The organism is Metabacillus sp. RB-C-LZQ-3-1 (assembly GCF_058315175.1).
This window is the reverse complement of record NZ_JBZFLI010000015.1, coordinates 1-114717: the sequence shown is the minus strand read 5'-3', so window position 1 is coordinate 114717 and position 114717 is coordinate 1. Positions and strand designations below refer to the sequence as shown.

Annotated in this window: 109 protein-coding genes and 1 pseudogene; 78 read left to right on the top strand and 32 right to left on the bottom strand. The window is 36.0% G+C overall.

Going from position 1 to position 114717, the window contains the following annotated elements:
• Positions 1-9: 9 nt before the first annotated feature.
• Both AC4GZ8_RS20200 and AC4GZ8_RS20195 read right to left on the bottom strand, forming a co-directional pair.
• Positions 10-696: a response regulator transcription factor gene (locus AC4GZ8_RS20200; protein WP_491083703.1), complete on the bottom strand. Its 687-nt coding sequence runs from the start codon at positions 694-696 to the stop codon at positions 10-12.
• A gap of 1 nt (position 697) precedes the next feature.
• A complete protein-coding gene (locus tag AC4GZ8_RS20195; protein ID WP_491083702.1) occupies positions 698-2071 on the bottom strand; it encodes a sensor histidine kinase in 1374 nt (457 codons plus the stop codon).
• Between the two features lie 313 nt (positions 2072-2384).
• Here AC4GZ8_RS20195 and AC4GZ8_RS20190 point away from each other — a divergent pair, with 313 nt between their 5' ends.
• From AC4GZ8_RS20190 to AC4GZ8_RS20120, 15 genes and pseudogenes are all read left to right on the top strand, one after another.
• Positions 2385-2912 carry a hypothetical protein gene (locus AC4GZ8_RS20190; RefSeq protein ID WP_491083701.1) on the top strand — a complete coding sequence of 176 codons (528 nt, stop codon included), beginning with the start codon at positions 2385-2387 and terminating at the stop codon, positions 2910-2912.
• A gap of 340 nt (positions 2913-3252) precedes the next feature.
• Entirely contained in the window at positions 3253-3753 is a 501-nt protein-coding gene (locus AC4GZ8_RS20185; RefSeq protein WP_491083700.1) for a DUF6944 family repetitive protein, read from the top strand.
• 175 nt (positions 3754-3928) lie between these two features.
• On the top strand, positions 3929-5560 hold the full coding sequence (locus AC4GZ8_RS20180; protein WP_491083710.1) for a catalase: 1632 nt from the start codon (positions 3929-3931) through the stop codon (positions 5558-5560).
• Between the two features lie 131 nt (positions 5561-5691).
• A complete protein-coding gene (locus AC4GZ8_RS20175) occupies positions 5692-6021 on the top strand; it encodes a hypothetical protein (RefSeq protein WP_491083699.1) in 330 nt (109 codons plus the stop codon).
• A gap of 60 nt (positions 6022-6081) precedes the next feature.
• A pseudogene (locus AC4GZ8_RS20170) lies at positions 6082-6126 on the top strand (hypothetical protein); the annotation flags it as partial.
• A 34-nt stretch (positions 6127-6160) separates the two neighbouring features.
• Complete coding sequence (locus AC4GZ8_RS20165) at positions 6161-7255, top strand: spore germination protein (RefSeq protein ID WP_491083698.1); 1095 nt, start codon at positions 6161-6163, stop codon at positions 7253-7255.
• On the top strand, positions 7245-8501 hold the full coding sequence (locus AC4GZ8_RS20160) for a Ger(x)C family spore germination protein (RefSeq protein WP_491083697.1): 1257 nt from the start codon (positions 7245-7247) through the stop codon (positions 8499-8501). The genes AC4GZ8_RS20165 and AC4GZ8_RS20160 overlap by 11 nt, the downstream gene beginning before the upstream one ends.
• Before the next feature lie 235 nt (positions 8502-8736).
• Positions 8737-9837: a GerAB/ArcD/ProY family transporter gene (locus tag AC4GZ8_RS20155; protein WP_491083696.1), complete on the top strand. Its 1101-nt coding sequence runs from the start codon at positions 8737-8739 to the stop codon at positions 9835-9837.
• A gap of 793 nt (positions 9838-10630) precedes the next feature.
• Entirely contained in the window at positions 10631-11431 is an 801-nt protein-coding gene (locus tag AC4GZ8_RS20150; protein WP_491083695.1) for an SDR family oxidoreductase, read from the top strand.
• A gap of 136 nt (positions 11432-11567) precedes the next feature.
• The gene (locus AC4GZ8_RS20145) at positions 11568-13487 is read left to right on the top strand and encodes a BglG family transcription antiterminator (protein ID WP_491083694.1); all 1920 of its coding nucleotides are present in this window, start codon (positions 11568-11570) and stop codon (positions 13485-13487) included.
• 122 nt (positions 13488-13609) lie between these two features.
• Positions 13610-14035 (top strand): transcriptional regulator GutM, encoded by a 426-nt coding sequence (locus tag AC4GZ8_RS20140; protein ID WP_491083693.1) that lies wholly within the window; start codon positions 13610-13612, stop codon positions 14033-14035.
• 15 nt (positions 14036-14050) lie between these two features.
• Positions 14051-14596: a PTS glucitol/sorbitol transporter subunit IIC gene (gene srlA / locus AC4GZ8_RS20135; RefSeq protein WP_491083692.1), complete on the top strand. Its 546-nt coding sequence runs from the start codon at positions 14051-14053 to the stop codon at positions 14594-14596.
• Between the two features lie 12 nt (positions 14597-14608).
• The gene (srlE, locus tag AC4GZ8_RS20130; RefSeq protein WP_491083691.1) at positions 14609-15616 is read left to right on the top strand and encodes a PTS glucitol/sorbitol transporter subunit IIB; all 1008 of its coding nucleotides are present in this window, start codon (positions 14609-14611) and stop codon (positions 15614-15616) included.
• Positions 15617-15663: 47 nt separating this feature from the next.
• Positions 15664-16029: a PTS glucitol/sorbitol transporter subunit IIA gene (locus AC4GZ8_RS20125; protein WP_491083690.1), complete on the top strand. Its 366-nt coding sequence runs from the start codon at positions 15664-15666 to the stop codon at positions 16027-16029.
• Positions 16030-16125: 96 nt separating this feature from the next.
• On the top strand, positions 16126-16809 hold the full coding sequence (locus AC4GZ8_RS20120) for a transaldolase family protein (RefSeq protein ID WP_491083689.1): 684 nt from the start codon (positions 16126-16128) through the stop codon (positions 16807-16809).
• 227 nt (positions 16810-17036) lie between these two features.
• Here AC4GZ8_RS20120 and AC4GZ8_RS20115 read toward each other — a convergent pair whose 3' ends face one another.
• The 5 genes from AC4GZ8_RS20115 to AC4GZ8_RS20095 all read right to left on the bottom strand — a co-directional run bounded on the left by AC4GZ8_RS20115 (position 17037) and on the right by AC4GZ8_RS20095 (position 22199).
• Positions 17037-17867: a polysaccharide deacetylase family protein gene (locus tag AC4GZ8_RS20115; RefSeq protein WP_491083688.1), complete on the bottom strand. Its 831-nt coding sequence runs from the start codon at positions 17865-17867 to the stop codon at positions 17037-17039.
• A 302-nt stretch (positions 17868-18169) separates the two neighbouring features.
• The gene (locus AC4GZ8_RS20110; RefSeq protein ID WP_491083687.1) at positions 18170-18391 is read right to left on the bottom strand and encodes a hypothetical protein; all 222 of its coding nucleotides are present in this window, start codon (positions 18389-18391) and stop codon (positions 18170-18172) included.
• 10 nt (positions 18392-18401) lie between these two features.
• A complete protein-coding gene (locus AC4GZ8_RS20105; RefSeq protein WP_491083686.1) occupies positions 18402-19553 on the bottom strand; it encodes a Ger(x)C family spore germination protein in 1152 nt (383 codons plus the stop codon).
• A gap of 1 nt (position 19554) precedes the next feature.
• Positions 19555-21096, bottom strand: coding sequence for a spore germination protein (locus AC4GZ8_RS20100; RefSeq protein WP_491083685.1), 1542 nt, complete (start codon positions 21094-21096; stop codon positions 19555-19557).
• A complete protein-coding gene (locus AC4GZ8_RS20095) occupies positions 21096-22199 on the bottom strand; it encodes a GerAB/ArcD/ProY family transporter (protein WP_491083684.1) in 1104 nt (367 codons plus the stop codon). Before AC4GZ8_RS20095 ends, AC4GZ8_RS20100 begins: the two co-directional genes overlap by 1 nt.
• A gap of 359 nt (positions 22200-22558) precedes the next feature.
• On the opposite strand from AC4GZ8_RS20095, the gene AC4GZ8_RS20090 reads away from it, so the two are divergent.
• Positions 22559-23536, top strand: a complete 978-nt coding sequence (locus tag AC4GZ8_RS20090; protein WP_491083683.1) for a DUF3231 family protein — start codon at positions 22559-22561, stop codon at positions 23534-23536.
• A gap of 159 nt (positions 23537-23695) precedes the next feature.
• Here AC4GZ8_RS20090 and AC4GZ8_RS20085 read toward each other — a convergent pair whose 3' ends face one another.
• Together AC4GZ8_RS20085 and AC4GZ8_RS20080 are read right to left on the bottom strand one after the other, a co-directional pair.
• The gene (locus AC4GZ8_RS20085; protein ID WP_491083682.1) at positions 23696-24163 is read right to left on the bottom strand and encodes a hypothetical protein; all 468 of its coding nucleotides are present in this window, start codon (positions 24161-24163) and stop codon (positions 23696-23698) included.
• Between the two features lie 85 nt (positions 24164-24248).
• Entirely contained in the window at positions 24249-25271 is a 1023-nt protein-coding gene (locus AC4GZ8_RS20080) for a DUF3231 family protein (protein WP_491083681.1), read from the bottom strand.
• A gap of 214 nt (positions 25272-25485) precedes the next feature.
• On the opposite strand from AC4GZ8_RS20080, the gene AC4GZ8_RS20075 reads away from it, so the two are divergent.
• Both AC4GZ8_RS20075 and AC4GZ8_RS20070 read left to right on the top strand, forming a co-directional pair.
• Positions 25486-26490: a DUF3231 family protein gene (locus AC4GZ8_RS20075; protein WP_491083680.1), complete on the top strand. Its 1005-nt coding sequence runs from the start codon at positions 25486-25488 to the stop codon at positions 26488-26490.
• 237 nt (positions 26491-26727) lie between these two features.
• Positions 26728-27735, top strand: coding sequence for a DUF3231 family protein (locus tag AC4GZ8_RS20070; RefSeq protein ID WP_491083679.1), 1008 nt, complete (start codon positions 26728-26730; stop codon positions 27733-27735).
• 449 nt (positions 27736-28184) lie between these two features.
• Here AC4GZ8_RS20070 and AC4GZ8_RS20065 read toward each other — a convergent pair whose 3' ends face one another.
• Both AC4GZ8_RS20065 and AC4GZ8_RS20060 read right to left on the bottom strand, forming a co-directional pair.
• Positions 28185-28313, bottom strand: a complete 129-nt coding sequence (locus tag AC4GZ8_RS20065; protein ID WP_491083678.1) for an anti-repressor SinI family protein — start codon at positions 28311-28313, stop codon at positions 28185-28187.
• A 250-nt stretch (positions 28314-28563) separates the two neighbouring features.
• On the bottom strand, positions 28564-29199 hold the full coding sequence (locus tag AC4GZ8_RS20060; protein ID WP_491083677.1) for a pentapeptide repeat-containing protein: 636 nt from the start codon (positions 29197-29199) through the stop codon (positions 28564-28566).
• A gap of 211 nt (positions 29200-29410) precedes the next feature.
• Here AC4GZ8_RS20060 and AC4GZ8_RS20055 point away from each other — a divergent pair, with 211 nt between their 5' ends.
• The 6 genes from AC4GZ8_RS20055 to AC4GZ8_RS20030 all read left to right on the top strand — a co-directional run bounded on the left by AC4GZ8_RS20055 (position 29411) and on the right by AC4GZ8_RS20030 (position 33493).
• Positions 29411-30313: a PhzF family phenazine biosynthesis isomerase gene (locus AC4GZ8_RS20055; RefSeq protein WP_491083676.1), complete on the top strand. Its 903-nt coding sequence runs from the start codon at positions 29411-29413 to the stop codon at positions 30311-30313.
• A gap of 138 nt (positions 30314-30451) precedes the next feature.
• A complete protein-coding gene (locus AC4GZ8_RS20050; RefSeq protein WP_491083675.1) occupies positions 30452-30595 on the top strand; it encodes a hypothetical protein in 144 nt (47 codons plus the stop codon).
• A gap of 254 nt (positions 30596-30849) precedes the next feature.
• Positions 30850-31626: a TerC family protein gene (locus AC4GZ8_RS20045; RefSeq protein ID WP_491083674.1), complete on the top strand. Its 777-nt coding sequence runs from the start codon at positions 30850-30852 to the stop codon at positions 31624-31626.
• Positions 31627-31766: 140 nt separating this feature from the next.
• The gene (locus AC4GZ8_RS20040) at positions 31767-32174 is read left to right on the top strand and encodes a YbaN family protein (RefSeq protein ID WP_491083673.1); all 408 of its coding nucleotides are present in this window, start codon (positions 31767-31769) and stop codon (positions 32172-32174) included.
• 106 nt (positions 32175-32280) lie between these two features.
• A complete protein-coding gene (locus AC4GZ8_RS20035; protein ID WP_491083672.1) occupies positions 32281-32718 on the top strand; it encodes a VOC family protein in 438 nt (145 codons plus the stop codon).
• A 166-nt stretch (positions 32719-32884) separates the two neighbouring features.
• Entirely contained in the window at positions 32885-33493 is a 609-nt protein-coding gene (locus AC4GZ8_RS20030; protein ID WP_491083671.1) for a transglutaminase-like domain-containing protein, read from the top strand.
• Between the two features lie 106 nt (positions 33494-33599).
• On the opposite strand, the gene AC4GZ8_RS20025 is transcribed toward AC4GZ8_RS20030, so the two are convergent.
• The 4 genes from AC4GZ8_RS20025 to AC4GZ8_RS20010 all read right to left on the bottom strand — a co-directional run bounded on the left by AC4GZ8_RS20025 (position 33600) and on the right by AC4GZ8_RS20010 (position 38419).
• Positions 33600-34913: an MFS transporter gene (locus AC4GZ8_RS20025; protein WP_491083670.1), complete on the bottom strand. Its 1314-nt coding sequence runs from the start codon at positions 34911-34913 to the stop codon at positions 33600-33602.
• Between the two features lie 380 nt (positions 34914-35293).
• Positions 35294-36211, bottom strand: a complete 918-nt coding sequence (hprK, locus tag AC4GZ8_RS20020) for an HPr(Ser) kinase/phosphatase (RefSeq protein WP_491083669.1) — start codon at positions 36209-36211, stop codon at positions 35294-35296.
• Positions 36212-36428: 217 nt separating this feature from the next.
• On the bottom strand, positions 36429-37571 hold the full coding sequence (locus AC4GZ8_RS20015; RefSeq protein WP_491083668.1) for an NADH-dependent flavin oxidoreductase: 1143 nt from the start codon (positions 37569-37571) through the stop codon (positions 36429-36431).
• Positions 37572-37807: 236 nt separating this feature from the next.
• A complete protein-coding gene (locus AC4GZ8_RS20010) occupies positions 37808-38419 on the bottom strand; it encodes a LysE family translocator (protein ID WP_491083667.1) in 612 nt (203 codons plus the stop codon).
• Positions 38420-38565: 146 nt separating this feature from the next.
• On the opposite strand from AC4GZ8_RS20010, the gene AC4GZ8_RS20005 reads away from it, so the two are divergent.
• The 14 genes from AC4GZ8_RS20005 to AC4GZ8_RS19940 all read left to right on the top strand — a co-directional run bounded on the left by AC4GZ8_RS20005 (position 38566) and on the right by AC4GZ8_RS19940 (position 50335).
• Positions 38566-39111 carry a cupin domain-containing protein gene (locus AC4GZ8_RS20005; protein ID WP_491083666.1) on the top strand — a complete coding sequence of 182 codons (546 nt, stop codon included), beginning with the start codon at positions 38566-38568 and terminating at the stop codon, positions 39109-39111.
• Between the two features lie 45 nt (positions 39112-39156).
• A complete protein-coding gene (locus AC4GZ8_RS20000) occupies positions 39157-39324 on the top strand; it encodes a hypothetical protein (RefSeq protein WP_491083665.1) in 168 nt (55 codons plus the stop codon).
• A gap of 150 nt (positions 39325-39474) precedes the next feature.
• Entirely contained in the window at positions 39475-39966 is a 492-nt protein-coding gene (locus AC4GZ8_RS19995; protein ID WP_491083664.1) for a hypothetical protein, read from the top strand.
• A gap of 512 nt (positions 39967-40478) precedes the next feature.
• On the top strand, positions 40479-41948 hold the full coding sequence (nikA, locus tag AC4GZ8_RS19990) for a nickel ABC transporter substrate-binding protein (RefSeq protein ID WP_491083709.1): 1470 nt from the start codon (positions 40479-40481) through the stop codon (positions 41946-41948).
• Positions 41949-42893 (top strand): nickel ABC transporter permease, encoded by a 945-nt coding sequence (gene nikB, locus AC4GZ8_RS19985; RefSeq protein ID WP_491083663.1) that lies wholly within the window; start codon positions 41949-41951, stop codon positions 42891-42893. It begins immediately after the preceding gene.
• Entirely contained in the window at positions 42893-43741 is an 849-nt protein-coding gene (gene nikC, locus AC4GZ8_RS19980; RefSeq protein WP_491083662.1) for a nickel transporter permease, read from the top strand. Before nikB (AC4GZ8_RS19985) ends, nikC (AC4GZ8_RS19980) begins: the two co-directional genes overlap by 1 nt.
• Positions 43738-44538 (top strand): ATP-binding cassette domain-containing protein, encoded by an 801-nt coding sequence (locus AC4GZ8_RS19975; RefSeq protein ID WP_491083661.1) that lies wholly within the window; start codon positions 43738-43740, stop codon positions 44536-44538. The genes nikC (AC4GZ8_RS19980) and AC4GZ8_RS19975 overlap by 4 nt, the downstream gene beginning before the upstream one ends.
• Positions 44535-45296, top strand: a complete 762-nt coding sequence (locus AC4GZ8_RS19970) for an ABC transporter ATP-binding protein (RefSeq protein ID WP_491083660.1) — start codon at positions 44535-44537, stop codon at positions 45294-45296. Before AC4GZ8_RS19975 ends, AC4GZ8_RS19970 begins: the two co-directional genes overlap by 4 nt.
• A 155-nt stretch (positions 45297-45451) precedes the next feature.
• Positions 45452-45757 (top strand): hypothetical protein, encoded by a 306-nt coding sequence (locus tag AC4GZ8_RS19965; RefSeq protein ID WP_491083659.1) that lies wholly within the window; start codon positions 45452-45454, stop codon positions 45755-45757.
• A 181-nt stretch (positions 45758-45938) separates the two neighbouring features.
• Positions 45939-46604, top strand: a complete 666-nt coding sequence (locus AC4GZ8_RS19960) for a helix-turn-helix domain-containing protein (RefSeq protein ID WP_491083658.1) — start codon at positions 45939-45941, stop codon at positions 46602-46604.
• Between the two features lie 80 nt (positions 46605-46684).
• Positions 46685-47587: an LCP family protein gene (locus AC4GZ8_RS19955; protein WP_491083708.1), complete on the top strand. Its 903-nt coding sequence runs from the start codon at positions 46685-46687 to the stop codon at positions 47585-47587.
• A 46-nt stretch (positions 47588-47633) separates the two neighbouring features.
• Positions 47634-48785, top strand: a complete 1152-nt coding sequence (gene rodA, locus AC4GZ8_RS19950; RefSeq protein ID WP_491083657.1) for a rod shape-determining protein RodA — start codon at positions 47634-47636, stop codon at positions 48783-48785.
• Between the two features lie 108 nt (positions 48786-48893).
• Positions 48894-49334 (top strand): Rrf2 family transcriptional regulator, encoded by a 441-nt coding sequence (locus tag AC4GZ8_RS19945; RefSeq protein WP_491083656.1) that lies wholly within the window; start codon positions 48894-48896, stop codon positions 49332-49334.
• Positions 49335-49402: 68 nt separating this feature from the next.
• A complete protein-coding gene (locus AC4GZ8_RS19940; protein ID WP_491083655.1) occupies positions 49403-50335 on the top strand; it encodes an NAD(P)/FAD-dependent oxidoreductase in 933 nt (310 codons plus the stop codon).
• Between the two features lie 90 nt (positions 50336-50425).
• On the opposite strand, the gene AC4GZ8_RS19935 is transcribed toward AC4GZ8_RS19940, so the two are convergent.
• From AC4GZ8_RS19935 to AC4GZ8_RS19925, 3 genes are all read right to left on the bottom strand, one after another.
• On the bottom strand, positions 50426-51088 hold the full coding sequence (locus AC4GZ8_RS19935; protein WP_491083654.1) for a hypothetical protein: 663 nt from the start codon (positions 51086-51088) through the stop codon (positions 50426-50428).
• A 207-nt stretch (positions 51089-51295) separates the two neighbouring features.
• On the bottom strand, positions 51296-52048 hold the full coding sequence (locus tag AC4GZ8_RS19930) for a YibE/F family protein (protein WP_491083653.1): 753 nt from the start codon (positions 52046-52048) through the stop codon (positions 51296-51298).
• The gene (locus tag AC4GZ8_RS19925; protein ID WP_491083652.1) at positions 52045-53181 is read right to left on the bottom strand and encodes a YibE/F family protein; all 1137 of its coding nucleotides are present in this window, start codon (positions 53179-53181) and stop codon (positions 52045-52047) included. Before AC4GZ8_RS19925 ends, AC4GZ8_RS19930 begins: the two co-directional genes overlap by 4 nt.
• 303 nt (positions 53182-53484) lie before the next feature.
• Between AC4GZ8_RS19925 and AC4GZ8_RS19920 the strand changes: the two genes are divergently transcribed.
• Positions 53485-54921: a glycoside hydrolase family 1 protein gene (locus AC4GZ8_RS19920; protein WP_491083651.1), complete on the top strand. Its 1437-nt coding sequence runs from the start codon at positions 53485-53487 to the stop codon at positions 54919-54921.
• Positions 54922-55219: 298 nt separating this feature from the next.
• Here the strand turns inward: AC4GZ8_RS19920 and AC4GZ8_RS19915 are convergent, their stop codons facing one another.
• Together AC4GZ8_RS19915 and AC4GZ8_RS19910 are read right to left on the bottom strand one after the other, a co-directional pair.
• Positions 55220-56944 (bottom strand): sensor histidine kinase, encoded by a 1725-nt coding sequence (locus AC4GZ8_RS19915; protein WP_491083650.1) that lies wholly within the window; start codon positions 56942-56944, stop codon positions 55220-55222.
• Positions 56945-56946: 2 nt separating this feature from the next.
• Positions 56947-58503, bottom strand: coding sequence for a response regulator transcription factor (locus AC4GZ8_RS19910; RefSeq protein WP_491083649.1), 1557 nt, complete (start codon positions 58501-58503; stop codon positions 56947-56949).
• 194 nt (positions 58504-58697) lie between these two features.
• On the opposite strand from AC4GZ8_RS19910, the gene AC4GZ8_RS19905 reads away from it, so the two are divergent.
• The 5 genes from AC4GZ8_RS19905 (at position 58698) to AC4GZ8_RS19885 (ending at position 64169) form a co-directional block, all read left to right on the top strand.
• Positions 58698-60380 carry a type 2 periplasmic-binding domain-containing protein gene (locus AC4GZ8_RS19905; RefSeq protein WP_491083648.1) on the top strand — a complete coding sequence of 561 codons (1683 nt, stop codon included), beginning with the start codon at positions 58698-58700 and terminating at the stop codon, positions 60378-60380.
• Between the two features lie 155 nt (positions 60381-60535).
• The gene (locus AC4GZ8_RS19900) at positions 60536-61390 is read left to right on the top strand and encodes an ABC transporter permease (protein WP_491083707.1); all 855 of its coding nucleotides are present in this window, start codon (positions 60536-60538) and stop codon (positions 61388-61390) included.
• Positions 61391-61404: 14 nt separating this feature from the next.
• Positions 61405-62298: a carbohydrate ABC transporter permease gene (locus AC4GZ8_RS19895; protein ID WP_491083647.1), complete on the top strand. Its 894-nt coding sequence runs from the start codon at positions 61405-61407 to the stop codon at positions 62296-62298.
• A 286-nt stretch (positions 62299-62584) separates the two neighbouring features.
• The gene (locus AC4GZ8_RS19890; RefSeq protein ID WP_491083646.1) at positions 62585-63001 is read left to right on the top strand and encodes a MarR family winged helix-turn-helix transcriptional regulator; all 417 of its coding nucleotides are present in this window, start codon (positions 62585-62587) and stop codon (positions 62999-63001) included.
• Positions 62991-64169: an MFS transporter gene (locus AC4GZ8_RS19885; RefSeq protein ID WP_491083645.1), complete on the top strand. Its 1179-nt coding sequence runs from the start codon at positions 62991-62993 to the stop codon at positions 64167-64169. Before AC4GZ8_RS19890 ends, AC4GZ8_RS19885 begins: the two co-directional genes overlap by 11 nt.
• A 604-nt stretch (positions 64170-64773) precedes the next feature.
• Here the strand turns inward: AC4GZ8_RS19885 and AC4GZ8_RS19880 are convergent.
• Positions 64774-65679 (bottom strand): nuclease-related domain-containing protein, encoded by a 906-nt coding sequence (locus tag AC4GZ8_RS19880; protein ID WP_491083644.1) that lies wholly within the window; start codon positions 65677-65679, stop codon positions 64774-64776.
• A gap of 143 nt (positions 65680-65822) precedes the next feature.
• On the opposite strand from AC4GZ8_RS19880, the gene AC4GZ8_RS19875 reads away from it, so the two are divergent.
• The 17 genes from AC4GZ8_RS19875 to AC4GZ8_RS19795 all read left to right on the top strand — a co-directional run bounded on the left by AC4GZ8_RS19875 (position 65823) and on the right by AC4GZ8_RS19795 (position 85096).
• On the top strand, positions 65823-66044 hold the full coding sequence (locus AC4GZ8_RS19875; protein ID WP_491083643.1) for a hypothetical protein: 222 nt from the start codon (positions 65823-65825) through the stop codon (positions 66042-66044).
• Positions 66045-66183: 139 nt separating this feature from the next.
• On the top strand, positions 66184-67191 hold the full coding sequence (locus AC4GZ8_RS19870; RefSeq protein ID WP_491083642.1) for a LacI family DNA-binding transcriptional regulator: 1008 nt from the start codon (positions 66184-66186) through the stop codon (positions 67189-67191).
• A gap of 176 nt (positions 67192-67367) precedes the next feature.
• A complete protein-coding gene (locus tag AC4GZ8_RS19865; protein ID WP_491083641.1) occupies positions 67368-68609 on the top strand; it encodes an ABC transporter substrate-binding protein in 1242 nt (413 codons plus the stop codon).
• Positions 68610-68841: 232 nt separating this feature from the next.
• Positions 68842-69705: a carbohydrate ABC transporter permease gene (locus AC4GZ8_RS19860; RefSeq protein ID WP_491083640.1), complete on the top strand. Its 864-nt coding sequence runs from the start codon at positions 68842-68844 to the stop codon at positions 69703-69705.
• Positions 69705-70526 carry a carbohydrate ABC transporter permease gene (locus AC4GZ8_RS19855; RefSeq protein WP_491083639.1) on the top strand — a complete coding sequence of 274 codons (822 nt, stop codon included), beginning with the start codon at positions 69705-69707 and terminating at the stop codon, positions 70524-70526. Before AC4GZ8_RS19860 ends, AC4GZ8_RS19855 begins: the two co-directional genes overlap by 1 nt.
• Positions 70527-70586: 60 nt before the next feature.
• A complete protein-coding gene (locus AC4GZ8_RS19850; protein ID WP_491083638.1) occupies positions 70587-72266 on the top strand; it encodes a glycoside hydrolase family 13 protein in 1680 nt (559 codons plus the stop codon).
• Between the two features lie 70 nt (positions 72267-72336).
• Complete coding sequence (locus tag AC4GZ8_RS19845; protein ID WP_491083637.1) at positions 72337-73989, top strand: glycoside hydrolase family 13 protein; 1653 nt, start codon at positions 72337-72339, stop codon at positions 73987-73989.
• A gap of 279 nt (positions 73990-74268) precedes the next feature.
• Entirely contained in the window at positions 74269-75030 is a 762-nt protein-coding gene (locus AC4GZ8_RS19840) for a class I SAM-dependent methyltransferase (protein ID WP_491083636.1), read from the top strand.
• A 20-nt stretch (positions 75031-75050) separates the two neighbouring features.
• The gene (locus AC4GZ8_RS19835) at positions 75051-75818 is read left to right on the top strand and encodes a hypothetical protein (protein ID WP_491083635.1); all 768 of its coding nucleotides are present in this window, start codon (positions 75051-75053) and stop codon (positions 75816-75818) included.
• Positions 75819-76079: 261 nt separating this feature from the next.
• Positions 76080-77390, top strand: a complete 1311-nt coding sequence (locus AC4GZ8_RS19830; protein WP_491083634.1) for a CitMHS family transporter — start codon at positions 76080-76082, stop codon at positions 77388-77390.
• A gap of 94 nt (positions 77391-77484) precedes the next feature.
• A complete protein-coding gene (locus AC4GZ8_RS19825) occupies positions 77485-79110 on the top strand; it encodes an ATP-binding protein (RefSeq protein ID WP_491083633.1) in 1626 nt (541 codons plus the stop codon).
• A complete protein-coding gene (locus AC4GZ8_RS19820; RefSeq protein ID WP_491083632.1) occupies positions 79103-79783 on the top strand; it encodes a response regulator in 681 nt (226 codons plus the stop codon). The genes AC4GZ8_RS19825 and AC4GZ8_RS19820 overlap by 8 nt, the downstream gene beginning before the upstream one ends.
• Before the next feature lie 19 nt (positions 79784-79802).
• Positions 79803-80756, top strand: coding sequence for a tripartite tricarboxylate transporter substrate binding protein (locus AC4GZ8_RS19815; protein ID WP_491083631.1), 954 nt, complete (start codon positions 79803-79805; stop codon positions 80754-80756).
• A gap of 180 nt (positions 80757-80936) precedes the next feature.
• The gene (locus tag AC4GZ8_RS19810; protein WP_491083630.1) at positions 80937-81092 is read left to right on the top strand and encodes a hypothetical protein; all 156 of its coding nucleotides are present in this window, start codon (positions 80937-80939) and stop codon (positions 81090-81092) included.
• 334 nt (positions 81093-81426) lie between these two features.
• Positions 81427-82488 carry an AbrB family transcriptional regulator gene (locus AC4GZ8_RS19805; protein ID WP_491083629.1) on the top strand — a complete coding sequence of 354 codons (1062 nt, stop codon included), beginning with the start codon at positions 81427-81429 and terminating at the stop codon, positions 82486-82488.
• A 232-nt stretch (positions 82489-82720) separates the two neighbouring features.
• Positions 82721-84163 carry an NAD-dependent malic enzyme gene (locus AC4GZ8_RS19800; protein ID WP_491083628.1) on the top strand — a complete coding sequence of 481 codons (1443 nt, stop codon included), beginning with the start codon at positions 82721-82723 and terminating at the stop codon, positions 84161-84163.
• 306 nt (positions 84164-84469) lie between these two features.
• Positions 84470-85096 (top strand): metal-dependent hydrolase, encoded by a 627-nt coding sequence (locus AC4GZ8_RS19795; RefSeq protein ID WP_491083627.1) that lies wholly within the window; start codon positions 84470-84472, stop codon positions 85094-85096.
• Between the two features lie 114 nt (positions 85097-85210).
• Here the strand turns inward: AC4GZ8_RS19795 and sufU are convergent, their stop codons facing one another.
• From sufU to rpsN, 4 genes are all read right to left on the bottom strand, one after another.
• The gene (gene sufU / locus AC4GZ8_RS19790) at positions 85211-85645 is read right to left on the bottom strand and encodes a Fe-S cluster assembly sulfur transfer protein SufU (RefSeq protein ID WP_491083626.1); all 435 of its coding nucleotides are present in this window, start codon (positions 85643-85645) and stop codon (positions 85211-85213) included.
• 18 nt (positions 85646-85663) lie between these two features.
• Positions 85664-86653, bottom strand: coding sequence for a CobW family GTP-binding protein (locus AC4GZ8_RS19785; protein ID WP_491083625.1), 990 nt, complete (start codon positions 86651-86653; stop codon positions 85664-85666).
• Between the two features lie 13 nt (positions 86654-86666).
• Complete coding sequence (locus AC4GZ8_RS19780) at positions 86667-87059, bottom strand: (2Fe-2S) ferredoxin domain-containing protein (protein ID WP_491083624.1); 393 nt, start codon at positions 87057-87059, stop codon at positions 86667-86669.
• Positions 87060-87135: 76 nt separating this feature from the next.
• Complete coding sequence (rpsN, locus tag AC4GZ8_RS19775; protein WP_491083623.1) at positions 87136-87405, bottom strand: 30S ribosomal protein S14; 270 nt, start codon at positions 87403-87405, stop codon at positions 87136-87138.
• Positions 87406-87666: 261 nt separating this feature from the next.
• On the opposite strand from rpsN, the gene AC4GZ8_RS19770 reads away from it, so the two are divergent.
• The gene (locus tag AC4GZ8_RS19770) at positions 87667-88143 is read left to right on the top strand and encodes an NUDIX hydrolase (RefSeq protein WP_491083622.1); all 477 of its coding nucleotides are present in this window, start codon (positions 87667-87669) and stop codon (positions 88141-88143) included.
• A 24-nt stretch (positions 88144-88167) separates the two neighbouring features.
• Positions 88168-88599, top strand: a complete 432-nt coding sequence (locus AC4GZ8_RS19765) for a GNAT family N-acetyltransferase (RefSeq protein ID WP_491083621.1) — start codon at positions 88168-88170, stop codon at positions 88597-88599.
• Between the two features lie 105 nt (positions 88600-88704).
• On the opposite strand, the gene AC4GZ8_RS19760 is transcribed toward AC4GZ8_RS19765, so the two are convergent.
• Entirely contained in the window at positions 88705-89601 is an 897-nt protein-coding gene (locus AC4GZ8_RS19760; RefSeq protein WP_491083620.1) for an AraC family transcriptional regulator, read from the bottom strand.
• A 254-nt stretch (positions 89602-89855) separates the two neighbouring features.
• Here AC4GZ8_RS19760 and AC4GZ8_RS19755 point away from each other — a divergent pair, with 254 nt between their 5' ends.
• From AC4GZ8_RS19755 to AC4GZ8_RS19735, 5 genes are all read left to right on the top strand, one after another.
• The gene (locus AC4GZ8_RS19755) at positions 89856-90620 is read left to right on the top strand and encodes a 6-carboxyhexanoate--CoA ligase (RefSeq protein WP_491083619.1); all 765 of its coding nucleotides are present in this window, start codon (positions 89856-89858) and stop codon (positions 90618-90620) included.
• On the top strand, positions 90617-91963 hold the full coding sequence (bioA, locus tag AC4GZ8_RS19750; protein WP_491083618.1) for an adenosylmethionine--8-amino-7-oxononanoate transaminase: 1347 nt from the start codon (positions 90617-90619) through the stop codon (positions 91961-91963). Before AC4GZ8_RS19755 ends, bioA begins: the two co-directional genes overlap by 4 nt.
• Complete coding sequence (bioF, locus tag AC4GZ8_RS19745; RefSeq protein WP_491083617.1) at positions 91953-93125, top strand: 8-amino-7-oxononanoate synthase; 1173 nt, start codon at positions 91953-91955, stop codon at positions 93123-93125. The genes bioA and bioF overlap by 11 nt, the downstream gene beginning before the upstream one ends.
• Entirely contained in the window at positions 93122-93817 is a 696-nt protein-coding gene (bioD, locus tag AC4GZ8_RS19740) for a dethiobiotin synthase (RefSeq protein WP_491083616.1), read from the top strand. The genes bioF and bioD overlap by 4 nt, the downstream gene beginning before the upstream one ends.
• Before the next feature lie 156 nt (positions 93818-93973).
• Positions 93974-95170 (top strand): cytochrome P450, encoded by a 1197-nt coding sequence (locus AC4GZ8_RS19735; protein WP_491083615.1) that lies wholly within the window; start codon positions 93974-93976, stop codon positions 95168-95170.
• Positions 95171-95380: 210 nt separating this feature from the next.
• Here the strand turns inward: AC4GZ8_RS19735 and AC4GZ8_RS19730 are convergent, their stop codons facing one another.
• The 3 genes from AC4GZ8_RS19730 to AC4GZ8_RS19720 all read right to left on the bottom strand — a co-directional run bounded on the left by AC4GZ8_RS19730 (position 95381) and on the right by AC4GZ8_RS19720 (position 99456).
• A complete protein-coding gene (locus AC4GZ8_RS19730) occupies positions 95381-96832 on the bottom strand; it encodes a carbon starvation CstA family protein (RefSeq protein ID WP_491083614.1) in 1452 nt (483 codons plus the stop codon).
• 145 nt (positions 96833-96977) lie between these two features.
• Positions 96978-97709, bottom strand: coding sequence for a LytR/AlgR family response regulator transcription factor (locus AC4GZ8_RS19725; protein WP_491083613.1), 732 nt, complete (start codon positions 97707-97709; stop codon positions 96978-96980).
• On the bottom strand, positions 97693-99456 hold the full coding sequence (locus tag AC4GZ8_RS19720; RefSeq protein ID WP_491083612.1) for a LytS/YhcK type 5TM receptor domain-containing protein: 1764 nt from the start codon (positions 99454-99456) through the stop codon (positions 97693-97695). Before AC4GZ8_RS19720 ends, AC4GZ8_RS19725 begins: the two co-directional genes overlap by 17 nt.
• Positions 99457-99846: 390 nt before the next feature.
• Between AC4GZ8_RS19720 and AC4GZ8_RS19715 the strand changes: the two genes are divergently transcribed.
• Positions 99847-100716 carry a cation diffusion facilitator family transporter gene (locus AC4GZ8_RS19715; RefSeq protein ID WP_491083611.1) on the top strand — a complete coding sequence of 290 codons (870 nt, stop codon included), beginning with the start codon at positions 99847-99849 and terminating at the stop codon, positions 100714-100716.
• Positions 100717-100798: 82 nt separating this feature from the next.
• On the opposite strand, the gene AC4GZ8_RS19710 is transcribed toward AC4GZ8_RS19715, so the two are convergent.
• Entirely contained in the window at positions 100799-102340 is a 1542-nt protein-coding gene (locus AC4GZ8_RS19710; protein WP_491083610.1) for a glycine betaine uptake BCCT transporter, read from the bottom strand.
• Between the two features lie 816 nt (positions 102341-103156).
• On the opposite strand from AC4GZ8_RS19710, the gene nikA (AC4GZ8_RS19705) reads away from it, so the two are divergent.
• From nikA (AC4GZ8_RS19705) to AC4GZ8_RS19680, 6 genes are all read left to right on the top strand, one after another.
• Complete coding sequence (gene nikA / locus AC4GZ8_RS19705; RefSeq protein WP_491083706.1) at positions 103157-104710, top strand: nickel ABC transporter substrate-binding protein; 1554 nt, start codon at positions 103157-103159, stop codon at positions 104708-104710.
• 19 nt (positions 104711-104729) lie between these two features.
• Positions 104730-105674 carry a nickel ABC transporter permease subunit NikB gene (gene nikB, locus AC4GZ8_RS19700; protein ID WP_491083609.1) on the top strand — a complete coding sequence of 315 codons (945 nt, stop codon included), beginning with the start codon at positions 104730-104732 and terminating at the stop codon, positions 105672-105674.
• Between the two features lie 17 nt (positions 105675-105691).
• Positions 105692-106504 (top strand): nickel ABC transporter permease subunit NikC, encoded by an 813-nt coding sequence (gene nikC / locus AC4GZ8_RS19695; protein WP_491083705.1) that lies wholly within the window; start codon positions 105692-105694, stop codon positions 106502-106504.
• Positions 106505-106510: 6 nt separating this feature from the next.
• Positions 106511-107347 carry a nickel import ATP-binding protein NikD gene (gene nikD, locus AC4GZ8_RS19690; RefSeq protein ID WP_491083608.1) on the top strand — a complete coding sequence of 279 codons (837 nt, stop codon included), beginning with the start codon at positions 106511-106513 and terminating at the stop codon, positions 107345-107347.
• A 33-nt stretch (positions 107348-107380) separates the two neighbouring features.
• The gene (nikE, locus tag AC4GZ8_RS19685) at positions 107381-108190 is read left to right on the top strand and encodes a nickel import ATP-binding protein NikE (protein ID WP_491083607.1); all 810 of its coding nucleotides are present in this window, start codon (positions 107381-107383) and stop codon (positions 108188-108190) included.
• A 370-nt stretch (positions 108191-108560) separates the two neighbouring features.
• Complete coding sequence (locus AC4GZ8_RS19680; protein ID WP_491083606.1) at positions 108561-110219, top strand: family 14 glycosylhydrolase; 1659 nt, start codon at positions 108561-108563, stop codon at positions 110217-110219.
• Between the two features lie 337 nt (positions 110220-110556).
• Here the strand turns inward: AC4GZ8_RS19680 and AC4GZ8_RS19675 are convergent, their stop codons facing one another.
• Complete coding sequence (locus AC4GZ8_RS19675; protein ID WP_491083605.1) at positions 110557-111027, bottom strand: hypothetical protein; 471 nt, start codon at positions 111025-111027, stop codon at positions 110557-110559.
• Between the two features lie 379 nt (positions 111028-111406).
• A complete protein-coding gene (locus tag AC4GZ8_RS19670) occupies positions 111407-111613 on the bottom strand; it encodes a hypothetical protein (RefSeq protein WP_491083604.1) in 207 nt (68 codons plus the stop codon).
• Between the two features lie 301 nt (positions 111614-111914).
• On the opposite strand from AC4GZ8_RS19670, the gene AC4GZ8_RS19665 reads away from it, so the two are divergent.
• The 3 genes from AC4GZ8_RS19665 to AC4GZ8_RS19655 all read left to right on the top strand — a co-directional run bounded on the left by AC4GZ8_RS19665 (position 111915) and on the right by AC4GZ8_RS19655 (position 114535).
• A complete protein-coding gene (locus AC4GZ8_RS19665; RefSeq protein ID WP_491083704.1) occupies positions 111915-112394 on the top strand; it encodes an AraC family transcriptional regulator in 480 nt (159 codons plus the stop codon).
• A 219-nt stretch (positions 112395-112613) separates the two neighbouring features.
• Positions 112614-113438, top strand: a complete 825-nt coding sequence (locus tag AC4GZ8_RS19660) for an AraC family ligand binding domain-containing protein (RefSeq protein WP_491083603.1) — start codon at positions 112614-112616, stop codon at positions 113436-113438.
• Positions 113439-113572: 134 nt separating this feature from the next.
• A complete protein-coding gene (locus AC4GZ8_RS19655; RefSeq protein WP_491083602.1) occupies positions 113573-114535 on the top strand; it encodes a proline dehydrogenase family protein in 963 nt (320 codons plus the stop codon).
• Positions 114536-114717 lie beyond the last annotated feature (182 nt).

The window sequence follows — 114717 nt, the reverse complement described above, 5'->3', positions numbered from 1 at the left end:
TTATTAGTCTTAACGTAAGGAATTCCACTTATAGCCGATACCCCAGACGGTTTTTAAATATTTTTCGACTGGGTAACCTGCTTGTCGTAATTTTTCTCTGATGTTACGTATATGTGAATCAATGGTCCGATCTTCTGTGTCAATCTTCAGCCCCCATAAGGTTGAAAGTAAATGTTCACGGGAGAAAACTTTGTTTTGGTGTTCCAAAAACAGCTCTAACATAGCAAATTCCTTAGGTGTAAGAAATATTTCTTTATCCCGAAAGGTTACCTGAAATGTTGATTGATTCATTATTAGACCTTCAAATCTAATAGAATCTTCAACGTTGGATGTTCTGTTAGTTCTCCTCATAATAGCTTCTATTCTTGCTAGTAATTCTTTTTCATTAAATGGTTTTGCCAAATAATCATCAGCACCTTTTTTCAATCCTTTGACAACTTCGTCCTTTTCATTTCTAGCTGTTAACATCATAATGGGCACATCTGAGATTTCTCTTATTTTTTCACAGGTAATCCATCCATCCATATCAGGCATCATAATATCTAATATGACAATATCCACCTTTTCTTTTCTAAGAAAATCTAATCCGTCACTGCCTGAATGCTTTTTTATACATTTATATCCATAAGGTTCTATATACAAAGATAAGAGATCCAGCATCCTTTTTTCATCATCAATTAATAATACAGTTATCATTTTAAAGCTCCTTTAATGTGATTCTAAAGCATGTTCCCTTCTTTAGTTGGCTCTCAACTGTAATGTTTCCGCCGTGCGCATCGACGATTTCCTTCACAATTGACAATCCCAGACCGAAGCCTCCAGTTAACCTTGAACGAGATTTATCAACTCTATATAACCGGTCAAAGATATAGGGCAAATCATCAGCAGGGACTCCTGAACCTTGATCTTTAACGGTAATGGTAATAAGTTTGTTCTCTTTTATTACCTCAATGGTCGTCAAAGTTCGGCTATTAGAGTATTTGAGAGCATTATCCAATAAATTCAATAAAACCTGTTCAAACCGAATCGGATCAATATGTGCATAAGCATCCTCTTTACAAACGATTTCTAGATTTACACCTTTGCTATCAAAAGCGGGTTTTATTTTTCTGAATATCGATTGCATGAATAAGCAAATGTTGACCTTTTCTTTTGTAACAGAAAAATTATTTTGATCCATTTTGGCCAGCTCAAACAGTTCCTTTAATAGATCACTCACATGATTTGATTCTTCATAAATGATGTTTAAGTAATTCAGCCGCACTTTTTCATCAATATTATTTCTTCTTGCAATATCTGTATAACCCTTTATGTAGGTGAGAGGGGTACGGAGTTCATGAGAAATACTTGCTAGAAATTCATTTCTTTCTTTCCTTAAATAGTTTAAATCATTTGCTAAGGTTTGAATGGAGTTTGATAACTCTCCAAGTTCATCCCTAGACGTTTTAGGTAAAGAAACTGTGAAATCACCTTTGCTTATCTTCTTTGTTGCCTCCTTCATAGATAGTAACGGTTTCGTTAGGGCTCTGGATAAAAATGAGATCGTGATCAAAAGGAAAAACAATATTAATAGTGAAGCTAATATGAAATGTTCATTTAACTGTGAAATGAAATCCTGAATCTGCTTTGTGCTTTTGAACATGTAAACATAACCGATATGCCCATTTTTATCTTGAAATGGAGAAACTGTAGCGATAAATTGATCGTTTTTCCAGTCTGACTGAATGATAAGACCATTTTTCGGGACATTCTCGATTGAGAATGTTCTCTTTAAAATCTTTTCTATACCTGAATCAATACTCATTGGTGCTGAAATGATCTCCCCAGCTTGATCAGTAATGACAACTTTGGTATCTGTTTTTGACTCCATTATTTGAATATGATGCAGGGTAGCTTCATCGTAAGAAATTTCTAGCACATCCCTGTGACTATTTCCGCGTGACTTTAATACCTCTAATTCTTCATTAACAAGTGAGTGGATAACATTCCGATGTAAAAAGATCATAGAAGATGATTCAATAACAAAAATACAGATGAAAAACCAAAGACCGAGCTTAATTGAAATTTTCATAGACTACACCTTTTATCGTTATTTAAGTCATTTTAATAAGAAAATGTGGAGAAATTATGCAGATTTAAGCTTGTTTTAGAAATACAATCTTATTCCACTGAATAGCTAAGGAAACTTCATAGGTTTTTTATTATCAATAATACCAGTATCTATTTTGTTTGGGATAAAGCCCTAATAATTTTTATCAACCATACGTTACAAATTTAGAAGGTTATCTTTTTTCGTTTTTTGCAAAAAAAGTCGACATATGTAAAACGATTAAAACAGGGAATGAGTCCATTTTGTAGAAGTTAGTAGTTATAAGGTGAACGGTATGACAAAACTACGAAAAATAAGGAAGGTGAATGATTTGATCAAATGGATGCCATATAAAGACCAAGATATTTTGTGTGAAAGAAAGCTTAAAAAGATTATGAAGCGTTTAAAAATTGAATATTACAATTACAATTGGGATCGTACTAGTTGCTATATTGAATTTCAATATCAGGACAATTCGTATAGGATGGAACACTCCGTTCAAAAAGCAAAAGAAAAAGGTCTTATCGTGTTAAGGAACGGATTGGACTGTTTGCTTGAGCTGATCCAATCTCTTGAAGATCTATGTCAAATCATTGAAAGAGGAACTTATAAACTCGAGACTTGGGTATCCGGCATGAAACTGTTATCTTCAACAGAAGAGGAACCGGAATTTGTAGAAGAAGTCCATATAAGATATAAGTCATTAGGGAAACAAAAACATTCCGAATATAATGAGAATGAGGAATATATTCATGTTCCGCCTGAATCATCTCTTGAGGATTTCGACCGTAACCAGATCATTCAACGACCTCAACGTAGATAAAGACTAATAGGGTTACCTTGGCAGTATAGAAGCGGTTTTTTCATTACTGTAGGGTGTTGGCTATGATACAAAGTATATTTTTACCTAAATATACAAAAATAGGCTGTTTTTACAGCCTGTTTTTGTACAACTTTTCTTATGTAATTTAGCAATTCTTTGTTTTCTCTTTTCTGAAATGGTATTCAACTTCATTTTCCCTCATAAATCTCTCTATATTGTATTAACTCTACAAAATCGATAATGAAAATACCGATCAAAACTTACGTGACTCGAATACAATAACTTAAAACATTAAGGTAGGTACTAGTATGAACAAAGATCTTATAGCTTTATTTGGCTCGTGGGAACAGCTTTAGGTACAATTCTTGCTGCTATCGGTAGCCCTTCATTAAATAAAATGCTTCAATCTAACTTTTCATTAGTAGGTAATATCATGCAAGCTACAGGAAATGCATTAATAGCGGATAGTATAAATAAATATTCTTTAAGTAAAGTTGGTAACGAAATTCAAGCGATTGGCAACTCTACGGTTATTGTAGGTCTTCTTTTATTCGAACATAGCGAAGGAAAAAAGGTTGAATTAAGTATAAAAGGTAATTTACTTCAAGCGCTAGGAAGTAGTACCTCCATTCCTGATTTACTCGATAGACATAAAGTTTCTAATGAAACACTTTATGGTATTTACGGGGCGCTTCTTCAAGTTATTGGTAACTCCCTACAAGCTATATCAGGAATTATTCAGTTAAAAGGTCAACGGGCACTAAACGTAAATTTTGTTGGAAGTTGGATTCAAGCCGTTGGTGCGGTTATTCAAGCATTCATACAAAGTAATAATAAATAATCTAAATTAAGAAACAAATGGAAAGCCTGTATGACTAGGAAATGTTCATTAAAGTTAAAGAATGCTTCACTAAACTATGAGAATCACTTCTATATTATGGATAATTTAGCTGATATTAGGAAAGATAAGAGCGATTATGTTTAGGGAGGTTTTTATTTTGGCTGAAAACAAAGATATGAAAGATTCAAATGGACAAGACATTGAACGTGAAACGTTGACAACACGCCAGGGTCATCCAGTGATGGATAACCAAAATATCAAGACAATTGGCGATCGTGGTCCAGCCACACTTGAGAATTATCATTTCATTGAGAAGATTTCCCATTTTGATCGAGAAGAGGTACCAGAGCGTGTGGTTCATGCCCGAGGAGCAGGGGCATTTGGATATTTTGAAACATACGGAAAGGTTGGAGATGAACCTGTAGAGAAGTATACTCGCGCGAAAGTATTTTCTGGTGCCGGGAAGAAAACACCGTTAATGGTTCGTTTCTCGACAGTGGCAGGGGCGAAGGATTCCCCGGAAACAGCACGAGATCCGCGCGGCTTTGCTGTAAAAATGTATACGGAAGATGGAAACTGGGATCTTGTTGGGAACAACCTGAAAATTTTCTTTATCCGTGACGCGATGAAGTTCCCTGATATGATTCATGCGTTTAAGGCTGATCCAGCTTCGAATGTGCCAAATCCTCAGCGGATGTTTGATTTTGTTTCCCGTACACCTGAAGCAACACATATGATTACATTCCTATTCTCTCCATGGGGGATTCCAGCTACATATCGTCATATGCAGGGCTCTGGTGTAAACACCTATAAATGGGTAAATGACAAAGGTGAGGCTGTGTTGGTGAAGTATCACTGGGAACCGAAGCAAGGTATTCGTAATTTAACACAAGAAGAGGCAAACGAAATTCAAGCGAAGAACGTCGGTCATGCAACACAGGATTTATATGAAGCGATTGAGCGGGGAGATTATCCGGAATGGGAGCTTTTTGTTCAGATCATGGAAGATGATTACCATCCTGAATTGGATTTTGATCCACTAGATGATACGAAACTATGGCCGGAGGATAAATTCCCATGGTTGCCGGTCGGTCGGATGGTTCTTGATCGTAATCCAGTTGATTTTCATGCTGAGATTGAGCAAGCTGCCTTTGGTACAGGAGTTCTTGTTGATGGAATGGACTTCTCGGATGATAAAATGCTGCAGGGTCGAACCTTCTCTTACTCTGATACACAGCGCTATCGTGTAGGTGCGAACTATTTGCAATTGCCTGTGAACGCACCGAAAGCGCCTGTTCGGACGAACCAGCACCGCGGACAAATGGATTTTCGTGATCCGAAAGAGTCTGGAAAAAGTCCACATATTAACTATGAGCCATCGATGATCGGAGGCTTTAAGGAAGAAAGCAAAGAAAATCGTGCACCACACCAGCCAATGTATAATGCAGCAGCTATGAGTGCACCAATTGATCGTCCTAACAACTACGGTCAAGCAGGCCATACATACCGCAGCTTTGATGATTGGGAGCGTGATGAATTGATCAAAAACCTATCCGAAGCGCTTGCAATATGCGATAAACGAATTCAGGATGCTATGATTGACCACTTCACAAAAGCTGATGAGGATTATGGCCGCCGTGTGAAGGAAGGGATCGAAAAGGTAATGAAAGAAATTGAAGGAACGAAGATGGAAAACCGGGTTCCTGGACGTGAGGCAGGTATTTCAAAATTCGGTGAAGGCACATTAGCAGCGAACAAAGCAGCAGATGATGCTGTGAAGAAAAGCCACGAAACGGGTCCTTATTAGGAATAAAGGAACAGTGCAAGAGGAGCGATGCTATTTAAAGGCATCGCTTTTTATTCGTTCTAAAAATAGGAATGTTGGTGGGAATGATTAAATTTCTTTAGGGAAAGTTAATCTAAAAGGGGGTACGGAAAATGATAGGACAATCGAATAGTAAGTCAAGTCAAGAACGAAACGAAGCAGAAGGTTGTCAACATCTTGTCTCTCCTTCTCTTGAAGAAAACATTCACAGTGTGAAAAGAACTTTTGAAGCATGTGATGATGTTGTATATCACGATACTGAGTTTAACAACAGTTCTGCTTGCCTGATCTATCTATATGAAATGGTCCATAACGAAACAATGGTAGAAATAGAATCTGGTTTGTCTTCCTATACAGCTACTAGAGATGTCAAACAATCCATGTCTTCTTTTATAAGTAAGCGTTTCTCATACAGCAGAATAAAGGAAGCCAATACGATATAATCCATTGCAGAAGAAATCTTATCTGGAAACACTGTACTTCTGATCGATGGAATTGATGTTGTGTATGTATTTCATTCAAGTAACCCAATAGGTCGATCAATTGGTGAGCCTAATACAGAACGGACAGTGAGAGGTCCTCGTGAAGGTTTTGTTGAAGAATATTCAGCAAAATCTCAAGCTCATTCGCCGGAAAATAAAAACGCCGTCTTTAAAAGTAGAGTCACTTGTACTAGGTAAAGAAACCAATACACAGATAAATATCGTTTATATCAAAGGGACTGCTGATGATGAAGTTGTACAGGAAGTTCGACAACGTTTGTCTAGAATAAAGATTGATGGAATTCTAGAGAGCCACTATGTTGAATCAATGATAAAGGATTCTCCAAAGTCTCCTTTTCCAACCATATTGAGTACTGAACGACCTGATCGTGTATGTGGTTCTTTATTAGATGGAAAAGTAGCAATCCTAGTGGACGGGACACCTTTTGTGATGACGGTTCCTACTATGTTTGTTGAATTTCTTCATTCCAGTGAGGATTATTATGACGGTTCATTAATAGCAACGACAATTCGTTGGGTCCGTTTTTTAGGGCTATTTGTAACATTAATACTTCCAGCATTTTATATTGGGATGACAACTTTTCATCAGGATTTATTACAAACTCCTTTATTAATTAGAATTGCCGCAAGTCGTTCAGCCCTGCCGTATCCTGTTTTAGTTGAAGCGATATTTATGCTGATCACATTTGAACTAATCCGAGAAGCTGGTATACGGATGCCCAAAACATTTGGAGGATCTATTGTGACACTTTTGGGACTTGTCCTTATTGGTCAGGCTGCTGTTCAAGCAGGTATTATCGGGCCTGTATTGATGATTGTTGTTTCAGTAACAGCATTAACCTCATTTATTTTACCGAACTATGATTTCCATCAAATTATCCGATTCTGTGGAATACCTTTGCTATTGATGGCTGGATTATTTGGTTTTATGGGGATCATCATTGTTCTTATGTTTGGCTTAGCTCACTTGGTAAGTTTACGTTCTTTTGGAGTACCTTACTTTTCCCCTGTTTCTCCGGCGAGAAAAGAAGGATGGAAAGATGTATTTATTCGGGCACCATGGTGGGCGATGGAGACTCGAGCTCCTGGGTTAGGTGTTGAGAATATAAACCGTTCAGGTAATGAGAATATGGCTAAACCTAAGGTGAATAAGGGGGATCATGATGAGGAGTAGATTTATATGGATACAGGTTATGGGACTGTTTTTTGCATCCGTATTCCTCACAGGTTGTTGGAGTGCTAAAGAAGTTAATGACCTTGCCATTATAAATATTATTGGTATTGATCAAACTGAAACCGGGGAAATAGAAGTTTCCACTTTAATTCCAAAACCAAGTTCTCTTTTTCCGCAGACCAATTTGGAGGGACAAGGAAGTGACCCAAACAAATTTCTTATTGAAACAACGACTGGAGAAAGTATATTTGAAGCCATGGGAAAGTTATCAAAGTCTATTTCTGAAAGGGTATATTTAGGACATGCAAATGTCATTATATTTGGAGAAAAAGCAGCGCGTGAAACGATGGAATCTTCTTTAGATTTTTTTAGAAGAGATAATGAATTTCGGCCAAATATATTATTACTAGTTACGAAGGGAAAAGCATCAGAAATTATTCAAACATCTCCTGAGCTTAACTCGACACTTGGACAGGAAATCAGAGACATGGTGAAATCGGATCTATTTGCTTCCACGAAAATGGTCAAAGATATTAGTCAATTTATGAAAGATCTTTCTAGTAATACAACTGATCCTGTTACGGGAGTCATAATGCCTGCAAAAGAAAAGGGAGTAGAAGTTGAAGGGGAGAAAAGGGAGTCTCAAGGTCAAAAAGATAGCGGTTTAATTAAAGAGAATGAAACCCCGAAAGTGCTTAGTTTACAAGAAACAGCTGTCTTTAAAGGTGGCTATTTAAAAGGGTATTTAAGTGATCGGGAAACAAGGGGATTATTATCCATACAAGGGAAACTCCAAAATGAAATAGTTGTTTTGAATTGTGGAGGGAAAGATAAAGGTACTGTTAGCTTATCGATACGGGATACTCAATCTCAATTAAAACCGCAAATTTCAGGAAAAAACCTAAAAATGGGTGTCAATATTAAAGTTGAAGCTGATATTGGTGAAATTACCTGTTCTAATCCACAGTTAGATACAGATAAAATTGAAAAATTAAACAAACAGCTTGAAGATCGTATTAAACAGGATTCCTTAAGCGTATTAGGAAAGGCTCAAAAGCAATGGGAAACAGATATTTTTGGTTTTGGGAAAACGATCTATCAAAAATATCCTAAGGAGTGGGACCAAATAGCTCCTCAATGGAGAAAAGGGAAATTGAAAAATATGACAGTTGATGTAAGTGTCAAAGCTAATATTTCTCGTTATGGTCTCCATAAAGAACCAGCTAAAGCAAATGAAGTGAGGTAATGTATGAATATATTATTAAGTCTATTACTCGTTTTTTTGATCCTACTGACTACAGGCTCCCATATCTACTTTGTATGGAAAAAGAAAGATTATAAAACATTGATGATCCAGATAGGAATTGCAGGTATTGCCTTACTTGCCGGAATAGTAATTATTACTGACATTTCATCTCTATCTATTTCCAAAATACTCAATACATTAAGTCCCATTGAGAAATGAAACGGAGGTGTTCAACTTGATTGAAAAGGGTCGAATTAGTAATATTCAGGCGGCAATGCTAGCAATCATGTCCTTAACGATTATGGGACATCTTGTTATCTTAACAGTAGTTATTGAGCAAAGCCGACAAGATGGTTGGATTGCAGGGATTATTGGGACAATCTTGGGACTAGTTGGAATCATCTCGTTAGCAAAACTATCTCAACATTTCCCGGGTCAAACATTAATTGAAATTCTATTTAATCATTTTTCATGGATAGGGAAAATAATTGGGATTCTTTATCTGATTTATTTTTATGTGATGGTTACTTTGGCAGTAAGATTATATGCGGAAACGTATAAAAGAATCATGGTCGAAACGCCATTATGGGCATTTGTCACCGTCATTCTTCTTCTAACGGCTTTCATTGTGTATTTAGGATTGGAAACATTGGGACGGCTCAATCAAATCATGCTGCCTGTATTAGTGATTATTGCGATCGCGGTGGTTTTCTTAACAATGGGTGAACAAAAAGATTATACGAATTTATTGCCGATTATGGGAAATGGAATGGCACCTGTTGGTATAGGATCCTTGTCAGTGATGGGATGGTTTGGTGAATTTGTCATAATGGGAATGCTCCTCCCTTATGTTCAGCGGCCAAAAAAGCTTGTAAAGACAGGAACTTGGGCAGCAATCATTACATTAATCTTTTTTCTCGGCCCCATAACCGGACCAATTGCTCTGTTTGGAGCGGAAGAAGCTGCAAAGATGGCGTTTCCGACTTTTTCGGAGGTTCGTTATATCACAGCCGGTGATGTGATTAACCGGTTTGATGTAATTGCCATTCTTTTTTGGACAGTAGGATTAATGATTCGTATTTCTTTATTCTTTTACGGATTAAGCTTAGGTACAGCACAAGCATTTAGATTAACGTCCTATCAGCCTTTAGTCATTTCGTTAGCTTGGCTTATCGGGGTAGGTTCAATCCTATTTGCAAAGAATTATGAGGAGATAAATGCGTTTCTTTTTGAGACTTACGTTCCGTTAAATATTCTAATGGGTGCCATTCTTCCGTTATTATTTTTCATTTGGGGCATTGTTAAAATCAGAAAAGTAGGGATACAAAAACCTTAGGGTAAAAGGATAAATCATTGTTCTAATCAGAAATCAGAATGCATGCTCTGACCATAGACTTCCGCTATTGTTCCTTAAACTGAAAAAGGAATTTGTATATTCTTCCGGAATACCTTAATAAAAAGGAGGAGTACAAATGAGTTTCTATTGGACGGGCCTTATCTTTTGGATTTTAGTTATCGCCTCATTCTTATTGTTGATATGGGGGATAAGGAAAAAATCTTGGAAAGCTTTGCTATGTAGTGGTGTATTCATTATTTTACCGTCCCTATATTTTGGTGGTGCAGAAAATTGGTATAGATTGCTGGTTCTACTTCCTCTTATTCCTTTTGTCCTTGCTTATTTTACAAAAAAGTGTGTTTGGGACTTGTCTTAGGGTCTAGCCAATATAGAAGACCTTCTATTCTATTGGCTAGACCCTAGACTCTTCTGGTGTTCTTCCGATTATTAAACTCACTCTGTCAACTTTGAACTCTGTAGAAAGCAGGTATCTTCCAATCCCAGACATGAAAATAAAAGTGAATTTTCAATATGCAAAATGTCTGAACCTTCTTAAAGCCTAAACCCCATCCTACGTCCATTCTATTATGTTTTCGTTCCACTATTCAAAAAAACTCTTCAAAAATCACATCAAACATTGTGTTACAATCATACTCGTTCACATTCCTTCATAATCATTCACCTCTTTTCATTTTCTTGTGAAAAAGTATGTATTAATCTTCGTATCTATCATTCTTATAATAACAACAGAGCTGAAAATGCTTTCACAACAAATGAACAGGAGGAAACAAATATGAGCAATTCTTGGCTTGGTTTAGAAGAGAAAGTGGCAATTGTTACCGGTGGTGCTTCTGGAATCGGTTTAAATATCACGAATGAGTTAAAAAAGAATGGTGCTACAGTTGTTGTTGCTGATTTAAATGGGGAGGAAGGGCAACAAGCAGATGGTTCGTATTTTGTGAAGTGTGATGTAACAAAAAAAGAGAGTGTAGACAGAGCGGTAGCTTTAACGGTTGAGTTATTTGGAAAAGTCGACATTCTTGTGAATAACGCTGGTGTAAATTTACCAAGATTATTGGTTGATGATCGAGGAGAAAGACAAGAATATGAGTTAAGTGAAAAAGATTTTGATTTTATGGTAGCGGTTAACCAAAAGGGTCCATATCTTTTTGCACAGGCATCAGCCAAAGAAATGCTAAAACAAAACCAAGGTGTTATTATTAATGTTTCTTCTGAAGCAGGGCAAGAGGGATCTGCTGGACAAAGCTGCTATTCCGCTACAAAAGGAGCAGTTATTGCTTTTACTCGTGCTTGGGCAAAAGAACTTGGTAAATTTAATATTCGAGTCGTAGCCATTGCCCCCGGAATCATCGAAACAACTGGTCTACGTACAGATGCTTATAATGAAGCTTTAGCATATACTCGCGGAGTAACAGTAGATGGTCTTTCAACAGACTATAGTAAATCAATCCCTCTTGGACGAGAAGGGAAATTAACGGAAATAGGCGATCTTGTTTCTTACCTCGCTTCTGATCGTGCTAGTTATATTACAGGTACAACAATAAATATCTCTGGTGGAAAGTCTCGAGGGTAAAGAAAGCGTTACGAAGAATTGAGACAGATCATGCCTTATGGATGTCGAAGAAACAGGGAACTCTGCAAATCATTATTTTTAACTTCCCTATTAACTTCACTTTTACTGGCATTCTTTTGAATAATGAGGTGATGACATGTCTGATCTATTAATGGATGAAAAAGTTTTTAAAATTGTTGAAATTGCCAGTAAGCAACCCTATTGCTCACTGGAATATTTAGCAGAATCACTAGGAGTTAGTACAAGGACCATTCGCAATTATATTAAACAGTTAAATGATGAATTGGTTCATATTGCAGCTTTAGTAAAAGAAAAGGGCAAAGGGTACAAACTAGAAATTGAAGATCAGCAATCATTTCAGTTACTTCTAGAAAAAAACCGCTCTGAAAACGATTTGCTTGATTCTCCAAAGCGAAGAATAGCCTTTATTATTGATCGGTTAATAAACAGTGAGGATTACTGTACATTAGACGACTTGGCATTTGAGATGAATATTGGTAGAACAACACTTGTCAACGAATTGAAAAAAGCGTCTGTCTCTTTGGAAACCTACAATCTAAAGGTTCAAGGAAAACAAAATATTGGAATGACCCTAAGCGGAAAAGAGCTGGATGTAAGGCTGTTCATTTTAGATCATATCTTCGATGTACTGTATAAATCATACCCTCTTGATGAAGATATTTCAGAGGAGCTCTATAAAATCTTTCATAAGCATGATTTGGAACAGACAACACAAACAAAGTTAATGGAATTTATCATTATTATGTTGGACCGCCTTTTAAAGGGTCATCCAATTGATAAAATCCAGCCTAAACATAAGCAGTTATTTAACACTCGGGATTATCAAATTGCACAAGAAGTTGTGAAAGCGTTAGAAAGTCAGTTACCAATAAATATTCCTGAACCGGAACTATTGTTTATCACCATTCCGATTGCAGGGAGACGAACACCTACAAATAATCGGACACTGACTGATATCACGATTACAGATGATGTGAAAAAACTGTTAGAACAAATTGTTGAACAGCTAGGATTCCATAAAGAAATCATTAAAGAAAATGAGCAGCTTTTTGTTGATTTACAATATCATCTTACATTTATGCTTAACCGATTGTTATTTGGATTGAAATTGAAAAATCCACTACTAGTCGATGTGAAAAGAAAGTACCCTGTGGCTTATAAAATGGCTGAAATGGCCGGTCAAGTGATTGAAAGTAAATTCGATGTTACCGTCAGTGAAGATGAACTAGGATACTTAGCTTTTTATTTTGGAGTATTCATCACCCAGAACGATGATAAAGTTAAGCGATTCCAGAAAGTTGCTGTAGTGTGTGGGACGGGAAGGGGTACGGCAAAATTAATTGCCATACAATTAGAACGAATTCTCAATAGAGAGACAACAATTGATTTGTTTTCAGATATGGATGTGAGTGAGGAAGTTTTAAATGAGTATGATCTTATTTTTTCTACTGTAAAACTATCCTTTGAAACAATAAAGCCATTCATTATGATCAATGAAATATTTGACGAAAAAAATGTGAAAAGGGAGATTGAAAAGACTCTCTATAAACAAAAAAATAAGGTGAAGAATGAACAGGTAAATTTATCTGTTGTTGCAGAACTAGTGACTGAGGAAAAATTTTTTATATTAGATAGTTCAAAAGATTATCACGAAAATGTAAGGCATATGGTTGACTCGCTAGTGAAAAACAGATATTTGGATCAAGGATTTAAAGAAAGGCTGAAGGAAAGAGAAAGCAAAGGTTCAATGGTTTTTGATAATTTTATTGCTTTGCCACATACGTTTAATCAGCTCTCTGACCAAATTGAACTCGCACTTGGTATCTTCCCTGATACGGTCATAGCAGATGGCAAGGAGCTAAAAATAGTTTTCCTATTAGGGTTGCCAGAACAGCAAACAGATCGCAGTGAATACTTAATTGTAAAAATATATGATGAAATTATCCGTATAGCAAATGACAAGCAATTGATAGAAAAAATGTCTACATCAAAGAATTATCGTGAAATCACACATCTTCTTGAAAGTAGACTTTAGTCTATGGTTGGAGTTTATTCATTGAAAGGCAATCAGCTATCTATTCTATGCTTCAATATATGTTACCAACTCCGAGTTATAGATAAACACTAAAAACGACACCAAAGAAAAGGGATGAAGAGATGATTTTATATTTAATCATATTAATAGGTGCAGCTTGGCTGATTCAGAGTATACTCGGCTTTTTGCAAATACGGCATTTTAATAAAAAATATGCTGAGATGAGATCATTAGGAAGAGTAGCAATTGGTAAAAGGACTGGAAAGTTTCGAGCAGGAACCGTTGTCATGTTTTGTATCGACAAACGCAATAAAATTTTAAAGGCAGCAAAGATGCAGGGTGTTACGGTGTTCTCTCGTGTAAAAGATCTTAAAGGCTTTGAGGGAAAGTATTTATTGAAAATATCTGATGAAGACTTTAAAGGTGTAGATAAATTAACAAGATTAGCCATCGCTGATGCTTTAAGAAGCTACGATATTATTTCAAAGGGCGGAGAGCTAAAGGTTAAAAAAGGTTGGATTGATTATTTAATTCCTAATAAGAAATAAGAAAAGGGTGAAATGATGGATATCGTTATTAAAGGTGCAGAAAAGTTTATGGATTTGTTCCGCCACGGTGGAGACGTATTTGTGGATCTTGTGACAGGAATCGTTCCATTATTAATTATGTTATTAGTTGCAATGAATGCTCTTATTCGTTTTGTAGGTGAGGAAAGAGTTGAAAAACTTGCAAGAAAATCAGGGAAAAACCCATTTACAAGATATTTTATCTTACCAGTAATCGGTACGTTCGTATTGGCAAATCCAATGACATTATCACTCGGAAGATTTTTACCTGAAAAATATAAGCCTAGTTATTATGCAGCAGCATCTTACTCGTGTCATACACATAATGGTTTATTTCCGCACGTAAACCCAGGTGAATTGTTCGTCTTTCTTGGAATTGCAGCGGGAATTACAACATTAGGTCATGATACAACTGAATTAGCACTTCGCTATTTCCTTGTCGGTATCGTAACAAACTTTTTAAGAGGTTGGGTTACAGATTTGACGACAGCATATGTAGCAAAACAACAAAATGTAAAACTGAAAGATACAGTTCAATTATAGGTGGTGGGAAAAATGGCAGATTTTCAATCAATCAAAGTTTCAAAAGGATCTGGAGGTTTTGGAGGTCCATTAGTAATCACACCAACAGCTGAAAAAAATAAAGTTGTTTATATTACAGGAGGACAAAGGCCAGAAATTGCAGACAAAATAGCTGAATTAACTGGTTGTGAGCTAGTTGATGGTTTTAAAACATCTGTTCCAGAAAGTGAAATGGCTTGTGTCATTATTGACTGTGGTGGAACATTACGCTGTGGATTATATCCTCAAAAAAGAATCCCTACAATCAATATTATGCCTACAGGACAAAGTGGTCCATTGGCAAAACATATTACAGAGGATATTTACGTTTCTGGTGTTAAAGTTGAGAATATTCAGTCAAGTGATGCAGCAGCGGCTTCAGTAGAGAACACTGCTCCTGAAAAAAATGAAGAGGTAAAACAAGAAGGAAAGTACAGCACAAAAAAGAAAATTAGTGAACAAACTGCTCCTAAAGGATTTTTAGCTAGAGTAGGAATGGCTATGGGTTCGATTACAAGTGTATTTTACCAGGCTGGCCGTGAAGCCATTGAAACAGTAATCAAGACCATTCTTCCTTTTATGGCATTTGTTGCACTACTGATTGGTGTCATTATTGAATCAGGTATTGGTGACCTATTTGCAAAATTCTTATCGCCATTTGCAGGCTCTGTTTGGGGATTAATTGTAATCGCGTTAGTATGTTCTTTCCCATTATTATCACCGTTCTTAGGACCCGGTGCCGTTATTGCTCAAGTAGTTGGAACACTGATCGGGGTTGAAATTGGAAAAGGAAATATTCCAGCCCATTTAGCATTACCAGCTCTTTTTGCTATTAACGCTCAAGCTTCAGCTGATTTCGTTCCAGTTGGATTAGGTCTTGCAGAAGCTGAGGTAGAAACTGTTGAGGTCGGAGTTCCATCTGTTCTTTACTCAAGGTTCTTGACCGGAGCACCAACCGTCTTTATTGCGTGGCTCGCAAGCTTTGGAATGTATGACAGTTAAGTTTGAATAATATTTAATTTAACAATGTTAGAAAAGGAGATTTACCGATGCAAACAAAATACAAAACTCGTATTAATAAAATTGGTCCGGCAATCGAGGACTTCCTTGGCGAAAAAATGTTAATTCTTTTTGGAGAAAATGCTCCAGCAGAATTGGCGGAGTATTGCTTATTAATTGATGTAAAGAATGTTGAAGGAGAGATTGTACCGGGAGATACGCTTCAACTTGGAGAAAAGGAATACCATGTAACAGCAGTTGGAGATGCAGTAAAGAAGAATTTATCATCTCTTGGACACATAACATTGAAATTTGATGGTTCTACATTTCCGGAGTTACCTGGAACATTGTATCTTGAAGAAAGTGAGATTGTATTACCGAAATCTGGAGATTTGATTCAAGTAACTTCTAAATAAAAAACAAAACGATTTACTTAACTTTTTTAGTTAAACCTTTTGAAATAAAGGAATAGCTAGAGTTAGGTAATCGTTTTTTTAAAGGGAGAGGGAATTATGCAATTAGTTATAGATTCAGCTAATATTGAAGCCGTTAAGGAATTAAGTCAATATCTTCCAATTGATGGTGTTACAACAAATCCAAGTATCATTGTAAAAGAAAAAAAGGAGTTTCTTTCTCTTTTAAGGGAGATTCGGCATGTTATCGGTGAGGAAAAAGAGTTATTTGTCCAAACGATTTCTGAAAAAGCAGAGGATATTGTACAGGAAGCACATTATATATGTAATACGATATCCGGAAATCTCTTAGTGAAGGTTCCAGTTACGATTGAAGGAATAAAGGCTATTAGAATGCTAAAGGAAGATGGGATTCGTACTTTAGGGACCACAGTTTATACACCAATGAGTGCTTTATTGGCTGCCAAAGCAGGTGCTGAATATGTAGCACCATATGTCAATCGAATTGATAATCTGACAGGTACTGGTAGGAATGTAGTTTCTGACATTGTTCAAATTTTTAAAGCGAATAATCTTCCATGTAAGGTTTTAGCAGCAAGCTTTAAAAATGTGCAACAAATTCAAGATGTATTTTTAGCTGATGTTGATGGAATTACGGCTTCACCAGAGTTAATCAAGGAGATATTTAATCATCCATCAGTAGAGAGGGACGTGAAAAAATTCAGAGAAGAATGGCTGGAACAATATGGGATTGAAAGTAATAGCTTGATATCCACAATATAAAAGAAGGGTGTAATATAGTGAAACTTTAATCAGTTGGGGTTTTCTTTATCTCCCACAGATGGTTAGTTGAACCAATCGGACCTTTACGGGCAAAGTTATCCCCACCTGCCTTCTTTGTAAAATCAGAAGCTTGAGGTGGGGGTCTTACTGCCTGTTAAGAGTGGGATAAAACTGATCACCCTTTATGAATAGCATATTATTTCTAAGTGAAAATTAGAGAACCCCTTCTAACTAAATTGCACGGTTGTTCCAGGCTTAATCTCGGTTATTTTATCGTCAATACTGATCCAAAGTGACATTGCTGAAGGATTATATACCATTGAGCAGTCAGCTGAGTATTTTAAGTTGTCTAAGGCTTTCAAATAATCGACAATTTCAATATTTGTGGCGTACCAGATGAAGTCATGATGGCCAACCATTCTGCAGAACTTTTCAAGCAGCTCCCAGTTATCATCTAAATCAAATTCATAACTGTGTCCCCATACATACATTAATGTCATAGTGGATGACTGTGATTGGAGGAATTCTTTTGTCAATTCCTCCAACCTTGGGTTATTATGATGGCAGGTTGGGTGCCATTCTAAATATTTCTCTGGTAAACAAAATGTTTCATGCTGTTTAACCGTTCTTGAATATTCAATCCCGCAGCTCTTTAGAACGTCGATTACTTTTTGATTGTAAGTTCCGAATGGGTATGCCATTCCTCTAACAGGATAACCAAATACATTTTCAAGTTTTCTCCGGTCCTCAATTACTTCCTTCATAATCATTTCTCTTGGAAGGTCTTCTAAATGAGGATGTGAGAGGGTATGTACAGCGACTTCATGTCCTCTATACAAATCTTCTACTTCATCAATGTTTAATCTTCTTATTGTTGTATCATTTTTCACCCAATAGCTGTCTTCTGTTTGCAGACCTGAATTAAGATTAATCGTAGTCTTTAAACCATACTTATTAAAAATACCCATCATCTTTTTGTCTTGAGTAATACCATCATCGTAGCTTAGAGTTAGTGCTTTTTTTCTTCCAACAGGGAAAAGATTTCTTATTGTTCTCAATTCCAAACCCCTCTATTTATCGAAATTTTTAGAATTCCATCAACCCAATTATATCGTAGATTTAAGGGTGATGTATAAATAGATTTTTTATTTTAAAGGGTAGGATTGTTAATGATGAAATGACGAGTTTCCAGTTTGAAATCAGTACCTTGAGAGGAGAAATTTCATAGGGAAAAAACATATACTTAAAAGAAAAAGAGAGTGAAGGAAGAGGCTGCATCCATTTAGTGAATAACACTCATCTTTAACAACCTTTCCAAACTCTCTTGTTTATCAAAAAACCTATTTACACAAATCTAGATTTATAGCGCGGCTGCACCTCTAACGAGATCTATGATGTAAGTCACAATATGGTTTAAACCTATAACCTCTACCCCAAGAATATGCAATTCACTAATAATGAAAGCAAGGCTTAAGAAGGATGTGTAAACAACTAAAGCCTTCACCATTTTTTTCTTAATCATATGGCGATAATCAAGGAAGGAGATAGAAATAAACAGGAGGATTAGTAAGACCGTATTCATTGCTGCTTGGTCACTCCTTCAATTTTATTGGAGTAGGCTCAATAATCAAGCCAGATCTCCTTACATTAGACTTAACCTGAAAGTCAAACTCAACATTATTTAAATAGGCATGTGAACCAGTTAATTTTTTACGGAATTCCGGGTTGAACCTCCACACTTCTCTCCCAATTCCAAATATATCGGAATCCATCTCTTTTGCTGTTTTGAATTCATTTTCAACAATCTCTTTTAAGTAATTTGTTATTTCCTGCTCAACTGATTTTATATGATCCGGCTGCAGCAAGTCGGTGCTGCATGTCTGGTCAAGGAGATTACCTTCCAGTGTGATATCTACATTAACAATAATTTTTTCTCCTTTTAATTCAGGGATGGTGTTGCTTTTGAAACCAGTAATTTGAAAGGTAAAGAACTCATCTTTACTACCAGGGCATTTACCCTCGATAATTGAAAAGTTTAATTCGTTATCCAAAATCTCCGTCCCTGTCAACTCCGGGCCAGTTACAAAGCCTTTCAACTTATCATTTTTGAAAACGGCAACCCCTGATAACTCATAAGTTTCAACTTTTCCTCTTATCTCCTTTGGATTAATCACATCAAGTACCGGATCTATCCCTGGGGTGGAAAGGGCTATCATGAAATCCCGCAACTGTGTTTCCATGGTATTAATTTGTCTTAATGTTGACCCCTTGAGAAGCTCTGCCATAGATTTTGCGGGGACATTTTCTAACTCTACTTTATTGTTTAATAAGTCTTCAGCAGTTCCTTGAGTGACAAGAAGGTAGGATCCTGCACGACTATCACTATCTCTTTCAAACCAAGTAATCACAGGTGCTACACCTTCTCTTGCTAGTTCCTCACCAAAAATAATCACTTGTAAATGGGCCCAATAAAGACGGCGTGGAGACATCCTATTTAAGTTCCTTATAGCACCTAAGACAGTATTACCTTTGGCAGATAGGCTCCAAGTCGGTAATTCAGAACCTCCGCCTTCCCCCTCACCAGCAGGAGGTTTTATCACTTGGGCAGTGATTTGATATTCTTCTTCTATCTTATCTATACCAACTCCCATCACCACAGCTACTTCATTCAATTCATTCTTATCCCAACAACCAGTAAGAAAGGTGAGACAAATAACAGTGAAAAAACAAAATGTATATCTCATATTATTCATTTCTCCTGTCATCATGTTGAACTTTGCTTGAATTGGACATCCTATTTTGGTTATCATTTGTAATCTCATCTGGTCTTTGCGTCATTTGCCTCCAAGGAACTCTGATAAATAAATCCTTCCAATCCTCTTTATGAAAAGGAACTAAAGGAGTTAAGTAAGGTATACTAAAGGAGCGTAAAGAATTAAGATGAATAAATACCAAGAGCAATCCGAAAATTAGGCCAAATGCCCCCAAAACAGCAGATAAAAGTAATAAGATAAATCTTATTAGTCTAGCTGTGATTGCAATATTGTAAGAAGGGGTTGTGAATGAACAGATGGCAGTCAGTGATACCGCAATAACAGTTGCTTGACCAACCAGACCTGCTTCAACTGCAGCTTGACCTAATACTAAACCACCTACAATCGATACAGAAGCACCAATTGTTTTTGGTAATCTTAATCCGGCTTCCCTTAATATTTCAAAGGTAATTTCCATCAGTGCAACTTCAAGTGCAACGCCAAAAGGAACTCCTTCACGTTGTCCAGTAATGGCAATTAGTAATGGGGTAGGGATCATTTCCTGGTGATAGGTTAGTAAGGCTACATACAGACCCGGTAAAATAAAAGAAAGTAAAAAAGTCATTCCTCTTAGCAGCTTCATAAAGCTTGCAAAATCATACCGCTGATAATAATCTTCGTTGGATGTTAAGAATAAACCAATGGTTGCCGGTACAAGTAAGACTCCTGGCGTTCCATCAACGATAATAGCAATTCTTCCTTCTAATAATCCAGCTGCAATCCTATCTGGTCTTTCAGAGTTAAAGACTGTTGGAAAGGGTGTTATATGTTTTGGATCTTCAATCATCTCCTCAATATATAGGGAATCCAGAACACCATCTATATCAATTTTATTTATACGTGAAATAACTTCTTCGACAATTTCACCTTTTGCAATCCCATCGATAGCAAGAACAGCTATGGAAGTTTTCGTTTTATGACCAAGATCCTTTTTATAAACTTGTAATTTTTCCGTTTTTATTCTTCTTCGGATTAATCCAATATTTGTCATGATTGACTCGTTAAATGATTCCCGCGGCCCTCGGACAACTGTTTCTACACTTGATTCTGTAACAGGCCGTCTTTCCCCGCCGGTCGTTTCAGCAGCATAGGCTGTGTTGTGACCATCCAATAATATAAGTGAATATCCTAGTAAAATATGCGCAATTAATTCTTCGTGTTTGGTCAGTTCCTTCATCTTAATCGTAGACAAAGTAATTTTGTCAAACTCAGCCGTACCATTGTTAAATTGTACATTTAAATCATGGATAACATGGTCGTTAATCGTTTCTTTCTCCACCAAACTATCGATATACATGATGGCGATTTTGTTCCTGTCACCACCTAGATATCTAATGGAGAAGTCTGATGTATCTCCAAATATTTCGGTGTATCTCTTAATATTATCATCAAGACTATACAGAATCGCTTGTTGTTGGTCCTCAACGTCTTTGTGGTTTTTCGATTGCATATTTTTCTCCCAAATCCTAACCATTATTTTTCCGCCCCTTTTTTATTTCTATTTGTCTTCTTAAACTGGCTGACAATAAGTAAAAGAAGAGGGAGGATAAACCCGACAAATGTTGAGTAATAAGGATAGTCATATTTTAAAAAACGATAAATCCCTATCAAATCTTCACTATTTATCATGGAAATCATCGCGAGAAGTGCTGCTATAGGAACAACTAAAATATTTTTATCCTTTAGCTTAAATAACTGCGCTAACGCAAGTACAATGGCATAAAGGAATAATGCTATTTTTGAAAAGGATCCTAGTGACCAAAGGAGAATCCCTAAGATATCCAATCTTTGTAATGCCCCTATTTCAATGTCTCTTAAAATTAGGAAAGTAGGAAAATATAGCCCCTGTGCTCTTTCTTCCCCGTATATGGCAACAACGCCTGTAATCGGACCTAAAAACATAATAATAAGGATAATCATGGAAATAATGGAGTACCTTTTAAGTTGTTTTGTGTCATTAACAAAAGGAAAGATCATACTTAATACAAATATAGAGCTGAATAAAGAGATAATCGGTAAGGCTCCTTCCATAGCGGGGCCAATTCCGTCTTCTAGAATAGGAAGAAAATTACGATAATCCTTATCCTTATGTGTAAGGAATGATGCCAAAATGCCAATAGGAATCAAAGAAAGAAGAATTGCCTGATTCGTCCTGGCAATGACTTCAAGCCCATACCTAACTGAAAAACCAGCAAGTATTAATATCGCAATAAAATAAACAATAATCGGTGTTCGCGGTGTAACCGCAGCAGTATAAAATTCACCAAATCCTCTAACTGATAAACTTGCATCATGAAGGAAATAGATTAAAAAAATGATAACAACTAATTTCCCTAACCATTTTCCTAATATCAGTTGACAATATTCAACCATCGTACAACCCGGATAACGTTGTGATAATAATGCAACTGTTATACCAATGAGGATGGCTGGTATAAGCGTAAGTAATAAAGATATCCATCCATCCCGACCGGCATGGCCAATAACGACAGGAATAAATAAAAGATGGCCGGTTACAGTAATACTTGAAATTCCTAGCATTAAGGCTTGTATCTTAGTAATTTTGATTTTTTCCATGAAGACACCTCAATACTCCGTGTAGTTAATAAAGGTAGTTATTTGCATTAACCAACGTTATTAGTCATCACTTCGTTAATATTCTATGCCGATTTTTTACCGCTTCATTTCTTCCTTATTTTGTCTAGTGAAATAGAGAATATACTTTGATTAACAAAAACCATGGTTCATCTTAGTGAGGGTAATGTGACTCATTTCTTGTTTGACAAAACCATGATTCATAGGTGGGGAGTTGTGTTGACCGAGGGAAGCTATTGTTTTTGTCAGAGCAAAAATAGAATAAATAAATAAGTTGGTGGGAATTTTAAAAAACAATCATCGCATTGAAAGGAAATAATAGAACAATGGATATTAACAGGATGGGTTCAGCGGAAATTACAAATTTATGGGTGCATTATCTTAGGGAAACAATGGCAGTTTGTATGAGTAAATATGTATTAAAATGTGCAAAAGACCCTGATATCATTTCTACTTTTGAGTTTGCCTTAAATTTGTCAAATAACCACATGAAAGTACTTGAAAAGCTTTTCACCGAAGAAAACTTCCCAATTCCAAACGGTTTCACTGATGAAGATGTTAATTTGAATGCCCCGCCATTATTTACTGATAACTTTTGGTTGACTTATCTTTACGCTATGTCAATGCATGGGTCGTCATTGTATAGTCTTGCATTTAATTCTTCATCGAGAAAAGATTTAAGAGAGTTTTATTACCAATGCGTGAACGATTCTATGGATACATACAATATGTCTATTGAGGTTCTTATTGCAAAGGGATTATACGAAAAATCACCATATTTCACTACTCCGCAACAAGTTGAATACATAACAAATATAAGCTATGTCGCTGATGTTTTTGGAAAACAGAGACCTTTAAATACAATAGAGGGCGGAAATATATTTTTTAATCTAAAAAAGAGTATTTTACAAAAGGGACTTACTTTAGGCTTTAGTAAAGTATGTCAGTCAAATGAGATTCGCAGGTTTATGGAAAAAGGGTTGCAGGTTATCAATAAACATATAGGATTATTCTCTTCCTTGTTACATGAAAATAACCTTCGTGTCCCCCGATCATTGGATTCAGAAATTATTGAGTCATCCATTGCACCTTTTTCAGATAAACTGATGCTATTTCATACTGGGAGTTTGTTTAATCTTGCAGTATCATACTACAGTTATGCAGCTATAACGAGTATGCGAGCTGATTTAGTCGCCCACTGTGAAATAGCCATTTCAAGGGATTTGAAAATTTTAGCCCAATTTAGTCAGCTTATGATCAAAAATCATTGGCTGGAACAACCACCAGTAGCGGATGACCGGCAGAAGATGAATAATTGAATAAGCAGAAATTTTCAAAAGGCAAAATATACAAGACTTTTTATTCTAAACTTGTATATTTTGCCTTATTTTTCTCTTTAGAATATTTTGAGGCGTTCCAAGCATCCGTTACGAAACCTAGGACGTCACGAATAGCACCAAAAGAGAGTAAGGTGATTATCAAAACCATGCTCTTATCTGCTTAGGTTTCGTTAAAAACATCTGGTACCCATAAATGACCACCGCATAAAAAAGATAGGTAACAAAGATATAGATCGGTTTAAAATGAACTAGTTTAAATAACTTTAACTTTTGTAAAATTGTACAAATAGGGAAAGCGAGCAGGAGGTTCATGATCGCATTCAGCAACATATAAGGCCCGAATCGGCCATAGGTTAAATGAAAAATCCATAAAGTACCGCAAAAGAAAGGACCTAAAATAATACTTAAATCAGTAAAAATCTTTTCTTTTATCCCGCCTTTCTCCACGATCCATAACTTCAAAGGAAGGGAAAATAGACTTGTTAATAAAATTAAACTGACCGCAAAATTTGCAACTGGCAGGTATTCTTTAAAAGACTTTTTCGGTAAAAAAACAAGTGATAGCCATGAAACAGCGAGCAATGCAATTCGAACAAGATTGACCATTAATAACACTCCTCTCTTAATTTTTATTTCGAAAATTTTGTTGAATTGTTTTTCTATGATAAAGGGTTGCAATACTAATTCCATCTCATTTTTTTGAACTTTGGGATAGAGACTTTCTGTCTATTGCATCCGGTTGTTTTTCAAACCAACCATGTTTAACTAAAATTTTGTAACAAAGTACTCCAGCCTCCATCGCATGAGTAAATACCTTATAGTAGTTTAAAATAATATCCGATCTTAAGCTGGAACCCAATGCAGCTCCATAATAAGATAGAGCTGCATTTACTAAAAACGCTGCGTGAAACATCATTAATTTGTCTGAAAAAGGACTTTCAGTAGAATCTGTAACTTCTGCATCCCATCTCGAAGGGATTGGTAGATTATCTTGATGTAAAATAGCGTCAAAGCTTTCCGCATCTTTCCCCGCTAACTTAACGTTTTTTAACATAAAATCGCGAACGTCTTCCACCTTTGCAACTTGACTAAAAGCCAAACTCAAAGATCGAATAAATCCGGTTTTCTTTGAATTGAAAAAAAGCGTGCTGATTTCCGAACCATTGAGTGGTCTTTTATCTCCGATTAAATTTGAAATGATCCCTGTAGATTCAATAAACTCTCCTCGCGGGGAGGATGGAATCGTAGGGACACTTGAAAAATTAGGAAGAGTTTTGCTTAGTTCCACTATTTTTTGAAGCAATTCTTTAGATGTTGCCGTACATTCAAAGAAATAATCTTGAATGTCTTTTCGATCTGCAACCGTTATAGCAACACTATAGGCGGTTACCCCATGTACCGTCATAATATAGGAGTAAAAAAGTAAGAAATGGTCAGAAAAAAGACGAGGGGCATTAAGATTCACGTCACTCTCTGTAAATCCTATTGGGACTTGGTAATTTGCATTTTTTAAGAATTCAGAGATTTGGGAGATATGGCTCTCAGCTAATTGTAATGCGTATTCTAAAATGGGTTTGATCTCTTTGTCTTCAACAATTTTAAGAAAATATTTGTAAACACAGACTGCCATACTATCTCCCATATATTGAAGCCAAAGAGCGGATAGTTCCGCAGAGGTTAAGGTGCATGTTTTTGATTTCTTAAAAATCCCCAAAGGAATTCCCCTCCCCAATAGTTTTATTTCGTTCAATTAGTCCATGATTATTTTATGTTAGTAGCTATAAACTATACGGACAAAAAGTATTACGAAAAGGACTGATTAATTAAGGGAAGTTCAACGACAATTTCAAATTTTTAGCCTGGGAAATTGAATTAATATAATTTGTCATTTTAGGTGATATTAAGACTAAAAGGAGTTTAGATTAAAAATGGAGCATAATCCAAAGCTTGTTTCTTCCGAAGTTGCGGCATTGTGGAGCGCTTATATGCAGAACTCAATGTCTTATTGTATCCTTCAGCATTTTAAGAAAGTAAATGAAGATCATGAAAGTACAGACATTATCAATACTGCATTAACAGATTGTGAATTCGTTGTAAATGAAGTAAAACAAATTTTTGAAAAAGAAAATCATGCAATTCCTATTGGATTTACAAAAGAAGATGTAAATTTGAATGCAGGTCGATTATATTCAGACCTGTTTGCTCTGAGATACATAAAATACATGGCAGCAGCTGGAACTGCAGATGCATCATCTTTACTTGAAGTTTTAGCAAGAAACGATATAAGATTACTTTTATCAACAATTTCCGAAATGTTTATGAAACTTTACAATCATGCTTGTGACTTACTTCTTAAAAAGGGAGCTTTTATCCGTTCTCCAACTATAGCTCCAATGGAAAATGCCGAATACCTGCAAAATGACACCTTTCTTTCAGGATTAATGGGCAAGCATCGTCCTTTAACTGCGATTGAACTAGCACATATTTCTAAAAATACGGAAACAAACTCGATCGGTCGAACATTTGTAGCTGGATTTTCTCAAGCGGCTACATCACCTGAAGTGAGAAAATATATGGAGAGAGGTATGGAAATAGCTGCGAAGCATGAAACGGTGTTTAGGGAAATATTAATAGAAGATGAGGTGCCATTACCAAGTTCCTGGGATTCAACTATTTCACAATCTATTGATGCTCCTTTTTCAGATAAGTTAATGATGTTTCATATCAATAGTTTGACTTCCATTGGTATCACAGGCTATGGTACAGCCATTGGGACAAGTCTTAGAAAGGATTTAAGCGGACATTACACGAGGCTTGTAGCTGAAGTACTGCAATATGCAAATGATGGTGTTAAATTAATGATTAATAACAAATGGATGGAACAACCGCCGCAAAACGTAGACAGAGAAGCGTTAAGGAACAGAACTGTTTAATAACGACAGGAATATATACGTAGGTTTTAAATCACTGAAATATCAAGCTGCCAACATATGGCGGCTTTTACCTTTTGAAAGAGTGAAGTACTTTTAAAAGAATCCTGATGCATACATAAAGAGCTTGACAAGGTCCAAACTCCTTCAGTATAGCTGTTCTTTAGATAATTAACATTTTTCATTATGATCATCATTGATTTGGATAAACTAGTGAGGCCAATTCTTTAGGAGGTTGAAATGGAAATAATTAATCATAATAGTAGAATGACTTCTTCAGAACTAGCAAATCTTTGGTCACAATATATGAATGATAGCCTCTCACGCTGTTTGTTTCGTTATTTTATTAAAAACGTACAGGATCATGACATTAAAGGTGTAATACAATATGCACTTGAATTATCGGAAAGTCATCTTCAAAAGATAAAAGGTTTTCTATCAAAGGAAAATTATCCAACTCCAAAGGGGTTTACTGATGAGGATGTCACATTAGAAGCACCTGCTCTTTTTACAGATACATATATTATTGTTTTTACTCAAATCATGTCTATTCACGGTATGACAAGATATGCCGGTGCGATGGGGGGAGCCATCAGAGAGGACCAAAGGAAATATTTTAAGAAAGTATTAGCTGAGTCTGTTGAATTATATGATTTTACTACTAAGGTTCTTGAAAATAAAGGGATTGTTAGCAAATCACCTACTTTTCATAAACACCAGAAAGTTGAGTTTATAAAGAAGCAAAACTTTTTAACAGGCTGGTTTGGAAAACGAAGACCTATTAGTGCAGTTGAAGTTAGCGGCACTTATCTTAACCTGCAAAAGACAATGACAAAAATAGTATTAGAATTGGGGTTTAGCCAAGTAGCTCAATCTAAAGATGTTCGGGATTATATGAAAAGGGCAATGTCAGTTTGTCAACATCATTATGAAATCCTATCTAAAATGTTAAAGGAAGATCATTTACACATTCCTAGAACTTTTGATTCTGAGGTAACGGATTCAACCCTTCCTCCATTTTCCGATAAGCTTATGTTGTTTTTTATATCTATGCTGCTCTCCTCAGCGATTGGGTATTATGCAGAGGCAATGTCATTTTGCCAAAGAAGGGATTTGGCAGCAAATTATGCAAAAATGATTGCAGAAATAGGCGTTCTAGCAGAAGATGCTATGAACTTGCTTATTGAAAATGAATGGATGGAACAGCCTCCTTTAGCGACAGATCATGAGGACTTGGCACAAAACTAGGGATCAAAGCAATGAAATACCATCCTTCTTGTAAAGTGTCTACTTTAAAATAAGGGCTTTTTTAGCTCGTTAAGTTTAGCGATGATTGCAATCTATCCAACGTGATATGCCTCATGAGTATATACATGATGATATAGCCAGTTTACATTCGGCTTAGAAGGAGGTACCCATCCATCGGAAAAAGTTATTAACCCAGAAATCTTCGCTTTGAGCTATGTGAGAAAAAATCAATGAAATTGATTTTGGATAAATGACTGACTGCTTGTTCCAAGAAGCTTCATCAAGTTCTTTTAGATAAGGAATTAATGTTTTGCGGAGATATCATTACGAAATGGAAATAGCATTTAAATATCATCCTTTTTTAGCTCTATATGATGTTCATATCATACTAAATGTTGTGTGCATGATATAATGCGTACTTTGCTTGAAAATCAGTTCTATAAAAACCCTTATTCAGGGCTAGGAAATTTATTTAAGAACTCTCTAATTTCCTCAATTGTTATGCCTATCTCTAGAGCGGAAAGGATCAATTCCTCCCACTCTTTATCTAAAGTTTCTTGAACTGATTTTTGATCCATAATGACTCCTTAAATATGTATTTAATATACTTCTTTAAGGTAAATTATGGGATGTTTTTACATATATATCAATGATTTTTTTTCGACAAAAATTATTACATTTTTCGAAAATTTTTTTGAAATGATACAGTGTCATCTATGGCCAATCAGGCGTGAGCATTTATGAGTTCACGCCTAATATTATTGAAGAAAAACGATTAATAAATTTAAGAGGTTTTCCAGTTTGTGCAAGAAAAATTTCGATATTAGATCAATCCATAATAATTAACCCTAATAATGCGGCAAATTGAATGGCTTGGTAAGTTGAAACTTTACAACCTTTTAGGTCTGATAATGAAACACTAAGTGTTTGGAAAGTTGAAGTGCTAATGTCTATGCCTTTAAGTGATGTTCTTTCAAAGCTTGCACTATTTATATTACATGATGTAAATTCGATTTTTTTAAATCGGCAATCATAAAAATCAGAACTTTCTAAAGAGGTATCTTGAAATACCACTTTTTCTAGTTTTGAATTCCCAAAAGCAGATAAATTAAGTAAAGAATGATGAAAGTGGACATTGCCAAAGCTAGACTCTGTAAGGTCAGCACCTAGTAATTTACAGTTCACAAATTTAACTCTATGTATAGAGGAATGACCCATTTTGGCATTAGAAAAATCGCAGTTATCAAAAATGACATCTGTGATATCAATATTGGAAAAGTCGGTATGATGAAACTTGCAATTTTTTAAGATCATCTTATATAAACGTGCTTTGGGTAATACTTCATTTTCAAAATTAGCATCATTTATTTGACATAACTCCAATTCAGGGTCTTCCTCATAAAAAATATCATGAAAATTTCTCAAAGGTAAATCATGTTGTATTCTAGGTGATTCAATCTTCATATAATTTTCCTCTCTATCTAAGGTATAAAAATGTATTCGTATGTTACTATAGAGAATTTTTTACTAAATAATAAGTCTTTCTTTTTTGAGGGGGTTATGTGCAATCTTACTATTGGATAATATTTTTAATTTTTTTAACCAGGCTAGTGAAATTAATGGTAAATTATAGATGTGAAATAAAACCTTTTCGGGATGAAAGGCGGTTTTATGAGTGAAATCGGTAAAGGTTTATCATTACGATGCATTTAGCAAAGAACCGAATAAAGGGAATCCCGCTGGTGTTGTTGTCGATGGAGATGGTCTAACAGAGGAGGAAATGCAAGAAATTGCTTTAAAAGTAGGGTTTAATGAAACTGCTTTTCCGATTAAATCCGATATTGCTGATCTTAGGATCCGTTATTTTACTCCAGGTCATGAAATGAATCTCTGTGGACATGCCACAATAGCGACTGTATATGCGTTAAGTAGGGCGGGGTTTTTCGATGATAAAATGGAATTTACCATTGAGACCAAAGCAGGTGTATTACCAATAAGGATGAAAAAAGATTCTGAAGGCGAACTATACATAACAATGAAACAGGCATCACCACAGTTTCAAGAATTTAATGGTTCAATTGAAGAATTGGCCTATTCAATCCGATTGTCAAAAGAAGAAATTGTTGAAGAATTACCAATTCTTTATGGTAGTACAGGAACTTGGACATTGCTAATTCCAATAGCTAAACTGGCTTCATTTAATAAAATGAAGCCTAATAATAAGTTATTTCCTGAAATATTAAAGGAAATGCCAAAAGCGTCTATTCATCCTTTTTGTTTGGAGGCATATGATCATAATGCTGTTATGCATGCCCGGCACTTTTCATCTCCTTATTCTGGCACAATAGAAGATGCAGTTACTGGAACTGCTTCAGGAGTAATGGGAGCATATTATGCCAACTATTTAAAAACATCAATTGAAGACCCTTTACACCTTACAGTCGAGCAAGGTCAGGAAATTGGAAAAGACGGCAGGGTTATGGTAAAGGTCTCTAAAGTCGAAGACAATTATGATATTGAGATTACAGGAAATGCAGTATATGTAAAAGAATTTGAAATCACCTTGTATTCAAAATAAGTTTGCCCGAATATGCCAAGTATCATTCGTTTTATTAGGTTGCAGGTGAAAAGGCGGTTAAAACGTTCCTGCATCGGAGATAAATAAAATGATTTGTAACACTCCTTATAAACAGTAGAAAGGAACGGAGGTATTACGTTGGCGGTTGAGGCTCAAATGATAAAGTATTGTGAGAATTGCAAGGAAGAAACACTTCATCATGCATATGAGGATGCTTTGGTCATTGACTATAAGTGTACACAATGCAATGAAAAAACGGAGGTTATGAAATCCTTTTTTTAATGTATAAGCCATTAAGGTCTTATCATTAGTGCATGATTAAATTCCTCCTGACTTAGTCTAAATGCCGGGTCAAGAGGAATTTAAATGTATATATAAAATGTAAAAGTACAAAAGACGGTGATTAAATAATCGAAAGGGAGCTGAATAAATCATTTTTAACATTATTCTCTAGGTGTACCAGTGACTTTATCGGGAAGTCTAAAGGTACCGAGACATTTAGATAAATATTATAGATATAGTAAGGAGAGAGGACGATGGAATCAATATGGCTGGAATATGCTTGGGCATTGTTAATTCTAATTGGATTAGAAGGATTATTATCAGCTGACAATGCTCTTGTTCTAGCAGTAATAGCTAAGCATTTACCAGAAGATCAGAAAAAAAGAGCGATCAATTACGGAATCATTATGGCTTTCGTATTCAGATTTGGGGCACTCTTCGCCATTTCTTTTATTGCAAACATCTGGCAAATACAGGCGGCTGGGGCTGCTTATCTTCTTTACCTCGGGTTAAAGCATGTTATTCAAGCAAAATTCGGGAAAGAAAATGAGGACATTCATAAGGATGATGAAAAGGAAGCTCGTGGAAAAGGTTTCTGGCCAACGGTAGGAAAGATTGCAATAGCTGACCTCGCTTTTGCCATTGATTCGATTCTAGCAGCGGTTGCTCTTGCCCTAGGTCTTCCAGATTCACCTCTAGATAATTTTGGTGGTATGGATGGAGGACAGTTTATTGTCGTTCTCCTTGGAGGGATTGCTGGTCTTGTCTTAATTAAGTTTGCTGCAACTTGGTTTGTACAGCTTCTTGCAAAACGTCCGGCATTAGAAACGACAGCATATGCAATTGTTGCATGGGTTGGTGTTAAACTGGCTATCATTACCCTTGCTCATGAGGATATAGGTGTCTTAGATCATCATTTTCCACACAGTACTGTTTGGACTCTGATCTTTTATGGAGTATTAGTCGGTATTGCCCTGCTTGGTTGGTTTGCACCTAGCAATAAGAAGTCACTGCAGGAAAAAAGTTCTTAAGGAGTCAATACTAATGTAACCATAAATTGGTGAGTTAATTCCATGGAATTAACTCACTTTTTTTTAACAAACAAGTAAGAAATAAATGGTAAAATTAAATAGGGCTTTTTCGAAATCGCATATTTCCATAAAAGGGGTAGGTGAATACAATTAAGAAAGTGAAAAGTATCCTGTTTATGATTCTTGGATTTATATCACTGGTGATTGGAGTTGCAGGGACTGTGTTGCCTGTTCTGCCAGGTGGTCCGTTTTACTTATTCGCCGCTTTTTGCTTTGCGAAAAGCTCAAAGTCAGTGGAAAACTGGTTCAAGAACACCTCATTATATAAAAAATATGTTGTAGGATTTTTACAGAAAAAAGGCATGACACGAAAAGAAAAAATTCGCATTAATTTAATTGCTGATTTCTTCATCATCATTTCTATTTTTTATATAGATCTTCTTTTAGCGAGAATTCTGTTGATCCTGCTCGCCCTCTACAAACACTATTATTTCATAAAGAAAATCAAGACAATTCGCCAAGATCGTTCGAAACATAAAATTTCTTAAATTCTTAAAAGGTATTATTGATAAAAAAGAGGGATACATAGGTGGTTATAGAAACTAAATAGTTGTATTTTAAAACCAATTTTTGTGAACGAGGGTGTGAGATGAAATGATGGAAGCATCAAAACCAAAAGGGAAATTTGGGCAGAGCCTTCAAGTACGTTTAGTTTCTGATCTGGAAAAATCACAAAGATACTACCGAGATGTTCTTGGATGCAAGGTGGATAATTGGGGACACGCAGAACGGGACGGCATGATTATTATTCTTCAACAGGCAAGCTCTCAAGAAGATGTGCGACCAAATGCTTTATCGAAAAAACGTCAAGATTATCCAACCGGTTGGGAAGGACCAAACTTCGGATGGGATACATATATTCACGTTAGTTGGGATGATTTTGACCTTCTTGTTGAAGAGATTCGTGGTAATGGCGGGTTTATTGCAGTAGAGCCTTTTACTGATACTCATGGTATATGGGAATTTAAGAATACATGTATCAAAGATCCAGATGGATATAACATTGTATTAGGTTCAATGCGTGAACTTTAACAATGGTGTTTTACTGCTGTTTGTCCAAAAAATAGTGGATGTTTGAAAAGTATCATTTTATTTTGAGATTCGAGATGAGTGTAAATTAATAAGGAAGAACCTTTTGTATATTTGTATAATAATACCTATATGTGAATAAATACACATGAGGAAGGAGGGGGTTTTCATGAAATTGATTTGCGAATCTAACAAAATAGAAGATTACTTACTCGAATTAAATGAAGTTGATTTTTCACATCAAATAATTAAAACAAAAATCGAGGAACTCTTTAATCCAACTCAATCAGATATTGAAAAGGCAAAGGTTGCTTTTGAATTTGTTCGAGATAAGATATCACATTCTTGGGATATAAAAGGGACAAGAGTTACATGTAAAGCATCAGATGTATTAAAGGATAAAGAAGGAATTTGTTATGCCAAATCAAATTTATTGGCGGCACTATTGCGGTCACAAGGGATTCCGACAGGTTTTTGTTACCAGCGATTAATGTTGTTCGATACTCCTGAGAAGGGATATTCATTACATGCTCTAAATGCCGTTTATCTTAAATCAGTAGAAAAATGGATACGTATAGATGCTCGGGGGAATAAAACTGGAGTTGATGCTCAATTTTCTTTAGATCAAGAAAAATTGGCGTTTTCGGTTAATGAGAAATTTGATGAGAAGGACTATCCTGTTATTTTCAAAAAGCCAAATATAAAAACAATCACTGTTTTAAAGGAGAATACAGATATAGTAGAGATGTATATGAACAATTTGCCTGAAAGTCTATAAGATGTGTTTCCAAGGATTTACCGCGAGCTTAATCACAAATAAATAGAAGATAAAGTACGTCTTCTATTTATTTGTGTCTTAATGATCCGAGGCTAAAACCAAGAGCTTACGCTTGAAAGCCTTTTTTACTCATTTCCTTTGCTTTTGTACGATGAGACCAAACCACTACAGGAATCAGCAACAAGGACAGAATAGCTCCAGAAAGTGATAATGTTGCATAGCTTGAATGAGCAACGACCATCCCTGATAATGCACTGCCAGAGGCACCTGATAATGCAACTAAGACATCAACAGATCCTTGTGTTTTTGCACGAACAGTTGGATGTGTGGCATCGATAATAAGTGCAGTTCCGCTTATTAGACCAAAGTTCCATCCAATACCAAGCAAAATAAGAGCGCAGATAAGCAGAATCATTGAGTGACCTGGCGCAAATGCAGCCAACAATCCAGAGCACAAAAGTGTGGCACCAGAGGCAACGGCCATAGCAGTACGCCCAACCTTATCTACTAACAGTCCAGTAAAAAGCGAAGGTAAATACATAGCCCCTATATGAAAACCTATGACTAATCCTACTGCTCTCAATCCATGGCCATAATGCTCCATATGAATTGGTGTCATCGTCATAATGGCGACCATAACCAATTGTGTTAACACCATAATCGTAGCACCAACGACAATTCCGCTTTTATTTTGTACAGAAAGTTCAGTATTCCGTTTCCCTTGATCCAAATTATTTTTCTCCTGAGCTTTCGCTATCGCTGTAGACACAATCAAAGGATCTGGACGAAGGAAAATAAAGAGAACAAGCCCAGCTAGGATAAAGGCAGCGGCAGCTAAGATGAAGGGACCAGCCAAGGTTGGAATACCAATTGATTGTGCAAAATCTCCCATTACATCAACAAGGTTTGGCCCTGCTACAGCACCAAAGGTTGTTGACACCATCGCCATACTCACTGCAGTTGCCCTTTGTTTAGGTGTTGCCAGATCAGTACCAGCGTATCGTGTTAGCAAATTTGTGGCGGTACCAGCTCCATAAATAAGAAGAGAAGCGAATAATAGCATGACACTGTTAATTAAGGAGGCGACGATAATTCCGATTGCTCCCAGTCCACCCGCAAGAAATCCGCCTGACAGTCCTATTCTGCGTCCAAAACGCTGTGAAAGTCGGCCCACTAGTAAGGCAGCCCCTGCTGATCCTAATGTGAGTAATGCAACTGGAATGCCTGCTGCACTTTCTGTTCCGAGCATATCCTGTGCTAAAAGCGCTCCTACCGTTATACCTGCTGCAAGTCCAGCCCCTCCAAAAATCTGTGATAGGATGACAATTTTTAAAGTTCTTTTATAAAGCTTTTGTTGTTTTTCTGGTGAATCAATATACTCTTGCAACCAAACAGGCTCCAGTTTCGATTTATTTAACAATTCATTCTGCACCTCCTATAGATGGTTATGGGCTCATGAAAATGAACCTACAATCATGAACCCCTTAACCAATATATTACAGTTGATTGAAACATAAGAAAATAAAAAAGATTTTTTAAAAATTTGGTCCTATGTTTTTTCTATGAGAAGATGCGATGAAAAGGAGAAGTGACGCGATAATAAGTAAAGCTTACGCAACAAGAAGGGAAACCGATGCGATATCGTGTAAAATCGGTGCAACCATGGGAGTATGACGCAATTATATGTAGAACTTGATTAGCTACCTATATAAAGGAAGAGGCTATATGCTGTAAATTCTTACAGTGTCTGCCTCTTAATTGTGTGAACTTCATTTTCAAAAGTTTAAGAATTAAGGAAGCCTAAAACTCAGATTCAAGACGTTTTAAGAACTCCTCTGCCGCACTATAGCCTTGCTGCTTAAGGAGCCAATTATTGGCCGCTGCTTCAATTAACCCTGCCACGTCACGGCCGGGTTGGAGTTGAATTTCAATATGCGGGATTTTAACACCCATATATTCAGTAAATTTTGTTTCATTCTCTAAATCATTATTAAGGCTATCCTTTTGCCATTTTGTCAGTTCAATATCTAGCGCAATTCTCGTTTCGTCCTGAAAAGCCTTTCTGCCATATAATCGAACGACATTTAAAAGGCCAATACTTCGTAAGGAAAGGAATTCCTTCGTTTTTTCGTCATGAGTACCGAGAATCGTAGTCGGACTAAGCTTTTTTAACACAACAATATCATCAGCCACAAGCCTGTGACCTCGGCCAATTAATGTATGCGCTGTCTCACTTTTCCCAACGCCTGATTTACCTCGAATTAAGATCCCCATTCCATAGACATTAATACATACTCCGTGTATAGCGGTTTCTGGTGCTAGTGATTTGACCATATAGGCATCAAGCTTTGTGATAAATTCTGAGGTTGTTTCCGGCTCGTATGTACATAATAGAGGAATTCCCTCTTCAAGACAATATTGTTTTAAATAGGTTAGACCTTCTTCACCTGCTGTCACGATAAAACAAGGTGGGTGGTATTTAACGATATTGCCGATTCGGAATTGTCGCTCGTCTAAGCTTAATTTATGTAAATAGGTAATTTCTTTTCTTCCGAGTATTTGAATTCGTTCAGTTGGAAAGAAATCAAAATGACCAACGAATTCTAAGCCAGGACGGTGAGATCTAGGTTGAGTAATCGGTTGTTGTAATTTATCTTTTCCAGCTAGGACCTTTAATGAAAACTTTTGAACTAAATGTTCAACGGTTAATAATTTCAATTCGTAGAAACTCTCCTTCCTTGAGGAAATGTAATTGTTCAATAAGCACAATAGCATTTTACCGTATTTAATAATAGCTGACTTTACTAGTAGATATCCATTAATATGGTTAAATGTCACATAAATGATGATTTTATATAGAAAGTGATGAAAAATAAAAGCATCCAATCACAAAACCTTAAAGGTTTGCGACTGGATGCTTATTATAAAGGAAAGATTAAACCCCTGGGAACCAACCAGGTGTGTTGACAATAGCATTCCATAAAGGATCTGGAATGACCAATTCTTTTTGGTTGTCTTTATTAATTTCTGTTACAATTTCATCTTCATTTCCTTCTGAGATCTTTTGAACCCAATCAGGGTCAATAATAAGTTCTCTGCCAAGAGCAAGAAGTGGAACTCCAGTTTCAAATGCTTTATGTGCATCCTCAGCTGTATAAATCGAACCAACACCAATGAGGGGAACTCGGTTGTTAATGGTTTCTTGTAAATAATCAATACGAGTTTTCTTTAAATCGTCCACACCTCTTCTAGGCGTTGAAAAGAAGTCAAATAATGAAACATGCAAATAATCAAGACCTTTATTTGCTAAAGAATCGACTAGGACAAGAGTTTCATCCATTGTAATTCCAGGTGTTTCAGGTTCCTCTGGCGAAAAACGATATCCAACAATAAAAGGGGATGTTGCATGTTCTTGAACAACACGTTTCACTGTATCCACGACCGCTAATGGAAACGCCATTCGTTTTTCAAGACTGCCTCCAAAGCGATCCTCACGTCTATTTGAATGAGGGGAGAAAAACTGTTGAATCAAATAGCCATTGGCACCGTGAATCTCAATTCCGTCAAAACCAGCTTCAATCGCGCGGCGAGTTGCTTCACCAAAGGCATTGATCATTTCTTCGACCTCTGTTTCTGTTAATGCTCTAGGTCTTACATCCGGCTCCTCTGTGGAAGCACCGCCTTTTTCAGCTGGAATAGCACTTGCACTGACAATTTCCCCATTCGGTACCAGCTCTGGAGGACACATTCTGCCACCATGGAAAATTTGCAATACTGCTTTTGCACCCTGCTCTTTAATGCTTGATGCAAGCTTTCTTAAGCTGGGGATCATCTCATCGGAGTCTGCCCCAAATTCTCCATGGAATCCTTTTCCATTTGGAGTCACATAGGCACAAGCTGTAATAACCATGCTAACTCCTTTAGAACGTCTAACATAATAGTTTACTTCTGCATCAGTAACCGTTCCATCTTGATTAGAAGAAAAGTTCGTCATCGGTGCCATGACAATACGGTTTTTTAATTCTACTCCATTCGGTAATGTATATGGAGATAATAAAGGTTTGCTGCGCTCGTTCAATTTATTTTCCCTCCTTTATAAGAATAGTGCTATGTTAAAATAACAAATTTGATTTGTACATCAATATGCTTAACTTAACGGTTGAACTTTATGAAAACATAAATGGGAAAAATCGATTATTTGTACGATGGTAAAGAATCTGATTTTGACTAAACATTCATTTTGTTCCTTTCATCGAAATTTATGACAAGCTCAGTAAAAGCTTCGGTGTCTCATACTCCATTTATCGTCATTCATTATTGTTGTTTTTCTAATGCAAGCTTCAAACCAAAACCTATTAAGATCAGACCAGTCGTCTTATCCATGATCTTTTGTACTTTTTCCGACATGAGCCATTCACGAAGATAGTTGATAAAGAACACGTACAGAAAAAACCAGCTGATTGAAAGAAAGGTATAAATAACGCCCATTGAAATGAGTTGAATCGTAACATCTGTTCCGGATTTTACGAATTGAGGGAGAAAGGTAATAAAAAACATCGCCACTTTTGGGTTTAGTACGTTTGATAATAATCCTTGTTTAAAAGCTGATTTCCTCATAGGAGCTTCTTGGATAGCGGCTTTATTTTTCTTTCTTGTAATAAAAGAAGAAATGCCAAGATAGATCAAATAAATGGCACCAACATATTTTACGATTTCAAACGCAATAACTGATTGGACAAGAATGGCTGAAAGACCAAATGCAGCAGCGATTGTATGGACGAGAGAGCCAGTTGTAATACCTAATGCCATTTTGTAGCCATTCTTTCTTCCGTCAGCAATTGTTCTTTTTGTAATAAGTGCTGTATCGATACCAGGGCTCATCACAACAAATAGTGATAGGACTAAAAAAGTAAAAAAATCATTCATTTTTATCACTCCTTTATGATCTTGTTACAAGGGATTGGATAAAATATAATTTAATTATTATTAAATTTAGTTTAACGCATTTAACAGATATAGTTTAATTTTATTTAATTTAATTAAATTATATTTAAATAGAAAGGGTTGTAACAATGGAAAATATAGATATCGGAAAAAAGGTTGAGCGTTTTAGGAAGGAGAAAGGATTAAGCAGCAGGGAGTTAGCCAAATTAGCTGAGATCACACCTTCTATGTTAAGTCAGATTGAAAGGGGATTAGCGAATCCGTCTATTCAAACTCTTAAGGTTTTGGCCAAAGTTCTTGAGGTTCCCACATTTAGTTTTTTACTAGAGGAAATAAATACATCGGATTTAGTGGTGAGGTCTAATCAAAGAACGAAGATGATGGTAGAGAATGTATCGTATGAGCTCGTTTCTCCAGAGTTTACAGGAACCTTGGCAACTGCCATTATGAATCTTCCCCCAAATACATCATCCTCTGAGAAGCTATTGGAACATAAAGGAGAAGAGGTTGCCTTTGTTTTGGAAGGGAAAATGAAAATTTATTTAAATGACGAAGAATACATATTGGAAGCAGGTGATAGTGTCAGGATTCCAAAACATATGAAGCATAAGTGGGAAAATCCATTTAATAAAAACGCAGCTATCTTATTTTCAGTCACCCCTCCAGCTTTTTAAGAGTGTGAAGATGCATCGTATTTTTGCTAGAAAGGAGGAATCTATATGAGATGCGGTTCAAAATGTTTTATTGTAGAGATGGAAATAAAAGGAGAAAAGCTAAGGGAACCTGTCACAGCGAGAACACCCGTGGACGCCAGAAAAACCATTCGAATAAACTACGGTGCTGAAGCTCATATTTTATCAGTTAGGGAAGAGAGGAAGAAGAAGTAGGGGTTCTGAGTTTTGAATTTTCAGGTGTTTACCTTTTTACTGCTTTTTTAAAATATTCATTTCAAATTTAAAAACTTCCCAAATCAGCGTTGTTTTTATTAGGAATTGGATATTCTGTATAGGAGTAAAAAGTAGTTGAGGTGGTTTTGTGTGACGAAGAGGCATTTACTGTTTAATCTATCTATCATCATCTTTCCATGGTTAACATTATTATTCATAGGAAAGAAAAGTGTTAAGCGCTATTCTTTGGCAGGGATTTTTATTATCGTGTTTGAGATTATGAATCATTTGTATGGAAACAAACGAAATTGGTGGAAGTTTTATGATAAGCGCAAATCATTCATAAAAGACGAGCTGCCTTTTAGTGTCGGCCCATATATGCCTCTTTCCATGTGGTTACTTAAGTATTCATACGGAAACTTTAAAAAGTTTATCACGCTTAATGCGATTGCAGATGGAGCCTTTGCTTTTGTGTTAATGAATATTCTTAAAAAATTTAAAATCATACGGTTAAATAGGTTAAACCATATACAGTTCTTTATTTATATTCATTATAAAGCGTACCTATTATACGGTTTTCAATACATAGTTGAAAAAATCAGAAGCTTGAATAAATTTATTCAGCCTCAGGAAAACAAGTAAGTGAAGAACCTTGGGATCATTCTACACGTAGAATGGTCTTTTTTAAAGGCTGTTTTCTTAAAGATTGTTGCTATTGAATACTAATTTTTAAAAGATTAGTGGAATGGAGCGGAAGACACTTGACCCCTGCGGGAGGTAGCGGAAAGAAAATGTCTGGAGCGCAATGAACGGCCTTTCTCACGTTACCTGCATGATAAACAATAAAGTATGCGAGAACAGCCTTATCAAAAAAGGTAGTTTTCGTAAACTTTGTTGTTATGTAACTAGTATTGTGCATATATTGAATACTTAATAGAAGCATAGCTAAAAACAGCAATAAATCTTTTTATGAAAATTTGCCCTTGTCAAATCGTAATCATTACGATAGAATCTAAATCGAAATGATTATGATTTTCCAAAGGAGAATGACTATGAATTTAATAAATAGCTCGTTAAGGATTAATAGTTTTCATAAATACATAAGAATTCAGTTTAGTATTTTATTCGCATGTGTCTTCTTGCTAAGTGGTTGTATGGGATCAGAAGGTACTGCAGGGGATAACTCAAAAGAGAAGCATATCAGTTTTCTTTATAATTTCTCCACTAATTCTCTAGATCCCCATGTTGACTCAAGTTATATTCCGTTAAGAGCAGGAATAACTGAAACTTTGGTTCGATTAGATGAAGAAAATTTAACAATTGCACCCTGGCTAGCAGAGAGCTGGGAAGGTGAGGATGGCAAGCATTGGACAATTAAACTTCGTGAAGATGTGACATTCCAAAATGGTAAGAAAATGGATGCGTTAGCAGTAAAAGCCTCGCTTGAACGTGCTTTACAGGAGAGTGTTGCTATTCAAAACGCACTCAAAATCGATAAGATTGAGGCAGATGGTTATACATTGCATATTTCTACGAAGGAGCCTTTTCCAGAGTTTGTTTCAGAACTTGTTAACCCAAATGTTTCGATTATTGATGTAACAGAAGAGGATATTGTCAATAAACCGGTTGGAACTGGACCTTTTATCTTAAAGTCATTTACACCTGGAAGTAAACTTGAGCTTGAGCGCTATGATAATTATTGGGATGGAGCTTCAAAACTTGACTCCGTAACATTCGCTTTTAATGAAGATGCAAATGCTCGTTCACTTGCTCTTACATCTGGGCAAGTGGACATCGTTTATCGTCCAGAGGTCGAAAGCTTGGAATCGCTTCAAGCACAAGGCGGTATAGAAGTTGAATCGACTGCGACATTCCGCGTACATCAAATGACGATGAATATGGAACGTGAAAGCATGCAGGATATCAATGTGCGTCGCGCTGTGGATGCATTGATTAATCGCCAGGAGATTGTTGATACGATTCTTTTAGGCTATGCAGAACCTGCCGTTGGGCCATTTTTACCATCACTGCCATTCGCCCCATCGTATGAAAAAAGAGAAACTGGATCAGATCAAGCTGTTAAATACTTAGAAGAAGCAGGCTATACCCTTAAAAACGGAATCATGCAAAAAGATGGAGAACCTCTCACATTTACTCTATTAACCTATAGCGCAAGAGCAGACTTGCCATTAATTGCTCAAGTATTTCAATCAGATGCAAAGCAAATTGGAATTGAAGTAGACATTCGCCAGATCGATACACCTGAGGAATACATGGCATCAAACCGTGACTGGGATTTGGCTACTTATAGTAATTTAACAGCTCCGCGTGGTGATGCAGGCTATTATTTAAATGCAACCTATCACCCGACTGGAGCCCTTAACTTTAGTGGAGCTCACGAGCCTGAATTGACTGAAATCATTGACAAGCTTAATCAAACTGTCGATCAAGACGAACGAGCTGCCCTTTCAGAGCAGGCCGCTGATTTTGTCTATGATCATGTGATTAATTCCTTTGTCTTGCATCCCTCGACGATTGTTGCTTATAACGATAACAAAGTGAAGAATTGGGTAACAACGCGAAGTGAGTATTATATGATTACAAACGAGTTGGATGTGAAGTAAATGATTCGAATTCTATCCAGAAAGTTCTTGGAAGTTCTGTTTTTTATGTTATTTATTACATTTGTCAGTTTTTTGTTTGTTCGGCTTGCACCTGGTGATCCTGTTTTGACAATTTTGAATGTTGATGAGCTATCAGTTAGTCAGGAACAAGTAGAGGCATTAAAAGAAGAGATGGGATTTAACAAGCCATTGCTTATTCAGTATGGGCATTGGCTGCTTAATTTTATTCAACTTGATTTTGGGGAGTCATATGTCACAGGCCAGCCTGTAATGGATATGATTTTAATGGGGTTGCCGGCTACGATCGAATTAGCTGCTGGTTCGTTAATTGTTATGCTCGCTGTCTCCATTCCATTAGGATCATTATCTGCCCTTTATCGAAATAGCTGGATTGATCAGGTTAGTAGAATATTATCTATTCTTGGCGCGGCGATCCCAAGCTTTTGGCTTGGGCTGATTTTTATCGATTTATTCGGTGTACGTTTTAACTGGCTTCCGACCATGGGAAGAGATGGATTTGTTTCATTGATCCTGCCGTCACTGACACTAGGACTGGCTATATCAAGTGTATATGTTCGTTTACTTCGTTCTAGCTTACTTGATTCGCTTAGTCAGGAATTTATTCGTGCAGCGAGAGCCCGAGGGCTGTCAGAACCGCGTATCTTTCTAGCCCATGCATTTCGACAAAGTCTCCCGCCTGTTATTACGGTATTTGGAGTCAGCTTAGGAAGCTTAATTGGTGGTGTAGTGGTCATAGAGGTTTTATTTGCATATCCAGGGATAGGAAAGCTTGTTGTTGATTCGATACGTCAACGTGATTATCCCCTAATCCAAGGATATATTTTAATCATGGCGATCATTGTTTTTATCGTAAATACATGTGTAGATCTATCTTACCGGTATTTAGACCCTGAAATAAAACTAAAAGAAAGAGGGACCAACTAATGAAAGGATTGTCGGTACGCTTGGAAAAGAAAAAAAAGTACAGATGGCAAGGGGTATTGGCGCTTATTTGCGTATTTTTTGTTTTTGCTGTTGCCATTTATACTTTTTTTTATTTACGTCACGATCCAACATTAACGAATCTCAATGGACGTCTTCAGGGAGTGAGCCTACAGCATCCGCTTGGAACAGATCAACTTGGCCGGGATGTATTAACAAGGCTTTTGTTAGGTGGTCAACAGACGATCGGTTACAGCTTGATGGCACTTTCTGTGGCTCTTTTGATTGGAATTCCGTTTGGTCTTATAGCTGGATTTAAGCGGGGATTGATTGATCGGATATTTATGAGAATTGCCGATGGATTTTTAGCATTCCCAGACACGATTGTCGCAATTGTTCTGAGCGGAATACTTGGGCCGGGGATTGGCAACCTTGTACTCGCTATTGTGATGGTCAAATGGGTTAGTTATGCTCGACTTGTTCGCAGTACGGTTTTATCGGAGTCTCAAAAAGATTATGTGCTAATTGCTCGAACGAATGGATTATCGATGAGTAAAATTATGAAAAGGCATTTATTTCCCCATATTGTCGGGCATGTGCTTGTGCTTGCAAGTCTTGATCTTGGCAAGATTATTTTGCTTATTTCTGCTTTTTCATATATTGGACTTGGGACACAGCCCCCAAACCCGGAATGGGGAGCGATGCTAAACGACTCACGCCCGTACTTTCAGTCAAGACCGGAATTAATGATTTATCCTGGTTTAGCTATAGTGGCAGTTGTCCTGCTAACGAATATGTTGGGTGATTATTTACGTGACCGTTTTGATGTAAAGAAGGAGGTGCAGCAATGATTTTATCAATTGAGGAAATATCGATTAGCAGCAGAGAAAAGAAAATTGTTGATAACGTATCACTCTCTATTCGTAATGGAGAGTGGTATGCATTGGTGGGGCAAAGCGGGAGCGGAAAAAGCTTGCTCTCACAAGCAATTGGACAAATGCTTTCGCCGAATTTGCAGGTAGAAGGAAAGATTCTTTTTAAAGATAAAGATTTGATGTCTTTATCGTCAAAACAGATGAGGACAATTCGCGGCCGAAAACTATCGTATATTTTTCAAGATTATCAAGGCTCTTTTACACCCTTTAGAACAATTGGTCAGCATTTTGAAGAATATCAGAGAGCCCATGGTATTCTTGATAGGGAAACCCGGAAAACAAATTCAATCTCTGCTCTTGATTCAGTTGGGCTGGATGAAGATTTGTACAAACGATACCCATTTCAGCTAAGCGGTGGACAACTCCAGCGTGTATCAATAGCTCTGGCGCTTTTGCTGTCTCCTGATTTATTAATTGCAGATGAAATAACGACGGCACTAGATAGTGTCTCCGGGCACAGGATTCTAGAATTACTAGCAAAGCGACAAAAAGAAACAGGCTGTGCAATTTTATTCATCACCCATGATTGGCGTCATGTCAAACGCTATGCTACTCGTCTGGCTGTCATGAAGGAAGGGCAAATCGTTGAATCAGGTGGGAAACATCGTATTCTTGACCATCCGCAACATGAATATACAAAGCAGTTAATTCAAGCTGCCCCTAAACTAGGACGCGGCTTGGCATCGGGGTTACAGGAGGCAGGAACTATATGAGTCTGTTAACTGTAGAAGAATTAACCAAATCCTATTATGGAGGAAAAACAGCGGTAAATAACCTCTCATTTGAATTGAACAAGGGGGAGTGTCTTGGGCTTGTAGGTGAGAGCGGCTGTGGGAAAAGCACGCTGGCTCGTTGCTTGCTAAGGATTGAATCTATTGACAGTGGTTCGATCTTTTTTCAGGGTGAAAGAATAGATCATCTTCATGGACGTCAGTTGCACCCTTTTAGAAAAAAGATTCAAATCGTTTTTCAAAATCCATCAGCAGCTTTAAACCCAAAGCTTAAAATAAAGGACTCACTGATTGACCCTTATGCTCAGTATCGTAATGAAATAAACCTCAGCTATTTTTCATATACCTCAAAGGATGCCTTTGTAAAGCAGCTTCTTGAAGCTGTTGAGATGTCAGCGGATTTGGCCAATCGATATCCCCATGAATTAAGTGGAGGACAGCGGCAACGTGTAACCATAGCCCGTGCAATCAGCATTGAACCTGAGGTCATTGTTTTAGATGAGCCAACTGCAAGCCTTGATGTCATTTCGCAAGGAGCAGTGCTTAGTTTACTAACAGAGCTTCGTGAAACGCTAAATCTCTCTTACTTGTTTATTTCACATGATCTAGCAGCTGTTAATCAAATGAGTCAGCGGATTATGGTCATGAAAGAAGGGACCATTGTCGATCAATTTAATGGTAGTGATTTGTTAAAAAAAGGTCGACATCCTTATACAAAAGAGCTCATTTCAATTTTTTAATAGAACGTTAACCAGTAAAATAAACGGTACCCTAAAGAGTAGAGACTAAAGTCTCCCTAAGGGTGCTTTTTTGTATATGATTCACCTCTTAAAAACTGAAACTATTATAAAGATAAAACGTAAGAATAAATAGAAAAGTAAAAGGAGCGGTGTAAATGGGAACATTCCTTGAATTATTAGGAGCAATCGGTCAGCTTTTCTTATCTTTTACAAAGGAAGTAAATGAAGAGGAAATTGAAAAAAATATAACATATCTAAAAAGATACGAATGGTTTAATGACTATCTCTCCAATAATAAATATCAAGCACTTATTGAGAAAAACACAGATGTTCGTTATGTTATTGGAAAATGTAATGTAACTAAAATGAAGAAACACAAATACCGCCTTTTCGTTCAAAAGCGGATAAATAGGGAGTTATTAAAAGGGGAGAAACAAGAATCATCCTTTCCTTCGATATGAGTTTTCCCTATTTTAAAGGTGTTCGTAGTATCAACGTTTTCATCCCTGAATTTTTCCACATAACTTTATACCCAGGATAAATGATAGTTTAAGATCTCCTAAACTAGTGTGTTGACAAAATGTCAACGGTTCGATATATTTCTTTTAGAAATGCAAGGTTAATAGATAAAGGTGATAAGGAATGGTAGAACAATTGAATAATCATGATCTTGGACTATTACTTAAACAATTATTAAAAGAACGCTCCCTATCGATAAGGAAATTTAGTGAACGTACTCAAATTGATAAGGCTACGATTTCTAGAATAATGAATGGAAAAAGAAGAGCTAAACCAGAACATTTACAAGCTTTTGCAAAAACTCTCAATGTATCCGTTCAAGACCTGTTTGTTGCTGCCGGCTTTGAGTTGAATGCTGAAGAAAAAAAACAAATAAATACCGATATGCATTCGTCTATTGATAGTATTCAAGATATTCTCGAAACGTCAGAGTCGTATTCAAGCTCATATTCAATCGAGAGTATTAAAGAAAAGCTTACATCTTATCAACAATTTTCGAAAACAGAAGAGGGAAAAGATAATATCCTTCAGCAATTTGAGAAGAAGTTAAATAAAGTTGGTAGTGTTGGTCCATTTATCAATCAATTGAAAGACATGTATAAGAAGTTTATTTATGGCCAAGGAACAACAAGTGAATTAATGATCATGGGTGGCGTACTTATTTATTTTATAACGGCTGTAGATGTCATTCCAGATTATCTTTTTCCTCTAGGTTTCTTAGATGACGCAATGGCCGTAAAACTATCAATAAATTATCTATTTGCTAGAAATGATCATTTGAATATATAAATTGCTTGGAGATGTTTATTTTGGAACAAAGAAGTAGTGTAAAGAGAAAAAAGAGGTTTGCTATAAGATTAATAGGAATCATGCTACTGTTAAGCCTAATTGTAGTAGGATATTGTGTTTATCAATATAATAGCGGGTTATCAGAAGCGAGTAATGGGTTATATAAAGAGGATGAAACTGTCTTTGGTGAATTTCAAGGCTCTGAACCTAAATTTGGGGAAATTAATATCCTTTTAATCGGCAGTGATTCAAGAGGAGAAGAACACGCTCGTTCAGACACTTTAATGATTGCTCATTATAGTCAAAATACTCAGCAGATGAAGATTGCCTCAATTATGAGAGATACATATGTAGATATTCCTGAACATGGAAAGCAGAAGATCAATGCTGCATTTGCGTTTGGTGGTCCAGAATTAGTTAGAAAAACGATTAAAGAAAATTTTGATATAGACATCAACTATTATGCAGTTGTTGATTTTGAGGGGTTTATAAAAATAATAGATTTGATCGTGCCAAATGGAATTGAGGTTGATATCCCATACGAGATGTCCCACGGAATAGGGATGACACTTCATCCTGGTACCCAAGTATTGAATGGAGAAGAAATTCTAGGATATGTAAGATTCCGACATGACCGATTAAGTGATTTTGGAAGAGTTGAGAGACAGCAGGAAGTGGTAAAGAAGGTTTTGGCACAAGCAGTAAGCTTTCAAACCTTAGTGAATATGCCTAAGATCATTGGGATGGCAGATCCTTACATTGGCACAAATGTCGATACCCCGACACTTCTGTCAATTGGGAAAGGCTTAATGACTGAAAAGTCAAGATCGGTGGAAAGTATTCGAATCCCTGTTCAAAATTCATATGAGGATAAAACGGTTAACGTTGGTCAGGTATTAAGTATAGATTTTGATAAAAATCAACAGGCATTAAAGGAGTTTCTCTCATCAAATGATGAAGGTGCAGGGAAGGATGAACAATAGTCTATGATGAAGCAGGGGGAAGGGAAAACTTGAGAGGAAGATAGATTTGAATCAAAGAGAATCAACTGTAGATAGTTTACTATTATTAATAGTGTTTTGCATGTTTATTATTAGTTTGGTTGCCGTATATAGCGGTTCTGGTCAATATGAAACAAGTGACCCGTTTTACTTTGTAAAAAGGCAATTAATATGGTACATAATTGGGGTGACCATTATGGCAGCTGTAGCGGTATTTGACTATGAGTTGCTTGAGCGATTTGCAACCCCTTTTTATGTAATAGGACTTGTCTTATTAATAGTCGTACATTTTTTTGGTACATTTAAAAATGGCTCGCAAAGATGGATTAGTTTTGGTTTTTTTGAACTCCAGCCTTCTGAGTTTATGAAGGTATTTGTTATTCTGTTTCTAGCCGTTTTATTAAATAAATTAGGAACAAATCGATTATTTTTTTTAGAAAGTATCCCGATTACAATAAAGATAGGTTTTTATACAATTCTTCCATTTATGTTGATACTCGTTCAACCTGATTTAGGGTCTGCCCTTGTTATAGCGGCCATTTCTTTTTCATTGGTCGTTGTTTCAGGTATTCCTTATAAGATGATTTTATTGTTGCTATCAGGTTTTGTTGGAATGATTGGTTACCTGGTTTACTTACACCAACACAATTTTTCTATATTTATAAAAATAATTAAGCCGCATCAACTGGAAAGGATATATGGTTGGTTAAATCCATATGATTTTGCTTCCAGCTACGGATACCAATTAACACAAGCATTGAGTGGAATTGGATCTGGCCAAATGCAAGGAGCTGGTTTTAATCAAGGAATTCAGGTACAAAGTGGACGAGTTCCAGAGGCACATACGGATTTTATCTTTTCTGTTATCGGTGAAGAATTTGGGTTTATCGGGGCAGCTACTCTAGTTAGTTTATATTTTCTATTAATTTATAGAATGATCAATATTGCCTTTAAGGCGCAAACATTGTTTGGATATTATATTTGTTGCGGTTGTGTTGGCCTTATTGCCTTTCAAGTTTTTCAGAACATCGGAATGACAATTGGAATCATGCCAATTACAGGTCTTGCCCTTCCGTTTATCAGTTACGGTGGAAGTGCCTTAATTACAAATATGATCGCTATTGGGCTTGTTTTGAGTGTAAATATTAGATCTAAGAAATACATGTTTAGTGATTTTTGATCTTAAGATAGTTAAGTAATTATTCTTGATTGCATTTTCATAACTTGACTTATCGTTATTATTAGAGATATTATAGATACATTAAGTCTTTAATTAGGAGGTAGGCAAGTGAAATATTCTAAAGCAACGAATTATGCCCTCCATACAATTGTTTATTTGGCGCTTTTGCCATCTGGTAAAACAATTGGGGTAAAGCCTTTAGCAGAGGTACAAAAAGTGTCGCCAACATACCTTTCTAAAGTACTAACCACTTTAGTTAAGTCTGGTTTTATTGAATCAGTGACAGGGGTAAAGGGTGGATATAAATTAATAAAAAATATAAAAGATATCACATTCCTTGATATCATTCATGCGATTGAGGGGACTTCCTCATTGTTCAATTGCAGCTTAGATCATCAACTGCATAATAGACAAAACTGCTTAATTGAAAAAGTAATGAATGATGCTGAACAGAAAATGGAAGATTATCTAAAAACTCAAACAATTGAGGATCTGGTCAAAAGGGTGGATCAAAAAATGGCTGATAGTATAAATTCTGTCGCTAATTAATTTTTTTATCTCAATTATAGACTTAACATATCTTTAATATCTACAATAAAACGTAAGGAGGAAAATCGATGCTAGATTGTGCGATTATTGGCGGCGGACCTGCAGGATTGAATGCAGCGCTTGTATTAGGGAGAGCAAAAAGAAAGGTCATCCTTTTTGATCATAATAAACCAAGAAATGCGGTTACACAGGAATCGCATGGTTTTATTACAAGAGATGGGGTTTCCCCAAGTGAGTTCAGAGATTTCGCCCATCAAGATATTAGCAAATATCCATCAGTACAAGTAGAAAAGGTGAAAATTGTTGAAGTAAAGAAAGAAAGTAGCTCTATATTTAGACTCACCACACAAGAAGGAAAAACATTCTTAAGTAGAAAAGTGATGTTGGCAACAGGTCTTAAAGAGAGCTTGCCAAATGTAAAAGGAATTAGAGAGTATTATGGTAAGAGCTTATTTAGTTGTCCTTATTGTGATGGTTGGGAACTACGAGATCAACCTTTAGTGTTAATTGCTGAAAACAGCAATGCCTCCCATTTGGCAAAAACCATCTATCAATGGAGTAATGATTTAGTTCTTTGTTCGAACGGTCAACCTATTCTTTCAGCAGATGATGAACAATTACTTAAAAGTAAAGGAGTTATCATAAAGAAGGAACGAATTGAAAAATTAAGCGGAGCTAATGGGAAGTTAGAAAAGGTATTTTTTGAAGATGGTACAGACATGGACCGGGTAGGCGGGTTTGTTACAACAGAACTTGAACAACCAAATAATTTTGCACACACTCTTGGGTGTGAGATGAATAAAAATAATGGAATAATTGTGGATGGTTTAGGAAGGACGAACATTGAAGGGGTATATGCATCAGGGGATATGACTTTTTCCGGTCCTGCACAGTTAATCATCGCTGCAGGACAAGGGGTCCGTGCGGCAGCAGGCATTAACCATGATTTGACGATGGAGGAATTTAATGAAGGAGTATCTCTGTCAAAAAATTTGGTTTAATAAAGATAAGCGTTAGTCTTAGAAGGGCTAACGCTTATCTTTTTGAAAGGATTAGACATCTAAAGCTTTGAGATTCAACCTTTTGAATCGTTACCTTCCTTTGAAATCCTTCTTGAATTGATCAAAATCACTTTTTATGTATTGAAAGGATTTAAGATGGCCGCCATGATCTGGGTGGGATAACTTTAATAAATCCTTATAGGCGGCCACAACTTCTTTCTTACCAGCCAGTTTAGATAGTCCTAATTTATCCCGATATTCTTGTAATGGGAAACGGATCTGATGTAAGGGGGATGTTGTGTCTTTTTTTTGTTCCTGGCCCTTACTGGAATTGGTATTCAGGGACTTTTCCTTGTATTCAATTAGTTCATTTCTTAAACGTATATTTTCTGTTAATAAAGAATTTACTTCCTTTTGGAGATCATCTTTTTCCTTTTTTAGATGTGAAATTTCTTGATGAAGATTTTCTCTTTGCTTTAAAAATACACTTGTTGAATTTTCATGAAGGGCTTTGATTCCTTCAATATATTCTTCCTGTACTTTTAATTTCGATTGAAATTGCCTAATGATCTCATTTTTTTCATTTCGCAATGTGTTTTGTAATAACTCGGTTGTTTGATCATCGACAGTGTATATATTTTCTTCGTCTGACGTGATCTTTCCTTCTTTTATCCATTTTCTAATTGTGAGTGTTCTTATATTTTCAGAGACTCCTGCTTTTTTGAGCATCTCTATTGCTTCGTTCATCTTCAATATCGTCACCCTTTTTCATCTTTTCTCCGTCAGAGAAAATTCCTTACTATATATATAAGGTGAACAACGGGATTTTTTGTCCTTCAAAAGATGATAGATTAAATGAAGAAACAGGCCATTTGTCATACAAAAAACGGACGCACTTCAAAAAATGAGGTGCGCCATCATATTAATAGGGGATTACTTTTCTTGAAAGATAGTCTTTTCTTATTTTTTTAGTAAATACAATGCTGTAATCCATGAGGTGATCGGAATGACCATTGTTACCCCAATTCCGGCACAAAGTAAAGTGATCATCTCAGCACTAAATATTTTTGAATTCACAATTTCCCCCGCTGAATAGGATAAATCTTTGAACCAGATAAGTAAGGCTAAATACCCGCCAAAGAAGGCAAAAAATAATGTATTCGTACTTGTTCCTAAAATATCTTTTCCGATACTTAATCCTGATGTGAATAAATCTTTTCGACTAATGGCAGGATGATGAAAATGTATTTCTCTCATTGGAGATGAAACAGCGATTGCAGTATCCGTAATGGCCCCGATCGTACTCATGATAATGACAGAGGCAGCGATTTTTGTAAAATCGATTCCGATATAAAGAGAAAAAATACTAAGTTCCTCAATTTCTTCTTCACCAAACCCTTGAATCATCGCTTTCTCAGTCAAGATGATAATCAATAAGAGTAAGATGACGATAGAAATAATACTCGAAATAAACGCAGGTATTGTTGTATTGTTCACTTTATTGATATAAAAAAGATTAATACAGCTAATAACAGTACTTGCAATGATTGTTAGAATAACTGGATTGATGTTTGGATCATTCATAAAGAAAATGATCATAAAAATGACAGCAAAATTGAAGAACAATGCTAAAAAAGATCGTATTCCCTTTTTTCCTCCGACAAGCGTCATTAATAGAAATAAAATGGCTGCAAGTATTACTAATGCATTCATATTCTACCCCTCTTTCTATTAACGAAAAATATCGCTGTATATAGACCGATTGGAATGGTTATCACAATTCCAATCCCGCCTGCAAGTGCCCTGGCTAATTCTAAGGAAAGATTCATTGAAAGAGTGTACCCTAATGGTGAATGATTCTTTAAATATAGGATCAGCATTGGAATCGAGCCGCTTATATATGCAAAAAACAAAATATTTGTCATCGTCCCCATAATATCTTTACCTATTTCCATTCCTGACTTTTTTAGTGCTTTTAGGGGAATGTTGTTATTTTTCTCATACAATTCAAAAATAGAAGAAGACATGGTAATAGCCACATCCATGATTGCTCCTAAGGAACCTATGAATAAACCTGCCATAAACACCATCTGGTAAGGACGGGTTATGAATTGAAGCTCTTCATAGCGGAGTCCTTCTTCTGAGGTTAGCCAAATAACAAGATAGGAAATTAACAATGATAGAAAAGTTCCAAGTATCGTCGCGATGATGGCTGCATAGGTCTTTTCATTTAAACCATTTACGAGTAACAAAGAGATAACGGTAAATAATAGGACGGCTATACTACATATGATGATAAGGTTCCATTCTGGATTATTGAGATAAATATCTAATGCATAAGATAACAGTACAGCATTTATTATTAGACTGATCATTGAAAAGAAACCTTGTTTTCGCCCTACAATTAAAAGAATAAAAGCAAAAATCCATGCGACTAAAACAACATAAGTATCACGTTTGACATCTTTAATTGTGCCGGTTAAATATGTATGTTCATTGCTCTGATCTATAGAAACAAATACGTTCTGTCCCACTTGAAATTCCTGATCATAAGCTTTGGAAGTTGAATATTCGTTTGTTAAATGGACAAGCTGTCCTTTGTTATCACCGTTTTTTATTTTAGCGATAATATGCTGGGTGAAAAGCTGATCTTTATTATCATAAATGTCCATAACGTCAGTTGTATTTTTTAGTTCAGTTTTTATTACTTCAGCAATTGGACGATCGTAAAATGAATAATTGTGATGAACAAAGATAACCGATACGATAAAAGAAATGACTAGTATTAGGGATAAAAAGAATTGTTTACGAGTGATTGTTTTATATTTTTCTATAATAAAATTCAAACGAAATCCTCCAACTATGATAAAAATTGCGTTGTGAATAGTACATTCTATATTATTATACATCTTTTATTGAAGCAATTTTCCGTTCTATTATGAGTCATGGTCATCCTTACTGTTTTCATAAAAACACAGTGTTACACAGATGAAACAAGTATCTTTTGGCGTGACAAAAACCTATCAACCCTTCAACCGTTTACTATCTTTCTAAATGTAAGTATGCTTTTTGTATTGCAATAAGTCTTTACTAATAAATTGACTAATAAAGTCAATATTAAAATGGAATAGAATCTGGAGGTAAACAAAATGACACGTTATCCTTTTCCTGAAGGTTTTTTATGGGGAGGAGCTACAGCAGCTAACCAAATTGAAGGCGGATATAATGAAGGAAATAAAGGGTTAAATATCGCTGATGTTCTTCCGGGAGGTAAAGCTCGATATGAATTCTTAGTAAAACCTGGTTTTGATTTTGAAATCCATCCTGATCAATATTATTATCCAAATCATGAAGCAATTGACTTTTATCATCGATATAAAGAGGATATTGCTTTGTTTGCAGAAATGGGATTCAAAGCATTCCGCATGTCGATTGCCTGGACGCGAATTTTTCCAAATGGTGATGAGACAGAGCCAAATCAAGAAGGACTGGACTTCTACGACCGTGTTTTTGATGAATTGCATAAGTATGGAATTGAACCAGTTGTCACAATTTCTCATTATGAAATGCCTCTGCATTTAGTTAAAGAATACGGCGGTTGGAGAAATCGTCAGGTAGTTACCTTCTTTGAACGATATGTGAAAACAATTTTTAATCATTATAAAAACAAGGTCAAGATTTGGATGACATTTAATGAAATCAATAGTGGTTTGGTCATGCCAATTAATGGTCTTGGATTTTCCATTCAAAAGGAAGAGGACAAATACCAGCCTACTTTCCAAGCATATCATCATCAATTCCTTGCAAGTGCAATCGCGGTTAAAGCATGCCATGAGATCATCCCTGATTCTCAAATTGGCTGTATGATCCTTTTTGCACCAGTCTATGCTTTTGACAGCAATCCGCAAAATGTTATGTATTCTCTCCAAGAGGAACAGCTTTTTAATTATTTCTGTGGAGATGTTCAAGTCCGTGGAGAGTACCCTGCTTTTATTAAGAGGTATTTTAAAGAGCATAATATCGAATTGGATATTCAAGATGGTGACTTAGAACTATTAAAAGAAGGCATAGTTGATTATATTGGATTTAGTTATTATATGTCCCGTACGGAGAAGAAAGTGAAAACTGATGAAGAATCATCCGAAGGGAATATTATCGGAGGAATCAGAAATCCATTTTTAGAAGCAAGTGACTGGGGATGGGAAATTGACCCAGAAGGATTGCGTATCAGTTTAAACAAATTATATGATCGCTATCAGAAACCGCTATTTGTCGTAGAAAATGGATTAGGAGCTTATGATAAAGTCGACGAGGACGGCTCTATCAATGATGACTATCGAATTGATTATCTTCGTGAGCACATCAAAGCAATGGGTGAAGCAATCGAAGACGGTGTGGATTTAATGGGCTATACAAGCTGGGGCTGTATTGATATGGTCAGCATGTCAACAGGCGAATTCTCCAAACGCTATGGATATATTTATGTGGACAAACATGATGATGGCAGCGGCACATTAGAGCGGAAAAAGAAGAAGTCTTTCTACTGGTATAAAGACGTGATAGAAAGTAATGGGGAAAAGTTATAAAATAAGCCTCTCACAAACTAAAGTGAGAGGCTCTTTTTTAAGGCTGTTTTCCAAAACTTTGTTGCTTTGTAATAAATAATAAGGTGGTTGATTTGAGCTTCAGGATGCTTTCGCTTTCCATGGGGGGCTTTTGAGCCTCCTCAGCGCAAAGCGCCTGCGGGGTCTCACCTGTCCCACAGCTCCTACAGGAGTCTCGCACCTTCCGCTCCAATCAACCTACTAAGTTTTTTTTCAAAGAACAGATTTAAAAACAACAATCATTTAGAATAGAGCCTCTTTTAATAATACGGCAAGCAACCTAATCACTAATTTTTATTTGTCTTTTAGGAATGGTGAGAGTTACTGTTGTTCCTACATTTATTTTGCTTTGATAAGCTAACCCAAACTCCTGCCCGTAAGAAAGTTGTACGCGGTGGTGGACATTCCGTACCCCGTATCCCTTTGTCTTGTTGGTTAACATTGTTTCTAGCTTTTCTGGGTCTATCCCACAACCATTATCAGATACTGTGAAAATTAAGTTATCCTTATTTTGTTTGCCTGATATTGTTAAAACCCCTTTACCAGGTGTTTCTTTGTGGTCAATTCCATGATTGATGGCATTTTCTACTAATGGCTGTAAAAGAAGATTAATCATTTTGTAATCAAGGATGTCCTTCTCTACTTCACAATGAACCTCAAATGAATCGGAATGCATCATTCGTTGAATTTGAATGTAGGAAGTCGTATTTTCAAGTTCATCTTTGACAGAGATGGTACTTCTTCCTTGATTCAATGTTGTTCGGTAAAATGTTGAAAGATATTGAGCCATTTGACTAATATCCTCTTGATCGGCCATAATTGCCTTGCTGTTTATTAGAGAAAGGCTATTATAGAAAAAGTGAGGATTAATTTGGGCTTGTAATGCTTTCATCTCATATTCTTGTCGAGCGATTTTACTCTTGTAAACTTCATTAATCATTGATTGTAGTTTATGAACCATATTTCCAAATTTTTGAATTAGGTGACCGATTTCGTCAGAGGCTGTATTGGTTACAGTTACGACTAATTCCCCTTTTTCAATCTGTTCCATATTTTTTGATAGCATGATTAACGGCCTGACCACCACTTTTGAAAGAAAATAGATTGATAAAAACAAGATTAGGATAGAAGAAAGAACGACGATAAAAAATGTGAGTTCAAGTTCATAAGAAGAGGCAGAGACTGTACCTATCGGACGATATAGATATGCTGTCCAGTTATAGGGTGAAAGTTCAGCTTTCTTATATATGTACTGTTCTTTTAATGAATTTTCGCTTAATCGTTTTAGCAATTCGTTTTCTGTTAGCGCAAAGGACATATTATCTTCTGAAAATTTGTTCATTTGAAACACAGGGGTACCATTTTCATCAAGAATGATGAGTCCATAGTTGTTTTCATATAAGGTGGACATTGATTCAAACACATTTTCATAATCGATATCCATGTAAACAATATTAGTCGTATTATGATGACGATCAAATAATTGACTCGCAACCTCGAATGTCTCATCTTTAGCCGATACAATTAATTTTGGTGTGGTCGCTTTCGAAATGCTTTCAAACCAACTGTATTGTTCAATATCTGATAAAGGACGAAGGCTCTCACCATGTGAATGCATTTTATTATTACTATATATCGTAATTCTATTGATGTCTGTTTGTAAAAATTTCGAAGTGTTTAATAGTGGATCTAGTGTATAGTGATAAAATAAAAACATTTCATAGTTATTGTCATAATGAGAGGTAACCCCTCTTTTTACATCTTCATTCCAAACAATATGATTCATTGCATCGAAATAAGTGTTTACTTTATAATCAAGACTTGAGATTGCCTGATTAAGAGATTCATCTAACACTTCATTTTCGCGTGTTATGAATAGATGTTGTATCTGATTATACCAAAAACTCCCTAAAGTAATGACTGGAAGTAGACTCGATAGTAAACAGATAAATAAAATTTTATTTCTGAATTTTAAGTTCTTAAACCAAACATTTAAATTTAGCATATCTAAGAGTTCTCTTTCATATTTCTATCCATTTGACGGTATTTTTCCGGACTTGCCCCGAAATGTTCACGAAAACTACGAACGAAGTATGAAAGATTTTGATAGCCTACATTATGACATATATCATTCACTTTCATATTTGTACTATGGAGGAGATCTTTTGCTATTTCCATCCTTAGATTTTTAATATATTTATTGATTCCGCAACCCGTTTCTTGGATGAATATTTCACTTAAATATCCGGGTGATAAGTACACTTGTTCAGATAATAACTTCAAGCATAAGTCTTCTTGATAATGTTCGTGTATATATTGTTTTACTATTTGGATAACATGTTTTGAGGATTTTCTTTCTTCCTCTAATCTTTTTATGATTTCATTTTGAACTGAAATCAATATTTCTTCTATATCAAAAAAATGCTGACAGGAATATATAGCCTCCATTGTTTTATTAATTGTTCTTTTATCATATAAGGGTAGATCATAACAAAGCATTTGTAATAGTTTTGAAAATAAAAACCGCACATATATATGAGATATTTCTAGATTTGAACGGTACTTTTCGAACAATAGATTCATATTTTCACTAAAACTAACGATATCTGCAAATTTAATGGCATTTTGTATGGCCTGTAGGAGGTCATCATCTGTTTCAGGATATTCCATGCTTTCTGATGATGTTTTATCTTTTGGATAAACATATGTTTTAGAGTAAAAAAAACGGTCCTCAATATCCTTTTCCATCTGCTCAAATAATCTAGGCATGTCATTAGGTGATGAGAGTTCAGTACTGATTGAGATAAAACAGTTTATACCATACCCTCCGTGAATTTGTTTTTGAATTCTTGTTGGGAGCTGCTTTGTGTTTAGTGAGTTCTCCCTATTTTTCTTTACTAATAATAGAATTTGAAAGGGATTAAGATCAATAAAGTCGCAAGAGAAGTTTAGAATGGCTTTCTCGATTTGTTGATAAAAGAAAAGAGTGTCTTTATTGTTAGGAAGACGATCGAAAAATGGCTCATCAAATTGCATTAAAATCATGTGAGAATATTCATTTAAATAGGCGAAATTTATGGAAGGGTATTCATTTTTAAGCTTTTCCAAAGGAGTCTTATTTATAAGACGATTGAGAACATGGGTTTTAAGAAGCTCAGTATTTGCTTCAATTTGTGCTAGTTCTTTCTCTTGAATCTTGATATTTTGTATGACTGAACAAAGTGTTTGTTGAAATTCATCAGGTTTTATTGGTTTCAAAATATAGTCAACAGCTCGTAATGAAAGAGCCTTTTTTATAAAGTCAAAATCATCATGTCCACTAAAAAAGATTGTTTGAATAGCAGGATAAAGTTCTCTAGCTTTTGTGGCTAACTCAATCCCATCTATAAAGGGCATTTTAATATCTGTGAATAAAATATTTATAGGCTGTTTTTCTAACTGAATAAGAGCCTCTTTTCCATTACTTGCTTCAATTATATCAAGTTGAAAACGGTATTTATTTAGTAGAAAACGAATGACGTTTCGTTCGTCTTTTTCGTCATCTGCAATTAAGATTCGATACATATTTTTACCTCCAAGATATAATCTTTGTTCATTATATCATTGAGGTTTTTTTAAAAACAATTAGAGATAAATTTTCCGGAAAAATGTACATGAAAACGGTTTATTTAATATTTTTGAAGAAAGCTAAAACAATTACACTAAAAGTATGCCAATGACATGGCATAAACAAAAAGGGATATACGAGGGGGAGAAGAATGAAGCGCAACTCATTATTTAAGCGGATTACCATGCTATCTATGGCATCTATTATGACATTTTCTTTAGTGGCATGTGTAGAAAAAGAGCCGTCAAATGCTGCGGATTCTGTATCGGAGAATGGAGAAAAAGTCATTAAAATGGGACGTGTAACGTCAGCAAATCCAAAATTACCTGAAGGTGATACTTATGAAGATAATGCCTATACCCGTCTTGTAGAAGAGAAATTAGGGGCGAAAATAGAAAATGCTTTTGAAGGTGAAGGAGAAGATTATACTAGACAGGTTGCACTTGCTATTTCTTCTGGAGAACTACCGGATATGATGCGAGTTGATTCAAGAGAAGAATTAAAAGAGTTAGTTGAGAATGATTTAATAGCAGATTTGACAGATGTTTATGATAAAAATGCAAGCGATTACATTAAGGGAATATATGATTCTTATGATGGACGAAGCTTGGAAGATGCATCATTTGACGGGCGACTAATGGCGATTCCAGCGACAATTGGGGATGAAGCTCCTAATATGATTTGGATAAGAAAAGACTGGACGGAAAAGTTAGGACTAGAAATTGATCGTGATGGCGACCGTCTCATTACCTTAGATGAACTAGAAAAAACGGCGAAGGCTTTCATTGAAAATGATCCTGGAGAAACAGGCAATCCTATCGGAATCCCTTTGGCTTACTGGTTAAATTCCGGAAGCTATGGAGGCTCTGCCCTTAATATGACATCAATTGCTGGAATTTTTAATGCTTATCCTCGATTTTGGCTGGAAGATGAAAACGGAAATATCACAAATGGCTCCATAACAGAGGGAACAAAGCAAGCACTAGGTGTTTTGTCTGATTGGTATAAGGAAGGGATCCTTGATCCGCAGTTTGGAACTAGAACATGGGATGACATCATGGCTCTTGTAACAAACGGACAAACAGGTATTGTTACTGGTCCATGGCATATTCCGGATTGGGGATTATCAACAGTAAGAGAAATGGATAAGAATGCAGTTTTCGAAGCTTATGCATTAGAGGATCCAAATGGAAAAGTAAACGTCGCTCATACGAACCCAACTGGTGCATTTATTGTTGTCAGAAAAGACTATGAACATCCGGAATTGGCCATTGAGATTTTGAATCTCTTCTATGACGAGCTGGCAAATTCGAAAGACTTAGCAACTGATTATCCAGAGGTTGCAGAATACAAAGAGCTTGGTGTTGATGGTTCAACGAGACCATTTAATATCGAAGTGTTAAAATCTGATAATTTATTATTTGACTATTCAAATATAATGGGTGCAGTAAACGGTGAAATTGAGATGGAAGAAATCGCTTCATCTGAAGCAAGAGATGCAGCAACCAGTATTATGAAATATAACGAAAATCCTGCTGGTGCTGATACGGCAGATTGGTCAAAATATCACTCTAGAGTAAAAGGTATGGGATTGATCGATAAACTGACGAAAGAGGATAAATTCAATTGGGTAACGCCAGTGTACTTCGGAAATACGGAGACATTAGAGAAAAAAGGAGCGAACCTTCTTAAATTAGAAGAAGAAGACTTCATTAAAATTGTAACAGGTGCTAAGCCACTTGATTATTTTGATACATTTGTATCAAATTGGAAAAGTCAAGGAGGAGATGAAATCATCGCTGAAATTGAAGCAATACTTGCTGAAGAGGAGTAATGAATACTAAATAAGGGCTGCCTCCGCAGTCCTTATTCTATAAGGAGGGAAAAATCATTATGAAACCGATAGAGCATGCAAATACAAGTGTAGAACTCATCAAGCAAAAGAAAAAAGGAAGAAAGTTGACTAAAATTGAAGCTTCGTATCACCTTATGCTGCTGCCTGGGATGATCTTTCTATTCATTTTCTGCTATATCCCAATGTTTGGGATTATCATGGCTTTTCAAGATTATATTCCAGCAAAAGGAATGTTAGGTTCTGAATTTGTTGGATTTGAGCATTTTGTTTATATGTTCTCATTACCTGATATCGGTCAAATATTTTCAAATACCATTGTTATTGCACTTGGAAAAATAGTGTTAGGAACTTTAATGGCGATTATATTCTCTATTTTATTAAACGAAGTTAGGCTTAAACTGTTAAAAAAATCAATTCAAACCGTTGTCTATTTACCCCATTTTTTATCATGGGTTGTATTGGCATCTGTTGTGGTGAATATGTTTAATCTCGATGGAACTGTGAATCAAATTTTAACTTATTTGGGATTTGAAAAGCTCAACTTTCTTGGAAGTAATAAGCTATTTCAACCATTAATCATTGGGACAGATGTTTGGAAGGAATTTGGATTTAATTCCATTGTCTACTTAGCTGCAATAACAGCTATAGACCCTGGGCTTCATGAAGCTGCAAGTATTGATGGAGCCAGTTGGTGGAAAAGGGTTTGGCACATAACACTTCCTGGTATGTTGCCTATAATTCTACTATTAGCTATTCTAAGTCTCCCTAATATTTTGAATGCTGGTTTTGATCAAATATACAACCTGTATTCACCAATGGTTTATGAGACAGGAGACATTCTAGACACCTATGTATACCGAATTGGGTTACTTGGCCGTGAATATAGCTTTGGTACAGCTGTAGGCTTATTTAAATCATTAATAGGATTAATTTTAATATTATCAGCAAACAATGCTGCTAAAAAATACACGGATCGAAAGTTATTCTAAGGAGGTAGAGGACTTTGGTACAGAATAAAACCTTTTCTGGGCGGTTAGGAAAAGTAATCATCTATACAATCGTCATATTATTAGGACTAATCTGTCTCCTGCCATTATGGAATATTGTGGCTATTTCTTTTAGTAGTAGTGAGGCGGTTGCAGCAAATGCTGTAGGTTTAACACCTGTCAATTTTACAACAAAGGCCTATATGATGATCATGGAGGATGGCCAATTTTGGCGCTCATTTTCTATATCGATTCAACGAGTGGTTCTCTCACTTATTATTAATATGATATTAATTGTCTTAATGGCATACCCGCTTTCTAAGTCTAAAAGGAATTTTAGAGGTAGAAATATATATATGAATCTTATTATTTTTGCAATGTTGTTTAATGGAGGGATGATTCCTACTTATTTAGTCGTGAAAAACTTAGATCTCCTAAATACAATATGGTCCTTGGTATTACCTGGTGCAGTTCAGATTTTCAGCATTATTTTGGTCATGAACTTTTTCATAGGTGTACCAAAATCGTTAGAAGAAGCAGCTATAATGGATGGTGCTAACCCATGGCAAATATTAGTGAAAGTTTATATCCCTGTCTCCTTGCCAGCACTAGCTACAGTTGCATTATTTAGTATTGTTGGAAACTGGAATGACTTTTTTTCAGGTTTGATTTATATGACAAAGGTTAGCAATTACCCTTTAATGACATATATTCAGTCATTATCAATTGATATACAAGATATGTTAAAAGCAGGTGCGAACTCTAATCAATTGGAAAATATAATGGAAGTTTCAAATAGAAATTTAAATGCTGCAAAAATCGTCATTTCCACTATTCCATTATTACTCATTTATCCAATATTACAGAAGTATTTTATTACAGGTATTGTGGTTGGTTCCGTAAAGGAATAGTGATTTGTAGTTAGACATTGGGTTAAATGGTACCTACTATGTTTAATTTTTGAGAGATAATAAAGAGGGTGTGATTTCATCTAATGGTGAAAATCTATAGTAAATAAGTATAAAGAAAAGCATCTACACTATTTGTAGGTGCTTTTTCCTATCAAATTTAAAATATAGTAAAAATGATAAAGAGTAAGTGTTATTTTGCAAATTACTCTTCATGAGCAATAAACTTTACAAGGGTAATAGCTTATCATATAGTTAGTTAGGGATACTAACTAACTAGGAGGATCTTATGAATCTATTTTCAACTATCTATCGCTTTAATAAATTATATGTTATTCGTCTTCAAGAGATTTGTTCAGCTAAAGGAATTACGGCTGTCCAATGGCTTGTTTTGCAGCATGTTTATAAAAATGAGGGCTGCACAAGTATGGATATTGTCAAAGAATGGTCAGTTGAAAAACCAACTGTTTCTTCATTGGTACGGAAATTAAATGAGCAAGGTTTACTGGAATTCACAAGTGGTGAGGATAAAAGACAAAAATATTTATCCTTAACATCAGAAGGAAATAATCTTTGCCAAAACATAACAGACAAAGTTATGAAGCTTCAATCTTTCGTAAAAGAGCCATTACCAGAAGAAACGGTGAAAGAATGGACGGAACAGCTAATGTTGTTGGAGGAGAGATTAAAGCAGTATGAAGGATAAGATATGGTCAAGAAATTTTATTGTTATATCACTAATTAATTTTTTATCTATTTTAATGTTTTACTTATTAATTGTCACAATTGCAAGCTATGCAATCGAAACCTATCATGTATCAACAAGTATAGCAGGCTTAGTTTCAAGTATTTATGTAATCGGTGCGTTAGTGGGAAGGTTGTTTACAGGGAGGTTCATTGGTAAATTGGGTCCCTCGAAAACACTAACGCTTGGTGTTGTATTATTTTTTGTTAGTGCATGTTTTTATTTTATTGACATTCACATTGGATTTTTATTATTTAATCGTTTTATCCAAGGGGTTTTCGTAGGGATTATTGGAACTGCAGCAGGAACCATTATTGCTTCCATTCTCCCAGCCTCTAGAAAAGGCGAGGGAATTGGGTATTACAGTTTGAGTGTGATCCTTGCAACAGCAATTGGTCCGTTTATTGGCATATTTTTAATGAAATTCCAGAATGGAAATACGTATATTTTTGGATTAAATGTTGGATTATCACTCATTATGATCCTCGCTTTAGCATTTATGAATTTAGATGCAAAGATGTTCCATGCTAATCAGCAGGAAACAAAGGAAGAGTCGTTGATAGCGAAATTCATGGAACCCAAGTCAATACCCATTTCATTTATTGCCTTATTAATGGGTTTTGCTTATTCAGGGGTTATGTCCTTTTTGTCTTTCTTTGCAGAAGAAGTTCGTTTAGTTGATGCGGCAAGCTTTTTCTTTATCGTCTATGCTGCTGCAACCATTTTGACACGTCCATATACAGGAAGATTAATGGATCGAAAGGGTCCTAATGTGATTGTATATCCTTGTATTGTGTTATTTGCCATAGGGATGTATATGTTTAGCCAGGCAAGTAACAGCTGGATGTTATTAGTTGCTGCTGCATTCATCGGTCTTGGCTTCGGTAATTTCAATTCGATTGCTCAAACGATTGCGGTAAAAGTAACAGAGCCGCATCGTTTTGGGTTTGCGACATCAACATATTTTATTTTTTATGATATTGGATTAGGGTTTGGTCCATATTTGTTAGGGCTATTCGTTCCTTTTATCGGATATCGGGCTATTTTTCTTTGGATGCTTCCAGTTATTTTAGTTGGTATTCCACTTTACTTTTTATTACACGGTAGAAAAGCGAAGTTGTATATTTAATAGAATAGTAGATTATATAAAAAGCAGGGGCAACAAGTGTTCAAAATGAGCATTCGCCCCTGCTTTTAAACTTTTAAGAGAAGGGAGCGTAGTATAGATACTAAGCCCTTTTTTGCCAATAGTGAATGAAAACAATAAGCAGATTCGGGAGGTAGAGAAAAGTCCGTCATAAGGTGAATGAGGACCAAGAGCGGTCTCGAGAGCCGGAGAAAATGTCGTCATAAGGTGGATGAGGACCAAAAAAGGTCTCGAGTGAGGGAGAAAATGTCGTCATAAGGTGAATGAAGACCAAAAAAGGTCCCGAGAGCCGGAGAAAATGTCGTCATAAGGTGAATGAGGACCAAAAGAGGTCTCGAGAACCGGAGGAAATGTCGTCATAAGGTGAATGAAGACCAAAAGCGGTCTCAAGAGCCGGAGAAAATGTCGTCATAAGGTGAATGAAGACCAAAAGAGATTTCGAGAGCCGGAGAAAATGTCGTCATAAGGTGAATGAAGACCAAAAGTGGTCTCGAAAACCATAGAAAATGCCATCATAAGCCGAATGGAAACCAAAAGCAAGAAAAGTCCTTCAAACTGACGAATGAAGGACCCAAGCCTAGCTGATTCACTCATAGTATGTCCATTGACGAACACCTTTTTTATGAAAATTCTTTTCAAGAACCCTTCTTATTGTCCTTTTTGATTCAACGACTTTACACCACTCATGAATGGTATTTGTCGTGATCCTTTGTTCAGGAAAAAGTAGCTGAAACTCTTTAACATTTCGCATTACGGCAGAAGCAATAAATTCTTCGTATCCGCATTCTTTGCAAATACATCTTTTTCCCTCAACAGAAATGAAGAATGAGTAGCATTTCTTACACGTTATTCCTTTTTGCAGCTGGTTATAGTTATAGGCAGGCAGTTGTTTGTAAGGTGAGTCTTTAATGTGAAGCATTTCTAACTTTTCAGCTAGCCTCTTATGTTTATTATTTATTGCTGACGGTATTGTATTAAGTTTTTTGAATAAGTTATGTAACTGGGTTGGAAATATAAATGGTTTGTTTAATGGTGCTTGGTATAATGTGAATTCGGGGTTAATAAAAACAATAAAGGGATTTATTTTGAAGTGAAATCCAAAACTTTGGAGTAGTTGGCGGAACAAAGAATCGGTTCTGTTTAATTGGACCAGTGGATCATTTATTTCTGTTTGAGGTTTCTTGTAAAGCCGTTCTGAATCGTAGTAATAATCTCCATCAAAATTTTTGATTTCAAAAAGATAGATTGTATCTGAAATGATAATGAGAGAGTCAATTTGGAATAGATTATTGTTTTGCTTTAACAATAAGTCATTCAAAATGATACACTCACATGAAATGTTATCTATTAAAGCATCAAATGCCATCTCACCTTCTAATCCTTTTTTTAGATTTAGAGAGTATTGTAGATCTTTGTCAGATATATCCATTCTTAGCTGTAAGTATTCTAGAACTTGTAATTCAATAGACTCCGTTCGAGGTTTGTAAATCATCTTCCACATCCTTCCTATTTAATCAGTTAAATTATAATAAAATTCAAGCTTGGAATCTATCAAATAATCAATAATTATTCATTATGAATAGGACATAGATCTTAAAACATACGCTTAGGTAAAACGTTAAAGGTGTGAAGAGTATGGATAAAGGTATGCCCAATGATTTTATTTTTCTTACGATTCATGGTTCTGCCATTAAATCCTTTGTCATGACAGACCTTTTAGTCGGCACAATTCTTTATTACGTAGTGAGGTTCATGTCTCATAATGAATGGATTTCAATTATGAGCTGTTTTGCAGGGACGGAGGTGTATAAGAGAGTAATGATTGCTGGTAAAAAGAAATTCAATTCACGTTCATGAGATAGAGTACTTGTAAGTAAAGAGTGAAAAATTAGGAATATATTTTTGGTGAAATCGTTTAAAAAAATGTTGAAAAGGTTTTCTGAAGGTAGTAGAATGATTACGTAAACGTTTTCTCTAATTTGAAAGTAGGTGGGTTATGTCTTATACCATCAAAGATGTTGCAAGGCATGCTAATGTGTCCATTGCAACTGTATCAAGGATCATTAATAATCAGACAGGCTATTCGGAAAAAACAAAGCAAAAAGTCCTTAATGCAATTAAAGAGCTGGGTTATCAGCCAAATGCAGTTGCAAGAGGTTTGATTAATAAACGTACACATACGATCGGCGTACTGTTCCCTAAGCTATCAAGTACATTAGTAACAGACCTTTTAAGCGGAATTGAAAAAGCGACACATGAGGCTGGTTCAAGTGTCATTGTTTGTCACACTGAGTCAAATGGTGAGAAGACAATGAAATATTTGCAGTTATTAAATGAAAAGCGAATTGATGGGATTATTTTTACTAGTGCTCCATTATTAGAGGAATACTATGAATACATGAAGAAAATGGATGTTCCTATCGTATTGTTATCGACTGAATCATATGCATTTCCTGTTCCATATGTAAAAGTAAATGATCGTCATGCTGCATATACTGCTACACAATTTTTAATTCAAAAGGGTCATAAAAATATTGGAATGCTTTGCGGAAATATTGATGATGCCATTTCGGGCAAGCCTAGATTCGATGGCTTTAAAAGTGCATTAGAGGATCATAACCTGCCATTTGATAACAAAAATATCATCTTTAATAGGGGATTTACCTTTTATGACGGGGCAGAAAGCTTAAAAACTCTAGTAAAACAAGCTCCAGATCTTACAGCAGTGTTCGCAGCGAGTGATGAAATGGCCATTGGAGCTATGTCAGCTGCTTATGAGCTTGGAATAAAAGTTCCTGATGATCTATCAATTATTGGCTATGATAATTTGAGTATTGCAGACATGTCTATTCCTCCATTGACAACGGTTGCACAACCTTTAACTGATATGGGAGAAATGGCCGCGAAGATGCTATTTGAACTATTAGATTCTGATAAAACAGTGGAGAGCAGAATCATGTCACATAAAATTATTGAAAGAAAAAGTGTAATAGAAAGGGAGTGAGTATTTTTTTGGTATTTTACGTAAACGTTTACTCTAATATTAAAAAAGATTGAAAAGTGAAATGATTAGATTTTTTTTAATAGAATGAGTAAACGTTTACTCTAAACATTTTTCTTTGATTAAAATGTAAATGTTTACACATCATATAACTATACGAATTTTAGGGGGAATCAACCATGATGAAAAAAGTTACAGCAAGTATTCTTACTCTTGCGTTCGGAGCGTCCATTCTAGCAGGATGTGGCGGGAATGGCGATGGGGGATCAGGTGATGGAAAAGTAACATTAGAGCTATTCTCAAACAAGGCTGAAAGTATCGATACGTATAAAGGTATTATTGCCGAATTTGAAAAGCAAAATCCTGATATCAAAATTAAACTTGATGCACCTCCAGAGGCAGAAACAGTATTAAAAACAAGATTAACGAAAAATGATTTACCTGACATCATGTCGATTGGCGGAAATGCAACTTATGGAGAATTAGGACGAGCTGGAGTGTTACATGATTTTTCTGATTCTGAATTAGTGAATACAGTCCAATCATCTTATATTGATATGATTGGTCGTTTAGTTGGAGCTGAACAAGAAGGAGTATTCGGCCTTCCATATGCAACAAATGCTAATACAGTTATTTACAACAAGCAAAAGTTTGAGGAGTTAGGTTTAGAAGTTCCAAAGACTTGGGATGAGTTTATGGCAATTTTGGAAAAAGCTAAAGCTGCTGGTGAAATTCCAATTTACTTTACGTTGAAAGATGCATGGACAGGCATGATTTCTTGGAACTCACTTGCTGCAAACATTGCTGGTGAAGAATTTGCCGAAAAGAAAAGTGCTGGTGAGGCAACATTTGTAAAGAATTATGATGAAGTAGCAGATAAAATGCAAACACTTACTGAATACGGTCATAAAGACAATTTAGGTGTTGCATATGGTGATGGAAACAATGCGTTTGCAAGCGGAAAAGGTGTGATGTATATCCAAGGAAACTGGGCTATTCCAGAAATCCTGAAAGCTAATCCAGATATTGAATTAGGTACATTTGCAATGCCAGTTACGAATGATCCTGCACAAAATAAGCTTGTTTCAGGTGTAGATGTGTTGCTAACGATGAGTGAAGACACAGAGCATAAGGAAGAAGCGATGAAATTCATTGAATTTATGATGAATAAGGATACTTCAAAACGTTATATCGATGAGCAAAAAGCTTTTTCAGCCATTGAAGGTGTATTCCAAGAGGATCCTGTTTTTGAAGGAATAAAATCTAATTTTGAAACAGGTGCAATTACGAGCTTCCCTGACCACTATTATCCATCAGGAATGGGTGCAGAAAACCTTGTTCAGGAGTTCTTAATTAAAAAAGATAAAGAAGCGTTCTTAAAGAAATTAGATAATGAATGGGAAAAGGTTCAAAATCGTTAAGTTAATAATGGGCATCATCTTTTTGATGCCCTATTCACTTCATCTTTTTGGCTTAAATATGTATAAGCCACTCCTTAAGAATGGGTGTTAAGTTAACCAACGAAACGTATGGACTGGCCCATCACACTGCTTGCTAATACGAGAATTGTTGTTTGGTGTGACCTTTTTTTAAGGAGCGTCTTATGCGTGAGAGCTAAATTAAATACAGGTGTTTGTTAAAGGAGAGGTAATGATGAATAAGAAAAATTATGTATATATGATAATCGCAATTCCAGCGTTCATCCTTTTCTTCATCTTCCATACGTATCCTGCCCTGCAAGGGATCTTTTACAGCTTTACAGATTGGAAGGGATATGGAGATTGGAGTTTTGTGGGTCTAAAAAATTACCTGAATGTATTTAAGGATGAACGTGCTTTAGATGCATATGGTTTTACGTTTAAATTTGCGGTTATTTCTACGATCTTAGTTAATATATTTAGTTTACTTATTGCGATGGGTCTTAATGCGAAGATTAAATTTCATAAGACTCTACGTGCTATTTATTTTCTGCCATATATTTTAAGTATTTTAATAGTAGGTTTTATTTTTAATTTTATTTTCACTCATTTTCTACCTGGGATCGGTGAAAGTTTAGGCATTGAATTTTTAACGAAAAATATTTTAGGGGACCAAAAACTGGCATGGTTAGGTATCGTCCTTGTTGCTGTTTGGCAGTCCGTTGCCTTTAATACGATCCTCTATTTAGCAGGTCTGGTAACGATTCCAGAGGATTTATATGAAGCAGCAAGTATTGATGGTGCCGGTATTTGGAGAAAGTTCTGGAATATTACATTCCCGCTTATTGCTCCTTTCTTTACAATTAACATGGTTTTGGCAATGAAAAACTTTTTAATGGTATTTGATCAAATCGTGGCGCTTACAGGCGGTGGACCTGGTACATCAACTGAATCAATTTCCTTATTGATTTATCGCGGCGGTTTTGAAGGCGGGGAGTTTGCCTACCAGTCTGCTAACGCGGTTATCTACTTCATCGTCATTGTTGTGATTTCGATCATCCAACTGAAATTCCTAGAAAAACGAGAGGCGGAAAGCTAATGAGTAATAAAAGAACAAACTGGCCTGTTACCACTCTCTTAATTGTGGGTACATTACTTATCTTATTACCTTTGTATTTAACAATTACAATCGCTTTTAAAACTCCGCAGGAGATGGCAGGGAATTTATTAGCCCTTCCAAAATCGTGGTCATTAGATAACTTTACCCAAGCAATTGAAATGACAAATTTCTTTAATGCTCTTGGGAACAGTGTATTTGTAACGATATTTGTTGTGATCTTTACTGTGTTGACAAATTCGTTAGTTGCTTATGCAATCGCTAGAAATATGCACAAAAAAGCGTATAAATTTTTATTTTACTATTTTGTCAGTGCGATGTTTATTCCATTCCCAATTATCATGTTACCAATCGTTAAACAAACAGCTGCATGGGGAATGGACAACCTGGTTGGATTAATCATCTTGTACGTAGTATTTAATTTATCGTTTAATACGTTTATTTATGTAGGATATATTCGTTCGATTCCAAAGGAGCTGGAAGAAGCAGCCGTTATTGATGGAGCAAGTACATGGGGTGTTTTCTGGAGAGTTATTTTCCCATTGTTAGCACCAATGAATGCAACTGTTGCAATCATTACTTGTCTGGGTGCGTGGAACGACTTTATGCTGCCGCTCGTTATGCTGAGTGATCGAGATATGGCAACATTGCCGTTAGTTCAATACATTTTCCAATCACAATTTAGTACAAATTATAACTTAGCATTTGCCTCTTATATTATGGCGCTGGCACCGATGATCATCGTGTATATATTTGCACAAAAATGGATTATTAGCGGGGTAATGAAAGGTTCAATTAAGTAATCGTTAACGACAGCCCTCAACATAGTGATGAGGGCTGTTCTAAAGGAGTGGAGTACAGTCATGGAAAAGACATGGTGGAAAGAAAGTGTCATTTATCAAATTTATCCTCGAAGCTTTAATGATAGCAATGGTGATGGTATCGGTGATTTGAAGGGGATAACAGAGAAGCTTGATTATTTGAAGGATTTAGGTATTGATGTAATCTGGCTTTCTCCAGTCTATAAGTCACCTAATGATGATAATGGATATGATATTAGTGACTATCAAGACATTATGGATGAGTTTGGAACAATGCAAGATTGGGAAGAGCTTTTAGATCAAGTTCATCAACGCAGGATGAAGCTAATCATGGATTTGGTTGTCAATCATTCATCTGATGAGCATGCTTGGTTTGCTGAATCAAGAAAGTCAAAGGATAATCCATATCGAGATTACTATATTTGGCGACCTGGAAAAGACGGGAAAGAGCCAAATAATTGGGAATCAGTTTTCAGCGGGTCTGCCTGGAAATATGATGAAGCAACAGATGAGTATTTTTTACATTTATTTAGTAAAAAACAACCTGATCTTAACTGGGAGAATCCGAAGCTTCGTGATGAAGTTTATAAGATGATGACATGGTGGCTTGATAAAGGAATCGATGGCTTTCGTATGGATGTTATTAACTTCATCTCCAAAGTACCAGGACTGCCGGATGCCCCAAATCCTGAAGGGAAAAAATATGCTCCAGGTGGACAATTTTTTATGAATGGACCGCGAATCCATGAATATTTATATGAAATGAATCAACAGGTACTTTCGAAATATGACATCATTACAGTTGGTGAAATGCCTGGGGCATCAGTTGAAGATGCAAAATTGTATACAGGGCATGATCGTGAAGAATTAAACATGGTTTTCACTTTTGAACATATGGATTTAGATTCAGGTCCAAATGGAAAATGGGATTTAAAAAAGTTAAATCTCCTTGATTTGAAGGAAAATATTACAAAATGGCAAACGGGTCTTAATGGTGTCGGTTGGAACAGCTTGTACTTAAACAATCATGATCAGCCAAGAATGGTTTCACGTTTTGGTGATGATAAGGAATACCGCGTCGAATCGGCAAAAATGCTCGTAACCTTCCTTCATATGCTGCAGGGAACGCCATATGTATATCAAGGTGAAGAAATCGGCATGACAAATGTCCGTTTTGATTCAATTAATGATTATAAAGATATTGAAATTTTAAATATGTACAATGAAAAGGTCATCCAAGGGAATGAGGATCCAGCTAAGGTCATGGAATCGATTTATGTAAAAGGTCGTGACAATGCAAGAACACCTTTTCAATGGGATGATAGCAAAAATGCTGGTTTTACAACTGGTGAGCCTTGGATTAAGGTAAATCCTAATTACAAGGAAATCAATGCAAAGCAAGCAGTCAATGATCCGAATTCTATATATCATTATTATAAAGAAGTCATAGCACTTCGAAAAAAACATGAAATTATCGTATATGGTGATTATGAGTTAATTTTACCTAATCATGATTCTATTTTTGCTTATACGCGTTCATACGAAGGGGAAAAGTTAGTAGTTATAACGAATTTTAGCCGTGATGAAATTCAATTAACTCTTCCTGATCATCTTTCAGATATTTCGTTAGATCTACTAATAAGCAATTATGAAATCGGTAACGATAATATCTCTTCTTTTACGTTAAGACCATATGAGGCAAGAGTATATAAAAGCAAATAATAAAAAATTGCAGATCACTTGATCTGCGATTTTTTTCTAACATTAAATTGATGTAAGGCGGTGCAAGGAAATGAAGAAAAAGTGGTGGAAGGAAGCAGTTGTTTATCAAATATATTGGCGCAGCTTTTATGATTCTGATGGTGATGGGTACGGGGATTTACAAGGGGTCATCAACAAACTAGATTATATTAAAGAGCTTGGTATTGATGTCATTTGGCTGAATCCATTTTATGAGTCACCAGATCGTGATAATGGATACGATATATCCAATTATTATGGGATCATGGAAAAGGCTGGTGATATGGAAATATTCGAGAATCTAGTAAAGGAAATTCATAATCGAGGATTAAAAGTCATTATGGATTTAGTTGTCAATCATACATCTGACCAACATCCGTGGTTTCTTGAATCAAAGTCTTCAAAAAACAATCCGAAGCGTGATTGGTATATTTGGCAAGATCCGAAGAATGGACAAGCACCTAATAATTGGAGATCATATTTCGCTCCATCTGCTTGGGAATATGATGAAACAACAAACCAATATTATCTGCATTCTTTTGCAGTTGAGCAGCCTGATTTAAATTGGAAAAATCCTGAACTTCGTCAAGAAATTTATAACATGATGCGTTTTTGGTTAAATAAAGGGATAGACGGATTCCGAATGGATGTGATCAATTTATTAGCTAAACAGGAAGGCTTCCCAGATGCAGAGGATCCATATAATATTAGCTATCTTGGAAACAACCCAGGCGTTCATGAATATTTACAGGAAATGAATCGCGAGGTATTGCAGCATTACGATGTGATGACAGTTGGAGAAATTCCTTTTGTCACACCTGAAGATGGACTCTTATATGTTGGAGAAGATCGAAATGAGTTAAATACGTTATTCCATTTCGAAGTTGCTGATGATATGCCAACATGGGATATGCTTAGGTTTAAAGAGATACAAACCTTTTGGTATCAAGGATTGAAGGGGAAAGGATGGAATTCTCAATTCCTTAATAATCATGATCACACAAGACAGGTGACTCGTTATGGAAATGATAAAGAATTTCGAGTTGAATCAGCAAAATTATTAGCAACAATGATTCATACACTTCCGGGAACAGCTTACGTCTATCAAGGTGAAGAGATTGGTATGACAGGGGTTCGTTTTAACTCAATTGATGATTATAATGACATTGCGATGAAAAATAAGTACAAAGAAGCGGTAGAAGAAGGAAAAGATCCTGAAGAAGTATTCGAAAGTCTCTTATTGTTAAGCCGCGACAATTCAAGAACACCTATGCAATGGAATAGCGAGGATCAGGCAGGATTTACAAACGGGAAGCCATGGATAAAGGTGAATCCTAATTATAAAGAAATAAATGTTGAAGAAGCTCTGAAGGATCCGAACTCTGTTTTCTATTATTATCAAAAGCTAATTTCATTAAGAAAGCAATATGATGTTATGGTGTATGGTGACTATACAGATTTATCTCAAGGAGATGAACAGGTGTATGCTTACACACGATCTGACGATAAAACATCATGGCTGATAGTATTAAATCATTCAAATCATCCAGTAAGCTATCAATTACCAGATGAACTCAAAGGAAAAGAAAAGAAATTAATAATCGGAAATTATAATATTCCAGAAAAAGAACTAGCAAATACTTTACGTTTGCAGCCACATGAGGCACGAATCTATGATGTAACAAATGAAATAGTAAGTGACTGACCTATGATAGACTATGTTCCATAAAAAAAGAGCAAAAACCTTCCATTCGTAACTTTGGAAGGTTTTTGCTCTTTTTGAAAGATATAACAAAAAAACTCAAGGTTAATAGTTAATAAAAACTGGTGATTAACAGTATCACTTATTTAAAGGTGAAAATGTGGATGAGGAAGAATATATAGAGCATGAACCATCGTTACACATTGTCGATGTGAGGGATGCAATATTTTTGCAGGACTTTTGATAAACCTGACCTAATATAAATAAATGATGGGGGAAATTATGAAAAAAGACCTTCAATTTTTGAATTTAATCCAAGATGGAAGCAAGCCTTTTTCTGGATGGGATTTTTCATATATAACAGATACCGAACGTGTGAAAAGTGATTTACTTTCATGGTCTTATGGGACTATGGCAAAGCAGCTAATCGGGGCTGCTGCCTCAATGTTGGATATGGGAACTGGTGGGGGAGAATATTTATCTATGCTGAGACCATTTCCTCCTACTGTTTTTGCAACAGAAGGCTATAAGCCTAATGTTCCGATTGCTCAAAAACGATTGGAGCCATTAGGAGTGAAGGTAGTAGCGATTGCGGATGACACCTACCTACCTTTTCATGATCATCAATTTGATCTGGTTTTAAACAAACATGAGTCCTATTCTCCTAAAGAAGTTAGAAGAATAATGAAAGAAAATGGGGTGTTTTTAACACAGCAAGTAGGAGGAATGGATTGTAGAGGAATCAACGTAGCATTAGGAGCACCGATCAATCGTGAATATGAAAATTGGTATCTGGCTTCAGCGCGGGAAGAGCTTGAGAAAATAGGGTTTGAAGTATTGGTTAGTAAAGAGGAGTTTCCGATACAACGTTTTTATGATATTGGCGCGCTCATTTATTACTTAAATGCCATTCCTTGGCAAGTACCTGGCTTTAATGTTTCTGTCTATGAAAAGAAATTGTATGAGGTTCATAAGTCTATTCAAACAGAAGGTTTCTTTGATGTGAAACAGCATCGTTTTATTTTAAAAGCCAGAGCCATCTAAGATTGTAAAAGGGTGATCATATGTTTGCGACACAAAGTATTAATGCAACCTGGGAGAGGTTTCATGATTTTCCTATGGAAACATTAACAAAGGTTTGGTATAACGCCAAAGGGTATGAGAAAAAGCAACGAGATGTTTCTCTTATGCGGGAACATCGAGAACAGTACGGAATAACAGGAAATTGCTTTGACCTTGCTCTTTGGCTTCTTGATGAATTTAAAAGAGACGGGGTGGAAGCATATCCAATTGGTCATGACTTAAAAACCGAAGATGCCCATGTAGCAGTAATCGCAGTTGATGAAAATGGGAATCGATTTTTCTGTGATTTAGGAGATCAATGGTTACGTCCTATATTAATTGATAAAAACAGTCCTGATTATACAAATGAGAAAGTAGAAGGCTTTTTTCCTGCGGCGAAAATACAAGTTCATGAGATTCATAACCAATTGGAAATTCTTTATCATCGATCAAATGATAAGGTTTCAACTCAGGTGTTCAATACAGAACCAGTAAATATTGATTACTTTTTAGAGGCAGCTGAGCATTGTCAAAACCTCGTTCATCCAAATCCATTAGTAGAATGTCGAATACCCTATAAATCGGAAACAGCTCATTGGGAATTTTATAATTGGGAAAGCTTTTTAAGTACAAGTGAAGGCTTAATAAAAGAGCCTAAATTACTTGGAATAGAAGAGTGGGTAGAAAAGATTCATCAAAAAACGGGATACAATAAGCAGTTTTTGTTTGATGCCTTGAACAGGTATAAGGATATTCAGCGCAGTGGTTAATTTTTTTAAAAGTCCGTTATAATTTTATACAACACTCAAGCGCATTTCGATCAGAAATGCGTTTCGCTTTGAAGGGGTCTGTATAAACAAAATGTTCAAAAAGAATATAAAAGATAGAAAGAATAATACATTCATATAGTTTTTAAAGTCTAAATAATACGTAATATTTACCCCCTAATGTCCTTCGTATATAGTAAAGCTAACATTTTTATTATTCAAACTATTACGATTTGTAAGCGTGTTCAATAGAGGGGGTCTATTATGTTAGCGATACTTGGCTTTTTAATGATATTTGTGTTTATGTATTTGATTATGACAGGAAGGCTATCTGCATTAATTGCATTGATTATTATTCCAGTGTTGTTTGCTGTTGTTGGAGGGTTTGGGGCTGATTTGGGTCCTATGTTAATCGATGGGATTAATCAGTTAGCTCCTACTGGTGTCATGCTAATGTTTGCTATTTTATATTTTGGTATAATGATAGATGCAGGGCTATTTGATCCTGTGGTGGGCATCATTTTAAAGGCAGTGAAGGGTGACCCAATGAAAATCGTAGTGGGAACAGCAGTGCTTGCTTTAGTTGTATCCCTTGATGGTGACGGTACAACAACATATATGATCACAATTTCTGCGATGCTGCCACTTTATCAGAGATTGAAGATGAACCCGTTAATTCTACCGTGTATCGCGATTATGGGAGTTGGCGTAACGAACCTTACACCGTGGGGCGGCCCGACAGCTAGAGCTGTAAGCGCATTGAGTTTAGATATGTCTGATGTGTTTGTCCCTCTCATCCCGGCAATGGTTGGTGGGGCGCTTTGGGTTATTTTTGTTGCCTATTTATTTGGAGTAAAAGAACGAAAAAGAGTGGGCATTTTAGAACTAGAAAAACTGCCTGTTCACCAAAATTCACCATTCACTCAACATGCAGCTACATTAGAGGTACAAAAAGAAAAACGACCAAAGCTTTTATGGGTGAACTTTGCTTTAACTGCTCTCCTTTTAATTGGTCTAATTCTAGGTGTAATGCCATTACCTGCATTATTTATGATCGGTTTTGCGATTGCGATCGTGATCAACTATCCTAACCTAGATGAACAAAAAGAACGAATTAAAGCCCATGCTGGAAATGTTTTAGCAGTTGTATCTCTTGTTTTTGCAGCTGGTGCATTTACAGGTATTCTGTCAGGTACGGAAATGGTTGATGCGATGGCAAATAGTTTAGTTTCACTAATTCCAGATGCATTGGGTTCTTATCTTCCGATTATTACAGCATTAACGAGTATGCCGTTTACTTTTTTTATGTCTAACGATGCTTATTATTTTGGTATGGTCCCAATTATTGCTGAAGCGGCTACTGCTTATGGGATTAATCCAGATGAAATTGCTAGAGCTTCTTTAGTGGGTCAGCCAGTTCACTTATTAAGTCCATTAGTAGCTTCTACTTATTTACTTGTGGGGATGTCAAAGGTCGAGTTTGGTGACTTTCAAAAATTTACGCTAAAATGGACAGTAGGAACTTCCCTTGTCATGTTAATTGTATCCATCGTCATTGGAGTCATTTCCATATAATATATAATGATATCGAGGGGGCTGGCTCAGCTTGAAGGGTCTGACCCTTTTTTTCTTATAAACATGCAGGAAGTTGAGAAAAAGGTAGAAAAAGATGAAAACATATAAAAAAATTCCTTTGAAATTTAAAATACTAACTTTAATTACAGGATTAATTGTCATCATCATCCTTTTATTAGTCGGAATCTTTTCTTATGTATTGTTCGTTGATTCAAGAAATCAGGTCGAACAGCTCGCATTACAAACAGCTAAAACAATCGCCCTTATGCCAGAGCTTCATGAAGCAATTGAAGAAAATAACCTAGAGGAGAATTTTCGTCCAATTGCTGAACAAGTAAAAGATCAAAGTCATGCATTTAATATTGTGATTGAAGATCGACATCATATCATTTATTCTCATACTGATCCAAGCCAGGTAGGCACAGGAAATCACCATGATGCAAATGAGCAGGTGTTAACCTTTGGGGGATCTTACAATTTTGAGATTGTTCGTGAAAAGGGTGACGTGCTTGTTGGAAAAGTGCCGATTATTGCAAGCTATGAAGATTATAATCAAGTGATAGGAACAGTAGCTGTTGAAATTCTTGAAAAAGATCTATATGAAAACCTGTATAAGAAACTAAAGACCATTTTGTACGCTTCATTAGTTATTCTAGGCTTAGGGACTATCGGCGGGATTTATTTAACAAAAAATATTCGTAAAGATACATTGGGGTTAGAGCCACATGAAATAGCATCATTGTATAGAGAAAGAAATGCCATTTTGCTTTCGATAAAAGAAGGAATTATTGCTGTTAATAAGCAAGGCTTTATTACCATGATAAACCGTTCAGCAAAGAACATGTTGAATGTTAATGACTCGAATTACCTTAATAAACATATTAGCGAGGTCTTACCTGCACTACAAATTGAGCGGGGGCTTGATACAGGAGAAATTGTTCATCATGATGAAGTGACGATTAATGACAAAGTGTTCATTTTTAATTTTATCCCTATTTTAGAGAACGGTCATGTAATTGGAGTCGTGGCAAGCTTCACAGACAAAACCGAATTAAAGAAATTGATTGAGACTCTTTCGGAAGTACGAGCATATTCTGATGGTCTTCGAGCACAAACACATGAGTATTCAAATAAATTATATTTACTATCCGGTTTGCTCCAATTGGAAAGATACGATGAAGCACTTGACTTTATTCAAAAGGAGTCATTTGTTCACCAATATCAGACGAAAATATTACTTAATCAAATTCAAGATTCAAATGTACAAGCTATATTATTAGGGAAGCTAGGAAAAGCATCTGAAAAGAAAATAGAGCTGACCATTGACGAGGGAAGCTATGTTGACCCTCTGCCGGAACATATTGAAATAACAGACATTATTACGATCATCGGAAATCTTATTGACAATGCCTTTGAAGCTGTTAGTTCAAATACAGAGAAAGTGGTCAATTTCTCGATTATGAGTATTGCTAATGAGATTATTATCGAGGTATCTGATAATGGATCAGGTATATCTCCTGAACAGTTTGAGAATTTGTTCAAGATAGGGTCTTCAACAAAAGGCAGTCATAGAGGTTATGGACTTTTTAATGTGATGAAAATAGTGAATTCATTAAATGGGACAGTAGAAGTTACAAATAGTAAACTTGGTGGAGCGATCTTTACTGTATTTCTCCCAAAAAGGATAGAAAAAAGAGAAGGAGACGGTCTACATGATTAAGGTGTTAATTGTAGAGGATGATTTTCGTATTGCTCAAGTACAAGAGGGGTTTCTACAAAAAATACCGGACGTTCAAGTAGTTGGTAAGGCATTGAATGCAGAGGATACAATCAATCGATTGAAAGAACAAGAAATTGATCTTATTTTACTCGATATTTATTTACCAGACCGTCTTGGTACTGATTTATTACCTTTTATCCGCGAGAATTATCCTGAAATTGATATTATTATGATTACAGCAGCAACAGAAAAAGCAATGCTTGAGACATCGATACGACAAGGAGTATTTCATTATTTATTAAAGCCTGTAACGATGGAGAAATTTATTGAAACTATTGAGAACTATAAAAAAAGAAAAGAACTGCTTCAACATCGTGAAGAGGTGGATCAATCGATTATAGATCAGTATTTTGGTACATCAGTCAACCAATCATCACTACATCAAAAAGATCTCCCTTCTGGAGTTGACCGTTTAACACTTCAAAAAGTAAAAGAGGTGTTAAGCACCCTTGATTCAGGAATTTCAATAGAGGAAATGGGAGAAAAAATGGGAGCTTCCAGAACAACCGCAAGAAGGTATTTAGAATATCTTGTTTCGGTGAATATTTGTATCGCAAAGCATGAATATGGCATTGTAGGCCGGCCCGAGAGAAAATACTATTTAAGTAAATAGATATATGAGGTCATAAGAGATGAAGTTAAAAACATTCATTGTATCCACTTTTATTGTGTTGCTTCTTATCGGTTGTTCAAATAAAGAAGTGAACCATGAATTTGATGAAGTAACCATCATTGCTCCTAGTTCAATTGGCGGCGGCTGGGATGTAACAGCAAGAGCGATTCAAGAGATTCTCCTGCAGGAAAACTTATTAAATGAAATAAGTGTGATCAATAAGGTAGGCGCAGGGGGAGAGTTGGGATGGAAATATACCTATCAACAACAAGATCATGTACTCGCAATGAATTCAAGTCTGATAATAACAAATCAATTATTAGGTCAAAGCAAATTAACGTTTAAAGATTTTACCCCAATTGCTACCCTAGCGAAAGAATGGGAAGTCGTGATCGTGTCAAAGGAATCTAACATTAATAATGCAAAAACATTATTATCTGAAATAAAGCAGAAGCCTCAGAAGTATAGTATAGGGATTTCACCGAGACTGGGAAATGATGACCAGCTATCATTCGTTTTAGCAAGTAAGCAGTATGGTATTGAACCAAAAAAATTGAATTTCCGAGTCTATGAAAATAGTACAGAAGTTGTCAATGCACTAATAGCTAACGAAATAGAAGTAGCAACGATGTCTATTTCTGAAGCAAAAAAATATTATGATCTTGATCAAATAAAGCTGCTTGTCATTTCTTCTGATAAAAGATTAAGTGAATTACCTGATCTCCCAACATGGAAAGAAGAAGGAATCGATGTTGTTTTTCAACATTGGCGAGGCATTATGGGGCCTCCTAATATGTCAAAAGATGAAATAGAATTTTGGGATCACGTTTTTGGGAAAATGGTGAAAACGAAGACATGGGAACAAACGTTAGATCATTATATGTGGGAAGGCTTCTATAAAAATAGTGAAGAAACATACAGGTATCTTGAGGAACAAAGTAAGATGTATGAACAACTTATGGGGGTTCATTAAGACTTTTTTAGCGTGAACAAAATGAACATAATCTCTCTTATGAACATAATAAAATAATTAGTTGTATTATTTACATTGGTAAGAGAAGGAATTATGATAATCATGAAGTTTTCGACAACATTGTTTGGGAGGTATCTTTCCTCGTAGACTTTAATGATTCTTTTAAGGGAGAAATGGTAGATGTGGGTTATAACTGTTTATGCTGATGATCGTATCAAAATGTTTGAATTTGAAGATGAGAAAGAAGCAAAAGAATCAATCCAAAACATGAAGGGTCGTAAAGTTCTCTCACACGTTATCTATTTTAATGATCAGTTTATAGAAACAGCTAGTTAAATATATTAGCCATGAGGCTGACTCTTTTAAGAGATTGTAAATCCTCCTTTATTTTTATAAGGGGGAAGGCTTAACTCTTAGAGTCGGCTTTTTTTGTTCTCTATATAAAAAATAAGATAACGATAATCTCTTTGAACAAAAACCAACTTAGGTTGATTGGGGCAAAGGGTGCGAGACTCCTATAGGATCTTTCAGGATAGGTGAGACTTATACAGCCTTCTCCCTACCCGCGCCACGGAAAGCGCGAGCATCCTGTAAATTAACAAGCAACAAGGTTTGTGAAAACAGCTTTCTAGTAAGATAAGCGTTTTTTTCATAGTGGGGGTGGATTTATTTGTTCAGATTTATAGAAACAGTTGTAATCGGAATTGTTGGGGGATTGTTATTTGAGTTGTTTCATTTTCCATTAGCATGGATGTTGGGACCGTTAACTGCTGTGTTAGCATGGAAGCTATTAACGAAACGGGAATTGAAATGGCCGGTCGGCTTTAAAAATGGCGGCCAATTTATATTAGGCTATAGTATGGGATTGTCCTTTACCATTGAAAGTGCGAGACAAATTCTGCAACAGTTTCCATCAATGGTATTAAGTACAGCATTGATGGTTTGTTTTGGGTTTATAATGGCTATGCTCATCTCAAAATTCACAACAACTTCTTTTCCAAGTGCTGTCATGGGAACAACACCAGGCGGTTTATCACAAATGGTTGTGTTAAGTGAAGAAATAAAAGGGGCAGAACCTACAATCGTTACGTTTATGCAAACAATAAGAATGTTAACAGTCATATTTATTGTTCCAACCTTAGCGATTCATGCTTTCTCGACCACTGGAGCAGTTTCAGCTGCGCTTGAGAGTCCGGTTTCACAGGCAAATGTGGGTGTTGAAACATTACTGTTTTTGGCCGTCATTTATCTAGTAACCATTATAGCCGTACGTTATAAATGTCCAACTCCTTGGATTATTGGTCCACTTGTCTCAGCAGCAATCTTGACAGTAACAGGTATGGAGCCGCCTGTATTGCCTTCATTTCTTAGTATCATAGCCCAACTATGTTTAGGTATTTACCTGGGCTTAAGTATGAAAGTCAATATGCTAGGAGATTGGAAAAGGCTGTTACCAATTACATTAGCAACAGGTCTATCAATTGTAGGGTTTGCCTTTCTCCTTGCTTACGTGTTACATATCTTTTATCCAATGACAATGGCTACTGCCTTTTTATGTATCGCTCCAGGTGGGCTACCTGAAATGGGGGTTACAGCTCATGCTATTCAGGCAGATGTATCTTTAGTTGCAGCTTATCAGCTATTTCGGGTATTTTTTATTTTGTTTATTGTTCCGATTTTCTTAAGGGGATTTTTCGGTAAGGGTGATCATCAGGAAGTGCAGGCTGGGTGAATGAGAACCCGTAAACAAAATGAACAAAATAAATGTAATAAATTATAAACAATAAAAGTAGAAAACGGTTACATTGATCGTGTTTTGTATTACGATTTTAACCGAGGATATTAAAACGCTTCCAATCGAACCAATCTATTTCTGGCATGCTTACAAAGCTTCGCTACGTACAAGGAATTAGACGGTTGTTTTCAATATCCCCATAAATGGTAAAAGCTTTTGGAGGGTAAATATGTCTCAATTAAGCAATGCAAGTATGAATATCATCATTCGATTACATTTTCAGAAAAACATCATTACTTTTAGTGAAATAGCGAAAGTAATTGGTGAAACAGGCGGTGATATCATAGGTATCGATGTAATCTCTACCAGTAAAGTTCAAACGGTACGAGATATTACGATCACTGTTAAAAACCAGCAGCATGGACAAGATGTGATGGACGCAATCAATAGGTTACATGGTGTTAAGGTTATATCGGTTTCAGACAGAACATTTCTTTTACATCTTGGAGGCAAAATTGAAGTAACGCCAAAAAATCCAATTAAAAACCGTGATGATCTTTCAAGGGTTTATACGCCTGGAGTCGCCCAAGTTTGCCGGGCCATAGCAGATGAACCGCTCAAGGCACACTCCTTAACAATTAAACGAAATACAGTTGCGGTCGTTTCTGATGGTACAGCTGTACTTGGTTTAGGTGATATAGGTCCACTTGCAGCAATGCCAGTTATGGAAGGAAAAGCCATGCTATTTAAACAAATGGCTGAAGTTGACGCATTTCCGATATGCCTGGATACAAAGGATCCAGATGAAATTGTTCAGATTGTTAAATCGATTGCACCTGCTTTCGGCGGAATAAATCTTGAAGATATTTCTTCACCAAGATGCTTTGAAATCGAAGAAAGACTAAAACGTGAATTAGATATCCCGGTTTTTCACGATGATCAGCATGGGACTGCAGTTGTATTGCTAGCGGGACTTTATAATGCACTAAAGCTTACCGGGAAAAACATTGATTCCATTAAAGTGGTCTTAAACGGAGTTGGAGCTGCAGGTACAGCTTGTGCGAAAATGCTGCTTGCTGCTGGCGTTCAACATATTATTGGCGTTGACAGGGAGGGTGCTCTTCACCGAGATGAAGTGTATGATAACCCGAATTGGACAGCCTTTGCAAATATGACAAATCCATATAATGAAAAGGGCTCTCTGTCTGATGTTATGGCTGGTGCGGATGTTTTCATCGGTGTATCTGCACCTGGAGTATTAAAGGAAAGTCATATTAAATCAATGGCTAACGATCCAATTGTATTCGCATTAGCCAATCCAGTTCCGGAAATTGACCCGGACATCGCAGAACCTCTTGTTCGAGTCTTGGCCACTGGTCGATCTGACTATCCAAATCAGATTAATAATGTCTTATGTTTTCCTGGAATCTTCCGAGGCGCTTTAGACTGTCGTGCATCAGAAATTAATGAAGAAATGAAAATTGCTACGGCAAAAGCGATAGCTAGTGTCGTCACTGATGATGAATTGAGTGAGACATACATTGTCCCAAGTGTCTTTAATCAAAAAGTAGTTGAGAAAGTTCGAGAGGCTGTCGTAGAAGCAGCTTATAAATCAGGTGTTGCTAGAAAAGATTTATTTAAAGAAGAAAATGAACTAGCAAGTACTTACTGATGAATGTAATTTAGAAGATTAATATTTTAAGGGTGTCCGATTTATTCGGGCATCTTTTTATTTTGCGATTTAGATGCCGATGGTAAAAATATATAAGAGGAGCGAGAAAAGTCCATCATAAGGGTGATGAAGACCAAAATCGATAGATGAAGAGAGGGAAAGTCCATCATAAGGAGATGAAGACCAAAACCTATAGAAAAGGACAAGAGAAAAATCAAATACTTTTATAAACACAACCTTCGTCCCGCTTCTTTTCATGTATAATATTATTTTAACGGAATTTTTACATAGAAATAGGTGGATGAATTGAATGGAACTGCACATGCAACAATAGGAGCTGGAACCGGGTTTGCCGTTTCCCAGTCGGTTCAAGCTGACCCGACAACAACTTTATTCCTGGTAGCAATAGGTGGGGTTGTTGGATTAATTCCCGATATGGATATTGATGGGAAATTAAGTAATAGGATTACTTTTTCACATGCATTGATTCGGTCTGTGGCACAATTAATAGGTTTAATGATGATTGTCTACACATTGTTTGAAGGAACGGGTCAAGAAAGATGGTTGGGGATGGGTGCTGGACTTGCCATTATTGTGATTGCTTCGAAGATCAAACAAAGGCATATGTTAACCATTACCGGTTTGGGCGTACTCGTAGGAGGAATCTCCTTACAGGAGATCTGGCTGATTTTGTTAGGTATCTATATTATTGTAGCTTCATATATCCCTCATCGAAGCTATACCCACTCATTAGTTGGAATTGGCTTTTTTGCCTTCATTGCTCATTACTTTCAAGCTTCCATCGGAGTCGATGGAGTATTTCTAACATGCATACTAGGCTATAGCAGCCACTTAATTGCTGATATGAAGGTTTTGCCGTTTAATAAACGCGGAGTAAAATTCTTTTTGCCTTTTTCTTCGAAGGAATTGTAACAAAGGGAAAAATTAAAAGTAATCCTAGGATAGTCTCAGGAGTATTAGTGACTCCCGGGACTGTCCATTTATGAAGATCATAACACAGCATCTGTGACATGATAGACATGAGTATTACTCTACAATTTCTTTAAGTGCTTTATCTAGTGCTTGCCATGGCATTAATGCACAGTTGTGTCTTGCTTTTAGATGATGAACACCCTGTAATGAGTAACTGTCACCCAAATCAATATTTGGATCTGTGAGTTCACCAGTCCGAATCAATTCTTCAAATGCGTTTCTCAAGGAAAGAATTTCTCCTAGTGTCTTATTTTGTATTAGTTCTGTCATCATCGAGGATGACGCCATACTTATACTACACCCTTCGCCAAGGAAAGCTACTTTATTGACTATGTCATGTTTAACTTCTAAATATAGAGTCATCACATCTCCACAAGTTGGGTTTTTATAATGTACTTTAAAAACATTTTCACCTAATAATTCTGTGAAGTTACGTTTTTGACGATAATGATCAAATATGATCTGTCTATAAATATGGTCTAGCTTCATAGTCAACACTCCTACTAGCTATTCCGCAATGCAATTTTTAAATTGTTGAACTAACTGCTCTTTATTTAAATTCTTACCAATGAAAACGAGCTCACTTAATCTTGCTTCATGTTGTTTCCATTTACGTTCAGGTTTTCCTGAAAACAACATATGAAGTCCTTGAAAGACAATTCGATTCTCCATTCCTTTTATATAAAGAATTCCTTTATATCGTAATAAGTCTTCACCTTTTTGGCTAACAAGAAAGCTCATCCAACGGTCTATTTTTTCTAAATCAAGCGGTTGTTCCTCACGGATTGCTACTGAAGACACATGGTCATCATGGTGATGATGATGGTGGTTATGGAGAAAATGAGGATCAATTTGAAGCTTATCATTAACGTCAAATGATTGAATACCTAGAATTTCTTTTAAATTAATTTGGCAATTTTTTGCGTATATTCTTTTGGCTGTAGGATTCATATGTCTTAGTCTTTGTTCTAAAGTTTTTAATTCTTGTTCACTTACTAAATCAAGTTTATTTAAAATCATGACATCAGCAAATGCAATTTGTTCTTGTGCCTCATCATGTGTATCAAGGTGTTTTGTAATGTGCTTACTATCAATAACTGTGATAATGCTATCAACCTCGAATTTTTCCGAAAGCAACTCATCCATAAAAAAAGTTTGTGCAGCAGGAGCGGGATCAGCAAGTCCAGTGGTTTCTATTAATACACGGTCAAATTTCACTTTTCCTTGATTCATTGAAAAAACCAATGTTCTTAAAATTCGAATTAAGTCACCGCGTACTGTACAACAAATACACCCATTGTTCATTTCTAAAATTTCCTCATCGGCATTTACAACAAGTTGATGATCTATCCCAACTTCACCGTATTCATTCACAATGACAGCAATTTTTTGCTGATGCTTTTCCGTCAGAATTTGATTTAAGAGGGTTGTTTTCCCAGCGCCTAAATAACCAGTTAAAATAGTGACAGGAATTTTTGGAGGATGAAGTAGCGTCATTTTTTAAGCCCCTTTATAATAATTTGGATACTTTCCTTACTTTTTCGCGATCTTTTGCTATACCAGTCACAACACCTTGTGAACGCTCAAATCCCTGGCCATTATAGGAATGACTAATTTTCCCTGTGTAATCCTTGTTGTCAAGGAGGGAGTTAATAAAACGAGGAACATCTTCAGGCTGTAAATCCTTATACCAATTCCCTTCGGGGTAGTTAATCACAACACACTTATCATAACATCGTCCATTACATCTAGTTCGAGTCGTGTGAATAATATCGTCTAAATTTCTTTTAGAAATTTCCTTTCGTAACTCCTGTGTTAACTCTTCAGCTCCAACACGATTGCAGCTGCTTCCATTGCAGATGAGAACATGATGAATCGTGTTACTTAAATTCCAGGTAGCCATTTAAATATCACTCCAATAATAGTAATCATTACGATTTGAGGGATAGACTGAATCTTTAATAATTGAAGAATACTCTTCACCAGCTCGACTTTTTGATACCAGGAAGCTGCCCTTTATGAGCTAATTCTCGGAAAGCAATTCTGGACATTTTAAACTTACGGAGATACCCTCTAGGTCTTCCGGTTATTTCACATCGATTATGTAATCGAGTAGGGGAAGAATCTCTTGGTAACTTTTTTAAGGCTTCATAGTCTCCCTTAGCTTTGAGTTCCTTTCTAATTTCTGCATACTTTGAAACCATTTCTTGACGTTTTCTTTCTTTCGCAATTTTTGACTTTTTAGCCATTGATTAAACCTCGCTTTTATTCTAATAATAAATCGTAACAATTACGATTTGTGATTTATTTTAATCTTTTTTTAAAAGAAATGCAAATACAAAACTGTTTCAAAGGTAGTCCTACGAATTTTTTGTACGAAATAACTTCTATTTCAATGAAGGATTTTTTCCATATGAACCGAATAGAATATTGTCAAAATGACTGTATAAATAATGGTAAAAATCCATGAAGAAAGCAATCATAAATCTTAAAGAAGAGGAGACGATCTTTTGGAACAGCGGGATTTGTATGACAAGAACAGAAAGAAGACAAATAGGACTCATATTCGTGGAAATCCATTACCCGAAGGCGACTATCATATAGTGGTTCATGTTTGGATTCAAAATAGTAAGGGTGAGATTCTTTTGACAAAGCGTCATCCAAATAAGACGTATCCGAATCTCTGGGAATGCACGGGGGGATCTATTTTAGCAGGAGAAGAGAGTCTTGAAGGTGCTTTACGTGAAGTAGAGGAAGAAATAGGAATAACCTTGGATGAGTCTAATGGCCATCTAGTGAAAAGTAAACGACGTGAAAGTAACTTCTGCGATATTTGGGTGTTTAACCAAAGTTTTGAACTCTCAGAAACAATGTTACAACAAGATGAAGTAAGTGATATAAAGTGGGTAACGAGAACTGAATTAGATCAAATCGATCATTCTAAAAAATTAGTCCCAACTCTTAGTTATTATAAGGAACTTTTTTAAAAGGAATTGAAAGTGGGGGAGCAAATGATCATCAGAAAAGCAGAAATGGGTGATGTATCACAAATAGTGTCGTTAATGGAGCAACTTGGCTATCCAACAACAATAGATCATATGGCAAATAGGTTTCATACAATCTCAACAAATTCTAATTATCATACATTAGTAGCTGAATATAATGGAAAAGTAGTTGGAATGGCAGGGTTATGTACTAGTTTGTTTTATGAATATGACGGTTGCTATGTTCGTATTGTCGCTTTTGTTGTAGATATTCACTATCGAAGAAAGGGAGTAGGTAAAAGCTTAATACAAGAGGCTGAAAAATGGGCGATTGAACAAGGTGCTACTGCTATCGGATTAAACAGCGGTAATCGTGAAGAGAGAAAAGGTGCACATCAGTTTTATTTGGAGATGGGTTATAAGGAAAAAAGTATTGGATTCTCAAAAGGTCTAGTTTAACTAAGTTATTTCAACCAGGTTCACTAATAAATAGCCCAATCTCTCAGTAGTAAAAATAGAGACAGGGCTGCGTATGTTTCACTTTCTTTATGCTAAGGGATCCTATTACACCCTAACACTTTGTTTCCTTACAGGAATATAGATGTCGATTTCTTTGTTCACTGAACCCCAGCATCTTTCATCATAAAGTTCGAATTCTACATCTCCATCATGTTCATAACCCGATTGAGGGAACCATTCTGTAAAAATATAATTCCAAGTGGACTGAATAGAAGAGGTAAACGATTCTTCATTAGACTTTGGCGTTGTAAACACCGCATATGCAAGCTCTGGGAAACTTTTGTACACCATTCCTTCAGGTGCTTGTTCTCCCTTATTTACTTCCATTCCAATGATATAAACAAACTCGACTGTTTCAGGGTTAAAGTCAGTACAAATACCGAGTTCCACATTTTTGTGAATAGGATTTGGGATTCTCGAGCCCAATCTATTTAGCATGTAATGCTGCCAAAATTGAGGAATGTCTTTATTGTTCTGATTGTTTTCATTCTTCGTTTTTAGTTCGTATCCAATGATGTGAAACGCAGGCTTCGTGACTATTTTTGGTTCCATCATATGTCCTCCTGAAAAGATTTTTTTATGGTGTAGGTAGGCTTTCCCTCGCAAGGGTCCGGATATACTCTTTGCATTTCGGTACTGCTTTGGTGAAACACCATAGACCTTCTTAAACGCTCTATTAAATGATTCTTGGTATTGAAAACCAACATCCATTGCAATGATCATCACTTTTTCATCTGTATAAAATAAACGTTCTGCTGCATAAGTTAGCCTTCTTTTTCTTACATAAACCATCACAGATTCTCCGACCATCGCCTGGAAAACACGATGATAATGAAAAGGAGAAAAGCAAGCAATCTTTGCTAATTTCTCCAGCGTCATTTGTTCGTGAAGGTTATCCTCAATATAATCAAGCGTTCGCTGAATACATACAACATAATCCATTTCCTTCACCTACCTTACATCTACTATAGCAGCTTATAAGTCCTTATATCTTAACATTTTTTGCTATATTCATTTTAATCTTAAATAAAAAATATCCCATATAAATCCTATTTTCTCCATTAAATCAATTGACACTTTAGATAATTCATTTTATTGTTAATATGTCAACTTAATAATCAAATAGGTTAACATATTGATAAATCTAGGTACTATAAGAATTCATAGTTTTTAATAAAACTTAGGAGAAGACAAACATGGAACAGATAGGATTATATAGTGTAAGAATGAGAGCCTCAGAGAATGAATCAAATGAAAAAGGTGTAAAGCATATTTCTGGTGGTGAATTGCTCTCTTCCTATAATGATTTAAGGAAATCAGTGAATACCTTACTAGTAAAAGCATTAAATCATTCAAGAGGAAAACCAGATTTTTTTCAAATTCAATGTGAAATTGTAAATAAGCCTATTAAGCTAGTGGAACCCCTAAGAGTTCAAACAAATGAAGTGATCACAGTTGAAGAAGGACAAGAGCTTGCTAGATATCTGCTTGAAAAAGCTGGTGTCCCTAAAGACGTAATTGAAAAAGCTTATAAGCAAATTCCTGAATATGCAGTAAGAGGAGCTATTCTCATTGATATTCATTCGGGGGAGCGCGTAGATGGGAGAATAGATAAAGGTGTTCGTGTTTCTAGAATGGATTGGCAATCGAGAAATTTTGAAGAGTGGACTAAATCAAAAGGCTATTCTATTAACCCTAGATTAAAGGATGCACTTGTACTTGCAACTAAAGTGGCTAGTCATAAAGCAACCGTTGCTGAATTATGTTGGTCAGATGACCCAGATTACACGATTGGATATGTAGCTAGTAAAAATGAAGGCTATCAACGTATTACACAACTTAAACACTATGGTAATGAGAGAGGTTGCCGTATCTTTTTTATCGATACGTCTGATATCAATACATATATGTCTTATTTAGAAGAACAACCAATTTTAGTTCACTGGGAGGAAGGAACATGACGCATGAATTGATTGAAAAAAGTAAAAAACATTTATGGTTACCCTTTACACAAATGAAGGATTATGATGAAAATCCTCTAATTATTGCAAGTGGCGAAGGGATAAAAGTAAAGGATATTAATGGAAAGGAGTATTTTGATGGATTTTCGTCTGTTTGGCTTAATGTACATGGCCATAGAAAAAAGGAATTAGATCATGCGATCAAAAAACAACTCGATAAAATCGCCCACTCAACATTATTAGGCATGACAAATATTCCAGCTACAGAGCTTGCAGAAAAACTAATAAAAATAACTCCAGAAAACTTAACAAGGGTTTTTTACTCTGATAGTGGTGCGGAAGCGATGGAAATTGCATTAAAAATGGCATTTCAATATTGGAAGAATATAGGGATGCCAGAAAAACAAAAGTTCATCTCCATGCAAAATGGCTATCATGGAGATACGATCGGGGCGGTCAGTGTCGGTTCAATTGAGCTTTTCCATCAAGTCTATGGACCACTTATGTTTGAAAGCTATAAAGCTTCCATTCCATATGTGTACCGATCAGAAAGTGGAAACCCAGAAATTTGCAGGGATGACTGTCTTAAACAGTTAGAAATGCTACTGATAGAACAGCACGAATCAATTGCAGCATTATCCATCGAATCCATGGTACAAGGTGCTGGGGGAATGATTGTCATGCCTGAAGGCTTTTTGTCTGGTGTTCGAGAGCTATGTACAAAATATGATGTACTTATGATTGTTGATGAAGTAGCAACTGGCTTTGGGCGAACTGGGAAAATGTTTGCTTGTGAATATGAAGACATTCAACCTGATTTAATGGCTGCTGGAAAAGGAATTACAGGCGGGTATTTACCTATAGCTGTAACTTTTGCGACAGAGGAAATCTATCAAGCTTTTTATGATGATTACAATAGACTAAAAACCTTTTTCCATGGCCACTCCTATACTGGGAACCAACTAGGTTGTGCGGTTGCACTTGAAAATTTACATTTGTTTGAGCAAGATCAAATTGTTGCACAGGTAAGTGAAAAAGCCGAACAATTACATGAATTATTACAAGAATTAAAAGATATGCCTCATGTAGGAGATATTAGACAATTAGGTTTTATGTGTGGAATTGAGCTAGTGAAATCTAAGGAAACAAAAGAAAGTTTTCCAACAAAAGCAAGAATGGGCTATCAAGTTACGTTAAAAATGAGAGAACTAGGGATGCTGACAAGACCAACAGGTGATGTCATTGTTTTTATGCCTCCACTTGTAAGTACGAAGGAAGAGCTTAAAGCGATGGTTAATATTATGAAACAAGCGATTCAAGAGGTTACTTGTAGTGGGGATTGATCAATGGTTAAGTGAAAGGATAGAAGAGACGAAACAGGTTGGCTTGTATCGAAAGTTAAGGACAATGAGCACTGCATCCCAGCCGCAAATGTTAGTTAATGGGACACAACAGATTGTTTTTTCATCAAACAACTATTTAAGCTTAGCGAACAATCCGATTTTAATAGAAGAGGCCGTAAAAACGGTAAAGGAATTTGGGATAGGAAGCAGCGGGTCTAGGTTAACAACTGGAAACACGGAATGGCATGAAAAGCTAGAGCGAAGAATTGCCATTTTCAAAAGGATGGAGGCTGCTCTTTTGTTCTCAAGCGGTTATTTAGCTAATGTTGGTGTTCTCTCATCCCTTCCGGAAAAAGGAGATGTGCTGTTAAGTGACCAACTTAATCATGCGAGTATCATCGACGGTTGCAGATTATCGAAAGCTGAAACTGTCATATATCAGCATACTGACATGAAAGATCTTGAGGAAAAATTAAAAGAGACACAAATACATACTCGTAGATTTATTGTCACAGATGGTGTTTTTAGTATGGATGGAACGATTGCTCCATTAGACCAAATTATGAAACTAGCTAAACGATATGATGCCTATGTCATTGTAGATGATGCACATGCTACAGGGGTTTTAGGAGAAAGAGGAAGTGGAACAAGCGAATTTTTTGGTGTTTCTCCAGATGTAGTCATTGGGACTTTAAGTAAGGCAGTGGGAGTTGAAGGAGGATTTGTAACAGGTTCTAAAGTGTTGATAGAATTCTTGTTAAATCATGCTAGAACGTTTATTTTTCAAACCTCTATCCCTCCGGTAAGCTGTGCCGCCGCCTGTGCCGCAATAGATATTATTGAGAAGAGTCAGAAAAAAAGGGAAAGCTTACTCAGAAAGATAAAAATAATAAAAAACTCTCTAGAAGAAATGGGTTTCATAGTCTATGGACAAAATACCCCAATCATCCCAGTGATTATTGGTGATCCAGAAATGTCGGTTAGATTTTCAAACAAGCTTCAAGAAAATGGTATCTATGCACCTGCGATCAGGCCACCAACTGTTCCAAAAGAAGAGAGCCGTATCAGACTGACTGTTACTGCTGATCATAATGATTTACAGGTTGAGTACATGCTTGCTGCATTCGCAGAAATTGGAAGGGAGTTGGAATTAATTAAATGAAGGGATTCTTTGTAACAGGAACAGACACAGGTGTAGGAAAAACATTTATAACAAGTGGAATTGCAGCTGTACTTAAAGAAAAACAAATGGATATTGGTGTATATAAACCGCTGTTAAGCGGAATTTCACGTGAACACCCAGAAAGCGATACGAGTTTGCTTTTGGAAGCTTCACAAACTTCCCTAACCTACGAAGACATTACACCATTTGAATTTAAAGAACCTCTTGCTCCTTATGTTGCAGGAAAGCTAGAGAGAAAATCTATTTATCTTAAAGACGTATTGAATCACTGGGATGGAATTAAAGAGAGACATCAATATTTTCTTGTTGAAGGTGCAGGAGGAATTTCTGTTCCGCTTGGCCCGGATTTTTTAGTAAGTGATTTAATCATAGCTTTGAACCTCCCTACAATTATTATCGCAAGGCCAAACTTAGGTACAATCAATCAAACATTTCTAACAGTGAAATATGCCCGAAGTTTAGGAATTGAAATAGCAGGAATTATTATAAATGGAAAAAATAAAGGCTTTGATTTAGCAGAAAAGACCAATCCTGACGTGATTGAAAAGCAATGCGGAGTACCAATTTTAGGAGTTACACCGAAGCTTGAGAACAGGAATAAAGAAGCCATTAAAAAAATGGTAAAAGAACATATCAATGTACCAAACCTTATCAATTTAATGGGGGGATAAAATAAATCAATTGCTGAAATTGAAAATAAACCGGCGGCAATATGAGTGTAGAGAAAATAAAGCGATTATAGTTACAAGAAAATATCGATAAAAAAGAGATTCGGAGGAACGTATCTCTTCTTTGGTATACAACAAATTAAGATTAGGAGGTAGAGCATGAAGAGTCTAAATGCTGAGCATTCTATATATGAAATAATAAAAAACCCCTATCCTTTTTATGAGGAAATTCGATCGACTCACCCGGTTTATAAAGGGAGTTTGCTAAAATATCCTGGCTGGTACGTAACTGGATATCAGGAAGCATTAATTATTCTTAAAGATAATCGTTTCCAAACTCGCATTCCACTTCCAGAGACAACAAAAAAGTACGAAGCTTTAAAAAAAATCCAAAGCGATATGCTACTTTTTAAAAATCCACCCGATCATGCTAGGTTACGTATGCTAGTTAGCCGCCAATTCACACCTTCAGCCATTGAAAAATATCGCCCATTTATTGAAAATCTTGCTCTAGATTTATTTAATAATGTAAAGAGTCAAAAAAATGTGGAAATAATTTCTGATTTTGCGTTTCCTTTCGCTAGTCTTGTTATTGCGAAAATAATAGGGATTCCAGAAGAGAATAAGACTATTTTTCGCAAATGGGCCCTAAGTTTAATCCAGTCGATCGATCTTACCCGTTCAAGACATTCAATTGCTGAGGGAACCAAAACAACATTGGAGATGTTATCCTTTTTTAAAGATCTGATTAAAAAAAGAAGGCAATCTCCTCAGGATGACCTCATTAGTGAATTATTACATCAAGAAAAAGATAGAAAAGTAACGGAAGAAGAGCTTTTAGCCATTTCTGTACTACTTGTGATTGCTGGACATGAAACAACCGTCAATTTAATAAGTAATTCACTTTATTGTTTTTTAACTAACCCGAAAGAATACGATAAATTGATTGAAAATCCTTTACTAATTGATTCAGCAATAGAAGAATGCTTACGATATGAAAGTCCTACTCAAGTAATTGCTAGATTAGCATCAGAGGATGTTGAACTTAAAAACATTCAGATTAAAAAAGGTGATCATGTGTATGTTCTTATTGGAGCAGCTAATAGAGATTCAAACCAATTCTCTAATGGAAATAACTTTGATATTACTAGAAATCCAAATCACCACCTTGCTTTTGGATCGGGTATCCATTTCTGCTTGGGTTCTGCTTTAGCTAGGTTAGAAGCTCAAATTGCCCTACGAACCATATTACTAAACTCAGTAAATACACCACTAGAGGTTAAAGAGGTAAAATGGAGAAAACTTATAGGCTTTAGAGCTATGAATGAAATGTATGTACTTTTCGATGAAAAATAAAATAAAGGACAGCCCCGCACCACATATAAGTGGTACCAGAACTGTCCCTATCCTTTGCTCATTGCAGAAAGCATCGATAGTGCCTCCTGCTGTTATCAAACTAAAGATGATTTTAATAGAAAGGGGAAGCGAATCTCTTCCCTTACTGTTAACCTTATTTCTCTTTCTCAATTTCAGCCTTGTGATATTCAGGACTGCTGCAGCAGTTCATTATGCCGCTTTATCCCAACCTGAAATATCCTCATCAAGCTGAAGATTATTCGCTCGAGCCTTTTTAGCGGCACGGAAGAATAGAACAAGCAGGAGAGCTGTTCCAATCACACCGCCATACCATGATACATCCATTGATAGGCGGAAGCCGATTTGGGCATTAAGGATATAGGTAATAACCATGACGAGCATGAACGATCCAGGGATAAGTGAAACCCAGTAATTTTTCTTCGCAATATATAAATACATAGCACCGACAAATAATGCGATAACCGCTGTTGCTTGGTTGGCCCAGCTGAAGTATCTCCATAAAATATTAAAGTCGATCTGAGTTAACACAATTGAGATAACAAATAACGGTATCGCAATCCATAAACGGCTAGACAATTTCTTTTGTGCAATGTTCAGGTATTCAGCGATAATCATACGTGCACTTCGGAAAGCAGTATCACCAGATGTAATCGGTAAAACCACAACGCCAAGCACGGCAAGAGTACCACCGATTGCGCCAAGCATCAATGTTGAAACTTCACTTACAACTGCACCAGGACCACCTGCTGCAAGTACTTCATTTAGACCATTATATCCGTCAAATAAGCTCATAGATGCTGCTGCCCAAATCATCGCAATGATACCTTCAGCAATCATCATACCATAGAAAATTTTACGACCTTGTTTTTCGTTTTGCGTTGTACGCGAAATGATTGGTGTTTGTGTAGCATGAAAGCCTGAAAGAGCACCACATGTGATCGTGAAAAAGATCAATGGGAAAATTGGCGCGTTATCAGGATGGAAATTTTGGAAAGAAAGCTCAGGAATTGGTGCTCCTGTTACAACTAAACCAATGCCTACGCCAAGTGCACTGATAACGAGCAATGCTCCAAAGTATGGATATAAACGACCGATAATTTTATCAACCGGTAATAGAGTAGCTAAAATATAATAAAGGAAAATAGCTCCAATGATCACGCCTAATGCGATTTTGCCATCCATTAAAACATGTAAAAGACTTGCCGGTGTTGAGACAAACACTGTTCCCACTAATAGTAGAAGCAGAATTGCGAATGCGTTTACAACGTGTCTCATGACTTTGCCAAGAAACTTACTTGCAAGTTCAGGTAAGTGGGCTCCGCGGTTACGGATTGAGATCATTCCTGTTAAATAGTCATGGACAGCCCCGGCAAAAATACAGCCGACAACGATCCAGATGAAGGCAGCTGGTCCATAAAGCGCTCCCATAATTGGGCCGAAAATAGGTCCTGTACCCGCGATATTTAACAATTGAATAAGTGAATTCCTCGATGTGCTCATTGGCACATAGTCAACGGAATCGTTGTTCACATATGCAGGGGTGGCACGATTTTCTTTTACCCCAAACATTTTTTCAATAAATTTTCCGTACGTGAAGTACCCTATAATTAAAAGAGCAATACCTCCTAAAAACGTATACATGATTACTCCCCCTGTTCTTCATAAATAAATGAATGCGTTTACATGAATTATAATGCAATAACAGTTTAAAAGGGGGAGTTTGAGATTAAAAGGTCAAAAACGGAGACTATCATGTTAAAAATCGTGATTAAGATGCAAGTAAGGGCTAAATTTCCAAGTGCGTTCTTAGTGATTTTACATAATTTCGGCTAACTGCCAACATTTCATCTCTGCCTTCGATTTGCAGCTGATAAGCACCATTGAACCATGGAGTTAGTTTCGAAACATATGATAAGTTCACAAGATAGCTTTTATGTATTCGGAAAAAATCAAACGCACTAAGTTTGCTTTCCAGCTCCTTAAGAGGTGTTTTTGTTTCAAATTCTCCTGTTTTTGTGATTAGCTTGGTTACTTTTTCGTCCCTGTAAATGTACAGGATGTCCGCAGGTTCGAGATAAAAGATCTCGCCTTCTGCTTCAACAGGAAGTTTTCCGGAACGTTTACCTATTTCACTTTCATCGTTACTTGCAAATTTTTTTTCAATCCGCTGAATTGTTTCATGCAACTGATCTTCGTCATACGGTTTTAATAAATAATCAATCGCATCATAACGGAATGCCTCTGCTGCAAATTGAGGATACGCTGTCGCGAAGACAATAAGCGGGACTTTTTTTAGTTCCATTAGTGCTTTTGCTGCTGCCATTCCATTCATTTTTGGCATCTCTACATCTAAAAAAACAACATCAGGCTGAAGCTGAAGAGATTTCATGACTGCAGCTTCGCCGGATTCTGCTTCACCAACAATGTTGATTGCTGGAAAGTTCTGTAACAAATACTTTAGCTCATCGCGACTATATAATTCATCATCGACAATTAATGTTTTAATAGATGATTTCATTTGCTTTTTCCTCCACTTTCACTTCATACGGGATTGAAAAGGCAATTTCTGTGCCTTTACCAGGTTCGCTTACGATTTTTAGCGCCGCTTCCTCTCCAAACATCATTGTCAGTCTGCGATTCACATTATAAATGGCGAGACCGCTTCCTTTCTCAGATTGAATCGGAGTTTGGGAAATTTGATTGGCGATTTCTTTACTCATTCCTTTTCCATTGTCTTTCACACTTATATTAGTAACGTTCTTGTTCTTTCTTATTGTAATGTTCAGTAAACAGTTTTCCTCTTTATCCTTGAAGCCATGTTTCATTGCATTTTCAACAAGTGGCTGCAGCGTAAGCGGGGGGATGCTTTGAAAAAGTGCTCCTTCATCTATATCATAGAAAACTTCTAAGCGATCAACAAACCTTGCTTCTTCAATTGCTAAGTACGCTTTTACATGACGTAATTCCTGCTCCAGCATAATCTTATTATGTGTTGTGACAGTCAGGTTTTGCCGTAAAAAATGGGACAAAGAAACTAGCAGCTTACGTGCTTTTGCCGGATCGATGCGTACAAGTGAAACAATTGTATTAAGCGTATTAAATAGAAAGTGCGGACTGATCTGTGCCTGAAGCGCCCTTATCTCTGTTTCCTTTGCAAGCTGATACGCTTTATCCGCTTCAGAGATTTCAAGCTGATTGCTGATCATCGAACTAAGCCCGGTAATTAACTCCATCACAACATTCGTGATTTCTTTTTCGGAGCGAAAATAAAATTTTAATGCGCCAATCGGTTTTCCGCGCAGCTTTAAAGGAGCTATCACTGCTGCACCGAGGGGGCATCCTTCAACGCGACAATGAATCGAGCGTTGATTCGCCACAACGATCTTGCCCTGTTTGATGGCATCCATCGTAATCTTCGTCTGTATGGGGCTTTCCGCACGGTGATGATCATATCCAAGACCAACATGGGCAAGAATTTCTGACGTATTCGTAATCGCAACGGCACTGGATTTGATTTCATTATGGATAATGTGACAAACCGCACCAGCAGAATCAGTAGTAAGACCGTTGCGCAGATAGGCAAGCGTCTGGTCGGCAATTCGCAGAGTTTTCTGGGCCTGCATAGCACCGGCCTTTTCTTCTTCAGTAAATACACTTTTAATAATCAATAGAAAAATCGCAGATCCGACTCCGTTCGCAAAAATCATGGGAATGCCGATCATTTCCACTAATGCCACAGCCTGCTCAAAAGGGCGTGAAATGAGCATTATGACGATCATTTGCAGTGTCTCAGCTAATGCTCCAATCAAAAAAGCAGAACGTAACTTTACATGTTTGTTTTTTTTATGGAAGAATCCAGCGATTACCCCCGCAAGAATGGTAGCAAGCCCACAGGAAATCCCTGTAAATCCTCCTAAAGTTAACCGATGAAGCCCCGCTATTAAACCGGCGCCAATCCCAACTTTATATCCGCCGAGAAGCCCAGCCAATACGACACCAATCACCCGTGAATTGGCAATCGCTTCATCAGCAGCAAGATCGGAAGGCAGACGATTAAATTGGAGGGTTTCTGTACTAAGACTCAATCCTGAATATGTACCAATAATGCCGAAAAAGCCAAAAAAGATCATCGCCGTCACATGCTGTTTGTGATTGAGCTGATCGTGATAAATCATTTCACGGAAGAATTTGAATCGCGTTAAGATGAAGGCAATCATGACAATAATGCCAAGACGTTCGACCATTGTAAGTAGTAATTCAAACATGTGAATAACCCCTTTTTAAGATGGAGATTGTCCCCAATAGCTAATTTCCCTTGTAGAGGACTTTTATCCATCGAGGTTGGAAAAATTATCGGTTCGTATTAAAAATAAATCTAGTTACCGTATTATATTCCCTTTTAATTTACCAAAACTTAGACAGGGATTCCACATATCATCAATAGATAAAGATAACGAGCTGTTTTCCCTATGCGATTATGAGGTAAACAATATTAAGGGTATAAATGAGTTTGGTATACGCCGATAAATTGCCCAAATTCAACTTAGTTGTACACTGCTTATTTAGTAAAATGCATACAAAAAGATTGCTCTAGACCCACCCATTTTCACTTTGCTATGATATTCAATGCAAATGATAGCAGGAGGACATGTGATGTGGAAGAACAAAAATATAGTGATCTTAAATTAGGAGAACGTGGAGCAATTATAAGTATCGTTGCATATATTTGTCTTTCTATTTTAAAATTGGCAATTGGGTATATAAGTGATTCAGCTGCATTAAGAGCAGATGGTTTAAATAACACAACAGATATTATTGCTTCTATTGCTGTACTGATCGGGCTTAAGCTTTCGCAAAGACCAGCCGATGAAAACCATACATACGGTCACTGGAAAAGTGAAACAATCGCTTCAATGGTTGCTTCTTTTATTATGGCAGCTGTTGGACTTCAGGTTTTAATTGATGCATTCCTAGGGTTGTTGCAAGGAAGAGATGCATCACCTGATGTACTGGCAGCATATACTGGTATTTTTTCAGCAATTGTTATGTATTTTGTATATCTGTATAACAAAAAATTAGCGATGAAAATTAATAGTAAGGCTGTTATGGCAGCTGCAAAGGATAATATTTCTGATGCATGGGTAAGTATGGGTACTGCCATAGGAATTTTTGGGTCTCAATTTAACATGCCATGGATTGATACAGTTACGGCAATTGTTGTGGGAATTTTAATTTGTAAAACAGCATTTGATATTTTTATGCAAGCATCACATGAATTATCAGATGGATTTGATGAGAAAAAATTGCAGATTTATCATCAACAAATTAGAAAGGTTAATGGTGTGAAAGGGATTAAGCAAATTAAAGGAAGAAGCTATGGTAACAATGAAGTATTAGATGTTGTCATACTAGTTAATTCTAAACTTGATATAACTGAAGCCCATGATATAGCAACTCAAGTGGAAAAAGTAATGAAAACTGATCACGGGGTTTATGATGTTCATGTTCACGTTGAACCAAATTAAAATGCCCACGTCAAGTTTAATATAACATTTATATTTAAATCAAAAGGCATCAAACCCCAACTGGTTATGATGCCTTTTTCCTTTAACTATTTATTTTGACGGAAGCTTTCTTTTCCTTGAGCGGTTTTATTTTTAATTGACCAATTCCAAGTTCCTTCGCTTCCTTATTTAAGGACTTAAGCAAGCTTCCTGCCATCAACGCAATGACAACTGAGAACGGTAAAGCCGCGATAATCATTGTATTTTGTAATGCCTGCAATCCACCAGAATAAAGAAGTACTAATGCGGTAATCGCTAGAAGTACACCCCAAATTACTTTTATGCCGGTGCTAGGATTTTGTGAACCATTTGTTGTCATCATCCCTAAAACAAAGGTACCTGAATCAGCAGATGTGACAAAGAACGTTACAATTATTACGATGGCAAGAATGGATACAACTGCTGGCAAAGGATAATTAGCTAATAAAGCGAATAATGAAACCTCAGTCGCCAATGAGGAAATAGTTGTTCCTGCTCTTTCCGTTAAAATTGCTGCACTACCAAAGGTTGAGAACCAAATAAAGCTAATCAATGATGGGATAAGTAATACACAAACAACAAATTCCCGGATTGATCGTCCTTTTGATACTCGAGCAATAAAGATTCCAACGAATGGTGACCAAGCGATCCACCAAGCCCAATAGAAAATGGTCCATCCGTTAATCCAACTACGGTCTTCAGGATTTACAGGGGCAATACGGAAACTCATATTGATAAAGTTTTGAATATAAGTACCAATTGTGTCTGTAAACATATTAAGGGTAAATAATGTTGAGCCGAAAATAAACACGAATAAGAAAAGGATAAATGTTAAGCCCATATTTAAGTTACTAAGAATTTTGATTCCTTTACTTAGTCCTGTTAATGCCGACATCATGAATAAAATGGTAAGACCAAGAATAATAAAGAACTGTGTAGAAATACTCGTAGGTACATCATATAAATAGGAAAGTCCACCATTTATTTGTACTGCACCAAATCCAAGTGTTGTCGCAACCCCAATAACAGTAGAGATAACGGCTATCGTATCGATGATTTTACCAATTACGCCATCAGCATACTTTCCAATTAACGGGCGTAAAGTTTTACTGATTAAGCCAGTTTCTCCTTTTCTGAAGGTTGCATAAGCGATTGCTAATGCGACAATGCCATAAATAGCCCAAGCATGAATACCCCAATGGAAAAACGTAAATCTCATCGCATCTTTAATCCCTTGATCAGTTCCTACTTCTCCTGTTGGCGAGCTAAGTGCATAATGACTTAATGGTTCAGCAGTACCATAGAAAATTAACCCAATTCCAATTCCTGCACTAAATAGCATAGCAAGCCAGGTTGGACGTGAAAACTCAGGTTTTTCATCTTGCTTTCCAAGCTTTATGCGGCCTACTGGACTGACTAGTAAATACAAACATACCCCAACGAAAATGGTTACGATAATTAAATAATACCAACCAAATGAATCTGTTAAAAATGCTTGCAGATTTCCTGTAGCAGTTTCTAATGTTGAAGGCATTGTTACACCTATCAAAACAAGAACTGCCATAATGGCTAATGAAATGTAAAAAACAATTGATGCATTTTTCATATGAAAATAAAAAACTCCTATCTATTATATTCTTGCAAAATAGCTTTATTTCATTTTGTAAATTAGACAAAATTAAATTCACTTAAAATAAAGCTGTCCTTACCTATGCAACTGGAAAATTAACTTAAAATCCTAGAACATAGGAATGGATACATATTTTTTGCAGGCTAAATTTAATATGTGTTTTTGTGATTCGTGGACAGTCTGCTACGATGAGTGCGCAAGAGTTAAGTAAGAGGTATAACTTAATTATATCGTAATAAAAACTATATTCATAATCCCATATTCATAGATTAGGACATGTCTAGTAGGAGGATAACTTCTATCAGTAACTTAAGTGCTGGTATCCTCACTTATCCTCTATTATCCGACAGATTCTTTCAATATCCTTCATATTATCCATTATTTTTTCCATTTTTATCCACGTGCGACAAGTTAATTAAATCCTTATTTACTTTTTTATTCAATAGTTATCCCTATTGTTACCGATTTTTTGGGTTGAATTTTCGGTATTTGTGCAAAGGGGAGAATTTATTTTTGAATGGGGCAAATTTATTAGAGTTGGACTTGGTTTATTCTTGGTTTAGTAAATGATGTGATTATCCTCAAATTTAGAACAAAAATATAGAAAGCAAAAGGGGAAAAAATCAGAAGTAATACTTATAATTGACTAAATTTCTATTGACAAGGATAGACAATCTCATTACTATTGAAAATGATTATCAATATTAATTGGGAGGAATTATTTTGTTTAATAAAATAAATAGTCGCAATGTTTTGAAAACATTAGCGTTAATTTTGATAGTATCATCAGTTTTGCTTGGTTGTGCAAATACAAGTGATGATGTCTCATCGTCAAAGGGAACAAATGACAACATGCTTACGTTCGCTTGGGCTAGGGATATAGGTGAGATGAATCCGCATGTTTATAATCCATCACAGTTATTTGCACAATCGATGGTATATGAACCATTAGTGAGCTACCAAGAAGGTGGAGAGCTAAAACCGCATCTAGCTGAGTCGTGGGACATTTCTAAAGATGGTAAGGAATACACATTTCATCTGCGCGAAAACGTGAAGTTTTCTGATGGAACAAGCTTTAATGCAGAAATTGTAAAGAAGAATTTTGATACCATTTTAAACCATATTGATATACATAGCTGGTTAGGATTCCTATCAAAAATAGATCATACGGAAGTGATCGACGAGTATACGTTTAAACTAACATTAACTGAACCATACTATCCTACAATTCAGGAATTGGCTGTTGTACGACCAGTTCGTTTCTTAGGAGAGTCAGGGTTTCCGGAAAATGGTGATACGTCAAAGGGTGTCGTTGAACCAGTTGGTACGGGTCCATGGGTGCTGGACGAGTATAAAGTGGACGAATTTGCTATTTTCAAACGTAATGAAAATTATTGGGGGGAGCTACCAAAAGAAGAAAAAATCAAGGTGAAAATTATTCCAGATGCAGAAACGAGGGTACTTGCTTTTGAAAAAGGAGAGATAGACCTTATTTATGGAGAAGGTAACATCAGTTTAGATGCATTTAAACAGTTAGAATCTACCGGAAACTATGAAACTAGCATTTCGGAGCCGGTTGCAACGAGACAGCTTGTCATTAATTCGAAGAAAGAACAGCTTTCCGATGAAAGAGTACGCCAGGCATTACATTATGCTTTTAATAAGGAAGCACTAGTTGAGGGAATTACATCGGGTTATGAAGAAAAAGCAGACTATATTTTACCGGCAAATTTTCCTTACACAAAAGACATTGATGCTAAGGTTATTGATTATGATGTAGAAAAAGCAAAATCATTATTAGAAGAAGCTGGCTGGGTCCTACCTAAAGGAAAAACAATTCGTGAAAAAAATGGGCAGTTACTTGAAGTGGAACTAATGTATGACTCAGCAGAAGCGATCCAAAAAACAATGGCAGAAGTCCTTCAATCTGAGTGGGCAGGAATTGGTGTAAAGTTAAATATTGTAGGAGTAGAACTAACGGAGCAAGTTCAACGATTCAAAGACAATAAATTTGACATTAATTTCTTTAGTAACTATGGAGCCCCTTATGACCCACATACCTTCTTAAACATTGTGGCATCAGAAGGTTTTGGATTTAATGAAGCTATATCTGCTTATCCGAATAAGGATGAATTATTAAAACAAATTGCAGAGGTTACTAAAACGACAGATGAGGAAAAACGACAACAGCTTTACTCGGCTATTTTAACATCAATACAAGATCAAGCAGCGGTTATTCCGATATCTTATATTAAGAAAACCGCAATTTATCAAAAAGATGTGACGAATTTTACTTTTCCTGCTAATCGTGACGAACATCCATTTACAGGAATTAGCATCGAGTAGTAAGTAGCAGGAGGTTTCCATGGTCACCTATATATTAAAACGAATGATATCAATTATTCCGGTATTTCTTTTTGCAACATTGCTTACAACTGGAATGATACACCTTTCACCGGTGGACCCGGCAGAGGCTTATTTAACAGCCGCCCATATTCAACCGACAGATGAGATCTTGGCTCAGAAAAGACAAGAATTTGGGTTAGATCAACCGTTTTTTATACAATATGTGAACTCAATTATGAAGATATGCCAACTTGATTTTGGCATATCTTATGTTTCGAATAAGCCTGTTTGGGATGAGGTTACCAATCGAATGCCAGCTACGATCCAGCTAGCATTGGGAAGTATCTTAATAGCAGTACTTATCAGTGTCCCTCTTGGCTTCCTGGCAGGAGTAAAGAAAAATAGTGTTTTTGATCATTTTAGTCGATTGCTTTCCTTTATAGGGGCATCAATTCCATCCTTTTGGTTCGGATATTTATTGATTTTTTTCTTTTCTGTAAAACTTGATCTTTTCCCAGTTGAAGGAACTGGGACATGGCAGCACCTTGTTCTACCTTCTATAACTCTAGCATTCCCCTTAATTGCGATCTATACGAGGTTGTTACGCGCTAGTGTTCTTGAAAATATAGAAGAGCCCTATGTGCTTTTTGCTAGAACAAGGGGAATTAAGGAAAAAACGATTATGGGGAAACATGTGTTCAGGATTGCGATATCGCCAATGATCACTGGACTTGGGATGAATCTTGGTAAGCTGCTAACTGGTACCATTATCGTTGAAGCTGTTTTTTCTTGGCCCGGGTTTGGTCGTTATTTTATCGAAGCGATTTTTAATCGTGATATACCTGTTATTCAATGCTATGTGCTGATTGCTGCTAGCTTATTTATCATTAGCAACTTACTTGTAGATATGATCCAAATGTACATAGACCCGCGTATTTCTAGGAAAGAAGGATACAAGCAGTGATAAGAAGTATACAAAAAATGTTCAATCTTCAAAAAGTTATTCCAATTTGTTCGATTATGATAGGCATTCTTTTTATCCTTGCTATATTTGCTCCCTTGATCGCACCAAATGATCCGATAGCTGTCAACATGGCTTACAAACTACAGCCTCCTTCTATGGATTTTCCATTAGGGACCGATCAATTAGGAAGATGTAATCTTTCAAGGATTTTATATGGGGCACGTATTTCATTAGGTTTTGCAATTCTTATTTTTGTTTCATCCATACTCATTGGTTTAATCGTTGGAACCTTTTCAGGGTATAAAGGCGGTTGGGTTGATCATGTCCTAATGAGATTTTGCGACGGGGTTATGGCATTTCCGAGTCTTATTCTAATTCTTGGGCTTGTCGGCATCTTTGGACCCGGCTTAACACAAGTAATTTTAGCATTAATGCTTGTGCAATGGGTTTATTACGCGAGAATGTTCCGAGGCATGGTGCTAAGTTTGAAAGAACAAAACTTTATTGTGGCTGCAAGGGTAAGTGGTTCATCAAAATGGAAGATTATTAAAAATCATATTGTCCCTAATGTGCTCCCGCCCCTTATTGTAATGGGTACATTAGAAATGGGGTGGGCGATTATGGATATATCCGCGATGTCTTTTCTGGGGCTAGGAGTTCAGGCTCCCACACCTGAATGGGGAGCGATGATTCACGAAGGAAAATCATATATACGGACGAATCCGGAATTAATGCTTTATCCAGGCTTAATCATTATGGTTGTTATTGTCACATTCAATTTATTGGGTGAAGCATTATCAGAACGTTACGGTGTTAAACGCAGATTTTAAAAAGGGATGAGTAGGTTGAAAATAGAAGAATCAAATGTGTTAGAGGTCAAGGATTTACATGTTCATGTTAAAACAAAAAACGGTGTAACCCCTCTTGTCCAAGATCTAAATTTGGAACTAAAGCGTGGCAGTGTTCTTGGGCTTGTTGGGGAAAGTGGATGTGGAAAAACCGTTACCAGTATGTCTATTCTTCAGCTCCTTGATAGGAAAACGTCAAAGATTGAAGGAAGTATAACATTAAAAGGACGTGAATTGAACGGTTTAAGTGATAAGGAAATGCGAAAGATACGTGGTAAGGATATAGCCTTTATTATGCAAAATCCAATGAATGCTTTTACACCTGTTTTTACGATTGGCCATCAATTTGTAGAAAGCATCCGCACACATAGATCTTGCAGTAAAAAACAAGCGACCGAGCTTGCCATTAATGCGATGCATCAGGTGAATCTACCTAATCCTGGTCAACTGTTAAACTACTATCCTTTTCAATTGAGTGGAGGTATGCTTCAACGGGTCATGATTGCAATTGCAGCCAGTACACATCCGGCGGTGATTATTGCTGATGAACCCACTACTGCACTAGATGTAAAAAACCAGAAAAAGGTGCTTTGTCACCTAGATAAAATTCGATCTGAATATGGTTCAGCTATTTTATTAATTTCTCATGACCTTGGGGTTATTTCTGAAATGGCAGATGAAGTTGCTGTTATGCAGAATGGGAGAATCGTAGAAAAAGCGGATGTGTTTCAATTATTCGATGAGCCTCAACATGAATATACAAAAAAACTATTACTTGCACGACCGCTATTACACGTAAATCAACCAATTATCCCTTTAGCTTGACCTTATGATAGACATTTAATTAGGGGTGAAAAAATGAGTTTATTACAAGTGAATAAGGTAACTCATAGTTACGGATCCCGGACGTTTTTTAACTGGAAAGACCGTCCGAAAAAAGTACTCTCTGACATTTCTTTTTCTATTGAAGAAGGAACCTGCTTAGGAATCCTTGGTTCGAGCGGGGCAGGTAAAAGTACATTAGGAAAAGTGATTCTAGGATTGGAACGACCGCAATGTGGACAAGTTCTTTTTCAAGGGCATGATATTTATAAGGTAGATAAACATACGCTTCAAAAAATCCGCCGTGACCTTCAAGTTGTTTTTCAAGATTCATACTCATCCGTTAATCCCCGAATGACAGCAGAACGTATTATTGCAGAGCCGTTGGAAAACTTTGAAAAGCTAACAGTTGGTGAACAAAAACGAACAGTTGTTGAACTATTAGAAAGGGTAGGGCTAAGTGAAACGGATTTAAAAAAATATCCATACCAGTTTAGTGGTGGCCAATTACAGAGGATTAATATTGCCAGAGCAATCTCGCTGAAGCCAAAATTGATTGTCTTAGATGAATCTGTGAGTAGTCTTGACATGGTGAATCAAACTCTTATTTTGGATTTATTAAGTGAATTAAAAAAAGACTTAGGGTTATCTTATTTCTTTATCACACATGATATTAAAGCGGTGTATACGATTAGTGATTCATTGGGTATCCTCGAAAATGGAGAACTAGTTGAGATATACGATTCAAAAGATCACTTTTTTACATCAGAACTTTCAGAAGTAAAGGAGATGAGGGATTCCATTCTTGCGGAGCATCCACGTTATCGTACGGTTAGAGCAAGATAAATAATTCAAGTACCCAAAAATTTATTAAGTTAAGGGATATATACTTGATTTCATTTTCTACAATTACACGAACCTTTGTCAGTGACCTTAATTAAATCTCCAAAAGAATCTGCTAAATTTCTACGTCTCAAAACCTTGTTATTAAAGGACTGAGGCGTTTTTTATGTCTTGAACTCGCGATAAGGAGCATTATCCGGACTACTGCGAAAATTCCATCCCTTAGGTCCTGGTAAAAAAGTAAATTAGAAATGGAAGCGTTTTCTCTTGATGTATAAAGTGAATCTTGCTATTCTAGATATGAGAGTTACATAAACTTGTGCAAGCGTTTGCTTAGGTTTACGTAACTGATTTATATGGAAGGGGGATTTTTATGAAACATTTGTTTATGCGTTTAGGAATTAGTATTATGATCGCTGTACTTATGGTATTACCTCTTTTTCAGACGGCAGTAAATGCTGAAATCAAGACAGATTATAAAGCATCTGTTATGGCACCATTAACAAAGATTACGAACTGGAATGACTTTGCAAAGCAACTAGCTACGCTAAAAAGTAATGGTGTTTATGCCTTAACGACCGATGTTTGGTGGGGAGATGTCGAGAAAAATGGGGATAATCAGTTTGATTGGTCGTATTATCGTCAATATGCACAAACAGTAAGAGAGTCTGGACTTAAATGGGTACCCATTTTATCTACACATCAGTGTGGTGGAAATGTAGGAGATGATTGTAATATCCCTGTACCAAATTGGGTATGGGATTTAGATTCCATTGATACTCTTACACATAAGTCCGAAACAGGTTATGTGAGTAAAGAAACGGTTTCTCCATGGGCAGCCCAGGTAATTTCTACACAATATGATGAACTCTATCAATCTTTTGCACAAAATTTCTCAGACTTTAAAGACATCATTATTAAAATATATCTTAGTGGTGGACCAGCGGGTGAACTTAGATTTCCTTCCTATGTTTCAAATGATAGCTGGTCATACCCTTCAAGAGGAAAGCTCCAATCTTACACAGACACCGCAAAACATGACTTCAGAAGCAATATGCAAGCAAAATATAGCACCCTTTCTAATTTAAATTCTGCATGGAACACAAATCTAACATCTTGGAGTGAAGTCAACCCTCCTTCTGATGGAGACCATTTTTTCACTTCAGGTGCTGCATATTATAGTCAATATGGTAAGGACTTTATGACCTGGTATCAGAATGTATTAATTAAGCATTTAGAGCGTATAAGTAGTAAAGCGCATGAAAACTTTGATTCAACCTTCGGGGTTCCAATTGGTGCAAAGATTGCAGGAATTCATTGGAAAATGAATGATCCATCTATGCCGCACGCAGCTGAATATTCAGCAGGATACTATCAATACACAACAATAATAGATCAATTCAAGATAAGTAATTTACACCTTACCTTTACATGTCTAGAAATGGATGATAGTCAAGCTTATACAAGCCCTTATTATTCCGCACCTAAATCTCTTGTAACACAAATTGCAAATATAGCAACTTCAAGGGGTATCGTATTAAATGGTGAGAATGCACTAGCCATCTCTAGTTCAGATGCAAATTATAGCGAAACTCGATATCGAAATACTGCGCAGCATCTATTTAACGAAGGATTTAGCGGCTTCACATTATTAAGAATGGCAAACATTGTGAATGCTGATGGGACGAAAACAGCTGAAACGGATCGTTTTAGAGATATTTTAGTTCTAACACCAATAAAGGTAGAATTTGTTGTGAAAAATGCTCCGACATATTATGGTGATTCTGTTTATATAACAGGTAACCGATGGGAAATGGGTATGTGGGCCAGTCAGGATGGCAAAAAGATTAAACTTACCTGGGATGATGTAAATAGGGATTGGAGAGGTACTGGATATATTGCAGCTAGTCGCTATTATGAGTTTAAAGCTGTAATTGAAGATTCTAATGGAAACACAAAAGCATGGGAACCTAATAGCAACAACGTTTGGACTACACCTAGCAATGACACAAGTTATACAATACAGTGGTAGAACTTATATATAGTAAGGAGATCAATATCAATCAAAAGAACTCAGGTGGCAACAGACTATCTGAGTTCTTTCTTTTAATCATAATTTGTAATTGAAATGCCTAATAAAGTTTAACTACGATTTGGATAGGCTTTTTCTTGTTAAGCAATCGGGCCAGATTCTGGAACAAGGAGAAGCGCTTATTTCATGTATAGAAAATTACAGAGTTGATAGAAATAGCGAAGGAGTGAAAATTTGAAGAAGTTCAAGAAATTTATTTGCAGATATTTCAATAATCTCGTCTATCTCGATGAAAAGAAGCGAAGGGAAAATCCAATCGCTTTAGAGTAAATATTAATTATTGACTATCATCTGATATAGCCATTTTTTCATACAAAAGTTGAGAAACATATAAAACAAAGGTCTTGATTAAAAATATTAGTGATAATTGAGTTTTAGAAAGCCGCACTAAAGTGACATAACCTATTTTTTTAAACCAATTTATTATAAAAAATGTAAAAAGGGAGTCTACTGCAAGATTTGCAAAGAGATAGTACTTAAATTTTCCATAGGTGTATTTTAATATCCAAAGAGAACCGATAAAAAATGGACCTATTATTAGTGGAAGCTCCCCAATTACATTATGTTTTATGTGAAAAGGGAACCACCACCATTTTCTCTTTTCAGCAAGTCTCCCTTCAGCAATTAGATATATACACATAATCATTGATGATGGGAAGAATCTTTTGAATGTTTTTAGCCCTAGTAATGGTATAGAGAACCAAGGTAAAAGCGTCATTAAAGCAATAAACGTTTTAGATATTTTCATTAATGTGAATCTCCTTAATAAAGATATCTTTATTCTTGCTTAATTTTGGTAACTATATGCGGTATTAACTAATAATTAAAATTAACAATGTTGCGTAGTTCGCTTAAAGAGTGAATTAATAAAAAAACTGCTATCAAAGGATAACAGTACAGAAGGAAGTAGTTTGAAGTCCAAAATATTATTTAAGAGGTAACTAATAATATATTCGATTTTATGTAGAAAGTGACACAAGGATAGCTAGTCTTATCGGAATAATATTGTGAGTATTGATCCTTGTGTCTAGAGATATTTTACCCATAAAGAGGAACTGTTAATTACTTTTTTGTAAAAAGATATGAAAACGATACAATTTGCGTAGTAACAAAAAATGGATCAGTTATTACTGATCCGTTTTGGAAAGTATCTTCTCGTGTTTTTGTACACCTATATTTAATATCAAGGCTATCATACTCCAAATCAACAGCACTGTTGAAGTTACAACAACCGCCCAATAGAAGATAGGAGAAAAATTTGCATTTGAAACGATACTTCTTAAGCTTAATCCCACAAGAAACATCGCAATTAGTAATGGTAAATTTTTTATCAATATAGTCACTCCAAATTTACAATATTGTTAAATTATAACATGATAACTTAATTTATATCTAAAATTTAATTGAATTATTTTTATATTTACTTTGTAGTTCGCTAAAAGAGTGAAGTAGTAATCTTCAACAATCGAGCGCTGTTCTTGAAAAAGGGTAAAACCTTTTTCATGTTATGGGCCATTTAATTGAATAAGACCCGTTGTGAAAAGGTGCGGTTTAGAAGGGATCATTAACATAAATAGCGAATTAACATAAGTAGCAAATTATGATTGTTTATTTTTATTCGGGAGTTGAGGAAAAATAAATATTTCAATAAAAGAGTTACCTGAATGCGAAGTAGCATTCATTAGACGTGTTGGAAGTTACTTTGGACCCCAAGAACATTGGAGTAAATTGGTCCATTGGGCAGTAAATAATGGACTTTTTCCACCGGATCAAAGTTTTATAGGAATATCTTTAGACAACCCGGAATCTGTGGAAGGTCACAAGTGTCGTCACGATGCTTGTGTTACAATTCCGGAGGATTTTGATAAAAAGAAACATAATGATATGCAATTTAAAAAGTTAGATGGTGGGCTGTATGCATTATGTCGTTTTTATGATACACCTGAGAAATTAAATTTGGCGTATCTATATATGTTTGAACAATGGTTACCAAATAGTGATTATGATGTAGATTATGATAGATACAACCTTGAATTTAATAAGAACAATCCCGCGGATGATCCTGAAGGGAAATGCAAGGTCGATTTATTTGTCCCAATTAAAAAAGACATATGATCGGTGTTCGGTTCAACTTCATTCAGAAATTTAATTGTTTTCACAGCCGGACCAATTCTCAATTCTGTAACAGTTGTAGATTTAATATTAATAAAACAAATGGTGTGGCAGTTTTTATACTTCCATGCCATTTTTATTTTTTATTAGTCAATATCTTACAAGAGAGCCTTAACCAACTGTGTTACACTGACTATCAGAAATCAATAGGAGGTTGTTCGCATGGGACAAGAAGAAAGAACGGTACGTTTTGATCAGGATTTACAAATAGAAGCTTATCGTTTTGAAGGAATCATGCAAAAGTTTCCGAATCACTTCCATGAATATTATGTTATTGGGTTTATAGAGAGGGGACAAAGACGATTATCTTGTAAGAACAAAGAATATGTAATTGGTAACGGTGATATTATATTTTTTAACCCTCTGGACAATCATGCCTGTGAATCAATTGACAACGAAACATTAGACTATCGTTGCTTGAATATCAAGCCTGAAATCATGCGAAAAGTTACAAAAGAGATTACAGGGCAAGATTATCTTCCTTCCTTTGCTTCTCCTGTTGCCTATCGTAGTGAACATGTTCGATTGTTACATAATCTTCACCAGATGATTATGGAGGAAATATCACATTTTGAGAAAGAAGAAACTTTTTATTTACTTATTAAACAGCTTATTGAAGAATATACAATAGCTTTCGAAGACACAGAACCAAGAGTTATTAAACAAGAAATTGAAAATGTTTGTCACTACCTAGAAGTACATTATGCAGAACATATTACTTTAGATAATTTAGCAAAGATAGCTAATTTAAACAAATATTCTTTGTTACGTACATTTACCCAAATTCGGGGGATTACCCCGTATCGTTACTTACAAACGGTACGTATTAATGAAGCAAAGAAACGATTGGAACAGGGTGTAAAACCACTTGATGCTGCAATAGAGACAGGTTTTGTAGATCAAAGTCATTTTAGTAAATTCTTTATGGAATTTATTGGATTAACACCCGGCCAATACAGAGATATTTTTATTCAGAATGATAAATGATCTGCTTTAATAAATTCCCTCATATTTCCATTTGGAAGTCTGCTCAAATTTAAGAGATTGATTTTCGTAGGTGAAAAATCATCATCAGAAAAAGGTAATCCGAAATAGATATAAAAATAAGGATGTGATTTTATATGCTTAATGAAGAAAGTCGCTTTTCCAAAGCCCTCAAATCAATTGCTAGAGATCAAGAACTAAAAGCCTTTTTACAAGATTCAAAAGAACTTTTCCCGATTTTTATTAAAGGTGCTAAACGATTTGTGGCTGGTGAAACACGAACGGAAGGGATAGAGCGTGTTATAAATCTATATAATAAAGGGTATCAGGTTTCATTAGAATTTATTGGCGAAAATACAACATCCGAAGAAGAATGTATGCTTGCCAAAAATGAATTCAAAGAATTAATAAAAGATCTCGGGAATAATCAATTGAAGGCTACCGTATCATTTGATCTTTCTCATATAGGAATCATGATTTCTGATGAAGTAGCATTTACTAATTTAGAAGAATTAGCAAAAGAAGCACAAAAGCATAATATTCAACTAATGATAAGTATGGAAGAATCACAAAAAACAGATAAAATATTATCACTATATAAAAGGATATCAAAATCATTTTCAAATGTTGGGATAACATTACAAGTTCATTTGAAGCGTTCATTTAATGACCTAAATGATCTATTGAAAACCTCGGGCAGAATACGTTTAGTAAAGGGGGCTTATCAAGAGTCTGAAGGTATATATATTCCAAGATCCGAAGAGCTAAATAAACAGTATAAAGAATTTGTATCTATGTGTATAGATAATAGTCATCCATTGTCTGTTGCTACACATGATGAAAATATATTGATGGACCTAAAAGCAAAAGAATTTCTTTATAGTCCAAATGTTGAAGTAGAGATGTTGGATGGGGTTCGACCTGACCTATTAAGATCTTTAAAGGAGGATAATATCCAGGCCAAAGTTTATGTAACATATGGTAGTGAGTGGTATTTATATTTAGTTCATCGTATTGCTGAATATCCTCCGAATATCTATACTTTTATTTCAGATATAATTGAACAAAATACCGATAAAGAAAAAATACATACGAAATAATGAAATATTATTTTCTAATGATTCCTATAATTAAGTTTCTTCAACAATAGAGCGCTGTTCTTGGATAAGAATAAGTGCTTTCCCTTCATTGCCTTATTTAAAAAGTCGACTTGAAAAGGGTGCTAGAGTAGAAGAATGTACTCATTCTATTCTTCAAACGAGGCTCTAATTTAGGAAAATAA

Excerpts from the sequence above, each read along its gene's own strand:
- AC4GZ8_RS20200 (WP_491083703.1), bottom strand. The coding sequence starts at position 696 with ATGATAACTGTATTATTAATTGATGATGAAAAAAGGATGCTGGATCTC.
- AC4GZ8_RS20195 (WP_491083702.1), bottom strand. The coding sequence starts at position 2,071 with ATGAAAATTTCAATTAAGCTCGGTCTTTGGTTTTTCATCTGTATTTTT.
- AC4GZ8_RS20190 (WP_491083701.1), top strand. The coding sequence starts at position 2,385 with ATGACAAAACTACGAAAAATAAGGAAGGTGAATGATTTGATCAAATGG.
- AC4GZ8_RS20180 (WP_491083710.1), top strand. The coding sequence starts at position 3,929 with ATGAAAGATTCAAATGGACAAGACATTGAACGTGAAACGTTGACAACA.
- AC4GZ8_RS20175 (WP_491083699.1), top strand. The coding sequence starts at position 5,692 with ATGATAGGACAATCGAATAGTAAGTCAAGTCAAGAACGAAACGAAGCA.
- AC4GZ8_RS20160 (WP_491083697.1), top strand. The coding sequence starts at position 7,245 with ATGAGGAGTAGATTTATATGGATACAGGTTATGGGACTGTTTTTTGCA.
- AC4GZ8_RS20150 (WP_491083695.1), top strand. The coding sequence starts at position 10,631 with ATGAGCAATTCTTGGCTTGGTTTAGAAGAGAAAGTGGCAATTGTTACC.
- AC4GZ8_RS20145 (WP_491083694.1), top strand. The coding sequence starts at position 11,568 with ATGTCTGATCTATTAATGGATGAAAAAGTTTTTAAAATTGTTGAAATT.
- AC4GZ8_RS20140 (WP_491083693.1), top strand. The coding sequence starts at position 13,610 with ATGATTTTATATTTAATCATATTAATAGGTGCAGCTTGGCTGATTCAG.
- srlA (WP_491083692.1), top strand. The coding sequence starts at position 14,051 with ATGGATATCGTTATTAAAGGTGCAGAAAAGTTTATGGATTTGTTCCGC.
- srlE (WP_491083691.1), top strand. The coding sequence starts at position 14,609 with ATGGCAGATTTTCAATCAATCAAAGTTTCAAAAGGATCTGGAGGTTTT.
- AC4GZ8_RS20125 (WP_491083690.1), top strand. The coding sequence starts at position 15,664 with ATGCAAACAAAATACAAAACTCGTATTAATAAAATTGGTCCGGCAATC.
- AC4GZ8_RS20120 (WP_491083689.1), top strand. The coding sequence starts at position 16,126 with ATGCAATTAGTTATAGATTCAGCTAATATTGAAGCCGTTAAGGAATTA.
- AC4GZ8_RS20110 (WP_491083687.1), bottom strand. The coding sequence starts at position 18,391 with ATGAATACGGTCTTACTAATCCTCCTGTTTATTTCTATCTCCTTCCTT.
- AC4GZ8_RS20105 (WP_491083686.1), bottom strand. The coding sequence starts at position 19,553 with ATGAGATATACATTTTGTTTTTTCACTGTTATTTGTCTCACCTTTCTT.
- AC4GZ8_RS20100 (WP_491083685.1), bottom strand. The coding sequence starts at position 21,096 with ATGGTTAGGATTTGGGAGAAAAATATGCAATCGAAAAACCACAAAGAC.
- AC4GZ8_RS20095 (WP_491083684.1), bottom strand. The coding sequence starts at position 22,199 with ATGGAAAAAATCAAAATTACTAAGATACAAGCCTTAATGCTAGGAATT.
- AC4GZ8_RS20090 (WP_491083683.1), top strand. The coding sequence starts at position 22,559 with ATGGGTTCAGCGGAAATTACAAATTTATGGGTGCATTATCTTAGGGAA.
- AC4GZ8_RS20085 (WP_491083682.1), bottom strand. The coding sequence starts at position 24,163 with ATGGTCAATCTTGTTCGAATTGCATTGCTCGCTGTTTCATGGCTATCA.
- AC4GZ8_RS20075 (WP_491083680.1), top strand. The coding sequence starts at position 25,486 with ATGGAGCATAATCCAAAGCTTGTTTCTTCCGAAGTTGCGGCATTGTGG.
- AC4GZ8_RS20070 (WP_491083679.1), top strand. The coding sequence starts at position 26,728 with ATGGAAATAATTAATCATAATAGTAGAATGACTTCTTCAGAACTAGCA.
- AC4GZ8_RS20065 (WP_491083678.1), bottom strand. The coding sequence starts at position 28,313 with ATGGATCAAAAATCAGTTCAAGAAACTTTAGATAAAGAGTGGGAGGAA.
- AC4GZ8_RS20060 (WP_491083677.1), bottom strand. The coding sequence starts at position 29,199 with ATGAAGATTGAATCACCTAGAATACAACATGATTTACCTTTGAGAAAT.
- AC4GZ8_RS20045 (WP_491083674.1), top strand. The coding sequence starts at position 30,850 with ATGGAATCAATATGGCTGGAATATGCTTGGGCATTGTTAATTCTAATT.
- AC4GZ8_RS20035 (WP_491083672.1), top strand. The coding sequence starts at position 32,281 with ATGATGGAAGCATCAAAACCAAAAGGGAAATTTGGGCAGAGCCTTCAA.
- AC4GZ8_RS20030 (WP_491083671.1), top strand. The coding sequence starts at position 32,885 with ATGAAATTGATTTGCGAATCTAACAAAATAGAAGATTACTTACTCGAA.
- AC4GZ8_RS20010 (WP_491083667.1), bottom strand. The coding sequence starts at position 38,419 with ATGAATGATTTTTTTACTTTTTTAGTCCTATCACTATTTGTTGTGATG.
- AC4GZ8_RS20005 (WP_491083666.1), top strand. The coding sequence starts at position 38,566 with ATGGAAAATATAGATATCGGAAAAAAGGTTGAGCGTTTTAGGAAGGAG.
- AC4GZ8_RS20000 (WP_491083665.1), top strand. The coding sequence starts at position 39,157 with ATGAGATGCGGTTCAAAATGTTTTATTGTAGAGATGGAAATAAAAGGA.
- nikA (WP_491083709.1), top strand. The coding sequence starts at position 40,479 with ATGGGATCAGAAGGTACTGCAGGGGATAACTCAAAAGAGAAGCATATC.
- nikB (WP_491083663.1), top strand. The coding sequence starts at position 41,949 with ATGATTCGAATTCTATCCAGAAAGTTCTTGGAAGTTCTGTTTTTTATG.
- nikC (WP_491083662.1), top strand. The coding sequence starts at position 42,893 with ATGAAAGGATTGTCGGTACGCTTGGAAAAGAAAAAAAAGTACAGATGG.
- AC4GZ8_RS19975 (WP_491083661.1), top strand. The coding sequence starts at position 43,738 with ATGATTTTATCAATTGAGGAAATATCGATTAGCAGCAGAGAAAAGAAA.
- AC4GZ8_RS19970 (WP_491083660.1), top strand. The coding sequence starts at position 44,535 with ATGAGTCTGTTAACTGTAGAAGAATTAACCAAATCCTATTATGGAGGA.
- AC4GZ8_RS19965 (WP_491083659.1), top strand. The coding sequence starts at position 45,452 with ATGGGAACATTCCTTGAATTATTAGGAGCAATCGGTCAGCTTTTCTTA.
- AC4GZ8_RS19960 (WP_491083658.1), top strand. The coding sequence starts at position 45,939 with ATGGTAGAACAATTGAATAATCATGATCTTGGACTATTACTTAAACAA.
- AC4GZ8_RS19955 (WP_491083708.1), top strand. The coding sequence starts at position 46,685 with ATGCTACTGTTAAGCCTAATTGTAGTAGGATATTGTGTTTATCAATAT.
- AC4GZ8_RS19940 (WP_491083655.1), top strand. The coding sequence starts at position 49,403 with ATGCTAGATTGTGCGATTATTGGCGGCGGACCTGCAGGATTGAATGCA.
- AC4GZ8_RS19930 (WP_491083653.1), bottom strand. The coding sequence starts at position 52,048 with ATGAATGCATTAGTAATACTTGCAGCCATTTTATTTCTATTAATGACG.
- AC4GZ8_RS19920 (WP_491083651.1), top strand. The coding sequence starts at position 53,485 with ATGACACGTTATCCTTTTCCTGAAGGTTTTTTATGGGGAGGAGCTACA.
- AC4GZ8_RS19915 (WP_491083650.1), bottom strand. The coding sequence starts at position 56,944 with ATGCTAAATTTAAATGTTTGGTTTAAGAACTTAAAATTCAGAAATAAA.
- AC4GZ8_RS19910 (WP_491083649.1), bottom strand. The coding sequence starts at position 58,503 with ATGTATCGAATCTTAATTGCAGATGACGAAAAAGACGAACGAAACGTC.
- AC4GZ8_RS19905 (WP_491083648.1), top strand. The coding sequence starts at position 58,698 with ATGAAGCGCAACTCATTATTTAAGCGGATTACCATGCTATCTATGGCA.
- AC4GZ8_RS19900 (WP_491083707.1), top strand. The coding sequence starts at position 60,536 with ATGCTGCTGCCTGGGATGATCTTTCTATTCATTTTCTGCTATATCCCA.
- AC4GZ8_RS19890 (WP_491083646.1), top strand. The coding sequence starts at position 62,585 with ATGAATCTATTTTCAACTATCTATCGCTTTAATAAATTATATGTTATT.
- AC4GZ8_RS19885 (WP_491083645.1), top strand. The coding sequence starts at position 62,991 with ATGAAGGATAAGATATGGTCAAGAAATTTTATTGTTATATCACTAATT.
- AC4GZ8_RS19880 (WP_491083644.1), bottom strand. The coding sequence starts at position 65,679 with ATGATTTACAAACCTCGAACGGAGTCTATTGAATTACAAGTTCTAGAA.
- AC4GZ8_RS19875 (WP_491083643.1), top strand. The coding sequence starts at position 65,823 with ATGGATAAAGGTATGCCCAATGATTTTATTTTTCTTACGATTCATGGT.
- AC4GZ8_RS19870 (WP_491083642.1), top strand. The coding sequence starts at position 66,184 with ATGTCTTATACCATCAAAGATGTTGCAAGGCATGCTAATGTGTCCATT.
- AC4GZ8_RS19865 (WP_491083641.1), top strand. The coding sequence starts at position 67,368 with ATGATGAAAAAAGTTACAGCAAGTATTCTTACTCTTGCGTTCGGAGCG.
- AC4GZ8_RS19860 (WP_491083640.1), top strand. The coding sequence starts at position 68,842 with ATGAATAAGAAAAATTATGTATATATGATAATCGCAATTCCAGCGTTC.
- AC4GZ8_RS19855 (WP_491083639.1), top strand. The coding sequence starts at position 69,705 with ATGAGTAATAAAAGAACAAACTGGCCTGTTACCACTCTCTTAATTGTG.
- AC4GZ8_RS19850 (WP_491083638.1), top strand. The coding sequence starts at position 70,587 with ATGGAAAAGACATGGTGGAAAGAAAGTGTCATTTATCAAATTTATCCT.
- AC4GZ8_RS19845 (WP_491083637.1), top strand. The coding sequence starts at position 72,337 with ATGAAGAAAAAGTGGTGGAAGGAAGCAGTTGTTTATCAAATATATTGG.
- AC4GZ8_RS19840 (WP_491083636.1), top strand. The coding sequence starts at position 74,269 with ATGAAAAAAGACCTTCAATTTTTGAATTTAATCCAAGATGGAAGCAAG.
- AC4GZ8_RS19835 (WP_491083635.1), top strand. The coding sequence starts at position 75,051 with ATGTTTGCGACACAAAGTATTAATGCAACCTGGGAGAGGTTTCATGAT.
- AC4GZ8_RS19830 (WP_491083634.1), top strand. The coding sequence starts at position 76,080 with ATGTTAGCGATACTTGGCTTTTTAATGATATTTGTGTTTATGTATTTG.
- AC4GZ8_RS19825 (WP_491083633.1), top strand. The coding sequence starts at position 77,485 with ATGAAAACATATAAAAAAATTCCTTTGAAATTTAAAATACTAACTTTA.
- AC4GZ8_RS19820 (WP_491083632.1), top strand. The coding sequence starts at position 79,103 with ATGATTAAGGTGTTAATTGTAGAGGATGATTTTCGTATTGCTCAAGTA.
- AC4GZ8_RS19815 (WP_491083631.1), top strand. The coding sequence starts at position 79,803 with ATGAAGTTAAAAACATTCATTGTATCCACTTTTATTGTGTTGCTTCTT.
- AC4GZ8_RS19810 (WP_491083630.1), top strand. The coding sequence starts at position 80,937 with ATGTGGGTTATAACTGTTTATGCTGATGATCGTATCAAAATGTTTGAA.
- AC4GZ8_RS19800 (WP_491083628.1), top strand. The coding sequence starts at position 82,721 with ATGTCTCAATTAAGCAATGCAAGTATGAATATCATCATTCGATTACAT.
- sufU (WP_491083626.1), bottom strand. The coding sequence starts at position 85,645 with ATGAAGCTAGACCATATTTATAGACAGATCATATTTGATCATTATCGT.
- AC4GZ8_RS19785 (WP_491083625.1), bottom strand. The coding sequence starts at position 86,653 with ATGACGCTACTTCATCCTCCAAAAATTCCTGTCACTATTTTAACTGGT.
- AC4GZ8_RS19780 (WP_491083624.1), bottom strand. The coding sequence starts at position 87,059 with ATGGCTACCTGGAATTTAAGTAACACGATTCATCATGTTCTCATCTGC.
- rpsN (WP_491083623.1), bottom strand. The coding sequence starts at position 87,405 with ATGGCTAAAAAGTCAAAAATTGCGAAAGAAAGAAAACGTCAAGAAATG.
- AC4GZ8_RS19765 (WP_491083621.1), top strand. The coding sequence starts at position 88,168 with ATGATCATCAGAAAAGCAGAAATGGGTGATGTATCACAAATAGTGTCG.
- AC4GZ8_RS19760 (WP_491083620.1), bottom strand. The coding sequence starts at position 89,601 with ATGGATTATGTTGTATGTATTCAGCGAACGCTTGATTATATTGAGGAT.
- AC4GZ8_RS19755 (WP_491083619.1), top strand. The coding sequence starts at position 89,856 with ATGGAACAGATAGGATTATATAGTGTAAGAATGAGAGCCTCAGAGAAT.
- bioA (WP_491083618.1), top strand. The coding sequence starts at position 90,617 with ATGACGCATGAATTGATTGAAAAAAGTAAAAAACATTTATGGTTACCC.
- bioD (WP_491083616.1), top strand. The coding sequence starts at position 93,122 with ATGAAGGGATTCTTTGTAACAGGAACAGACACAGGTGTAGGAAAAACA.
- AC4GZ8_RS19735 (WP_491083615.1), top strand. The coding sequence starts at position 93,974 with ATGAAGAGTCTAAATGCTGAGCATTCTATATATGAAATAATAAAAAAC.
- AC4GZ8_RS19730 (WP_491083614.1), bottom strand. The coding sequence starts at position 96,832 with ATGTATACGTTTTTAGGAGGTATTGCTCTTTTAATTATAGGGTACTTC.
- AC4GZ8_RS19725 (WP_491083613.1), bottom strand. The coding sequence starts at position 97,709 with ATGAAATCATCTATTAAAACATTAATTGTCGATGATGAATTATATAGT.
- AC4GZ8_RS19720 (WP_491083612.1), bottom strand. The coding sequence starts at position 99,456 with ATGTTTGAATTACTACTTACAATGGTCGAACGTCTTGGCATTATTGTC.
- AC4GZ8_RS19710 (WP_491083610.1), bottom strand. The coding sequence starts at position 102,340 with ATGAAAAATGCATCAATTGTTTTTTACATTTCATTAGCCATTATGGCA.
- nikB (WP_491083609.1), top strand. The coding sequence starts at position 104,730 with ATGGTCACCTATATATTAAAACGAATGATATCAATTATTCCGGTATTT.
- nikC (WP_491083705.1), top strand. The coding sequence starts at position 105,692 with ATGTTCAATCTTCAAAAAGTTATTCCAATTTGTTCGATTATGATAGGC.
- nikD (WP_491083608.1), top strand. The coding sequence starts at position 106,511 with ATGAGTAGGTTGAAAATAGAAGAATCAAATGTGTTAGAGGTCAAGGAT.
- nikE (WP_491083607.1), top strand. The coding sequence starts at position 107,381 with ATGAGTTTATTACAAGTGAATAAGGTAACTCATAGTTACGGATCCCGG.
- AC4GZ8_RS19680 (WP_491083606.1), top strand. The coding sequence starts at position 108,561 with ATGAAACATTTGTTTATGCGTTTAGGAATTAGTATTATGATCGCTGTA.
- AC4GZ8_RS19675 (WP_491083605.1), bottom strand. The coding sequence starts at position 111,027 with ATGAAAATATCTAAAACGTTTATTGCTTTAATGACGCTTTTACCTTGG.
- AC4GZ8_RS19660 (WP_491083603.1), top strand. The coding sequence starts at position 112,614 with ATGGGACAAGAAGAAAGAACGGTACGTTTTGATCAGGATTTACAAATA.
- AC4GZ8_RS19655 (WP_491083602.1), top strand. The coding sequence starts at position 113,573 with ATGCTTAATGAAGAAAGTCGCTTTTCCAAAGCCCTCAAATCAATTGCT.